This window comes from Pseudodesulfovibrio senegalensis, assembly GCF_008830225.1.
Taxonomy (GTDB): Bacteria; Desulfobacterota; Desulfovibrionia; order Desulfovibrionales; family Desulfovibrionaceae; genus Pseudodesulfovibrio; species Pseudodesulfovibrio senegalensis.
Genome location: NZ_WAIE01000008.1, coordinates 1 through 109,173, shown reverse-complemented (window position 1 = coordinate 109,173; position 109,173 = coordinate 1). Strand labels below are relative to the sequence as shown.

Genomic DNA, 109,173 nt, shown 5'->3' with positions numbered 1-109,173 from the left:
CCTCCCTTCCTGCGACCTACCCTCCTCTTCCTCCCCACGAACCAATTCAAGCGTCGGCCTTTTGAAGTATCTCGCTGATTTCCTGAAATTTTCCGTCACCGTCCTCGTGCATGCTTTATAGCACCGAGCCATAAGATGGCTCGATTCCAGTCGACACTCGGACAAACGGGAAAAGGCCGTCGGGATTGTGCGGCAATCAAATGCGCCCGCTGGGTTCGCTGGTTTGTTGGCTGTTCGTCGGTCAGCCTATTGATTTTCCCCGAACCCCGCTCAAACCCACGAGGCGTAGTGCCGCTCAAGCGAGCGGAGGATCAGCCGAGCACGGCTCGGCCCGAAGCGAAGGTTTGCGGCACTTGCCAAGAGGGAACGCGGGATGTTGCGGGTCAAGCGCAGCTTTTTGCCTTCTTTTTTTCTGCGCCAGCAAAAAAAGAAGGTCGCCCTGAAGGGCGAAACCTTCAATAAAGGAGCTTTTGCAGTGTTTTATTGTGCGTCAGCACAACAACGAAATTGAGAAGCCTTTCAGTCTTTGGGTTGCACTGACGCGCAGTCGGACAGCGACACATTGCACCGAGCCATAAGATGGCTCGATTCCGGTCGACACTCGGACAAACGGGAAAAGTCAGTCGGGATTGTGCGGCAATCAAATGCGTCCGCAGGGCCTGATGACTCGCGGGATGTTGCGGGCAAAGCGGAATTTTTAATAAATGTGCTTTTACGGTGTACGGCCGCGCGTCAGCGCGATAAATGGGCCTGCGCATACTGCCCCGGCGTCATGCCCATGATGCGCTTGAACGCGCGCGAGAGGTGGCTCTGGTCCGCAAAGCCGCATTCCGCGGCCACCTGCGCGGCAGGTTCTCCGTCGGCCAGCATCTTCTTGGCGCGTCGCACCCGGCGCGAAACCTGATATTCGTGCGGGGGCAGCCCCACCCGTGCCGTGAACATGCGGCTGAGGTGGAACGGGCTCAACCCGGCCTGCCGGGCCAGCTCGTCGAGCGATATGGGCTGGGCAAAGTTGGCGTTGAGAAAGGCGCGCGCCCGGGTCACGGCTTCGGGCTCGTCGCTCATGGGCGCGGGCGGGATGTCCGCGTGTTCGTCCAGCAGCCGGGAGAGGATGTCCAGATACAGGGTCTGCGATTCCAGCGGGTCGCCGTGGCGCAGGGTGATTTCCGCCAGCCGGGCGATCATGCCGTAGAGCTTGGGGTCGTTGATGACCATGTCCCGTATTCTGGGCAGGGGGTGGTCGGGCAGATCCATGGAGCGCAGGGCACGGGCCAGCGCGTCCGGCTCCACGCTGAACATGACGTAGGAGCATGGCCCTTCCATGCCGCAGGCGTGCACCTCCTGCGGGTTGATGGCCATGACCTGTCCGGTGCGCACGGTGGTGTGCTCGTCGCCGGAAAGAAAATCCCGGCTGCCAGCCAGCACCGCGCCGAAGCAGAGCGAATCGTGCGCATGGCGCGAAACGCCGCGGCTCACGCTTTCCGCGTGCACCAGCCCCACGCCGGGCAGGGCCGGGACACGCATGTAATTGAGTCCGTCCTTGTATTTTTGCTGCATTGGCCCCCTATACCAGAGGCGGCACGAACTTGGCGAGAATCTTCAGGCCGTTTTTCCCGGCCCGGACTTCGTGTGCCGCGCCCACGGGCATGACCGCACTCACGCCCGGAGCATAGTCCAGAACCTCGCCCGCCAGCACGCACTGGCCCGAGCCCTCGGCCACTTCGTGCAGCTCGCACTGGGTTTCGTGGGTATGCATGCCGATGACGCAGCCCGGATCAATACGCACCAGATGCGCGGAAAAGGCGTTGTTCGTGTCCGCGCCGCACAGCGTGGCCTTGAGGGAAACGCCCGTGAAGGCGGGATGCGGATTCCACGGGCCGGGATGGTTGTCGTCCAGATGCGTGAAAATGGAAGCGCTCATGAAGGTATCCTCCGTTTTTTTGCGGAGTCTGCCCCATGAGCGCGAAAAGGGATTGGACGATCCTGCTCTTTTTCAGTCGGCCATGCCGTGTTCCTCGATGTCTTCCATGAAGGCTTCCACCGCGTCCGGGTCCAGCGCTCCGGATTCGGCCATGGACCCGAGTATGGACAGGGCCTCTTCCGCCGGGCGGCCGCGCTGGTAGGGGCGGTCCGTGGTCATGGCGTCAAAGCAGTCGGCCACGGCAAGGATGCGCGCCCCCATGGGAATCTGGTCGGCTTCCAGCCCGCGCGGATAGCCCCGGCCGTCCAGCCGCTCATGGTGGGCGTACACGTAGTCCAGCACCGGGCCGAGGTAGTCCAGCCCGGAAAGAATGTCGTGGCCCCATTGCGGATGGCTGCGGATTTCCAGCATCATGGCCTCGCTCATGGCCGTGTCCTCGCCGCAGAACATGCGGTCGCTGAATCCGATCTTGCCGATGTCGTGCAGGATTCCGGCCACGCGGACATCCTCCACGTCCTGAGAGGACAGGCCCATGCGCCGGGCAAGGCGTTCGCTGTATATGCCCACGCGTTCGCCGTGGCCTTCGGTATACTCGTCGCGGCGGCCCAGAGCCACGGCGATGGATGTCACTGTCTTGAGCGAGTTTTCCTTGATGCGCTCCAGAAGCTGTTCGAGGTGGAATTCCCTGGCCTCGATCTTGACCATCATCATGCCCACGGCCTCGGCCAGCTCCTGCACGTTGGCCGGGTATTCCGGGCCGGTCAGTTCCATGATCTCGTCGGAATAGTTGCCTGCGGCAATCTGCTGAATGATGCGCATGAGCCGTTTGTCCGCGGTCTTTCTGTCCATGGCTCGTTTCCTACCGGAGTCTGTCCGCGTTTTCCCGCGCAAAGTCCGCAAAGGCCCGCGGCGGCTGCCCGGTCAGGTACTTGACCGCGCCCGTGGCGTTCCAGGCCATGTCGCGCCGGATGATGCGCGCCCGGCTGACCAGCATTTCCACCACCCAGTCGCTTGCGCCCGCTTTGCTCAGTGCCTGCGAATAGGCGGCCTCGGGCTGTTCTTCCCAGCGCACCGGCTTGCCTGCGGCGTTGCCCAGCAGATCGGCCAGTTCCGTGCCGGAAAGAGGTTCCGGACCGGTCAGCGCGTAGGTCTTGCCCGCGTGCTCGTCCATTGCCTCCAGCACGGCGTGCACACACAGGCCAAGGTCGCGCGCGTCCATGAAGCTGACCTGCGCCTTGCCGTGGGGCAGGGAGAGCAGGGACTGCTCGCGAATGGCCGTTTCGTGGTCATTGACGATTTCCTGCATGAAGACGTTGGGCCGCAGCACGGTAAAGGGAATGCCGGATTCCTCGGCGATGAGGTCCACGAATCCGTATTCCCGGCCCAGCCGCCAGTGGGCGTCAAAGGACGCGCCCGCGCAGGAGACGCTGACAATATGCTGGATGCCGGTTTCCGCAGCAGCCTTGACCGCGGCGTTGCCGATCTTTTTCATGTCCTGCGTCAAAGGCACGGCCACGATCATGGTTTCGCAGCCCTGCATGGCGTCGGCCATGGCCTGCTGGTCCAGCGTGTCCACTTCCTTGACGGTTGCGCCCGGCACGGTTTGCCCGGTCCCGGCAGGCACGGCGGCAACCACGTCATGTCCCCGGCCGGACAATTCCTCCACAATGGCCGCTCCTGCCAGAGTCGCGGCATCCGTTACGAATATCTTCATGAAACACCCCTGAGTGATCGTTTACCGGACACTCTAGTGCTTCTGGGCCGCGAACTCAACGGGTTGTTGCATTTTTCATCGCATGCCTGCCAAAGGCGGCCTTTTGCCTTTACAGCCGGGCAAGGCTTGGCTATCAGCCGAAAAAAACAGTGCAACCCGAACAAGGATCGTGTTCATGGACATGCTCGCCAGCGCCGCCGGATTCGTGGCCGACTTCATCGCGGCCATGGGCTGGGGCGAAAAGGTCTCCACCCTGACAGGACTCATCTACATCGTGCTCAGCGTACGGCAGAATCCGCTTTGCTGGCCCTTCGGCATCGTCAGCGTGGCCGTGTGGATGGTCATCGTGTTCGCGGGCAGGCTGTACATGGACGCCTTTTTGCAACTGGTCTACGTGGTGCTGGGTTTTTACGGCTGGTACCAATGGCTGCGCGGCGGCGCAGACAGCACGCCCCTGCCCGTGCGGCGGGTTTCGGCGCGCCTGTGGGCATGGCTGTGCGGATTGGGGCTTGCGGCCACGGTACCGCTGGGTTTGGTGTCCCAGCATGTGCTGCACGCGTCCTTTCCGTGGTGGGACACCGTGACCACGGTGCTCAGCCTCATGGCTCAATACCTGCTGGCCAAAAAGTATCTGGAAAACTGGGTGCTGTGGGTCATTGCGGACGCCATGTACGTGGGCATCTACATTGCCAAGGGCTGGCCCGGCTATTCCGTGCTCATGGGCATTTACACGGTCATGGCCGTGGCCGGGTTCGTGAGCTGGCGGCGCAGCATGGAGCGCGGCGAGGCCGTGGCATGATCGAGCGCAGGGCCGATGCCCCGGTGCGCATCGTGCTGACCGGGTCGGAATGCACGGGCAAATCCACGCTGGCCAAGGCCTTGGCCGAGCACTACGGCGTGGGCTTTGCCCGGGAATATCTGCGTGAGTATTTCGAAAAGGCGGGCGGCAGGCTCTGCATAGACGACACCGTGCCCATTGCCGAGGGCCAACTGCAGCGCGAAACCCTGCTTGAACAACGCGGCAGCAATCCCCTGATCTGCGATACGGATGCGCTCAGCTCCGTGATCTATGCCAACCACTATTTCGGATCGTGTCCTCAGCGCATCGAAGCCATTCTTGCGTCGCGGCCCCGCACGCATTACCTGCTCTGCCACATCGACGTTCCATGGCGGGCGGATGGCCAGCGCGACCGCCCGGAACAGCGCGAACACATGCACGGCCTGTTTGCGTCCGAACTGGATCGGCGCGGGTTCGCGCACACTCGTGTGCGCGGCTCGCTTGCGCAGCGGATGGCCACGGCCATGGGCATCGTGGACCGGTTGCTTTCGGCCTGATTCTCTCCCGCTTTTACTGCAGCAGCAGCGAGCTGACCACGGGAACGAGTGCGCCGGTATTGGCCGTGAATTCTTCTATGGCGTCCACAATGGTCTGCGAGAAGATCGGCCCGGCTGTCTCGTTGGCCAGCGTGTTGGGGTGGGAGTCGCTGCCCGTATGGCTTTTTTCAAAATCATATTTGAGGCAGTTGACCTCGCCCTGCGCCGGGTTGGGGTCGCTTTCGGCCACGATGCCGTAGAAATCGTAGATGAAGATGTTGGGATGGGGCTGGCCGTCTTCGGTCAGAAAGTCGTTGTTGACCCAGTCCGCGAACTCGGCGGCGCGGGCCGCGTTGTCTGCGCTGGTGGCCAGCCGGTGCCGGGGCGCAAGCGTCCAGAACATGAACATGGTGTCCGGGTAGGTGTCCATGAGCGCCCGCAGGGCGCGGTACTGGAGCTTGTAGTTGCCGATGGTCTTGGTTTCCGAGGTCACGTCCGGGGTTCCGGAATCCGCCCGGATGTCGGCGCCCGGATAGCAGTGCTTGAGGATGATCATGTCGTAATCGGCGGCCAGGGAGTCAAGGCAATCGATGCCGGGTTGGGACGGGTCGCAATGGCCGTCCACCCACAGGTACCAATAGTCGTAGGGATAGTTCTTCCATGCATAGGGGCTGTTGGGGTAACCCCGTTCCGTGATGTTGTACTGGGTTCCGTGGGCCGTGTTGTAGGCGTCGAACCATTCGGGGACATCGCCTTGGTTGTAGACGCCCTCGCCCGTGGAATGGTGCAGGAAGATGATGTCCACGGGTTGGGCGGCATGGACCGGCAACGGGGCAAGCCCGGTCAGCAAAAGCAGGCAGACGGAAGCGAAAACGGCGGTGCGCATGGCGATCTCCTCGGATTGTGGTTGATTGTCCCATAAACAACCGGAAGATTATCGTCAACGCTGTGCGGTTTTTTGCGCAATCAATCGAAAATGTGTTGCAACTCCTTGCCGTGCAGCCCTGCTCCGAGCGCCAGCATGAGCTTGATGCGCGCTTTCGGGCCTCCCAGCCGTCCGCAGAGCAGCACGCCCTTGTCCGCAAGGTCGGCACCGCCGCCCGGATAGCCGTAGATGGGCCAGACCCCGCCCTCGATGCAGCGGGTGGCCAGCACAACCGGAATCCCCGCCTCCATGCAGCGCTCGATGCCCGGAACCATGTTCGGCGGCACGTTGCCCGCGCCGAATCCTTCCACCACCACGCCGCGCGCGCCCTGTTCGCGCACATGGTCCAGCAGCCCGGAGTCCATGCCCGTGTAGCCGGCTAGCAGCACCACGGACGGTTCGATGCGGTCGGTATCGATCTTCAGGCCCGGCTTTGCGGATTGCGGGCATCCGGCCAGCACCACGGATTCTCCGGCCACATAGCCGATGACCCCGGCCTCGCGTGATTCGAAGGCGTCCACGTTCAGGGAATTGACCTTGACGGCTTCGCGGGCCGGAAAGATGCGGTCGGTCATGAGTACGCAGGATCCGGTTCCGGCGGGCAGGGGCAGCAGCACGGCGCGCACCGCGTTGATGAGGTTGCGCAGGCCGTCGTAGCCGGATTCGGAATAGTAGCGCATGGAGCCGGTAAAGAGCACGGGCTTGGGCGATTGCACCACGAGGTCGGCCATGTAGGCGGATTCGGCCAGCACGTCGGTTCCGTGCAGCACCACGGCCCCGAGCACCTTGTCCTCGTCCAGCGCGGTCTGAATGTCCCGGCTCAGCCGGAACATGTCCTCGGGCGTCATGTGCGGGCTGGGCTTGTCCGACCATTGCACGGGCCGCAGCCGGATGCCCTCGGGCTGCGGGGCCAACTGGTTGAGCAGGTTGTCGAAATTGCCGCCCGGGGCGACGCCGTGCGTGCCCTCCGCCGGGCTCATGCCGATGGTGCCGCCCGTGAAAAAGACGACCACTTCGCCGCACTTGTTCATGGTGTTCATGCGAGATTACCTCCACTGCTGGTGGGGCAGATGTGGCAAAGACCCACTCAAAAGGCAAGAAAAAGGACGGGAAAATATCTAGTCGAAGGCTTTGAGCAGGGCCTTGCGCAGGTCCTGGCTGTGTTCCGGGGCCAGCTTGCGTCCGTCCGCACCCAGCACGTGGAACACGTCCGCGGCCTGCCCGCCCATGGTGGTGATGCGCGCCAGAGCCACGCCAAGGTCGAAATCGCCCAGCACCCGGGCCAGGTCGTGCAGCAGGCCCTTGCGGTCCGGCCCGGCCGCCTCGACCACGGTATGATAATGGCTGGCCTCGTTGTTCACGTTGACCACCGGGGCCAGTTTTGGCGCCGAAATCCGTTTGCCGAGCAGGGAATTGCGCTTGTCCTCGAGGCGTGAGGCAAGGTTCAGCCTGCCGGTCAGGGCGTACATGATGCTGCGGCCCACCCGCGCCCAGAGTTCGTCGCCGGTCACGCCGTTGCCCGGACCCGGTTCGGCCACGGTGAACACGTCCATGGCCGTGTTGTCCGACCACGTGAAGATGTCCGCGGACAGGATGTCCAGATTGTGCAGGGCCAGCGTCCCGGCAAAGGTGGCGAACAGGCCGGGCCTGTCCTGCGCCGCTATGGTCACCTCGAAACAGCCCGGCACGCCGGAAGGCGTCACGTCCACCACGTTCACGCCCTTGCCCGCCATGTGGCCGGGCTTGCGGATTCTGTCCTGTTCAAGATCACGTTCCAGCCGTTGTCGAATATGCATGTGCCGCACCAGAGTCTCGGGCGAGAGCGCGAAAAACGCGCGCGGGGGCATGCTTTCCAGCATGGATTCGGCCCGGGATACGGGCATGGATTCCGAAGCCAGCTCCGAGGCCTTTTGCCAGATGGTGACCATGTGCTCGGATTGCAGGGGGTGGCCCAGGTAGCCGCTCTGCAGGTACTCACGGGCCTTGGTGTACAGCTCCGCAAACAGGGATGCGGTCCAGTTGTTCCATGCGCGCGGCCCGGTGGCCATGCTGTCGGCCACGCTCAGCAGGTACAGGGCGTCAAGGCGTTGTTCGCTGTCCGCCAGTGAAGCCACCCGTGCCACCACGGCCTCGTCGCTGAGGTCCCGGCGCGTGGCCGTGGCCGGAATGAGCAGATGGTGCCTAACCAGAAAGGCCACCTCGTCGATTTCGTCCTGAGGCCGCCCGTACCGGGCCAGCACCGTGCGTACGATGGCCTCGCCCGCTTTGCCGTGGTCGGGCTGCTCCTTGCCCAGATCGTGGAACAGGGCCGCCAGCACCAGCCGTTCGGCATGGCACAGGCCGCGTGCCGGTTCATGGAAGTCATTGTCCTGTTGGCGCAGGAACGCGGCCACGGCCGCCACGGTTTCCAGCGTGTGCCGTCCCACGGGGTGTACGTGGTAGTCGTTGAACTGCACCAGATGACGCACCGCGCCAAACTCCGGCACAAGCACGGCCAGCAGGCCGGTTTGCGCCAGGCCTTTACTTGCTGCTGGGCCGTGCCCGGCCAGAAATATGTTCAAAAGGGTGCTGAGGGTTTGCGGTTCTTCGGCCAGTTTTTGTCCCCATTGACCGGCCTTTTCGGTCACCAGCCTGCGCGCGCTCCATTGCGGGGCCTGCCCGGTTTCCGCCCAGACCCGGAAAAGGTTCAACGCCTGTTCCGGGGTGACGTTTTCGGCCTCGGCAAAGCGCAGCCCTTCGGGACCGGCCAGCAAATTGTCCGCGCCGGGGATCGGCGTGTCGCGGGCCGACCGGCTTGCAGAAGCACGTCCCAGCACTTCCCGGAACAGGGCTTCGCGCATGGCCAGAATGCGGTTCATGGCCCGGTGCAGGCGGGAAAGGAAGAATTCAACGGCCCTGCCCGCACCCTGCGGCGTGGCGTCGCCGGGCAGGTAGCCCAGCAGGCGGGCCACGCCGGGTTGCAGGTCAAAGGCCAGCGTGTCCAGCTTGCGGCCCGCGGAGAGGTGCAGGGCCGAGCGCACCCGCAGCAGGAAGCGGTTGTCCTCGCGCAGGGCGGCCAGCTCATGGGGCAGGAACGGCCCGGGGATATTCGCGTCGCCCAGTTGTGAAAGCCACATGATCTGGTTCACGTCGCGCAGACCGCCCAGCCCGTTCTTGAGTTGCGGTTCCAGCCGTCCGCCCGCGTCCCCGAACCGGGCTTCGCGCCGCTTGTTTTCCTCATGCAGCCAGTCCGTGAACCCGGAACTGCGTTTGCGGACCATGGAAAGGAATTTGTCCTGCAGGCGTTTGAACACCGAGGCATCCCCGGCAAGGGGGCGCGCGTCCAACAGGGAGGCCAGCACGGCCGGGTCCTTGCGCGAGAGGCTCACGCAATCCGCCACGGTGCGCACGCCGTGGCCAACGTCCAGCCGCAGATCCCAGAGCGGGTAGACCACGGCCCGAACGAAATCCCCGGCTGATTCCGGGATGGTTTTTTCGAAGACCAGCACAAGGTCGATGTCCGAGCCGGGACAGAGTTCCCTGCGCCCGTAGCCGCCCACGGCCAGCAACACGTGCGGATGGGGCGAAAAAAGGCCGGAAAATTCGGCGTCGTCCTGCAACTCCCTGATTCGCTGGGTGAAATAGGTGTCCGTGGCGTGGGCCAGGGCGTCCACAAGGGCATGTGAACAGGAGTCGCCCGAGGTCAGGGCGTCGCGCTGTTTCCTGTATGTGTGCGCCGATTGCGGCAATTCCAGTGGGTGCGCTCGTTGTTCCATGCCGTTTCCGTTTGTACGTCCGCCGTGCGGGGAGATTTGACGGGCCGCGACGCGAGGATGCCGCGACCCGTCAAAGAGTGGGGGGTGTTTCGGATGGACGGCCAGCACTGTGCGGGCCGTGAAGGAATGCCCATCCTATTGACCGGACTCCCCGGTCAAATAGCTTCGTCTCCGGTCTCGCCGGTGCGGATGCGCACCACCTCGTCCATGGGAGAAACGAAAATCTTGCCGTCGCCCACGTTGCCGGTAAAGGCCGCGTCGCGCACGGCATTCACCAGTTCGGGAACGCGTTCGTCCTGAACCACAAGTTCGATCTTGACCTTGGGCACGAAATCCACCTGATACTCGGCGCCGCGATACACTTCCTTGTGCCCGCCCTGACGGCCGAAGCCCTTGACCTCGGTCACGGTCATGCCCTTGATGCCAAGCTCGGTCAGTGCGGCCTTGACGTCGTCCAGCTTGAACGTGCGGGTGATCACTTCTATTTTCTTCATTGGTGTGACTCCTTGAATACTAAATCTGATAGCCTGTTTCGCTGTGTTGCGAAACGTCCAGGCCCCGGACCTCGTCTTCGTCGGTGGCTCGCATGCCCACCATGGCGTTCACGACCTTGAAGATGATCACGGTCATGACGAAGCAGAAGACCCAGGTGGCGACCACGGAAACGAACTGGACCCACAGCTGGAGGGCATTGCCCGCGAGCAGTCCTTCCGCGCCGATGCTGGCGAAGATGCCCGTGGCCAGTGCGCCCCAGGTGCCGCCCACGCCGTGGATGCCCACCACGTCCAGCGCGTCGTCGTAGCCGAAGCGGTTCTTGAGCATGATGCCGCCGTAGCAGATCACGCCCGCGCCCAGCCCGATGATGATGGCGGGCATGGGGGTCACGAAGCCCGCTGCCGGAGTGATGGCCACAAGCCCGGCGACCGCGCCCGAAGCCGCGCCCAGAGTGGTGGCCTTGCCGCCGTGCACCCATTCCGCGGCGATCCAGCTTAACAGGCCTGCGGCCGTGGCCATGTGCGTGGTCACGAAGGCGTTGGCGGCCAGCCCGTCCGCAGCCAGTGCGGACCCGGCGTTGAATCCGAACCAGCCGAACCAGAGGATGCCGGCTCCGAGGATGGTCATGGGCAGGTTGTGGGGAATGAAAGCCTCACGGCCATGCCCCTTGCGTTTGCCCAGCAGCATGGCGCAGGCCAGCGCGGCCGCGGCCGAGCTCATGTGCACCACGGCGCCGCCCGCAAAGTCCAGCGCGCCCATTTCACCCATCCAGCCGCCGCCCCAGACCCAATGGCACATGGGAGCGTACACGAGGATGATCCACAGGGCGGAAAAAATCATGAACCCGGAAAACTTGATGCGTTCGGCAAAGGCCCCGGAAATGAGCGCGGGCGTGATGACCGCGAACATGCACTGGAAGATCATGAAGGTCAGGTGGGGCAGGTTTCCGGCCGGGGAATTTTCCACGCCCGGTCCCACGTTGTTCAGGAAAGCGAAGTCCAGCCCGCCGATCAGCCCGCCGATGTCCGTGCCAAAGGACAGGGAATAGCCGACAACGGCCCAGACGATGGAAGCGAGCCCCAGCAGGGCGAAACTGTGCATGACAGTGGAGAGCACGTTTTTGTTGCGTACCAACCCGCCGTAAAAGAGCGCCAGCCCCGGGGTCATGAACATGACCAGGGCCGAGCAGATCAGAATAAAGGCATTATCTGTTGCGTTCATTGAAAACCTCCGGCAACACTGTTTGCAAAGCCGATGCCAAAATAATTGTGGCGATATTCCTGACTTTCTTCTTTTTTGTAGGAAATTGCTTTTACATTTTTGCCATTTTTTTGTTAAAAAATACAAAAATGTAATTAATAGCCGAGAAGGTGGTCGGTGCATCACCCCGGAGCGGCCGCCGGGGTCGAGCTTGCCCATCGGGGCCAAATGATTCATGAACAACAGGTCGAAACCGCAATCTTCGGAGCACCATGCGCATCGCCTTCTGCACGCCGTTCAAACCGCTGGACAATGCCCGCCCTTCCGGGGACGTGGTCATTGCGCAGGATCTGGTTCTTTCCCTGCGGGAGCTGGGCCACGACGTGTGCGTGCTGGAACATTTCCCGGCCAAGTGGATATACTGGAAGCCGTGGCGCTGGCGTCCGGCCCTGAAGGCGCTTTCCCGCATGACCGAACAGGCGCGTAGCGCGGACTGCGTTTTGACCTATAATTCCTATTACAAGGTTCCGGACGTGTTCGGCCCGGCCATCTGCAACACATTGGCACTGCCCTATTTTCTGTTTTCCGCGTCATATGCACCCAAAAGGGGCAAACGCATGAAGACAATGGCCGGTTATTGGCTCAACAGGCGGGCCATGCTCAGTGCCGGGCATGTGTTCTGCAACAAGGAGCCGTATTACCGCACTGCCGGATGGCTCCTGCCGCCCGAACGTTTCAGCCGTGTTCGGCCCGGTTTCCGCACCAACGGCTTTGTGCGCCATGCCGAGGCCAGAAAGCAGCTGCGCAGCGAGTGGAACGCGGACGAACGGTTCGTGCTCTGCACTGCGGCCATGATGCGGCCCGGGGTCAAGGCGGATGGCGTACGCTGGGTGCTCCGTGCGGCTGCCGCACTGGCCGAGCACGGCGTGGACGCGCTCACGGTGGTGGCGGGCGGCGGTTCGGAAATGCCGCAGTTGCGGGACGAGGCCCGTGCCATGGGCGTGGACGTCCTGTTCACCGGGCAGATTTCGCGCGGGCGGCTGGCGGAAATCTACAGCGCCGCGGACCTGTTTGCCTTTCCCGGCATCGAGGAGAGCATCGGCATGGTCTATCTGGAAGCGCAGGCCTGCGGTCTGCCGGTGGTGGCCACGGACCATGAGGGCGCGCCGCAGGTGGTGGAGCTCGGCGGGTCCGGCATCATCTGCGCGGCGGAGCAGGACGCGTTTTGCCATGCCGTGAAAGAACTGGCCCTTGACCCGCAAAGGCGCGCGGCCATGGCGCGCAGGGCCCCGCTTTACGTGCGGGAAAACCACGCCCTGCCCGGAGCGTACCGCGAAATGGCAGGAACCATGGAACGGATCGTGGCGCAGGCCGCGGAACGCACGGCCAAAGGAGAGCTTTGATGACAGATACATTTCTGACGCTGATTCGCCATGCGCGCACCGAGTGGAACATCCTCCGCCGCATTCAGGGGCAGACCGACATTCCCCTGGCTCCCCAGGGAGGGGTCATGGCCCGTCAATGGGGCAATGCGCTGGTGGACAAGGGGTATGACCGCATCCTGTGCAGCGACCTTTCCCGCGCCTACCGCACGGCCGAAATCATCAACGAGATTCTGGGCCTGCCCCTTGAAGTGGACCCGCGTTTGCGCGAGCAGAACTGGGGCGACTGGACAGGACTGGCCGTGGACGACCTGCGCGCCATGCGTGAGCAGGTGGCCGAACAGGAGGCACTGGGCTTCGGTTTTTGTCCTCCGGGCGGCGAATCGCGTGCCGAGGTGCTGGAACGCAGCCGGGCGGCTCTGCAGGCCTCTGCCACACGCAACCCCGGGCAATACACGCTGGTGGTCACCCACAACGGTGTGTTGCGCGCGCTGGCCTACGACTTGATGGGCATGCAATACACTCCGGACGAAAAATCGCCCATCAGCAAGGATTACCGTCGGCATGAGCTGCTGTGCCGGGAAGCGACACTCAACGCCTTCAAGCTGGACATGGAATTCTGAGATGCGCATCGCTTTTTACAGCCAGCACGTCCTGGGGGTGGGGCACCTGTTCCGCAGCCTTGAGATCGTGCGCGCCCTTGCCGGCCACGAGGTTTTCTTCATCACCGGCGGGGCCGAGGTCGATCTGGACCTGCCGCCCCATGCCAAGCGCCTGCAGCTGCCCGGGCTGATGATGAGCGAGGATTTCAGCCGCTTCATTCCCGTGGGGGCGGGCGTTGACGAAAACATGGATGTGGACGCCCTGCTGGAGCGACGCAAGGCCCTGCTCATGGAGCACATGGAACGGTTGCGGCCCGATGTGTTTTTGGTGGAGTTGTTTCCGTTCGGCCGCAAGAAGTTCGGGTTCGAGCTTGTGCCCGTGCTGGAAGCGGCACGCCAAGGCCGGTTCGGGCCGTGCCGGGTGGCCTGCAGCCTGCGCGACATTCTGGTGGAGAAAAAAGAGCAGTCCACGTTTGAAAAACGGGTGCTCGGGGTGCTCAATCCCCTGTTCGATCGGCTTCTGGTGCATGCGGACCCGAATCTGGTGCGGCTGGAGGAGACCTTTCCGGCCGCGCGGGATATCACCATTCCCGTGGATTACACCGGGTACGTGACCCCGCGCCCGGACCCGCAGGCCGGTGAAGCCCTGCGCCACGAGCTGCAACTGGACGGCCTGCCCTTGGTGGTGGCCAGCGCCGGGGGCGGCAGCGTGGGGCAGGAATTGCTGCACGTCACGCTTGCGGCATCGGCGTTGTTTTTTTCCGAGCATCCGCACCGGCTGGCCATGTTCACCGGACCCTATGCCCCGCCCGATGATGCGCACCGGCTTCGGGCATCGGCCGAGGCCATGGACCATGCCACGGTGCGCATTTTTACCGACCGTTTTCCCGCCTATCTTTCGGCCGCGTCACTGTCCGTGAGCCTTGCCGGGTACAATACCACCATGAATCTGCTGGGCGCGGGCGTGCACGGGTTGGTCATGCCTTTTGACCAGAACCGCGAGCAGCGCATGCGCGCCGAACGCTTGCAGGAGCGCGGCGCACTGACCGTGCTGGACCCGGCCACCCTTGACCCCGCACGCCTCGCCGGCCTCATGGCCGGGCGGTTGGGCCGAAAAAATCAAGCGCACGGCGTGGATTTGGATGGAGCCGTCAACACCGCGCGCATTCTCGAAAATCTGTCCGAATAAAAAAAAGCAGGGGATGCCGCCTGTGGCGGCTTTTGGATGGATGATTTCGCCTCCGGCGGGCAAGGGTCACGACCCTTGCCCGCCCTGATTTGTCTCGCATTCTGCGAATGCGAGACGTGTGAATGAAATAAAAAACAATATGTATATTTTTTTAAGGTATTCATCTTCGACCAAAGACAAGCGGCCCGGTCAGTATCGCTGACCGGGCCGCTTGCAAAAAAGTTAAGCTCTTATTTTGACCCCATCCGCCGTAACATCCGCAACATGGTTCGGCAGAAAAGGGTCAAGGGACGTGTTCCTTGCGGGTGCAGGGCAGCGCCCTGCCCGCCGGAGGCGACATGCAACGCCGTCTCTCCCCCCTTCAATTCACACAAAAAAAAGACCCCGCCACACGACGGGGTCTCAATATGGTCTTTCTTGCTGCGGCCGTTAGAAGCTGTAGCCCATGGCGGCGCGCATTTCAGCGGGGATGACCGCGTCTGCGCTCGGCTCCAGAGCCTGCCAGGAAGCACCGGCTTCCTTGCGTGCGGCCTTGACTTCGTCAAGATTGAAACCGTAGCGGGGGATCTCGAACTGCTGACCCGGGTAGATCAGGTCGGGGTTCTTGATCTGGTCACGGTTGGCCTTGTAGATCAGGGGCCACATGAACGGGTCGTTGTAGATGTGCTTGTACTCGGAAATCCACCACAGGCATTCACCCTTGGTGACGGTGTGGTTTACGGGCAGAGCATCGTACTCGGCCTTGTAGAGTTCCATGGGATCGGAAACCACAGTGGTTTCGGTTTCTTCCACAACAACGACTTCGGGCTCGGACTGAACCTTCTTGGAACAGCCCCAGGCGAGCATCACGCACATGGCGATTGCAAGCAATGTCAGCTTTTTCATGATCAACGGCCTCCTCAAATTTGTATAGTTCAACAGACCATAAATTTCCGAATCAGGTATCTATTCTAGATGCCCAATTATCAATTATTTTCTTTTCTTGCAACACCAATCTGCTTTGTGGTTCCAATCGCAACGCTTCCTGTATGGCATTTTGCGCTTCGTCCACCCATCCGCCTTCGCGCAGACTGCGGCTGGCCAGCACATACATGCGCTCTGGTTCGCCGCTGTATATGGCATCTATCAACATTCTGTAATCACTGTTGAAAACAGAGCGAACCATGTCGTTTCTGGCGTAGATGAACCGGGCCAGCAGCGGGTTGTCCCGGTGCCGCGTCAGGTAGTAGGGCAGCAGTTGGCGGCATTTGGCGATAATAAACCGGATACGTTCGATTTCCCGGTGCATGCTTTCCTCGGTCTGGGTCAGAATCTGTCCCAGCTGGTCGGAAATATCCTTTTCCGAAGGAGCCAGATCCGCACCGAAAAGTTCGTGGAACCACGGCGCGTAGTTCTGTTTCTGGTAGGCGTCTTCCTTGAGCTTGAATGTCTCGTGGAAGATGTAGCCCATGGCCCAGTCCAGAAACTGCCCGGCCAGCGGGTTGTCCGGATCGTTGCGGAACACGTGGTGCGCGGTGTCCTTCATGCGCCACAAAAGCCCCTTGTTCATTTCATCGCCCACAAGGTTCTTGAGCACCCCGAAGTCCACGCTGCCATCCTTGTCGAACAGGCGGAACTGCTCCTCCAGGGCCAGCGACGCCTGGCAGAAGTTGCGGAACAGGTCGCGGACGAATTCCGGCAGCTTGGAGCGAATCCATCGGGACATGGCTATGCTCCGCCCTTTCTGGTGTGGCAGGTCTCGGCCAGCCGGGCCAGTTCGGCCAGCCGCGTATCCACGCGGCGGTACAGGCTTCCCAGCGGGAATTGCCCGGACTTGCCCCGTTTGCCTGCGCGTATTCCGGTCAGGATTTCCACGGCCTCCTCGATGGTGCGCACCGGGAAGATGCGGAAAAGTCCCTGTTCCACGGCCTGCAGGATGTCGTCGCTGAGCATGAGGTTGACCACGTTGTCGTGCGGGATGAGCACACCCTGCTTGCCGGTCAGTCCCCGGCGGCGGCAGACCTGGAAAAATCCTTCGATCTTGCGGGTCACCCCGCCCACGGCCATGACCGCCCCGCTCTGGCTCACGGCCCCGGTAAAGGCGTAGCCGAGGTTCACGGGAGCGTCGGCCAGCGCGGAAAGCAGGGCCACCAGCTCGGCGCCGGACGCGGAATCGCCCTCGATGCCCGCGTAGCTCTGCTCGAAGCACAGCGAGCCGGTGAGCACGATGGGTTTGTCCTGGGCAAAGCTGGCCAGCAGGTAGCTTTTGAGAATCATCATGGCCTTGGTGTGGATGGGACCGCCCAGCTGGGCCTCGCGCTCAAGGTCGAGGATGCCGCCGTGGCCCACGCCCACGGTGCAGGCGATGCGGTGCGGCAGGCCGAATTCGTAGTCGCCGAACAGGGTCACGGAAAGGCCGTTGACCTGTCCCACGGCCTGACCGCCGGTTGAGACCTTGATGACCTCGCGGTCATAGTCGGCCATGAATTCCTCTTCGTAGAGGTTGGAGCGGAAGTCCCGGGCGCGGATGGCCTGTTCCAGCATGGCCGCGTCCACGGATTCGCGGCCGTTCATTTCTGCCAGCACCGAGGCCTCGATCATGCGCTCGCGCACCAGCGGAAAATACAGGGACAGGCGTTTCTGGTCTTCCACCAGCCGGGAGCCGAAATCCACCAGCCCGGCCAGCGCGCTGCGGTCAAAGGGCAGGCATTGCGATTCGCGGGCGATGCGGCCCACCACCGAAAGGTATTTGCGGATGTTGGCGGCGTTGCGCTCGGCCCAGGCCTGAAGATGGGCCTTGAGCTTGAAATACTTCGCAAAGCGGTCGTCGCTGTAGAGCAGGGCCTCGTAGTGCTCGTCCGTGCCGATGAGCAGCACGCGCAGCTCAAGGGGAATGGGCGCGGGTTCGATGGTGCGGGCGCGCACCTGATCCGGCTCCACCGGGTCTTCGATGCGGGCCTGTCCCGCACGCAGGGCGCGCAGCAGCCCTTCCCACGACGAGGGATTGGAGAGCAGGTCCTCCACGTTGAGCACCAGATAGCCGTGGTTGGCCTTGTGAATGGCTCCGGCCTTGATCAGGGTGTGGTCCGTGTACATGGCGCCCATTTCGGATTCGCGCTCGATGCTGCCCAACAGGTTGAACATGGTGGGGTGGTCTTCCATGACCACGGGCGCACCCGTGCATTTGGCATTGTCCACGAACAGGTTGACCTCGAAACGGGCCACGAAGCTTTCGCCCGAATGGTCCGTTGTGCCGAGGATGCTGGCCTCGCGGGGCAGGAACATGTCGTAGTTTTCCACCACCTCGTTTTCCAGGCGATCGAAATATTCCTTGAGCCCTTCCACCCCGGCGAATTTTTCGCGCACCGGGCCGTGGAATTCCCGGAGCACGGCCCGGGCGGTTTCCTTGTGCAGTTCCTCTTCGCTCTTGCGCAGGTCCTGCTCGTTCTTGTTGATGCGCCGCAGATCCGCGGACATATCGTCCAGCAGGCTTTCGCCCTTGCTCTTGAGCTGCTTCTTGGTGGCGGCCTTGAGTTTGTCGAAATCCTTGTCGCCCAGGGTTTCGCCGTCGATGATCGGGCTCAGGGTCAGGATGCCGTCCTCGTCGAAGCGGATGTGGAAATCCTTTTTGGCGGCCATTTCCTCCATTTTGGAAAAGACCTTTTCGCGCCGGGCGTTGTATTTGCGGATCAGGCGCTCGTGCTTGTTCTGGAAGGAGTCCTTTTCAAAGCGCAGGGGCAGCTCGGCCTTGAGCCGGGTAAAGGCGCGGGACTGCTCGTTGCGGAATTTGCGCCCCATGCCGGCGGGCATGGGCACGGCAAAGGGCCGGTCCCCGTCCTCGAAGCTGTGCAGGTAGACCCAGTCCGGCGGGGTTTGGGCCTTGGCCGCGCGCGGCTCCAGAAAGCCCTTCACGAAATGGGTGCGGCCCATGTTGGGCTCGCCCGCCACATACACGTTGTATTCGTTGCCCTTGAGGCGCAGCGCCATGGTCAGGGCCTGTATGGCGCGGGGCTGGAACGAGTCCATGCTGCTCCGCGTCGGAATGTCCGCACTGCTCTCGAACGGCACGCGTTCCGGGTTCAGGAATGCGCGCAACTTTCCGGGATCAAGTGATTTTTTCAATATAATACCGTCCATGTGTGACCGATGTGGTCCGTTTTTCTTCAATCCACTTCAACAACGGGAAATACCTGCTTTGGCCCGCATTGTCACTACGTGCGGGGCCGCGCATGCAAAAGCCCCCCGCGCGCAAACGGCTCGGGGGGCTGTCTGATCCGTCCATGAGGCGGGCTACAGTTTCTGTTCGTACTTGCAGCCGCGCTTGGGGCAGGCGATGTGTTCGCCCTTGGCCCGGGTGTTCTTGCGCACCAGCACGGGGTGGCCGCAGTCCGGGCAGGGGCCCTTGACCGGCCAGTCCCAGACCGCATAGTCGCATTTGGGATAGTTGGAGCAGGAATAGAATATCTTGCCCTTGCGCGAGGCCTTTTCCACCAGCATGCCGTCGCACCCTTCGTTGGGGCAGGAAACGCCCGTGGAATAGGGTTCGGTGTAGGTGCAGTCCGGGTAGTTGGCGCAGGCGATGAACCGCGAGCCGGTGCGGGCCTTTTTCAGGTGCAGTTCCCCGCCGCATTCCGGGCAGGTACCCACCACCTCGGGCGCAGCCTGTTCCACGACCTTGATGTTGCCGTCCTCGTCGCGCTCGAAGTTCTTGATGTTGCGGCAGTCCGGGTAGCCGGTGCAGCCGAGGAACTCGCCCCGGCGGCTCTGCTTGATGGCCATGGGCCGTCCGCATTTGTCGCAGTCGATGCCGATCTGTTCCGGCTCTTCGCGCTCCACGACCACGATGTTGCCTTTTTCGTCGCGCTTGAAATTCTTGATGTTGCGGCAGGACGGGAACCCGGTGCAGCCGAGGAATTCGCCGGTGCGGCCGAATTTGATGACCATGGGCTTGCCGCATTCGGAACAGGTCACGCCCGTGTCCTGCACGGTGGTGGCCATGTCCTTGCGCGCCTTGTCCAGCGTGGGATAGAAGTCCCCGGCAAATTCGTTGAGCAGTCCGCTCCATTCCTGATTGCCCTCGGCAACCTCGTCCAGCGAGTTTTCCATGGAGGCGGTGAAGCCCACGTCCATGAGGTCCGGGAAATGCGCGGAAAGCTGGTCGCTGACCGTGAAGCCCAGTTCCGTGGGCACGAACCGTTTTTCCTCGAGCCGCGTGTATTCGCGGTCGATGAGCGTGGAGATGATGGCCGCATAGGTGGACGGACGGCCGATGCCCATTTCTTCCAGCGTACGCACCAGCGAGGCTTCGGAATAGCGTGCCGGGGGCTGGGTGAATTTCTGTTCCTTTTTCAGTTCCTTGACCGCCAGCTTCTCGCCCACCGTGAGTTTGGGCAGGTCCGCGGTGTCGTCGTTGCCGTGCCTGTCCATGGCCGCAAGAAAGCCCGGGAAGAGCAGGCGTTCGCCCTTGGCGCGCCACATGGTCATGGCCGAAGAGACCGTGACCGTGGTGTCCCAGAATTTGGCCGCGGCCATCTGCGAGGCCACGAAACGCTGCCAGATGAGCTTGTAGAGCCGGTACTGCTCCGAGGGCAGGTGTTTCTTGATTTCCTCGGGCGTGATGCTCACGTCGACCGGGCGAATGGCTTCGTGCGCGTCCTGCGCGCTGCCCTTGGTGCGGAAATTCCGTGTCTTGGACGGGTAATGATCCTTGCCGAATTTTTCGAGGATCAATTCCTTGGCCGCTTCCTGCGCATCCTTGGCCACGCGCACCGAGTCGGTACGCATGTAGGTGATCAGTGCGGTGGTGCCGCGTTTTCCCAACTCCACGCCTTCGTACAGGCGCTGGGCCACGGTCATGGTCTTGCGCGCGGAATAGCCGAGGCGCTGGTTGGCCTCCTGCTGCATGGTGGAGGTGATGTAGGGCGGTCGGGGCTGGCGGGAACGCTGCTTTTCCTCCACAGCGTCCACCACGAAATCGGATTCGTTCAGGGCCTTTTCCAGGGCTTGGGCCTCGTCAGCCGAAGTGACGTGGTGCCCACCGGGCTTGACGCTCTTTTCCTTGTATTTCCAAAGATCCAGCCAGAACGGCGGCGGATTTTCCCCGGCCAGCTGTGCCTTGAAGGGCCAGTATTCCTTGGGATCGAATGCCCGGCGTTCCTTTTCGCGCTCCACGATGATCTTGAGCGCAACGGACTGCACGCGGCCTGCGGAAATGCCGCGTTTCACGTTTTTCCACAGGATCGGGGAAATTTTGTAGCCCACGAGGCGGTCCAGAATGCGGCGGGCCTGCTGGGAATCGAACAGGGACCGGTTCAGTTCCTGCGGATGCTCCAGCGCCTCTTTGACCGCGCGGGCCGTGATTTCGTTGAACTGGATGCGGCTGACGCTCTTGTTCTGCTTGCTGATGACCTCGGCCACGTGCCACGCAATGGCCTCACCCTCGCGGTCCGGGTCAGGTGCGAGAAAGACATGATCCGCCTTTTTGGCGGCCTGACGCAGTTTCTTGACCACGTCCTCCTTGCCCTGGATGATCTCGTAGTGCGGCTCGAAGCCGTTCTCCTCATCCACTCCCAGATCTCGGGTGGGAAGGTCGCGCACATGCCCCACCGAAGCTTCCACAAGGTAATCCTTGCCCAGAAACTTGCTGATGGTCTTCACCTTTGCCGGACTCTCAACGATGATCAAATCTTTTGCCATGGTCAGGACTCATAACCATCCGCAAGCACTCTGGCAAGCCCGGGATTTGCAATGCTGCCGGGAAGCTGTAGGTGTGGGTGGTGTTTTTTGCGGGGCAAAACAGGGTATTCGTTACGAAAAACGGATATTCGCGAGCCTTTTCCCGTGTGGTGCGAATATTGTCTCGCAGGGTGTCCCGGGTCAGTCTTGCGGTTGCAGCGGCGTGCCGCGTTGCAGGCGCACGCCCAGATGCCGGGCCACGGTGGCACCGAGGTCCGCAAAGGTTGAGCGTATCCCGGCGGAACCCGTGGGGCAGGCAGGGCCGAAGCCGAGCATGGGCACGTATTCGCGGGTGTGGTCCGTGCCGCGCCATGTGGGGTCGCAGCCGTGGTCCGCAGTGATGAAGGCCGCATCTTCCGGCCCGAGCGCGGCCTCCAGTTCGGGCAGGCGCGCGTCCAGAGCCTCCAGCGCGGCCGCATAGCCCGCCACGTTGCGGCGGTGGCCGTACACGGAATCGAAATCCACGAGGTTGGTGAACACGAGCGCTCTCTGTGGAGCCCCATGGGCCTGCGCAATGGTTTGGTCCATGAGCGTGGCCGTGTCCGGTCCCTTGAGCGCACGGGTGATGCCCCGGTGCGCGAAGATGTCCGCGATTTTGCCCACGGAGATCACCTCGCGTCCGGCCTGTTGCAGGATGTCCAGCAGGGTCGGTTCGGGCGGGGGCACGGCATAGTCGCGCCGGTTGGGCGTGCGCATGAACGCGCCGGGTTCGCCCGTGAACGGCCGCGCAATGACCCGGCCGATGTTGTACGGGTCCAGCAGTTCCCGGGCCAGTTCACAAAGATTGAGCAATCGCTCCAGCCCGAAATGCTCCTCGTGGGCCGCGATCTGGAACACGCTGTCCACGGACGTGTAGCAGATGGGTTTGCCTGTGCGCACATGCTCCGCGCCCAGCCGTTGCAGGATTTCCGTGCCGGATTCGGCGCAGTTGCCCAGTATGCCGGGCAGATTGCCGCGCCGGACCAGTTCGTTTACCAACGGTTGGGGAAAGCTCGGGTATTCGGGCGGAAAATAGCCCCAGTCAAAGAGTACCGGAACCCCGGCCAGCTCCCAGTGGCCGCTGGGCGTGTCCTTGCCGCGGCTCTGTTCGCGGGCCGCCGCATACAGGCCGCGCACGGATTCGGTTTCCAGCCCGGGGGGGATGCGCCCCGTGGCCAGTTCGGCTGCCTTGCCCAGCCCCAGCGATGCCATGAACGGCAGGGAGAGGGGGCCGTTGCGCAGACCGTCCTCGTTGGCCCGGCCCGCCGCGCATTCCTGCGCGATGTGGCCCAGTGTGTCCGCGCCCGCATCCCCGAATTTTTCCGCGTCCGGGGCCGCGCCGATGCCGAAGCTGTCGATGACCAGTATGAACGCCCTAGCCATCATTCTGCCCTGCGCGCCTTTCATGAACGGATTCGCCCGCAATGCGTTCGCGCACCACCGGGCCGGATTCGGCGGGCCTGTCATCGGTGACGGTCACGGCCGTGAGCACGGCCTGTGCGGCCTGTTCGGCCTGCGCCGAGTCTTGCGCATGGATCAGGCACAGGGGCGCGTCCGGTCCCACGGCATCGCCCACATGGGCAAAGCGGCTCAGGCCCACGGAATGATCGATCTCCTGATCCGGCCGGGTGCGTCCGCCACCCATGTTCACAAGGGCCAGCCCCACGTCCCGGTTGACCATGGAGGCCACGAATCCCGGCTGTTTCGGATATACGGGCAGGGTCACCGGAGCCACGGTCAGATGGTCGTGCCAGCGTTCCATGAAATCAGCGGGGCCGCCCAACCCGGCCACCATGCGGCCGAAAACCTCGGCGGCCCGGCCCGAGGAAAGGGCCTTGTCCACGCGCTTCCCGCCGTCGCGGGTATCCTGCGCGATCCTGGCCAGCACCAGCATTTCCGCGGTCAGGGCGCGGGTGACCTCGGCAAGGCGGGGCTCTGCGCGTTCGTTGGTCAGAAATTTCACGGCTTCCATCACTTCGAGGCTGTTGCCCACGCTGGAGCCGAGCACCTGATTCATGTCCGTGAGCAGGGCCACGGTGGGCACGCCCGCGCCCGTGGCAACATGGGCGATGGATTCGGCCAGTTCCCGGGCGTCCTCGAACTGTTCCATGAACGCGCCCGAGCCGAACTTCACGTCCATGACCAGCCCCTGCAATCCGGCGGCCAGCTTCTTGGACAGGATGGATGCGGTGATCAGGTCGATGGATTCCACGGTGGCGGTCACGTCGCGCACCGCGTAGAAGCGGCGGTCCGCCGGGGCAAGATCCGCGGTCTGGCCGATGACGGCGCAACCCACCTCGCGGGTCACGCGGGAAAAGGTGTCCAGGTCCGGGGCCGTGTCGTAGCCCGGGATGGAGTCGAATTTGTCGAGCGTGCCGCCCGTGTGGCCGAGGCCGCGCCCGGAGATCATGGGCACGTATGCCCCGCAGGCCGCAGCCAGCGGCGCGAGCAGCAGGCTGACTTTGTCGCCCACCCCGCCCGTGGAGTGCTTGTCCACCACGCCGGACGGCAGGCCCATGCGTTTCCAGTCCAGCACGGTGCCGGATTCCATCATGGCGCGGGTCAGGCAGATGCGTTCGTCCATGGTCATGCCCCGGAAGAACACGGCCATGCCGAAGGCCGCCACCTGTCCATCGGTCACGGTTTCATCGGTGATGCCCCGGACCATGGCCTTGATCTGGGCGCGGGAGAGCTCGTGGCCGTCCCGCTTGGCGCGGATGATTTCCTGCGGAAGGATATTCATGGCTGCTCCGTCAATAGTCGCATGCGCCCGGTTCCTGCTGTCCGCCTCCCAGCATGGAAAGCACATTGCCCAGCAAACTGCTGGCCCCGAACCGGAATGTTGCGGGCCGCGCCCAGTTCGGCCCCATGATGGCGTCGGCCAGATGCAGGTAGGAAGCCGCGTCCTGCACCGTGCTGATGCCGCCGGCGGGCTTGAACCCGAGGGTTCGCTCCGTGCCCGGCTGGGTGGCGGCGATGACCTGCAGCATGATGGCGGCGGCTTCCAGGGTGGCGCCCACGGCCACCTTGCCCGTGGAGGTCTTGATGAAATCCGCGCCCGAGGCGATGGCATCCAGCCCGGCGTTGCGGATCAGGTCCGGGTCGGCCAGTTCGCCGGTTTCCAGAATGACCTTGAGGGTCGCGCTGCCTGCGGCCCGGCGCACTTCACGCAGGAGCCGGACGGCCTGTGCGCGTTCGTCGCCCATGTAGGCCCGGTAGGGCAGCACCACGTCCACCTCGTTTGCGCCAGCGGCCACCTGCGCCGCTGCCTGGCGGACGGCCGCCTCGATGTTCGTGTCCCCGTGCGGGAAATTGCAGACCGTGGCCACGCGAATGGCGGAATCGCTGAGGCAGCGCCGTGCGCAGCCGATGAAGCGGTCATATACGCACACCGCGGCCACTGGGCCGAATTCGGTTTTGGCGCGGGCGCACAGGGTTTCGATGTCCGCGTCCGTGTCGTTGTCGTTCAGGCTGGTCAGGTCCATGCATGCCAGCGCGCGTCGGGCATGGTCCTCGGTGGGCCGCGCGTTGCGGGCCTCCGCCACCAGCTCCGGTATGATCGAGTTCATGAAGAGTCCTTTATTTCAGATATTCCGGCCCGAACGCTTCGGGCAGCAGTTGGTCCATGGTCATGGTCAAAAGCACGTCGGTTTCCGTGCAGGCATGGAAGAGCATGTCCGGGGCCGCGAATTCGCGCATGCGCTGGCGGCAGGCCCCGCACGGTGTGCAGGGCTCATTGCCCGGCCCTGTCACCACCATCTCCGCGATGCTCGATTCGCCGTCCAGCACCATGGCGCAGATGGCGGCCTGTTCCGCGCAAGTGCCCACGGGATAGGCGATGTTTTCCACGTTGCATCCGGCATAGGTCTTGCCCGTGCTCGTGCGCAGGGCCGCGCCCACGGGATGGCCGGAATAGGGGGCATGGGCGTTGTTTCGCGCGCGGGTGGCCATGCGCATGAGTTCGCTGATGTCCGCCATGAGCCGTGCTCCTTGCCTTGGTTTGCCGATGATTTTTTTCGTCCCGGCCGTGTGTCCGGCCCTGACCGGAAACCTTCCGCATGTGTACCTGCTGACCGGCGATCATGGCAACCGATTATCCCCCTCGGGTGTTTGCCCGGCGCGGCTGGCGGAACTGCCTGCCCGCAGACCCGGATTGCAATAATTTGCATACATCCGCTTCGCGCGGTTGACCCTGCGCCGAATATGCAGGACAACGCGCACAGGAGGTCGCACATGAAAGTCATATCCGCCTGCACCCAGAACTGTCCGGACGGCTGTTCCTGCATCGTGGACACGGAGAAACGAACCGTGTCCGGCAATGCGGAGCATCCCTATACGCGCGGCGTGGTCTGCGGCAAGGTCGCCCGTTTTTTCCGGCGTCTGGACGCGCCGGAGCGCATTACCGAACCCCTGTTGCGCGATGGGGATTCGTTCGTTCCCGTGGATTGGGACACGGCGCTGGACCTCTGTGCGCAAGAGATCAACACCCTGCGCCACGAACCGCAGCGCATGGCGCGGCTGGGCGGACATGCCAGCCGGGGTGTTTTCGCCCATGCGGGCACGGCCTTTTTCTCCGCGCTGGGCGCGTCGGCCCTGCGCGGTTCCATCTGCGACGATGCCGGCATCGAGGCCATGATCCGCTGTTGCGGCTCCCTGACCACCAACGACCCCGAGGACCTGCTCAACGCCCGCCGCATCGTCAACTGGGGGCGCGACCTGAAGAACAGCTTCATGCACATGGGCATGACCGTGCGCGAGGCGCGCAAGCGCGGTGCACGGGTGCTGACCATCGACGTGGTCGACAGCTCGGCGGATTCGGACGAACACATCCTCATCAAACCGGGTACGGACCGCTTTCTGGCCGCAGCCGTGATCAAGCTTTATGTGGAATCCGGGCTGCTGGAACAGGGCGTGGTCAACCGCACCTCCAACTGGGCCGTGTTTCGCGGGCTGGCCGAGTCGTGGTCGCTGGACGAACTGTGCGCGGCCTGCGGCGTGGACGTGGCGGACGTGGAAATGCTTTTTGACTGGTATGAGCGGCCCGGGGCAGTGGCCTCGCTGGTGGGCTGGGGGCTGCAGCGCTATTTGTTCGGCGGCCAGAACGTGCAGTTCATCGCCTCGCTGGGCATGTTGGCCGGACAGATGGGCCGCAAGGGCGGCGGCGTGTACGTGAGTTTCTCCTCGGGGCGCAACCTTGTGCCGTGGCAGGCGGAAACCGACCTGTCCGCACCGGAGGATTTCCGCACCCTGCTGGCACCGGATCTTTCCCGTGAACTGCGCGAGGCCGAGCCGCCCCTTGATTTCATCTGGGTGGACGGACTGAATCCGGTGACCCAGATTCCGGATTCAGCGGGCATTGCCGAAGCCCTGAAGCGCTGTCCGTTCACGGTTGTGGTGGAAGGTTTCATGAACGATACGGCCCTGTGCGCAGACCTGATACTGCCGCCGGCCTACATGTTCGAGCGCGATGAAATCGTGGGGGCCAGCACGCACAACTTCGTCAATTTTTCACGCAAGGTGGTGGATGCGCCGGGCCAGTGCCGGGACATCTATGACATGCTGGCCGATCTGGGCGAGCGTCTGGAGCATCCGGTGCGTTTCCCCAGCCGCAGCCAGTGCATCACTTCCAGCCTCGAAGACTCCGGGGTCAGCCCCGAGGAATTGAGCAGCCGGGGATTTTCCCGGTCGCATTGGCCGCTGGTGGCCTATGAGGGCATGCGTTTCGACCACCCGGACCGCAAATTCCGTTTTCCCGAAACATTGGACCGCGATCCCGAGCCGAGTCCCGATTATCCGCTCCATCTGCTGACCCTTGTGCGGGGCGGGTATACCCAGTCCCAGATACCCGAGGACGAACAGAAAGGCCTGCCCGCGGTCACGGTTTCGCCGCAGTGCCCGGCGCTGGAGGCGTTGGACCTTTCGGCGCCCGTGTTCGCGGTTTCAGCGGCAGGCGCCGTGCCTGTGGCGGTGGAGACGGATGACACCCTGCGGCCGGACGTGGTAGTTTTTCCCCGTGGCGGATGGATGAAACATGGCCAAAGTTCCAATCCGATCATCGAGCCCAGGATTACGGACATGGGGGAAACGGCGGCCTACTACAGCCAGTATATTCGGCTGGAAAACAGAACGTGATACGTTTGAGGAGAATGCCATGAAAAAATATGTGATTCTTGCCTGTACCCTGTTTCTGCTGTTCGGCGCGACCGCGTGTTCCGACGAGCACGCAGCGGAAAAGGCCGGCAAAAAGATCGACCAGACCGTGCAGCAGGCCAAGGACGGCGGCAAGAGCGCCTTGGACAAGTTCAACGAGGACGCCAACGAGTCTTTCAAGAACGTGAAGGAAAAGGTCAATGAAGCCGCCGACGACGTGGGCGAAGGCCTCAAGGAAGCCAAGGATGTGGTGGTGGACAAGGTCAAGGACATGAGCAAGTAGCCGACCTGTTCACGCGAATATATTGTGGGATTGCAACCGCCCGTGGCTTTGGCTGCGGGCGGTTTTTTTCGGGAAAGGGGCGTTTGGGCGGCCCTAGAGTTCCGACTCCACGCCCAGCGACTTGATGACCACGCGGCCCGTGTCCAGGTGCAGGTACATGCTGCGCGGTATGCTGCCGCCCACGGATTCGGCCGCAAGTTTGATGTTGTTGCGTTCCAGCAACCTGCGCAGGGCCATGTAGTTGTTTTCCCCGGTGCGGAATATGTTGTCGCTGCGCATGTTGGCACCGCCCGCGGCCTTGAAGACCATGCGGTCCAGCGCCGCCCCTTTTTGCATCAGCTTGCGCACCATGAGCGGTACGCCCGTGGTCACGAACATGTATGGATTCTGCCGTGCCTTTTCACGCGCGGCCGAGGCCCGGGCCAGCAGGCAGTGGATCAGTCCGCCCGCGCGGGTCACGGGATCGTAGACCGTTACCCCGAGGCATGACCCCAGCGAATACGTGGCCAGCACGGCCTTGGGGTCCGTGGCGATTTTCATGTCCGATATGTTGACGACGACAGGGTTCATCCGCGCTCCGGTTCAATGCAGGAAACAACATGGGATCATAAACGAAATCATTGCGCAGGGCCATGCCATTATACACGATGCCCGGCCAACAGAAAGCCTTGTGCCATGGGCAAAAGTGAATCATACTCGCGTGCATGAACATCTGGACCGAACCCTTTGCCGTGTTGGCGGACATTCATGGCAATGCCGCGGCCCTGAAAGCGGTCATGGACGACATGCGTTCCCGCGGGATAGAGCGCGCCGTGAACCTCGGCGATTCCTTTTACGGGCCGCTGGACCCGGGCAAAACCGCGCGTCTGCTGGAGCGGCTCGGTGCGGTCACGGTGCTTGGCAACCAGGACCGCTTGGTGCTGGAACCGCCCGATTCCGGGAACGCCAACCCCACCCTGCGGCACGTCATGGAGAACCTGCTGCCTTCCGACCTTGAACGGCTTTCGCAGGTGCCGCCCGTGGTCGAGCTGGCCGGAGGGGATATCCTGTGTTGCCACGGCACCCCGGAAGACGACACGGTCTACCTGACCGAAAACACGGAATCCGGACGGCCCCGGCCGCGCTCCTGCGCCGAAATGGAAGACCGCATCGGCGCCCGGGCGCCCTCGCTGGTCCTGTGCGGGCATTCGCACCTGTTCCGGGTCATCCGCTGCAACACGATGACCGTGGTCAATCCGGGCAGCGTGGGCCTTCCCGCCTACGCCGACGACGACCCGCCCCATGCCATGAGCTCCGGGTCTCCCCATGCCCGCTATGCCATAATCTCCCGCGAGCGTGACGCATGGTCCATCACCGGCCCCCTTGTAGAATACGACTGGGATGGAGCGGCGGCAATGGCTCTGGAACACGGCCGTGCCGACTGGGCCGGGTGGCTGCAAAGCGGCGTGGCAGAGTGATTTCCACATCTTTCATAATTGTTTCTGGACTTTTTTTAGATTTTTCTGGAAAATACGCGGCGTGTGGAGCCTTTGCCGGGCGGGCTTTTGGGCTTCGGCATATTTTTCAATGAGGGCACGATCCGAATCTATGCAAAGCAGCAGAGCACGGAAAAGTAGCGCACCCATAGTTGTGGTCACGGCGATGTTGATTGCCGTGTGTTGCCTTGCGTCTCCGGCGCAGGCCGCCTCGGCCAGTGCTCTTTTCAACAAGGCGCACAAGGATTTCCACGCCCTCAGCAAGAGCCGATCCAAGGCCCGCTATCGCTCCAACTGGGTTCGGGTCGAGCGTGAGTTTTCCGCTGTGCACCGCAAGGACCCGAACGGCAAGTTCGCGCCCAAGGCCCTGTATTATCTCGGCAGGACCAACGAAGAACTGGGTGTGCATAGCGGTCTCAAATCCGATTTTCGCAAGGCTGTGGATTACTACTCCCGTTGCGTGAGCCGCTTCCCGCGTCACGGCTGGACCGACGACTGCCTGTACCGCCGGGCGGAGATCCGTTACCAGCGCCTCAACGAGTGGACCAACGCCCGCCGCGACCTTGCCACCATCATCGTCAAGTATCCGCATGCGGACATGGCGCCCAAGGCCCGGCAACTGTTGAACAAGCTGGGCAAGGGCGAAAGGTTCATTGCCGCGCTGGGCGGCAAGCCCGCCAGCAAGTCGGTCCACACTCCAAAATCCAAGTCGCCGCCAATGGTGGCGAAAAAGACGTCGACCAAACCCGCTGGCAAGGCAATTCCCCGCAAGGAGACCGTGGTCAGGCCTTCGTCCACCGGCCACACCGACCCGCCCAACACCGCGCACCTGGACGCCGTGCGCTATACCAGCAGCGACGAGTACACGCGCGTTGTCCTTGAAATGGACGACCAGACCACCTTCCGCTACAAGCTGCTTGCTCCCGCACCCAAATACAACAGGCCGCACAGGCTCTATATCGACCTGACCCATACCCATCTCGGCAACGGCGTCAAACGCAAGACCGGCGTGGCCGACGGCATTCTCAAGCAGATACGCACCGGTCAGAAGGACAAGAAAACCACCCGCGTGGTTCTGGATTTCCAGACCCTGCAGGATTACAAGGTCTTTCCGCTGAACAACCCGTTCCGCATCGTGGTGGACGTGTACGCCCCGGACAAAAAGACCCGGGCGCGGGCCGCAGCCACGGAAAGGCGCAGGAAAGCCGCGGCCGCGGGCAATTTCAAGCCGTCCTACAAGAGCAAGAGGATGGCCGGGGACCTTGTGGAGCAACTGGGCCTGACCATCCATACCATCATGCTCGACGCCGGGCACGGGGGCAAGGACCCCGGGGCACGGGCCTATGGTCTCAAGGAAAAGGACGTGAACCTGCGTTTTGTCAAGATTCTGGGCAAAATGCTGCAGGAAAAGGGCTTCAAGGTCCTGTATACCCGCACCAAGGACAATTTCCTTGCCCTGGAGGAGCGCACCGCGCAGGCCAACGTGAAAAAGGCGGACATGTTCATTTCCGTGCATTGCAACGCTCACCGCAGCAAGAAGATTCACGGGCTGGAAACCTATACCCTGAACCTTGCCAAGACCCAGGCCGCCGTGCGGGTGGCCGCGCGTGAAAATGCGGTCGACCTCAGGAGCATCGGCGATCTGCAGTTCATTCTCGCGGACCTGGCCGTGAATTCCAAGATGAAGGAAAGCAGGGATTTGGCCAAGGGCGTGCAGGACCAGACCCTGCGCGAAGTGCGCCGCAAATGGGCGCTCAAGGACATGGGCGTGCGTCAGGCGCCGTTCTACGTGCTCATGGGCGCAACCATGCCGTCCGTTCTGGTAGAGTTGGGCTACCTGACCAACTACACGGAAAACAAGCGTCTGCGGAGTGAAACCTACCTCAAGTATCTGGCGCGCGGCATCGTGCGCGGGGTGTTGGCCTACAAGCGTCAGATCGAACGCTACGCCATGCGCTAGCGCACCGCTTGACAGCGGAATTTCTCCCTCCCTATATTCTTTTCATGGAACTCGGAATGCTGCTGATTGCCGAAGACCGCATCAACGCGGCCGTGCGCAAGGGTGAATTCGACAACCTCAAGGGCGCGGGCAAACCCCTGCCCCCGGATGAGGCCGCGACCCTGCCGCCGGAGCTGCGCATGGCCTACCGTATTCTCAAGAGCAACGGGTTCATAAACGATAATCCGGAGGACGCGCCGGAGATCGTGTCGGAAGGATTGCGGGAAAAGCTGCCGGAAAACGGCCACGAACTGTTGCGCGACGCGCCCGAGGTACAGGGAGCGTATGGTCGGATGCACCGCCTGAATGCGCTTTCCCGGCTTTCCGGGAAGGAGGTGCTGACGGATGAGGATTCGCCCTATTATGCGCGGATAGTGGAGCGGCTTTCCGGGCTGTAGGATTCGGATTGATCCGGCCGGCCGCCTAATCCAGCCCCCGGAAGGACCCGCCCTTGAGCAGCACCCTGCGCAGCACGGCCTCAAGTTCCTCCTTGTTCACGGGCTTTGACACATAGTCGTCCATGCCGCCCTTCAGGAATTGTTCCTTGTCTCCCTTCATGGCGTGCGCCGTGAGCGCGATGACCGGTTTCGCGGCCATTGCCGGATCGTCGGACGCGCGGATTTCGGCCACGGCCTGCATGCCGTCCATCTGCGGCATCTGGATGTCCATAAGCACGCAATCGAAGTGCTGCTCGCTGAGTTTGTTCAAGGCCTCGAGGCCGTTTTGTGCCCAGACCACGGAGTGGCCCATCTTTTCCAGCAGGCGCTGGGCAGTGATGCGATTGACGCGGTCGTCTTCGGCCAGCAGCAGGGAGAGCTTGGGCAGTTCGGCGGTATTTTCGGGAGTTTCGTCCTCAAGTGAATCGTCCAGCCCTGTCTTCACGTATATGGAGAGGCTGAAGGTGGAGCCCATGCCCACGGTGCTCTTGACCCGTACCTGCCCGCCCATGAGTTCCACAAAGCGGCGCACGATGCCAAGGCCGAGGCCCGTGCCCGGATACTTGCGTGAATAGGAGCCGTCCACCTGTTCAAAGGCCCGGAAAATCAGGTCCAGCTTCTGTTCCGGAATGCCGATGCCGGTATCGGAAACAGAAATGAACAGGCTGCAGTTCCCGGGCTTGTCCTGTTGTCCCAGCGTGTCCGCCTCGATGACGATTTCGCCTTCATTGGTGAATTTGATGGCATTGCCCACCAGATTGAAGAGAATCTGGCGGATGCGCCCCGCGTCGCCGATGAGGTTGTCGTGCGCTTCCGGGTCGACATCCCAGCGGAAGTCGATGCCCTTTTCCTGTGCCTGCACGCTGAATATGGCGTGAATGGATTTGATCAGCTCGCGCAGGGAAAAAGGCTCTTCCTGCAGTTCGATCTTGCCGGCCTCGATTTTTGAAAAGTCCAGCACGTCGTTGATGACACGCAGCAGGTTCTGGCCCGAGGTCATGGCCGTATGCAGGTAGTCGGCCTGTTCCGGGTCCAGCTTGGTGGCGTCCATGAGCTGCAGCATGCCGAAAACGCCGTTGAGCGGGGTGCGGATCTCGTGGCTGACATTGGCCAGGAATTCCCCCTTGGCCTTGCTGGCCGCCTCGGCCGCATCCTTGGCCCGCACCAGTGCCGCTTCGGCCTGCTGGCGCTGCACGGCCAGAGCAAAGAGGTCGGCCAGCGCCGTGACCACGCGCAGGTCCTCATCCGTATAGTCGCGACCCGGATTGGCCAGCGCAATCTGGCCCACCAGCTTTTCCTCGAACATGGCGGGAGCCGAGATGAACTGTTCAAGGGGCACATGCCCCGAGGGCAGGCCGCTGGCCTGTTCGTGATTGGCCGGATCGTTGGTGAAAAAGGCCTTGTGCTCGTTGAGGGCCACGCCCAGCAGGGAGTCGTACTTGCCTCCGTGCCACGGCATCCGTACATGGGCAACGTCCATGCGGCATTGCCCGTCCTCCATCATTTCCGTGAAGGTATGCGGCACGTTTTCCCGGCTGGCCTCGTCAACGGAGGAGACCAATCCGTGGGCACTGCCCGTGATCATCATGGCGTGCTGCCGGACAACGGCCGCAAGGCTTTCCGTGCTGGAGTCCGGTGCGGTCAGTTCGCGGGCTATTTCGGCCTGGGCGAGGTTGACCATGGATTCGCGCATGGCCCGCTGTTCCGCAATGTTGCGGTCGGAAATGTCGCGGGCCAGGGCGTGAATGACGTCGCGCCCCTCAAACGTGATGCGGGAGAGCTGCACTTCCACGGGGACTTCGGTGCCGTCCTTGCGCATGAGCATGGTGTCCAGCTTGCGCGGCGTGTCCGCCCACAGGGTCTTGGGTGCGTTGATCGGCGTCTGCGGATCGATGTCCCAGACGGTCTTGTCCATCAGCTCCTCTTTGGTGTAGCCGAGGATTTCGCACGCCTTGCGGTTGACCAGCAGATAGTGTCCGGAAAAATCGTGGATGAACATGGCGTCTTCGGCCTGTTCGTTCAGGGCCCGGAAACGAGCCTCGCTTTCCGCAAGCATCTCTTCCGCATCCATGATTCGGGTCACGTCACAGAAAAAGCCCACGTAAATGCCCTGGCGGAAATTTACGGCCTGCATCTCGGCATGCAGCATGGTGCCGTCATTTCGCAACAGGCGCAGGCGTTTGCAGAATTGTCGGCCTTTGACCAGATTTTCGAACACCTCCATGAAATCCGCGCGCTCTTCCAGTACGAACAGGTCCACCACGGACATGGTGGCCAGCACGTCTTTCGAATGCCCGGTCATGCGGCACAGTTCCGGGTTGGCCGAGTGCACGTTGCCGAGGTTGTCCATGATCACGATGCCGATGGTCGCGTTTTCGAGGATGGTGGAGAGCTGCTCCCTGCAATAGGCTTTTTGTCTGCGGGTTACGGCGCGTGAGCGCAACAGGTGCAGAATGAGCATGCCGCCAATGACGATGAACGTGAACAGGGCCACGGCCTGAAGCGGCGAACTCTCTGCCTCGGGCCTTGGCGGCGGCAGGTTCAGGATCGTGCTGTTTTTGGGCAGGGAGTTTTGTGCAATGCCGTATTGCACGATCTGATTGTAGTCGAAGATGAAGGTATTGGCATCCTCGCCCGCAACCACGGGGATGGTATCCGCAGGGGTTCCGGCGAGGATCGCCCGTGCCGTTGTGCCCGCGAGTTTGGCCTGATTGAAATGGTCCACGACCTTGCCGCCGAACAGGCCGCTGCCGATGCCGTGTTTCCACAGGTGCAGGATGGGACAATGGCTGGATTCGCGGAGCAGGGACAGGATTTCCGAAAACGTCAGGGCGTTCCCGTCCCTGTCGCGGTAGGCGGAGAGCAGCAGTATCAGGGAATTCTGCGGAAGCGCACGGAGTCCTGCGGCCATTTCCGCATAGGTGATGCGGGCCAGATTGAGGCGTTCGAAGCGGAGCCAGGGAAACAGCCGCGTTGCAGGCAGTATGTTCCTGAAGTCCGCCTTGCCGCTCGGTGTGCCGTCGTAGATGACGGCAATGGTCCGTGCTTCGGGAAAAAGCTGGCGGGCCATGGCAATGGTGGCGCGTTCAGATGTTTTTTCGAGTATGCCTGTGGCGTTGCCCAGGCGGCGTGCCTTTTCTGCCAGGGCCGGATCGTTGACGCCCAGAAATACGATGGGAATGTCGGCGAACAGGGAATTTCGGTGTGCAAGGGCAAAGCTCAGGGCATTGTCGTCCGTGGTCACAAGCACGTCGGGCTTGCCGAGTTTGGCCATCTTGTATTCGAGAGAGGAACGTATGGCTTCATGCCGGGTGGCGTCGTAGAGGCGCTTGCTGTCCATGCTTTCCACGACGAGCCGGATGTTCGAGCCCTTCATGCTTGCCTTGAGCCCTTTCATCTGATCCGGAAACGTAGGGAAGACCGGGCTGTAGGAAACAAGTACCATGATCATCGGCCGCGAGGCCGAGGTTTGAGCTTTCGAGGCTGCGGCCGGTTGGACCGCAAACAACAGAAAGATTGCCAGAAGCAACTGGCGGACCATGGTACTTCGAATACTCATCTGAAAACCATACCCGTGTAACGGCCGCGCAACAATTATATCTGCACGCGGCTCCCGGGTCATGGCCTGAGCTGCGAGAGCAGCATGCCGGCAAGCATGAGCGCGCATCCGATCAGGGCGCGCATTCCGAGTGTCTCATCCAGCATCATCCACCCCCCCAGCGCGGCAAATACGGATTCGAGGCTGAGGATCACGGCCGCGTGGCTCGGGTTGGCGTCGCGCTGGGCCACCACCTGCAGGGTATAGGCCACGCCCACGGACATGATGCCGCCGTAGAGAATGGGTATGCCCGCGTCGAGAATGGACGCAAGGGCGATGTCTTCCGTGAATATGGCCACGCCGAGGCTCAGTGCCGCGCAGACCGCGAACTGGACGCTGGAGAGCCTGACCGCGTCCACCGCATTCATGCCCGGGGAGAGCCAGCCGATGATCAGCACGTGCCCGGCCCAGAACAGGGCGCTGCCCAGCACCAGCATGTCGCCGAAGGCGATGGTCAGGTCGCCGGTCACGGAGAGCAGGTACATGCCCGCGACCGCAAGGGCCGCTCCCGACCATGTGCCGATTCCGGTGCGTTGGCGAACGGCAAGGCCCATGATGGGCACCAGCACCACGTACAGCCCGGTGATGAAGCCGGCCTTGCCTGCCGTGGAAGGCTCCACGCCCCACGAATCCAGCAGGGGCGCGGCCAATCCGAGCTGCTGCAGGGTGGAACCGCCGAACAGGGCCAGCCCCAGCAGCAGGCCGCCCCAGAGCAGTCGGCTTGCGGGTGTCGCGGCAGACCGGAGTTCGCCTTTGTTCATAAATCGTATCAGAGGCAGCAATGCCAGCGCGCCCAGGGCGAAGCGCACGCCGTTGAAGGTCAGGGGGCCCACATGATCCATGCCCACGCGCTGGGCCACAAAGGCCAGCCCCCAGATGGCGGCGGTGAGGAAAAGCAGGATGTCGGCCCGTACCGTGCGTACGTTCATGTCGGTCCTTTTTGCCTGGGAATTCGGGAAAAAGCATGACTGCGGACCGATTTCGGCCGGCCATGTGCACTCCAACCACCGAAAATTGTCCATTTTACATGAAATTTCAACAAAATTCTGCAGCCGTGCACGCGTTGGCGGTAATCGTTGCCTAACCGGGCCGGCCTGCGTATTATGGCGGCCACTCAAGTACAAGGAGCGCGCCATGAAGTACATCATGTTCGAAGATTTCGCAGGACAGCCTGTGCCCGTGATTTTCCCCAATCGCATCGACCACATGGACATGCGCGAACAGATGCCCTATGCCACGGTGCTCGGAGCCGGGTATGTGCAGTTGCGTGACGGAGTGGTTTCCTGCCACGGGGGTTCCAAGGCCATGGGCAAGGAGGCCCGGACCGTGGACGCGGATATCATCCGGGAGAAATTTGAAAACCCGGACCATTGATCGGTGAACGTGTTTTCGTTCTCCGCTGCCGCTGTGCGGTAACGACATGTCAGAGCAAAAGGAAAGGCCGAAGCGATAGCATCGCTCCGGCCTTTTTTATCGTCTTCTGAAAGCGGCTAGTCGTAACGGACAGCGCTGAACTTCATCAGCGATTCCCAGTCGTGGATGGCTTCCACGTACCGGATGGTGCCGGTCTTGCCGCGCATGACCAGCGAGGAGGTCTCGGCGCCGTGGCCCGTGTACTTGACGCCCTTGAGGAAGGTGCCGCCGGAAATGCCGGTGGCCGCGAAGAACAGGTCGTCCGAATCCACGAGATCGCCCACGGTGTACACCCGGCGAATGTCCATGCCCGCCTCGGCCAGCATGTTCTTCTCGTCCTGACGCTGGGGATCCAGCTTGCAGAACATCTCGCCGCCCATGATGCGGATTGCGATGGCCGAGAGCACGCCTTCGGGGGTGCCGCCGGTGCCCATCATCACGTCCACTTCGCTGCGCGGATCAATGGCCATGAGCGAGCCGGTGATGTCACCATCCGTGTGCAGCTGGATGCGTGCGCCCACCTCGCGGATTTCGCTGATGAGTTTTTTGTGGCGCGGCTTGTCCAGCACGAAGACCACCAGGTCGTCCACATCCTTTTCCAGAGCCTTGGCAATGTACTTGAGGTTGTGCTGCACCGGGGCTTCGATGTCCACCACGTTCTTGGCGGCCGAGGGCACCACCAGTTTCTGCATGTAGAAGCTGGGGCCCGGGTCGAACATGGTGCCCTTGGGTGAAACACCCACAACGGAAATGGCGTTGGGGCGGCCGTATGCCAGCAGATTGGTGCCTTCCAGCGGGTCCACGGCAATATCCACGGCCGGACCGCCGTCGGCGCGGCCCAGTTTTTCGCCGTTGTAGAGCATGGGGGCGTCGTCTTTTTCGCCTTCGCCGATCATGACCGTGCCGTCGATATCCAGCGAGTTGAAGCACAGGCGCATGGCGTCGACGGCCGCGCGGTCCGCTTCATTCTTGTCGCCCCTTCCCAGCCAGCGGGCGCAGGCAAGCGCCGCGGATTCGGTTACGCGGACAAGGTCGAGGGCAAGGTTCTTCTGCGGGACTTCCATGAGTCAAACTCCTAGTATTTTTCCCTGATGAGCCGGGCAAAGTTCTCCGGTGTGAAGCCGTACTTTTCGGAGAGCTGGTTGCCGGGCGCGGATTGACCGAAATGGTCCAGACCGAGGACAACGCCGTCGCAACCCACATATTTGTGCCACAGCTCGGTTCTTCCGGCTTCGGCTGCGGCACGGGCGGTGACCTCGGGCGGCAATATTTCCTTCTTATATGATTCAGGCTGGTCGTCAAACAGTTTGAAACTGCAGATGTTGACCACGCGCACCTTGCGCTTGAACAGCTTGGCGGTTTCCAGCGCCAGCGAGACTTCGGAGCCCGAGGCCGCGATGATCAGGTCCGGGGTTCCTTCGCAGTCCTTGATCACGTAGCCGCCCTTGCGCGCGCCGTCGGTCACGGCCGGGTATTCGGCCGGGTCCAGAACCGGCAGTCCCTGACGGGTCAGGAACACGCAGGAAGGGTGCTTGTCCTGCTTGAAGGCGATGTCGAGGCACACGGCGGTTTCCGTGGCGTCGGCCGGGCGCAGGTCGATGACGTCCGGGATCAGGCGCAGGCTGCTCACGTGTTCGATGGGCTGGTGCGTGGGACCGTCCTCGCCCACCCAGAACGAATCGTGGGTGAAGATGTACAAGGAGGGCAGCTCCTGCAGGGCGGACATGCGGATGGCGTTGCGGCAGTAGTCCGCAAAGGTCAGGAACGTGGCGCCGAAGGGAATGACGCCGCCGTGCAGGGCCATGCCGTTCATGATGGCGGCCATGGGGAATTCGCGCACGCCGTAGGCCAGGTTGCGCGCCCCGTATCCGTCGATGCCGAAGTTGCCCACGGTTTCACGGAATTTGGTGGTCTGGTTGGAGGGATCGAGGTCTGCGGAACCGCCCAGCAGGTTGGGCAGCTGGTCCGTGACCTGATTCAGGCATGCGCCCCACGCCTTGCGGGTGGCCATGGTCTCGCCGGGCGTGAATTCGGGCCATTCGATGTCCAGCGCCGAGCGCTTGGTGGTGATCTTGTTCCACAGCGCGGCAAAGTCCTTGTCCGAGGCCAGCTTGGATTCAAGGTTCTTTTTCCAGTCGGCAACCGTGGCGCGCATGGAATCGTAGCGGCTGCGGAAATGGTCCACCACGTCGCCGGGAACGTGGAAGTCCTCGGCGGGCAGGCCCAGCTTTTTCTTGGAGGCCGCGATTTCGTCGGCCTTGAGGGGCGCGCCGTGGGTGTTGTGGTCGCCTTCCATGTTGGCGGTGCCCTTGGCCATGACCGTGTTGCAGACGATCAGGGTGGGCTTGGAGCCTTCGAGCTTGGCATCCTGCACGGCCTTGCGAATCTGGCCGTGGTCGTGGCCGTCGATGTCCAGCACCTGCCAGCACATGCCTTCAAAGACCTTGCGGATGTCGGCGCAGTCCACGCGGTTGGTGGGACCGGCCAGCTGAATCTTGTTGGAGTCGTAGAAGACCACCAGCTTGCCCAGTCCCCAGAGACCGGCCAGCGAGGCCGCGCCCAGGGCGATGGGTTCCTGCAGGTCGCCGTCCGAGCTGAGCACGTAGGTGAAGTGGTCCATGACGTCCGCGCCCAGCTTCTGGCGCAGGAACGCCTCGGCCACGGCAAAGCCCACGGACATGCCGAAGCCCTGTCCCAGCGGGCCGGTGGTGGCTTCCACGCCCGGAGTCAGGTGCACTTCCGGATGGCCCGGAGTCAGGCTGCCCATCTGGCGGAATTCCTTGAGCGCGTCCATGCCCACGAACCCGGTCAGGTGCAGCAGGCTGTAGAGCAGCATGGATTCGTGACCAGCGGAAAGGATGAAGCGGTCGCGGTTGAACCACTGGGCGTCATCCGGGTCGAAATTCAGGAAATCCGAGTACAGAAGCGTTGCGAAGTCTGCGGAGGACATGGCCCCGCCGGGGTGTCCGGAGTTGGCCTTGGCCACCCCGTCCATGATCAGCCCCTTGACCACGGCAACGGTCTTCTGGTCCATCCGGCTATCATCCTTCATGATTAACTATCCCCTTTGCGAATGTCATTTGCTGACGGTTTCGATGAGGTCGATGCGGCGCTTGTGGCGGTCGCCCTCGAACTCGGTTTCAAGATAGGCCTTCACAATGCCCTCGGCCGTTCCGATGCCGATGACGCGTTCTCCCAGACAGAGCACGTTGGCGTCGTTGTGCGCCCGGCACATGCGGGCCATGAATTCGTTGGTGCACACGGCGGCGCGCACACCGGAAAAGCGGTTGGCGGCCATGGACATGCCCAGCCCGGTGCCGCAGATCAGGATGCCCTGTCCCTCGCCGTCCAGAACCCGTTTGGCCACCTTGGCCGCGAATTCGGGATAATCGCAGCTTTCGGCGCGATCCGGTCCCTGATCCAGCACGGTGTAGCCCCAGGATTCAAGGAGGGCCACCAGATGTTTCTTGAGGTTGAAGCCGCCGTGGTCCGAACCGATGATGATGGTCTTGGCCATGTCTGCAATCCTTGCCGTTTCCGGCTATTCGGCGCCCTTGCGGGCTGCCTTGCGTTCCTTGTCGCCCTGCTCGAGCTCCTCCTGGAGGGTGTTGATCTCCTCCTTGAGAAATTTGATCTGCCCGAGGGTGCGTTCCTTTTCCTCTTTGCGGCCGCGCGGCGCTTCCGCGATGCGACCGAGATGCACATATTCCTCTTCGAGCTGCTTTTCAAGCCGCCCGATTTCGAACCTGCGCAACGAGGTCTTGCCCATCCATCGGATTTCGTCAAGCCAGACCTTGAGTCCGAAGATCAGATTGTCGAGTATCCCGTCGGGATGATAGCCGCTCATGAGCCTTCCTCCGTGGTCTTGTGCGTGATCACCCGCCGCGCGTCCAGACGAAAGAGTTCCGTGCCTTCAGGCAGGGGCAGGTCCAGCTTCTGTTCGGGCCATGCGCCCTGTTTGAGCTCGCGGTTCTTGACGCGCAGCACGCCTTTTTCGCCGCTCTCCAGAGCCAGTGAAAGCATGCGAGGCAGGGGTGCTTTCGCGGTCCGGTCGTCGGGATAACGGGAAAAGTCGATGCTCCAGCCCCGTGTAGCATGATTTTTGATCGGGGTCGCCCCCTCCATGCGCACCGGGCGCGCCCAGCCGTCCAGCTTGAGGCGGGTCACCGGCCCCTGGCTGAAAGAGTATTCAAAGCCCGTGGCGGTGCGGACGGCCTCGACCGGAGGATAGGGCAGCAGTTCGGAAAACGAGCCGCCCAGCACAAGGGCGAGGTCGCGCAGGGAAAAGGGAAAGGGCATGCCCAGCCGGGTGGCCCCGATGACCGGGTCCATGTGGGTGTAGGCTGCCTTCTGGTCGGGATAGAATGCGGTCAATCCGCCCCGGTCCTCGCGAATGTGGGCCAGCATGCGTCCCATGCCCGCGGCCACGTCCAGCCGCAGGGGCCGGGAAAAATCGCCCCAGAGCCGGATCAGGGTGCGGTTGCTGCGCTTGGTGGGCTTGACCCGGGTGTAGTACAGGCTGCCCGAGATGAGCACGGATGCGCCAGCCGGAGCGTGACAGTAGCCGTCCCGGAATGTGGTATAGGCGGCGTCCGCGGTGTCCATGCCGGGCCCAAAGGCCTTTTTGGGTGCGCATCCGGCAAACAGGGCCGCGCCCGTGCACAGGGCCACCAAGAGGAGACAGGTGTTGCGTATGCTCATAACGCCTTCAGCTTACGGTTCAGTTTTTCCGGGTCCCCGCCGTGCTTCAGGGCTTTTTCATACCCCTTGCGGGCCTGCTTGATGTTGCCCACGGCCCGGGCGATGTCGCCGTAGTGTTCCCAAATGGTGGGGTCGTGGTCCTCGATGGTCACGGCTTCGCGGATGGTCTGCCATGCCTTTTCGTAATCCTTGCGCTTGTAGTGGACCCAGGCCAGGGAGTCCACGATGTAGCCGTTGCCCGGATCAAGCCGGGCCGCGTTGTTCACCAGCACCAGCGCACGGTCCAGGTCCCTGCCTTGCTCGGCAAGGGAATAGCCCACGAAATTCAGGGCTTCGGGATGGTCCGGGTGCTTGACCAGCAGCTTTTCCATGATTTCCATGGCCTGGGGGCGGCGGTCCATGCCGTCCAGCAGCATGCCCAGTTCATACATCAGGTCGGCGTCGCCGGGGCGTTTTTTCAGTCCGGACTCAAGAACGTCCAGGGCTTCGGATTTGTCCCCGCGCGAGGCCAGCAGCGAGGCCTTGAGAATGTAGAAGCGGCTCTGGTCCGGGAATTTTTTCAACCCTTCGGCAATGGCGTTTTCGGCTTCCTGCTTGCGGCCCATGAGGTTCAGCAACTGGGCGCGGAACTGGAGCGCGCGCGGATAGTGTTTGTTGTCCGGGGCCACCTTTTCCAGAAAACCCAGTGCCTTGGCCGGGTCGGCTTCGCCCTCGTTGGCGATGACCGCCTTGTAGAACCAGTATTCGGCCGGGATGGGTTTGCGTCCGGCCAGCACGTCCAGCATGGTGGACGCCTGTGCGTAAAAGCCTTCGGCCATGAAGCTGTTGACCGCGTCCAGCAGGAAGGATTTCGTTTTGGGGCCTTCCATGGCAAGGGACAGGGCCTTGTCCAGATTGTTCAGCTTGACGTTGATGTCCACGAGGCGCAGCCGGACTTCCGGGCCGCCGTCCACTTCCAGCAGACGCTCGTAGGTTTTTTCCGCCAAGGTGTACTGGCGGGTCAGCTCATACTGGTAGGCCAGCTCGGCCAGTCCTTCCACGAAGTCGGGATAGCGCTTGATGGCCTTCTTGAGATTGTCGATGGCCTTTTCCCGGTCGCCCAGCTTGCCCAGCGCGCGGGAGCGGTAATAGTAGGTTTCGGCCGTGCTCTTGCTTTCGGGTATGGTGTTGAGCTGGTCCAGCCCGTCCGCGTAATTGCCCGCCTCCACGAGCATCTGGCCGTAGCGTTCCCGGGCTTCCATGTCGTCGGGGTGTTCCCCGAGGTAGTCGTTCATGATGGACGCGGCCCGGGCAGTCTTGCCTTCCATGAGCCATGAGTTGGCCAGATACATGGTCATGATCCGGTCGCCCGGATATTTTTTCAGCCCTTCGGTGAGAATCTCGCGGGATTTGCGGCCGTATTGCGCTTCGGTCCAGTACAGGGCGGCCTTGTCCCGGTAGAGCTGGGCCGAGGGGGCGTCGGCCATGACCCGGTCCAGTGCCTCGATGGTGCGCAGGCGCAGGTCGTCTATCTGCTCCTGGGTCATGGTGCCCGGCACCTGCAGCGCCTTGTTCAGGCGGCCTGCAAGATCCTGGTACACGAGATAGTTGTACGTGGTCTCGGCACGGGGCGAGATGGATACTGACCCGGTAGCCGGGGGGGTGCGCACGGACTGCACGCAGCCGGAGGCGGTCAGGCCCAGCAGGACCAGCAGGCAGAACCCGGTCATGGAGTGTCGTGCACGGTAACGTTGTGAATGTAGCACTAGGCGTCTTCCTCGATCCAGTCCCTGGAAAAGTCCTGCACCTGATCCGTGAGGTGTTCGCGAATCTTTTTGAGCAGCCGGGCTTCGATCTGACGCACGCGTTCGCGGGTCACGCCGAACTGTTCCCCGATTTCGCGGAGGGTCACGGGGTCTTCGGAAAGCAGGCGGTCATTGAGGATGACCACTTCCTTTTCGTTGAGCAGGGGCTCGATGGTCTTGAGGTTGTCGATGAGCAGGCCGGTTATCTCGTCGTTGGCCAGCTTTTCCTCCACACCCGGGTCCAGCGCGGGCAGAAAATCCATGCGTGTGGCATCGGAATTTTCGCCCACGGGCTGGCTAAGCGACATGTCGTTCTTGGAGAGCCGTTGGTCCATCTCCTCAATGTCCGCCTGCGAGACGTTCAGGTTTTCGGAGAGCACTTCGGTGGTGGGGTCGAATCCCTGTGTCAGCAGGCGCTGGCGTTCCTTGTTCAGGTTGTAGAACAGCTTGCGCTGGGTCTGGGTGGTGCCGATCTTGACCAGCCGCCAGTTGTCCATGATGAACTTCAGGATATAGGCCTTGATCCAGAACGCCGCATAATAGGAAAACTTGATGCCTTTTTCCGGGTCGAACTTCTGCACGGCCTTCATCAGGCCCACGTTGCCCTCCTGGATCAGGTCCAGCGCGTTCTGCATCCAGCGCCGCTGGAAGTCCATGGCGATCTTGACCACCAGCCGCAAATGCGACGACACCAGCCGAAAGGCCGCGTCCTGGTCGTTCTTTTCGCGTACGCGCACGGCCAGCCGGTATTCCTCGTCCGGTTCCAGCATGGGAAAGCGCGCGATCTCCTTGAGGTACAGCTGCAACGGGTCGCGCAGACCCACTTCCGAGCCCTTGAGCTCAAAAGGCGCAGGCAGGGTGTCGGATGACTTCTCCGCCAGTTCCGTGGAGGCGTCGCCATCCACGATTTCGGGGATGCGCGCCGTTTTTTGGTCTTGTTTCTTTTTGGATTTCATTATGGAAAGTTATTTGAACGACGCCCTTGGACGCCGGGGGATTTTTCTCATTGTGTTACCAGTGTACAAGACTATAATTTTTATCCGCGTTTTTCAATGCTTTTCGGTCCGTCTGCCAAGCGGTCCGGTTTTGCGGGGCGCGCGTCCCCCGGACTTGATTTTTTTATGGCCCCGGACTACATCAAGCAATCTTGATATATTTGCAGGGTCGCGCCGTACGCAACAGCGGCAGCCCGCTCACACCCGGAGGAACCAGTGCCTGACTTCAGAAGCATACTCAAGGACGACAACATATATTTTTATGACGGGGGGTACGGCACCCTGCTCATGGAGCGCGGCCTGCCCGCGGGTCTTTCCCCGGAACTGTGGGGCATGGAGCAGCCCGATGTGATCGCCTCGGCCTACCGCGACTACGTGGAGGCGGGTGCCGACGTGATCACCACCAACACATTCGGCGGTTCCGGGCCCAAGCTCGGGCTGAACGTGGATGTTTTCGAGCTGAACCGGCGCATGGTGGCGCTGGCGCGAAAGGTGGCGGACGGCCGCGCGTTTGTGGCCGCGTCCATCGGTCCCACCGGCAAGTTCGTGGAGCCGCTGGGCGATTTGAGCTTCCGGGAGCTGGTGAATATTTTCAAGGAGCAGATCAAGGGCTGCGTTGCGGGCGGGGCCGACCTGATCATGGGCGAGACCCATTTCGACCTGGCCGAGGCCAAGGCCGTGGTGGTGGCCGCCCGCGAGGTCTGCGACCTGCCGGTGGCCGTGTCCATGACCTTCGAGGGCGAGGCCTGCCTGACCGGCACAAGCCCGCTGACCTTTGTGGATACCATGCAGAACATGGGCGTGGAGCTCATCGGCACCAACTGTTCGGCCGGTCCCGAACAGATGCGCGACACCCTTGCGTCATGGTCCTCGCGCCTGAACACGCCCACCTTTGCCGAGGCCAACGCGGGCCTGCCCGAACTGGACGACGAGGGCAACACCGTGTTCCGGCTCGCGCCCGAACCGTTTGCCGAACAGGCCGTGCGCCTGCTGGACGTGGGCGCCAAGTTCGTGGGCGGCTGCTGCGGCACCACGCCCGAGCATATCCGCCTTTTGCGCGGCATGGCCCAAGGCCGCAAATGGAAACGCCCCGAACCCGAAGACACGGCCCAGACCGTGTTGACTTCCCGCTCCCTGAGCGTGCCCGTGGGATTCGACCATCGCGGCGTGATCATCGGCGAGCGCATCAACCCCACGGGCAAGAAGCAGCTCACTGCCGAGTTGCAGGAAGGCCAATTCGCCGAGGCCCTGCGTTTTGCCGAGGAGCAGCTGGAGCAGGGCGCTCCGGTGCTGGACGTGAACGTGGGCGCCCCGCTGGTGGACGAGGCCGCACTGCTGCCCGAACTGGTCAAGACCCTTGTGTCGCGCTTCCCCTGCCCCCTGTCCATCGACTCCAACGATTCCGACGCGGTGGAGGCCGGGCTGTGGAACTATCCGGGGTCGCCGCTGGTCAACTCCATTTCCGGCGAGCCGGGCAAGATGGAACGGCTCGGCCCGGTGTGCAAGAAGTTCGGTGCGCCGTTCATCCTGCTGCCCATTCAGGGCAAGAAACTGCCGGTCACGTCCGCCGAGCGCATCGCCGTGATCGAGGAGCTGCTGGGTCAGGCCCTTGCGCTGGGCATCCCGCGTCGTCTTGTGGTGGTGGACTGTCTGGCCCTGACCGTTTCCTCCAAGCCCGAGGCCGCGAAACATTTTCTCGAAACCGTGCGCCACTGCAAGGAACAGCTCGGGCTGGCCACCACCGTGGGCCTGTCCAACGTCTCCTTCGGGCTGCCCGCGCGTGAACTGCTCAACTCCACGTTCATGGCCATGGCCATGACGTCGGGCCTGACCTCGTTCATTTCCAACCCCAATTCCCAGCGCTTGCAGGAGACCCTGCACAGCGTGGAGGTGTTGCTGAACCGCGACCCGCAGGCCGAGCGCTATATCAACCGCTATGCGGACTGGACTCCGGGCAGCGCGTCCGGCGCGGCCACCGGCTCCGGCCCGGCGTCGGGCTCGGACAAGGCCCCGGCCACGGATGACGGTGCACAGGGCGCGTCATTGCTTTCCGCCGTTGTTTCGGGCAACCGCGAAGGCGTGGTCGCACTGGTGGAGGCCGAGCTGGAAAAGGGCGTGGAGGCCATGAACATCGTCAACGACATGCTCATTCCCGGCATCCTCGAAGTGGGTGAAAAGTATGACCGCAAGGAATACTTCCTGCCCCAGCTTTTGCGCTCCGCCGAGACCATGCAGACCGCATTCGGCCGGTTGCAGCCGTTGCTGGACGCCTCCGAAGGGGGCAAGGACAAGCCCGTGGTGGTCATGGCCACGGTGGAGGGCGACATCCACGACATCGGCAAGAACATCGTCTGCCTCATGCTCAAGAACTACGGCTTTGACGTGGTGGATCTGGGCAAGGACGTGTCCGCCGAGCGCATCGTGGACGCGGCCGAGGAACACGGCGCGAGCATCATCGGGCTTTCCGCGCTCATGACCACCACCATGGTGCGCATGGAAGACACGGTCAACATGGTCCGGGAACGGGGCATGGACACCAAGGTCATGATCGGCGGGGCCGTTGTCACGGACAAGTTCTGTACCTCCATCGGCGCGGACGGCTGGTCCACGGACGCCATGGAGGCCGTGAAGCTGGCCCAGCGTCTGGTTCAGTGATTCCGCGGGGAACTGCTTCAAATCCGGTGAAAAGACTGCTATAGCACGCGCAGAAACCATCGAGGTGCTCATGAAGAAGTTCCGTCTGTATACAACGGCCGCCGTGATTCTGGCGGCCATGATTTTCCTGTTCGCAGCCTGCTCGTCCGCAAAGACCGAGGCGGGCTATCCGTCCCTGGATTCCGCCGGGTTTGATGCCCTGCTTGAACAGAGCAGGGGCAAGCCCCTCGTGCTCTGTTTCTGGACCACGTGGTGCCCGGCCTGCCGCGAAGAAATTCCCGAGTTGGGCCTTTCCGCTGCCGACTACGGGGACAAGGTCGTGTTTGCGGCCGTTTCCATGGACGAAAAGCGCGAGGCCGTGGAAAAATTCTTTGCCAAAGAAAAGCCCGGCGTGCCCGTGTATATGGGCGACCAGACCTTGGCTTCCCGTTTCAAGGTCTCGGCCATTCCGCACCTGGTGGTCTTCAACGGTCAGGGCGAGGTCACCTTCAGCCGGGCCGGACTGTTTCCCCGGAGCATGCTGGCCATGCTCCTGAACAAGATTCTGGAGAAATAGGTGCCGACCCCCCTCATTCGCAAGGCCCGGATCGAAGATGTGCGGGCCATCCATTCGCTGCTCATGCGCAGGGATCATGAGGCGTTGGTCCTGCCCCGTTCCATCAGCCAGCTGTATTCGCACCTGCGCGACTTTTTCGTTGCCGAACAGGACGGCGAGGTCGTGGCCTGCGTGGCCCTTTCCATCACATGGGAAGACCTGGCCGAAATCCGTTCGCTGGTGGTGGCCCCGGAGCTGCGCAAGGCCGGGCTGGGCCGGACCATTGTGGAAACGGCCCTGAGCGAGGCCGTGACTCTGGGCATCCCGACTGTTTTTACCCTGACCGAAGTCCCGGGCTTTTTTGCCAAGGTGGGCTTTGAGCAGACCGAAAAGGAACGTCTGAACCAGAAGATTTGGTCAGACTGTCTCAACTGTCCCCGGTTTCCTGACCACTGTAATGAAGTGGCCATGACCTTTCGTTTTTAATTCCAAACCCGGCAGGACCTTATGGCCCACAAACTGACACCGTTCATCTCGGCAGAGGAAATCCGCAATCGCGTCAATGAAATGGGGGGCGAAATCGCCCGCGCCTATGACGATGACGCTCCGCTCATCTGTGTTTGCGTGCTCAAGGGCGCTTTTTTGTTCTTTTCGGACCTGATCCGGTCCATAGACAGGGAAGTGCAGGTGGATTTCGTGCGGCTTGCCAGCTATGGTGCAGCCACGGCCCGAGGGGAAGACATTGTTTTTTCCAAGGACATGGAAGTGTCGGTGGACGGAAAACACGTGCTCATCATTGAAGACATCGTGGATACCGGCCATTCCATGGATTTCCTTTTGCACGTGTTGAAAAAGAGAAATCCCAAGAGTTTGAAAATTTGCGCGCTTATTGATAAACATGAGCGTCGGGAAATCGACGTCACCGTGGATTTTCCGGGCTTTGACATTCCCTCGGGTTTCATCGTTGGCTATGGCCTCGATTACGCCGAACGTTACCGGGAACTGGACGCCATCTACGAGCTGGCCACGGATTCCGGGGAATAACCTGCGGACAACACTGGAGATCGCCCAATGATTGTTACGTGTTCAAATTGCCAGACCAAATACAATCTGCCCGAAGACAAGATTGCCCCGGGCGGTTCCAAGGTGAAGTGCTCGCGTTGCGGGCACATGTTCAAGGTGAATCCTCCCTCGGCGCAGGTCGAGGAGGAAGTGGAGGCCCTGCTGGAGCAGGAAGCCCCCGTGGAAAAGCCGGAATCCGATTCCGAGTTCGACGCGGCCTTTGACCAGGCCAAGGCCGAACAGGAAACCGAGGCGGCTTCCCCGGAGCTGGATACCGAAGAACCGTTTGCCGGTGGCGAGGAAGAGTCCTCGGGCGTGGACGCGCCGCCCGAAGATGATTTCAGCGACCTGTTCGACGATCAGGACGGCGAAGCTGCCGAGCCTGCCTCCGAACCCGACGAAACCCTGTTCGAGGGTGGCGAGGAAGAACTCTTCGGCGACGAACCGCCCAAGGATAGCCGCAGCGAGGACTCCGCGGACGGGCTGGACGAGGTGGACGACCTTTTCGGCGACGATGAACCCGAAGCCCAAGAGCCTGCCGGCGACGACGCCGACATGGGCGGCCTGTTCGACGAAGAGGCCGAGGCCGAATCCGAAGCCGGGGATGAGGATCTTTTTGCCGACGACGATGAGGACGGGGACGAGGAAGAGGACGAATCCCTCTTTGAACAGAGCCTCGATCTGGACGAAAAGCCCAAGCGCAGCCTGACCGGCATCATCATTCTGCTGGCGTTCGTGCTGCTCATCGGCGGGGGCGTGTATTTCAAGGCCTGGACCCTCGTGGGTATCGACCTTGGCTCCTATTTCCAGAACGTGCCCTATGTGGGCAGCTGGTTTGCGGACGAGGCCGGACAGGACGTGGAACCGGGCGAGTCCCCGGAGCAGCGCGTGAACAAGATCGAGCTCAAGAACGTGCGCCAGTTCTACGCCAAGAACGAAAAGGCGGGCGTGCTGTTCGTGATTCAGGGAACCGCGGTCAACAACTTTGCCACGCCCAAGGAACGCATCGAGGTGCAGGCCCAGCTGTTCGATGCCCAGTCCAAGGTGGTGGCCTCGCAGCAGATGCTCTGCGGCAACGTGCTGTCCATGTTCCAGTTGCAGGTGCAGAGCCGCAAGGAGATCGAGGACGGCCTCAAGTCCGAGGTGGGCATCCTTTCCAACAACACCTTCCTGCGGCCCGGCGCTTCCACGCCGTTCATGTTCGTGTTTTTCGAGCAGCCCGTGAACGACATCAAGGAGTTCGGGGTCAAGGTGGTGGACGCCAAGACGCCCAAATAGGCGCATTGTACATTGAACAACCGGGGCTGTCGGCGCATGTCGGCAGCCCTTTTTCATTGTCGCCAAGGGGTTTGTTGCAAGTGGCGGCATGCACGGTCTATACTGGCGCATGACGGGAGGAAGCATGAGGGACGCAAAACGGAATCTGTCCGTACAGGTGGTCATGGCCGATGATTTCGAGCGGGAGCGCATTGCCGCGTTGCTGGCCCGCGTGGCCGGGACCGTTCGCGAGGCGCGCGACGGGCGCGAAGGGCTGCGCCTTTGGCGCGAACACCGGCCGGACATGGTGCTGACGGACATGGTCCTGCCCGTGCTGGACGGGCCGGACATGATCGCGGCCATCCGTGAAGACGACGAGGACGTTCCCGTGCTCGTGGCCTATGATCTTTACAATCCCAAGGTGCTGCTCAAGGCCGTGGAAATGAACATCGACGCGTTTTTGCGCATGCCCGTGCGTGACAAGCGGTTGCTGGAGGCCGTGCGGCGGTGCGCGCGCACCGTGTTCATGCGCAAAAAGCTGGAAAAAAGCGACACCATGCTCTGGAACCTGCTGGATGTTTTTCCGGGCATGGCCCTGCTGGAGCACGACGGACGGACCGTTTACGCCAACCGCAAGCTGGCCGCGTATCTGGGGTTTGATTCCCATCGGCATATGCACGCCGCCGGAGCATCGCTGGGCGGCAACATCGTGGAGATCAACGGTGAACCGTATCAGGGTGGCGACAGCGGCTGGGTGCGCACGGTGGTGGACGACCAGCTGGACCGGGATCAGGTGTTGCGCATCAAGGGCCGGGGCAACCCCTCGGGCGTGCCGGGCGTGTTCACCGTGACCCACTCTCCGTTTCCCAACAGCCGCCTGCGGCTTTTTTCCTTTCAGGATATCAGCGAACTGGAGGATGAGCGCGCCATGCTGCAGGACGAGGCATCCACCGACCCGTTGACCCAGGCCCTGAACCGTCGCAGCTTTTTGCGTCTGCTGGATGCCGAACTGGCTGCGGGCCATGCTCCCGGGCTGGTCATGTTCGACATCGACCATTTCAAATCCATCAACGACGAGTATGGTCATGACGTGGGCGATGCCGTGCTGCGCGAGATTTCCGCGCTGGTGCGCGACAACATCCGCGAAACCGACCGGCTTGCGCGCTGGGGCGGCGAGGAGTTCATGGTGCTTTCCCCGGGATCGTCCATGCAGCGCACCGCGCAGGTGGCCGAGCGGTTGCGCCGGGCCGTGGAATCCTTTTCATTCACCGGCGTGCCCCGGCCCGTGACCTCCAGCTTCGGGGCGGCTGTTGCCGCAGGAAGCGAAGACCGCGAGGCGTTCGTCAAGCGTGTGGACATGGCCCTGTATCAAGCCAAGGAAGGCGGCCGAAATCGCGTGGTGCAAGGCTAAGCGGTGAAGAATTTTGGCGAGCGGCCCGATCGGCAAAGCCGACCGGGCCGCTGTTGGTTGCAGTGGGGGGATTTAAATCGAAAGAAAAAAAGATTTCGGTTTTTGAGTTGGCAGGAGCTCGACGAAGCGTTATGCCTCGCAACCTGTTTCGTATTTGAAGAATGCAAAACCGAATAGGGTCAAGGGCAACGCCCTGCGTCCTGTTTTGGGCTTGACGTGCAAGCGAGGCCACGATAGAAATATCGATAAGTTTCCGAAAGGCATCTTCCCTTGTTATAAAAGACTGTCGATAGGTGACGATTGATGACGACGCACAATGTTTCAATGCGTGTATACGGCCTGTATCGCACGCCAATATCCAAGGGGAAATCCGCGCGCAGGTATGCGTTGCGGCTGGCCGGAAGCAGCGTGGGCGGCAATGCCGCACCCATTCTCCCGGCACGCATCGTTCCGGTATGGAGCCGTGCCCTGCGTTTGGACGAGCCGGGAGCGAACCGCGCCTCGGATTTTGTTTCCCTGACAACAACAGCGAGAAAACGCCATGTCTGAGACCCTGACCCACAAGGATCTTGCCGCGCTTTGCGGCGTGTCCGAGACCACCATCAAGAGCTACCGTCGCAAATTTCCCACGTTCATTCCCGTGCACACGGACGGCAAGCCCATCCGCTTCAAACCCGAGGCCGGGGATATCTGCCTGTGCATCCGCGACTGTTTCACCAAGGGTATGAGCATCAACGAGACCTACAAGGTGCTCAAGGGGCGTTTTCGGGAGATCAGCCGCAAGGATTTGAAAAAGACCGGCGTCCGTGCCTCCGGCAACGAAGCGGGCGGCGAGTCCGGCCTGAACGGGGTGTCCAGGGAGTATCTGGACAAGTTCTTCGAGACGGCAGGACAGATGATGCATGGCATGGCCCAGCTGGCCACGGCACAGGCCCGGGCCGACAAACGGCTGGAAAAGGTTGAAAAGGCTCTGGGCAGTTTTGCCGATGCCGAAGCCCGCAACGAACAGATGTTCACCGAACTGCTGGATCATCTGCGCACCACCCCGCCCGAGGGAGAAGCCAAGGTGCGGGCGCGCAAGATCATCAACGTGCGCGGTTCCGGCGGCACCAAGTCCTATACGTTTGAAGGACAGCCCGGCGCGGATGCCGAGGATAAAAACAGGCAGGAATCCGTGAAGCCGGAAACCGAGGCATGGCAGCCGGTAGAACCCGAGCAGGCCGAACAGCCTGAAAAGGAAGAATCCGCGGCCTCGGCCAAAGGCCTGCCGCAGCCTTCGGAAACGTTCATGACCACCCCCATCGTCATCCGCAACGAGCAGAACGAGTTTCTGGGCCTGCCCGGTCGCGTTCCGCTGGAAGGATTCGTGGATGCCGTCATGCAGGAGGGCAAGAGCACCGGCCTGAGCCTGACCAGCTGGGAACGTCGCGACCGTTCATGGGTGCTGACCATGCAGAACGCCAGCAATGACAGGCACGAGTTGTTCTTTGGCGGCACCAAGACCCCGCGCGGCAATCTGGTGGTGTTGTTCTGGCGGTTGGATGTCAACGGCGAGGAGACAACGCCTGCGTTTCTTCAGGAGTTTTTTCGGCAGATCAAGGACAGGATTGACGGGTAGTTTGGGGGTGTGCTGGCGTGCGGCCAGGGAGTTGATGCCGCAGATTTTTCATGAGTACGTTGCGCTGACGCGCAGTCGTACAAAGACTTTTCGTGCGAGTATGACGAGAACCATTTGAGGAAAGGGGGTAAGGAAGGCGGCTTTGGCCGCCCCTTCCTTGCCCCCTTTCCTGCGACCTATCCCCCAATCCTTCCAGGCCTTATTTCCGCCCTGCGTCGGCAGTTTGCAGTGCCTCGCTGATTTTCTGAAATTTGTATCACCGTCCTCGTGCATATTTTATCGCACCGAGCCATAGGATGGCTCGATTTCAGCCGACACTCGGACAGACGGGAAAAGGCCGTCGGGATTGTGCGGCAATCAAACACATCCGCTCGGTTCTCTGGCCTGTTCGTCGGTCAGTCTATTGTTTTTTTGCGAACCCCGCTCAAGCCCACGAGGTTGCGGGCCAAGCGCAGTTTTTTGCCTTCTTTTTCTCTGCGCCAGCAGAAAAAGAAGGTCGCCCTGGAGGGCGAAACCTTCAATAAAGATGTTTTTATGGTGTTTTTTTGTGTGTCAGCGCAACAGACAAACCACCGCGTCCCGCCACTCTTCCTTGGCAAAACAATAATTTTTGCAGGATAATCCCTGATTATCCTCTTTTCGCCGCCTTCATGTAGGCCATGGCCAGCACATCATTCCCGCAGGTCTCGGCCAGATGCAGGTACAAAAGCCGCAAAAACATGTCGTGGATGACCGGAGCCTGCCGCCTGCGCTGCGCTGCCAGCGTGTTCAGGTCGAAGCTCTCGGCCCAGCGCGCGAACTCGGCGGCGCGGTGACTGGCCCGGTGCATGGCGTCCACTTTGGCCTGACCGCTGGCCGCAACCCGTTGGCAGAGTTCAGGCTCGGCCAGCAGCTTTTGTGCTGTTTCCACCAGCGCGTCAACGTCGTTCACCGGATAGGTGAACAGGTCGCGTCCGTTTTCGAAGAGTTCTTCCTGTCCGTGGCCGATGGCCGGGGTCAGCAGACACCCGCCGCAGCCCAGCACCTCGAAGACCCGGTAGTTCAGGTCCCCGCGTTCGGCAATATTCAGGATCACGCGGCCCTTGGGATACAGGTCGCGGTAGGTCCCCTGCCTGACCACAAGCCCGGGCATGCGTTTCCCGATCTCGTGCAGCATGCGCGTGCGCACCGGAAAGATGTCCTCGCCCACGTTGCCCACGAACAGCAGGTCCCATTCCTTGTCCATGGGCTTGGGCAGGTCTTCGTCCCTGGCAAAGGGCGGCAGCCACAGCAGGCGTTCGTCGGGCAGGCGCTTGTTGCAAAAGGTTTCCATGTGGTCGCGCAGGCTCACGGTGCACAGGTCGAACGCCTGCGCATAAAAGGGATACCAGCTGTGGATGTGCGTATCCACGCACAGAAACATGGTGGGGCATGGATAGTCTTCCAGCCCCAGAAGCGGCACGGGCAGGCTGCGGTCGCCGTACACAAGCAGATCCGGCTCGAACCCGGCGGTGCGCACCACGCCCTGCCAGTCCAGCGGGCGGCCGTCGGGCCGGGCATAGGTAACGTCCGCGCCCATGTTTTGCAGCGCGTCCACGAAATAGCGCTCTCCGAACCAGAAGACCTTTTTCCCGGCAAAGGGCACGGTCAGGTTTTCATGCATCCCTTGCGTCCTCTTCATTTTTGTCCTGTTGGTCCGCCGCGCGGTACAGGCGCAGATAGTCGTTGACCATGCGTTCCATGGTGAAGCGTTTTTGCCCGTGGTAAAATGCGGCAACGCCCATTTCGCGCGCCTGACGGGGCCGGGTCAGCAGGGTGGCGGCGGTTTCGGCCAGCGCACCAAAATCCTGTTCGCGCACCAGCAGGCCGGTGTCCCCGTCCCGTATCTGTTCGGGAATGCCGCCCGCGGCAAAGGCCACCGTGGGCAACCCCTGCGCCTGTGCCTCCAGCACCACCAACGGATGGTTGTCTGCCAGCGAGGGATAGAGCAAAACGTCCGCCGCGGCCAGCAACCGGGCCATGCGTGTCCTGTCCACATAGGGCCAGAAGTGCAGGCCGTTGTGCGTGAATGCGGTGTCGCCGCCCACGGCAAAGCCCACCATGTTGGGTGCGCGTTTGCACAGGTCGTCCCAAAGCTCGCACCAGCGGTTGCCTGCCTTGTAGGCGGCCTTTTCCCCGCCGTGGGCCACAAACACGACCACGCGGGCGGCCGGATGGATGCCCATGGCCTTGCGCGCCGCAGCCTTGTCCGGCGGGGTTTCCGGCCACGGGATGCCGTTGGGGATCACCCGCACGGTATGCCCGGGCAGGGCCTCGCGCGCCAGCCCGGCCAGCCAGCCCGAGGGCGAGACCAGCACGGGTTGCAGCTTGTCCACCAACAGTTTCTTGGCCTCGCGGTAGCCCGCGCATTCGGGGTAATCCCTGGGGCAGGGCTCCTTGCATTCTTCGGAAAAATGGGCGCAGTTCAGGGGATAGGCGCACCCGCCCGTGAACAGGTCGCAGTCGTGCAGGGTCATGACCGGCGCACGATCAAGGGAGCTGAGCAGCCGCACCCAGTCGCCGCTGCCGTGCACGTGCACCAGCGCGTCCTTGGGCGCGGTTTCGCGCACCAGCGGGCCGAGCCTCTCCGGCGGCGTGGCGGTTTTCAGGTCCCCGGTTTCCGCGAATTCAAAGGAGGCCGAACAGTCCACGCCCGCGTTCGCCAGCCCGCGTTGCAGCAGCATGGCCACGCGTACGGCTCCTCCGCGCAGTTGCAGGGCCGTATGGTGATGCACGTGCAGCGTCACTCTGTTGTCCCGGGTTCTTTGTTCAGCTCAAGGTCCATGTCCACGAGGTCCGGGTCGTCCTTTGCCGGGGAGATGGCAAAGCCGAATTTTTTGGCCAGTCCCTGCATGGCCTTGTTTTCGGCCATTGTCTGGCCGGAGATACGCAGCGTGCCCCGTTCGCGGGTGTAGTCGATGCCGCGTCCGAACAGCAGGGAGCCGAGCCCGTCCCCTTTCTGGTCCGAGCGGATCACGATGGCAAACTCCGCGTCCGAGTTGTCCGGCTTGGTGTTGGTGCGCATGACCCCGAGGGTCTCCACCTCGCCCTCGTCGGTTTCCGCCTGTGCGATGAAGGCCATTTCGCGGTCGTAGTCGATCTGGGTGAAGCGGGCCAGATCCTTGTGGTCGAAATCGCGGCGCACCACGCCGAAAAAGCGCATGCGCAAATCCTCGTCCGAAAGGCGTTCCAGAAACATGCGGTGGGTTTCCTCGTCTTCGGGGCGGATGGGCCGGATGGTCACCTTGCGGCCCGAGCGGGTGGTGATGCATTCCTCCAGCTCGCGCGGGTAGGGCCGGATGGCCAGACGCTCCTGCCCATGCCCGTCAAAGGGGTGCACACGGATCTTGCCGCCGAGCGCCAGAACGCCTTCACTGTCCGCATACAGCGGGTTGAGGTCCAGCCCGGCGATCTGGGGCACGTCCACCAGCAGCTGGGAAATCTGGATGATGGTCAGGCAGATGTCGTCCACGTCTGCCGGGAGCTGCGACGGCGTGCCCTTGAGCAGTTCAAAGATGCGCGTGCGTTCGACCATTTCGCGGGCAAGACTCATGGAGAGCGGGGGCATGGCGATGGCGTCGTCCTTGATCATTTCGCGGGCCATGCCGCCGTGGCCGAAATGGATCACCGGGCCGAACACGGGGTCCACCTCGGCGGCCACGAACAGCTCGTGCGCGCCCATGCGCCTGCCCATCTTCTGCACGATGAAGCCCTCGATGTAGGCGTCGGGCCGTTCGCGGTTCACGCGGGCCAGCATGGTGGCCGCGCCTTCCCACACCTGCTCGGGCGTTTCCAGGTCCAGCAGCACCCCGCCCACGTCAAAGGGCTGGTCGATCTGGGGCGAGCGCACCTTCAGAGCCACGGGATACCCCAGCTCGTCCGCGGCGATGCAGGCCTGCTTGGCCGAGACCGCCAGCCGCGTTTCCACCACCGGAATGCCGTAGGCCGCGAGTACGGCCTTGGCCTCGGGTTCGGTCAGTTCCTCGCGGTCGTCGCCCAGAGCCTGTTCCACCACGCTTCTGGCAGTGGTCGTGTCCGGGAAAAAGTCCGAGGGCAGGGAATCCGGAGTCTCCATGAGCAGTTCCTGGTTGCGGCGGTACTCGGCCAGATACATGAAGGCCCGCACGGCCTGCGCCGGGGATTCGTAGCTGGGGATGCCCGCCTCCGCGAATACTGCGCGCGCCTTTTCCGCACCGCCCGAGCCCAGCCATGCCGTGAGCACCATGCGCTTGACCCGTTTCAGGGTCTTGGCCACGGCCTCGGCTATTTCCACCTCGGGCTGTTGCGCCCACGGCACGTGCATGACCAGAATGCCGTCCACGCCCTTGTCCTTGGTGAGCAGCTTGAGCGCCTTGGAATACATGTCCCCGTCCGCGTTGAAGGGGATGTCCACGGGATTGTTGCCCGTGATCTTGCCGTCCGTAAGGTCGAACAGTCCGGCCTGTGTCTCTTCGGAAAGATCAGCCAGCGTGCCGCCACCGGCCAGCAGCCTGTCCGCGGCCATGATGCCGGCGCTGGTGCCGTTGGTCAGAATGGCAAGGCGCTCGCCTCGCACGGGTTTGGGCATGGAAAGGGTCTGGGCCGCGTCGAACAGGCCGTCGATGGAGTCCACGCGCAGCATGCCCGCGCGCCGGAAGGCCACGTCGTAGATTTCGTCGCAAAGCCGTTTGCCGCCCACCTGCCGGCACCCCATGCCCGGCACCAGCGAATCCAGCGCCATTCCGGGCCGCAGCACCAGAACCGGCTTGTTGCGCGCCGCGGCCCGTGCCGCGGACATGAATTCGCGCGCGTCCGTGAGCGATTCCATGTAGATCATGATGGAGCGGGTGGCCGGGTCCGAGCCGAGGTAGTCGATGATGTCCGCAAAGGTGACGTCCACGCGCTGTCCCAGCGAAACCAGATGCGAAAAGCCGATGCCCTTGTCCTTGGCCCAGTCCAGCACCGTGGCGAACAGGGAGTCGGACTGGGAGATGAAGGCCACCTTGCCGGGTTTGGCCTTTGCATGGGCCAGCGAGGCGTTCAGGTTCAGGGCCGGGACCATGAACCCGAGGCACTTGGGGCCGAGGATGCGCAAATCCGGGGGCTCGGCAACGGAAAGAATGGTTTCGCGCACGTCCTGCACCTCGTCCGGGTCCAGCCCGGTAAAGCCCGGTCCTACCAGAACCGCAGCGTGCGTGCCCTTTTTCTTCAGGCTGGCGATGACCTCGGGCACCTCGTGCAGGGGCGAGGCCACCACGGCCATGTCCGGGGCCTTGGGCAGGGCCTCCACGCTGGAAAAGGTCAGGACGCCGGCAATGGCCTCGGCCTCGCCGGAAACCGGCATGACCGGTCCGGCAAAACCTCCGGCCATGAGGTTTTTCATGACGATGTTGCCGGGATTGGCCGGATCGTTGGTTGCGCCGATCACGGTCACGGAGCGGGGACTGAACAGGTATTCCAGGTTGACGACGCTCATGGGCTCCTCGGGTTGCTCTGTGTGGGTTTGCTGAAACAGCAGGATAGCTTGTTTCATGCCCCGGGCGCAACACTGGGCTGAAGGCCGGGTTGTACCGCTTGCCCCGTCTTCTTTTTCAAGACAAAGCATTGACAGAAAGGCGAGTTCAAATAAAAGATTGGGCAGGGGGTGCTAATTCGCATTTTTAAAGAGGGGATCATCATATGAGGACATGTGTCCACGGCCTTGCGGCCGTGTTTGTCGTGGTGTTGTTTTTGACTTCGGCCTGCTTTGCGGCACCCGTGTCACCGGATCAGGCAAAACAGGCCGTGCAGGGCTGGCTGGTTCTGGACCAGAAGCCCATGGGCATGGACATGCAGGGCAGTTCGGCGCAGTCCGTTGCGGCCCATGCCGTTTCCGATGGAGACGCGGCCTATTACATTGTTGCACTGTCGGGCGGCGGTTTCGTGGCCGTGGCTGGCGACGACCTCGTGGAACCCATCGTGGGTTTCCAGAACGACGGTTCCTTTGACGCCGACCCGAACAATCCGCTCTTTGCCCTGCTGGAGCAGGACATGCGCGGCAGGCAGGCCAAGGCCCGGTCCATGACCGGCATGGACATGAGCGCGTCCGCCGAAAACGGCGCCAACAAGCGCTGGGCCACGTTGCTGAACGCCGCGGCCATGGCCGCCCAAGGCGTGGATCTGAGCGTGGAAATGGGGGAAGCGACCATTTCCGACGTTCGTGTGGCCTCGCTGGTTGATTCGCGTTGGGGGCAATCCACTGTTGGCGGAGAGAATACGTATAACATTTATACGCCCAATAATTACGTGTGCGGGTGCGTGGCCACGGCCATGTCGCAACTCATGCGTTATCATCGTTTTCCTGTCGAGGGAGTGGGTAACAATACCATTTTTTCCATCAAGGTGGATGGCGAGTATCAGCATAATTGGCGATTTCGTGGTGGAGACGGTTCGGGAGGCCCGTATGTGTGGGACGACATGCCGCTTGTCCCGGACGCATCGACACCCTTGGCCCAGCGGCAAGCCATCAGCGGTTTGACTCTTGATGTCGGGTTGGCCGTGAGTATGGATTACGGAAATGATGGCTCGGGAACAAACACGCTCTATGCCGCCTCTATGCTTCCGTATTTTTTTGGCTATGCCAATGCCATCCCTGGCTTCAATTCCGGGAACAATCTTGAGGCATCTGCCCGAAATACGATGGTCAACCCCAATCTGGACGCGGACCTGCCCGTGCTGCTGGGCATTACGGGGACTGCTGGCGGGCACGCCATTGTCTGCGACGGCTACGGGTATGACTCCTCCACCATGTATCACCATCTGAACATGGGTTGGTCCGGCAGCGACGATGTCTGGTACAACCTGCCTGCCATTGATTGTGACCCGGCGTTCACTTCGGTCTACAAGTGCGTATTCAATGTATTCACGGACAAGACCGGGGAGATCATCAGCGGCCGGGTGCTGGACGCGGACGGCAATCCCGTTTCCGGTTCTCTGGTTGTGGCCACGTCGTCAACAGACGGCAGCAAGGTTACGGATGTGACCAATGAGAAGGGCGTTTTCGGCCTTGTGGGTGTCGCGTCTTCCACGGAGTATACGGTCAAGCCGTATCACAGCGGCCTTTCTTTTGTCGCCCAGACTGTGACGACAGGAGACAGTGGAGATAGCGAGAGTTATACGTCCAGTTCCGGCAACGTCTGGGGTATCGATTTCACGCCTGTGACCGCTGTAGACGCGGCCGGGGCTGCTCGTAATTTGTTGCTGTTGCAGTAGTTTTTTGGGGGAGGACTTTTTCAAAAGTATTCCCCCAAATCCCCCCACAAAAACGTTTGGCGAGCGGCCCGGTTTGCATTGCGAACCGGGCCGCTGGTTTTTGGTCGGCGGGTTGGTTTTTTTTCGAGATTGCCAGAACGGAACAGGGTCAAGGGACGTGTCCCTTGCCGATGCAAGGCAGCTCCCTGCATCTTGCTTTGCGGCATCATGCTCGTAATCATTGATAAATACTTTCGACACCAGCCATCCAATCTTGTTTTTCCAGCCGCGCAACCGCTCACCGGACAAATTGCTACCGTTCACCTGAAAACGGCTGCGGTTGTGTTTTTTCTTCATATAGAGATACAACACATGGTAGCCCCCGGCCGCTTTTTCAGGCCGGGCAGCAGGCAGAGCCGCGGTGGACCGGCCCGCCCGGATTTTCCAAGAGAAGACACAGCAGGAGCAGCCCATGAGCGAAGAAAAGAACATTGAGAGCATGATGAAGGAAGGACGCCTGTTCGAGCCGCCTGCGGAGATGCAGGCCCAGGCCCATGTCCGCAGCATGGAGGAATTCGAGGCCGCGGCCAAGCGCGCGGATGAAGACCCGGAAGGCTTCTGGGCCGAGCGCGCCACCGAGCTGGTGGACTGGTTCAAGCCGTGGGATTCCGTGCTGGAATACGATTTTCACAAGCCCGAGATCAACTGGTTCAAGGGCGGCAAGCTCAACGTGGCCTACAACTGCCTGGACAGGCATCTGGAAAACGGCCGGCGCAACAAGGCCGCCATCATCTGGCAGGGCGAGCCGGACGAGGACGTGCGTGTCTTCACCTACCAGATGCTCTACACGGAGGTCTGCAAATTCGCCAACGCGCTCAAGAAGATGGGCGTGAAAAAGGGCGACCGCGTGGCCCTGTATCTGCCCATGGTGCCGGAGCTGGCCGTTGCCCTGCTGGCCTGCGCACGCATCGGGGCCATGCATTCCGTGGTCTTTGCCGGATTTTCCGCGCTTTCCCTGCAATCGCGCATTCAGGACTGCGAAGCCAAGGTGCTGGTCACGGCGGACGCGGTGCTGCGCGCGGGCAAGACCATTCCGCTCAAGCCCAATGCTGACGAGGCCCTGAGCCAATGCCCCACCGTGGAACAGGTCGTGGTGGTGCAGCGTGCGGGCAACGACGTGGACATGGTCGAGGGCCGCGACAACTGGTGGCACGAGATCATGGAAGCCGACGACATCAACGGTCCGTGCCCGCCCGAGGAGATGGACGCCGAAGACGAGCTGTTCATCCTCTATACCTCCGGGTCCACGGGCAAGCCCAAGGGCGTTGTGCACACCACCGGCGGCTACCTGACCTATGCCGCGCACACCCTGCAATGGGTTTTCGACATCAAGGAAGACGACGTGTACTGGTGCACGGCGGACATCGGCTGGATCACCGGCCATTCCTATATCGTGTACGGACCGCTCTGCCTCGGGGCCACCTCGCTCATGTTCGAGGGCGTGCCCAGCTATCCCAAGCCGGACCGTTTCTGGCAGATCGTGGAGAAGTTCGGGGTCAATATCTTTTACACCGCGCCCACGGTCATCCGCGCGCTCATGCGCGAGGGAACCCAGTGGACGCAACGGCACGACCTTTCCAGCCTGCGGCTGCTCGGTTCGGTGGGCGAGCCCATCAACCCCGAGGCGTGGATGTGGTATCACGACAACATCGGCGGCGGTAAGCTGCCCATCTGCGACACATGGTGGCAGACCGAAACCGGCGGGTTCATGATCTCGCCCCTGCCCTATGCCACGCCGCTCAAGCCCGGCTCGGCCACCCGCGCCCTGCCCGGCGTGGACGCGCACATCATCCGTTCGGACATGAGCGAGGCCGACCCCAACGAGGGCGGGCATCTGGTGATCAAGAAACCGTGGCCCGGCATGCTTCGCGGCGTGTACAAGGACCCGGAACGGTTCAAGAAGACCTATTTCGAACGCTTCCCGGGCATGTATGAGGCGGGCGACGGCGCGCGCATGGATGCAGACGGCTATCTCTGGATCATGGGGCGGCTCGACGACGTCATCAACGTGTCCGGCCATCGGCTCGGCACTGCCGAGATCGAGTCCGCGCTCGTGGCGCACCCTGCCGTTGCCGAGGCCGCGGTTGTGGGCATGCCGCATCAGGTCAAGGGACAGTCCATCTACGCCTATGTGACCCTCAAGGGCGACGAGGATGAATCCGACGAACTGCGGCTTGAACTCAAGAAGTGGGTTCGCTCCGAGATCGGACCCATTGCCACGCCCGAGGTGCTCCAGTTTGCGGACGGCCTGCCCAAGACGCGTTCCGGCAAGATCATGCGCCGCGTGCTGCGCAAGATCGCCGCGGATCAGGACGATTTCGGCGACACCTCGACCCTGGCCGACGCCGGTGTCATCGCCGACCTCGTGGAGGGAAGGAACGAACTCATGGAATCATAGATGGTATCAAGGCAACGCGGCCGGGTTGTGTGACCCGGCCCCATTCGCAGGACGCTCCTTGTTGCGGGGGGCGTCCTGTTTTTTTGTGGCGGAGAGGGGCGGAATGAGGCGGAATGAGGCGGAATGCCTCCGGCGGCCCGGGAGCGCTTTGTTGCGGCATATCCTGTGGGTTTTTCTTTGCATGTGCAGATGTTGACCTGGGTTTGCAAAAGGAATAAACAGCCTAGATAATGAGAATCAAGATCAAATGGTGTTGTTGACCCTAACGAACGGCGGATATGTGACATGTCGCAAGGGTGTATGCAGAATTGGGATCCTGCGCTGGTTTCGTCTTCCCACATGGAGGGGGCCAGCGTGTTGCCGTATGTGCGCATGGTGGTTCATGACCTCCCCGCGCGCAACCAGGAGTCGTCGTTTGTTTTTCATACGGAAGAAGCGCCGGTGGAATTTTTGTTCTGCCTTTCCGGAAAGGTCTGCATAACGGCCTCGGACCGCAGCAACAGACGCCTTGCGGCCGAAATATCCGGGGGCAACAGCGGTATCCTGTGCATGCCGCGCTGCCGGGGAAATTTTCTTATTGCGCCCCATGCCCCGGCACAATTGGTCAGCCTGCAGATTTTTCCCGAAGACCTGAACCACATCGCCGAAACAACCGGATGTCCCCTGCACCCCGCCTTGCGAAAGGCGGTTCAGGGTACGCCCGAGCCGTTCTTCATGGAGAGCGGGCGGCTTTCCCTGCCCATCCGGATCGTGGCTGAGCACATAGTGACCAACACCACGGACAACGCCATGCGTACCATCTTCATGGAATACAAGAAGATAGAGCTGCTTTACCTGCACCTGAACCTGCTGGAAACCGACGTGATTCGGCTGCACAGCGCAAAGCCGCAAAACCAGCGCATCGCCTATGCCGCCCGCGACATCCTCATGCGCAGTTTCGACAATCCGCCCGCGCTTGACGAGCTGGCCCGCCAGGTGGGCTTGAACCGCTCCCAGCTCAACGCGCTGTTCCGCAGGGTTTTCGGAGACACGGTCTTCGGCATGGTGCGCAAGGCCCGGCTGGAATGCGCGCGAAAGATGCTGGAGGACGGCAACCGCACCGTGACCGAGGTGGCCTACGAGTGCGGGTTTTCCAGCCCCAGCCATTTCACGGGTTCGTTTTCCAAGCACTTCGGCACCACGCCCAAGCAGTACCAGTCCGAATTCAACGTGCGGCGCGAAGCCGTGGAGACCGCCAAGCTCAAGGAATCCGCCTGACCGGATTTGTTTTCCCGTCGCTTCCGGTACAGTCTGACCGGCCATCTGCATCGAGCGTGAACGCGAGGGCTTTTCTGCTGTATATGTAAAAAAATGTTTCGCATGTTGTAGTGTGCGCTTTTCGCCTGTCGTAGGCTTTTCAGCCTGAGGGTTTTCCTTTTCCATATTGATAATGAATGTCGAATTCGCTTTAAGCGGAGAGTTTGCATGCGTTTCAGTTTTTTGAAGTTTTCCCGCAAGGCTCACAAATGGCTGGGAATCTATGTGTCCTTTCTCACGGTGGTCTGGCTGGGTGAGCTGCTCCTTCTGCCCCTGGCCTACCCCGTGAAGGGCACGCAGGCTGTTGAGCCCGCAACGGTCGGGATTGTTGCCGTTCAAGGTTCGGTGGTGCCGTTTCACGAGATCATGCGCCGGGTGAGATCCGGAGCGTACGGTCCGTTCGGCCCCGACCTGACCGTGACCTACCTGCCCCGTGACGGCCGCTATGTGGTCCGCGACCCCGGGGCCTTTGTGGTCTGCACCGTGAGTGCAACGGACGGACGGCTGCTGGGCAGGGAGTCGGACGGCAGCGCCCTGTTCACGGAAAAGGGTGCGCTGGCATGGCTGAACCCTGCGGTGTCCGCTATTCTCAAGGCCCCGTTCGAGATTTCCTTTGTCTTCCTCGCGGTTACCGGAGTCTATTTGGTGATTTTCCCATACCTGCGCCGCGGCAGGGCTGCGGGCGAAGGCGTCCTGGGGCTGGCCCCGGGCGACCGGTTTCTCTTTCGCGCCACGGGCAATGCCCGGGACATGGCGCGCCTTGCCGCGCTCGGCCTGTTGCCCGGCGTGCCGGTCACGGTTCTGCGCATGCCGCGCCGGGGGCCGGTGGTGCTTTCCGCGCGCAACACGCGCATAGCCGTGGCCCGCAATGTGGCGGCGGCATTCATCCTTGAAAGGGCGGAGGCCTGAGTCATGCCTGATGCGGCGAAAAAAACGGACGTGAACGTGCTCCGCCACCACGCGGAAACCGTGGCCGCTCCCGCGCCCCGGGCCGCATCCGCTGCCGAAAGGCCGCTGGTGGTGGCCGTGGCCGGCCAGCCCAACACCGGAAAATCCACGGTGTTCAACCGGCTGACCGGACTCAACCAGCGCGTGGGTAATTGGCCGGGCAAGACCGTGGACCGGGCCGAAGGGCGTCTGGACCGCGCCGGACGGTCTTGCGTGCTGGTGGACCTGCCCGGAACCTACGGCCTGACCGCCAACTCGGTGGAAGAGGAGATCGCGCGCGACTTTCTGCTTTCGGACGTGCCGGATGCGGTGCTGGCCGTGGTCAATGCCGCCAGCCTTGAGCGCAGTCTGTATCTCGTGGCCGAAATCATGGCGCTGGGCCTGTCCGTCGTGGTGGCCCTGAACATGATGGACGTGGCCGAGCAGGAAGGGCGCACCATTGACGCGGACGCACTTTCCCGGGCCATGGGCGTTCCCGTGATCCCCCTGGTGGGCACCAGCCGGGAGCAGTCGCTGGACGGCCTTGTGGAGGCCCTGTTTTTTGTGGACAGGAGCCGGTCGGAGCATCGGAACGGCCCGCAGGCCCCGGAAGCGGTGCGGGAGCTGGCCGCTGGTCTTGAGGCCGAAGGCATGGTGCCCGAAAAGGCGCTCTGGACCGCGACAAAGCTGGCGGAAAACGACAGCTCGTTGCGCGCCCGGCTCAAGAAGGCGCTGGATGCCGATGCATGGCAACGTCTTGATGAACGCGTGAACCGTCTGCCGGACAACGCGGCCATGGACGTGTACGAAAAGCGGCAGCAGTGGATCGATTCGGTCTGCGGCAATGTCGTGACCGTCCGGCAGGGGCATGCCAGCCCCACGGACCGGTGGGACCGTGTGCTCATGCATCCGCTGTGGGGCAGGATCGTGGCCTTTGTTGTCATTCCGCTGGGGTGTCTGCTCGGCGTTGTGCTGGGCATGTGCACGGGCGGCATGGCGCTCATGGGCGCGCTTTCGGCCGGACCGCAGATCAAGGCCCTGTTGCCCGGCGTGCTGGGCAGCCTCATGGCCGGGGCCGTGGTTCCGGCCGCGGGATGGGTGCTGGCCCTGCTTTCCATCATCGGCTTCATCTACGCGGTTTTTCATTTTCTGGAGGATACCGGGTACCTAGCGCGCGTGGCCTGCCTCATGGACCCGCTGCTCGGCAGGCTCGGGGTCGATGGCAAGTCGGCCATCCCCCTGCTCATGGGCTTCCTCTGCAATACCGTGGCCATAGCCGGGAGCCGGGTGGTCAACACCCGCAGGCAGCGTTTCATCACCCTGTGCATGCTGCCGTTTCTGCCCTGTTCGGGCCAGACCGGGGTGGCCTTTCTGTTCGCCTTTGCCCTGTTCGAACCGCGGACCGCGTTGCTGGTCATTCTGGGCGTCACTGCCGTGAACATCTGCCTTGCCTGCGTCACCGCCGTGGTGCTGAACCGGCGCATGGACCGCGTGCAGTCCGGCGGACTGGTCATGGAACTGCCTCTGTACCACAAGCCCAATTTCCGCACCATTCTGACCGGGGTGCGCACGCGTCTGGAAATATTTGCCAAAAGCACGGCCGGGTTCATCTTTGCGGCCCTGATTCTGGTCTGGGCCGTCAGCTATTATCCGGGCGGCAGCATCGAGCATAGCTACCTGTACGTGCTGGGCAGGAAGCTGGAGCCGCTGGGGTCGTTTTTTGGGTTCGACTGGCGCTTCGTGGTGGCGCTCATGAGCTCGTTCGTGGCCAAGGAGACCACGGCCGGAACGCTGGCCGTGCTGTTTTCGGTGGGCGCGGGCGATCACGAGGCCATCATCCACGCGGTTCGCAGCGCCATTACCCCGCAGGGCGCGCTTGCCTTTGTCGTGATTTCCAATCTTTACCTGCCGTGCGTGGCTTCCATCGTGGCCCTGCGGTCAGAGCTGGGCGCATGGCGGCATACCCTTGCCCTGCTGGCGGCCATGCTGGGCATTGCGCTTGTCACGGCGCTGGCCTCGTATCATGCGGGATCGATTTTTCTGTAGCCGGGCCGCCCTTCACGGCGCGGACGGGATTTTCGGAACAAAAGGATGCTGAATGCAAAAGGAGAGGAAAATGTTTGAGAAGTACAAACCGAAGCGGGCGGTTCTTGGCCTGCTGGCGACGCTGGGGCTGCTGGCCTGCCTCGGCGCACAGGCCGTGGCCGGGGAAACGGATGAATCCGGTGCCATGCAGCTGGAACCCATGGTGGTGACGGCGGAAAAGAGAAAGGAAAACCTGCAGGACGTGCCGTCCAGCATCTCGGCCATCACGGACACGCAGATCATCGATTCCGGCATTTCCACGTTGCAGGACGTTTCCAACCGGATTCCCAACCTGTTCGTCTGCAACTGGGGATTCCGGGGCAACTCCTTCGTGTTCGTGCGCGGGCTGGGCGCGGTGAACAACGACCCGGCCGTGGGATTCTACGTTGACGACGTCAACTACATGGACTCCCGCGTGTTCGATTCCAACCTGTTCGACATCGAGCGCATCGAGGTCCTGCGCGGTCCGCAGGGTACGTTGTACGGCCGCAACAGCCTTGCCGGGGTTATCAACATCATCACCAAAAAACCGGACAATGAATTCCATGTCGGGGCCGACCAGACATTCGGCAATTACGGGCTCATGGAAACCGACATGCACCTGCGCGGCCCCATTGTGGACGACACGCTGTTTTTCGGGTTTTCCGGCAACATTGAACAACGTGACGGTTACAGCCGCAACGACTATTTGGACAAGGACGGCGACGACCGCAACGACAAGAGCGGCCGCGCCCAACTGCGTTGGACGCCCACGGACAGGCTCGACGTGCTGGCGCAGGTGGACGGCGAACAGCTCGATGACGGCGCGTTTCCCGTGACCAGCCTGAACCAGGTGGACAGCGATCCGCACAATTTCTCGCACAACGTGGAGGGCGAGCATCAGCGCAATTCCGTGGGCACCTCGCTCAAGGTGGGCTACGACGCGGACATGCTGGGCTTTACCTCCATCACGGGATACCGCCATTATGACGACGACGTGATCAACGATCAGGACTTCACGGCCGCGGATCTCTACTGGGCCAAGGAGCGCGTTCGTGACGACCAGTTCAGCCAGGAGTTCCGTCTCTCCTCCCCCGGGGACAGCGGCGTATGGCAGTGGATCGGCGGCCTGTACGGGTTCAGCGAGGACAAGGATCACTACCTGCAGATGAACTATCCCGGCTTCGGCGGGGTGGTGGAAGACGCCCATTCCGACCTTGAATCCTACGGATATGCGGCCTTCGGGCAGATCACCCGCACCGTGTTCGACAAGCTGGACGTCACCGGCGGGCTGCGGCTCGACTACGAGCACCGTTCCATCGACTATAAACGTGAGTCCGCGCCGTTTGCCATCAACCCGGACCTGACGTTCAGCGACAGCATCGACAACAGCGCGGTGCTGCCCAAGTTTCAGCTCGCCTATCACTGGACCGATTCAATCATGACCTATGCGGGCGTCTCGCGCGGATACCGCAGCGGCGGATTCAACACCGGATTCACCAGCATCGCGGACGCCTCGTTCGATCCTGAATACAGCTGGAACTACGAGATCGGAGCCAAAACCTCGCTGCTCGACAACCGGCTCATGCTCAACGCGTCCGTTTTCTACATCGACCTGAGCGACCAGCAGGTCACCCAGTTGCTGCCCACGGCCAATACCATCGTGCAGAACGTGGGCCGCTCGCGCAGTCGCGGCTTCGAGGTGGAAGGCAACGTGCTGCTGGCCGAGGGCCTGACCATGGATGCCAGTTTCGGCTACACGGACGCCGAGTTCATGAAATACGAAGACCCGCTGGCCGGTGCGGACTACAAGGGCAACAAGGTTCCCCTTGCCCCGGAATACACTTTCAACGTGGCTCTCCAATACAGGCGGCCCATAATGGACCATTTTGACATGTTCTGGTCCGATGGGCCGCTCAACCTCCTCGTGCGCGGCGAACTGCAGGGCATCGGCGATTTCTACTGGAACACCGCCAACAGCATCAAGGAAGACGCGCACAAACTGGTCAACCTGCGGCTCGGGCTGGAATCCGAGCATTTCGACCTGACCTTCTGGGTCAAGAATCTGTTCAACGCCCATTACCGGGCCGTGGCCTTTGAATTCCCGGGGTCCGATCCCGTAGGACAGGCCGGTGATCCCAGAACATTCGGTCTGACTTTGAGCGGCCGTTTCTGATCCGTACCTGCCTGAACAGGGGCCGGGGAGAGACGCTTGCGACAAAGCCTCTTTTCCCGGCCCTTTCCTGGTAGGTTTTTAGGCGATCACGTTGCGCGTGATGGGGTGGGACCAGAAAAACGACCGTGAAGAAGAGGGCTATCGCGTTTGCGGCAGCCCTTCCTTGGTGCGCACCAGTGCGGCAATGGACAGGGTCAGCGAGAGGCCCACGCCCGCGAAGCTGAACGCCTTCATGCCGGTCCACGCGGCCGCGATGCCGAGGGTGCCGCCCGCGAGCATGGCCAGCAGCATGATATTCGGGTTCAGCGGGCGTTTTTTCCATGCGAGGATGGCCACGAACATGGGGGCCACCACCCCGCACACGTAAATGTCGTTGGCGGCCAGCAGCAGGGAGAGGATGCTTCCGCCCGAGCGGGCGATGACCAGCGCGCCCAGCCCGAGGGCCAGCATGGTCCAGCGGCAGCGGGCCGTGTTGGTGCCGCCGAGCATGTCGTGCTCCAGCACGGTGGCCGCCGTGAGCAGGCAGGAATCCGCCGAGGAGATGATGGCCGAAAACAGGGCGAAGAGCAGCAGCGTGCCCGCCCAGCCCGGCATGACCGAGGGGATCACGTGGGTCAGGATGGAATCCGGGTCGGTTCCTGCCGGGGCCAGCCCGCGCGCATACAGGCCGATGCAGACGATGGCCGCGGCGGAAAGCGCGATGACCACGGCCCCGAGCAGTGCGCCGCGTCTGGCCTGGGTTTCTCCGCGCGTGGAAAAGAGCCTGCCGAAGAGCATGGGGCAGACAACGTAGCTGCCGCCCACGATGAGCATGAAATAGGTCCACCTGGACAGGGGGAACGAGTCGTTGACCAGTTGCAGGTCGATGCTGCGCAGGGACACGGGCGAGGCCGAACCCGCATAGGCGAGGGCCAATCCCAGCCCGGCGGCCACGAACGCGTATTGCACCGCATCGCTTTTGAGGATGGAATTCTGCCCGCCCAGCATGGTGTAGGCGGTGATGACCGCCGCGCAAAGCAGCAGGGCCGTGCCGTTGTCCACGTCCGCCAGGGCCGAGGCCGTTCTGGCTGCGGCAAGGTACTGGGCCGCGAGTATGGACAGCCACGCCGGGATGATGATCAATGCCGTGAGCCTGCGTGCGGCCGGTGAAACGAATTTGCGGGCCATGTCCGGCAGGGTGAAGACGTTGCTTTGCCGCACCTTGGCGGCCAGCAGGGTGCTCAGCACCAGCAGTCCGGCCACGCCCGAGCCCAGCCACCAGAACGCGGGCGTTCCCGCGGAAAAGGCCAGTCCGGTCATGCCCACCGTGGCCGAGGCCCCCACGCACGATGCCGCAATGGACACGCCCGCCATGGCGCTGCCCGAGCGGCGGCCCGCAACCGCGAATTCCTCGAAATCCTTGCGTTTGACGTATTCATACACGCCCATGCCCACGAACAGGGCGAAATACAGGGTCAGCAGGTTCATGGTCGCTCCCTATCGGTGCCGGTTGGTTTGTATGGCCTCGAAAACGGTCGCGGCCAGCTGTCCGATTTCATTCCGGGCCATGACATAGGCGGGCATCATGTAGATGAGCCTGCCGAACGGGCGCAGCCACACGCCTTTTTCGATGAAAAATTCCTGTAGTCGGGCCACGTTCACGGCTTCGTTCATTTCCACGACACCGATGGCCCCGAGCACGCGCACGTCCGCCACGCCCGGCAGGCTGCGGCACGGGGCAAGGGATTCGTTCAGCCACGTTTCGATGTTGTTTACCCGTGTTTTCCAGTCGGTCGTGCGCAGCAGGCCGAGGCTGGCGTTGGCCACGGCGCAGGCCAGCGGATTGCCCATGAAGGTGGGACCGTGCATGAACACGCCGCCGTCCGCGGAAATGGTATGGGCCACCCTGCGCGTGGCCAGCGTTGCGGCCAGTGTCATGCAGCCACCGGAAAGCGCCTTGCCCACGCACATGATGTCCGGCTCCACGTTGCTCCATTCACAGGCAAAGAGCTTGCCCGTGCGGCCGAAGCCCGTGGCGATCTCGTCGAGGATGAGCAGCACGCCGTGTTTGTCCGCCAGCTCCCGCAGCCCTTTCAGGTAGTGCGGATGGTAGAACCGCATGCCGCCCGCGCCCTGCACGATGGGCTCCACGATGATGGCCGCGACGTGTTCGCTGTTCTGCTCCAGAATGTGTGCGGCCTCATCAAGGCTGGCCGGATCGAACGGTTCATGGAACGCACAGTCCGGGCGCGGCGCGAATATCTGCTGCGGCAAAAGGCCGGAAAAGAGATGGTGCATGCCGTTGTCCGGGTCGCACACGGACATGGCCCCGCAGGTGTCGCCGTGGTATCCGCCCCGCACGGTGAACAGCTTGGTGCGTTTTGTCTGCCCGTCCGCCTGCATGTATTGCAGGGCCATCTTGATGGCCGCCTCCACGCTCACCGAGCCGGAATCCGCCAGAAAAACGTGTTCAAGGGATTCGGGCGTCATTTCGCACAGGGTGCGGCACAGCTCGATGGCCGGGGCGTGGGTCAGGCCGCCGAACATGACGTGGCACATGCGTCCCAGCTGGGCGCGCGCCGCCGCATCCAGTTCCGGGTGGCCGTAGCCGTGGATGGCGCACCACCACGAGGCCATGCCGTCGATGAGCTCGCGCCCGTCCTCAAGGACAATGCGCACGCCGCGCGCGCTGCGCACCCTGGCCGTGGGCAGCGGGTTCGTGGCCGAAGTGTACGGATGCCAGACGTGCTCGCGGTCAAAGCGCATGGCGTCTGCGGTGTCTGGAACGCGGTCGTTCGCGTCAAGCACGTTCAGGGCCTGCGCCGCATGGCGCACCAGCTCCATGTCGAAGTCCGGGCCGGACAGGAACGGGATGTCCGCGAGAATGGAGATGTTGCCGTGACGGGCAATGGTTTCCACGTTGTCGCGGCGCAGGGAAACGTCTTCGTCCGTGGCGGGCGTGGTGTTGGTCATGACCACCCCGGCCACGCGCAGGCCCCGGTTGCGCACCGCCTCGACGGTCATGAGCGCGTGGTTCACCGCGCCCAGTTTGTTGTCCGCCACGATGATCACGGGCAGGTCGAGGCGCTGCATGAGGTCGAACATGGTCTGGCGCTGGTTCAGGGGCACGGCCGCGCCGCCCGCGCCTTCCACGATAACCGTGTCCCGATCCTGTGCCAGTTCCCGTACCGCACGGGCCAGTGCGTCCGCGTCCAGAGTTTCGCCCGCCAGTTTGGCGGCCAGATGGGGCGAGCAGGCCGGGATGAACGTGCGGCAGCATGCGTGCGGGTAGCCCTGCGGGAACAAGGGAGCGGCCAGCCGGGCATAGATTTCCACGTCCGGCACCAGAAGGCCGGTGCCGGTTTCAGTGCAGCCGGTCTGCACCGGCTTGACGGCCAGCGCGGATTCGCCCCTGTCCAGCAGGGCGCGCAAAAGAGCCGCAGTAACGAGAGTCTTGCCGACGTCGGTGTCGGTTCCGGTAATGAAATATCCGTTCATGGCATATGGTGTTGGTTGGCCTTTTCGGCAGGAAATCCGACCATACGCAGGACGCCCGGCAAGGGCAAGGTGCATGGTTCGTGCGTTTTTGCGGGCCGGTCCTTGTGCGTGCCCCCGATCCCAGAAGCTGCGGAGGCGGCAAAGCAGGGAAGGGTATTGCTCGTTGGCGGTTGACACATTGTGTATCTCTCCGTAAAAGGTGTCACGAATATAAAAAGAATATTCTTTTCAACATCAAAACGAGGGATAGTTGTATGGCGAGGGTGTTTCGATTGTATTTTGTTGCTACATTTGTGTTGCTTGTGCTGGCCGTGTGCCCCGGTCTGCTGCAGGCGGGTCAGAAGGATACCTTGAACTATTCGTGGTCCACGAACGTGGGACCGCTGAACCCGCATGCGTATTCACCGAGCCAGATGTTCGCGCAGGCCATGGTTTACGAGCCGCTGGTGGCCTATGGCGAAGGCGGCAAGATCCTTCCGTGGCTGGCTGAATCGTGGACCGTTTCCCCGGACGGCAAGACCTATGTCTTCACGTTGCGCAAGGGCGTGCTCTTTTCCGACGGCACGCCCTTTGACGCCAAGGCCGTGAAAATGAATTTCGACGCGGTGCTGAAAAACGCGCAGCGTCACGGCTGGCTGGAATTCATCGCCCAGATCGATTCCACCAAGGTGCTGGACAGCCACACCTTCCAGCTCAACCTCAAGCATGCCTATTATCCGACATTGCAGGAACTCTGCCTGATCAGGCCCATGCGTTTCCTTTCGCCCTCGGGTTTCCCGGACAGCGGCGACACCTTCAAGGAGATCAAGGCCCCCATCGGCACCGGGCCGTGGAAGCTGGTGGAAACGCGCAAGGGTGAATACGACCTGTTCGAGGCCAACGAGCATTACTGGGGCACCAAGCCGCGTTTCAAGCGTCTCCTGATCAAGGTCATTCCCGATTCCGATGGCCGGGCCATTGCCTTTGATACCGGCGAGATCGACCTGATCTACGGGTCGGGCGGGCACGGCAGCGGCCAGATCGGTCTGGACACCTATGCCCGCTATGCGGCCCGCAAGGACCTTGTCGCCGATGCTTCCGAGCCGCTGGCCACCCGCGTGATGGCCATCAACAGCAAGCGGTTCCCCACCAACGACATCGCCGTGCGCAAGGCCATCCTGCACGGGGTGAACAAGGCCGCCATCGTCAAGCACATCTTCCTTGGCGTGGAGCCTCCGGCAGATACCCTGTTTTCCCCGAAAATGCCCTATTGCAACCTCGGGCTGGCTCCGTACTCGTTTGATGCCGCAAAAGCGGGCGCGCTGCTCGACGCAGCCGGGTGGAAGCGTGCCGATGGCGCGGACTACCGCACCAAAGACGGCAAGGAACTGGCTTTTGATCTGTGCTTCGTGGGCAACGATTCCCTGCAGAAATCCGTTGCCGAAGTCATGCAGGGCGACCTGAAACGCATCGGCGTCAAGGTGCGTCTCGTTGGCGAGGAAAAGGATTCGTTCCTCACGCGCCAGAAGAACGGCGAGTTCGGCATGATCTTTGGCGACACGTGGGGAACCCCGTATGATCCGCATTCCTTCTGCAGCTCCATGCGCAAGCCTTCCCATGCGGACTATCAGGCGCAGGTGGGACTGCCCATGAAAGAGAAAATCGACCGGGCCATCGGCGAGGCGCTCATCAGCGTGGATGAGAAGGAACGGCAGGATCTCTATCGCTACATCCTGACCACCCTGCACGAACAGGCCGTGTATTTCCCGCTTTCCTACATGACCAATATCTACGTGCACCGGCCGGAGCTGAAGGGTGTTGAATTCGGGCGTACCAAGTACGAAATTCCGTTTGAAAAAATGTACATGGACTAGCCCATGCTGCGATACATAGCCAAGCGGTTGCTGATACTCGTGCCAATGCTTTTGGCCGTATCGGCAATCGTGTTCCTCATACTCAGGCTCGGGCAGGGCGATCCGGCCATGTCGTATCTGCGCCTTTCCAATATTCCGCCCACGGACGAGGCTCTGGCCGTGGCCCGGCAGGAGCTGGGCCTCGATCTGCCGCTGGCCGTGCAATACGTCCATTGGCTGGGCAAGGCCATCACGCTTGACTTCGGACGTTCCTACGTCACCGGGCTTCCGGTGCTTCAGGAAATACTGTTCTACCTTCCCAACACGCTCAAGCTGGCCGGGTTTTCCCTGCTGCTGACCCTTGCGGCCAGCCTGCCGCTGGGCATCTGGTCCGCGCTGGAAAAGGACCGCCTGCCCGACCACCTCACGCGGGCCGTGGCCTTTGCCGGGGTGTCCATGCCGGGGTTCTGGCTGGGATTCCTGCTGGTCTGGCTTTTTTCGGTCCAGCTGGGCTGGCTGCCGCCTTTGGGCATGGGGGGGCTGGATCACATGATCATGCCCGCCGTGTCCATGTCGCTCATGTCCATGGCCATCAATACCCGGCTCATACGCGGCAACATGCTCGACAACATGCACGCCCGGCACGTGCTCTATGCCCGTGTTCGGGGGCTGCCCGAGCGGGTCGTGGTGGGCAGGCACGTGCTGGTCAATTCGCTCATCCCGGTGGTTACGGCCATCGGCATGCACGTGGGCGAACTGTTCGGCGGGGCCGTGGTGGCCGAGAGCATTTTCTCCTGGCCCGGCGTGGGCCGCTATGCGGTCTCGGCCATCTACAACCGGGATTATCCGGTCATGCAGTGTTTCATTCTCATCATGACCGGCATCTTCGTGCTCATGAACCTCGGGGTGGACATCCTCTACGCCTGGCTTGATCCGCGCATACGGCTCGAAGGAGGTGGGGAACGATGAGCTCCCGTACCCTTTTCAGGTTTGTGGCCCGGCGCGGGGTGCTGGCCATCGCCGTGCTCATGGCGGTGGTCGTCTGCGGCACAGCCGTGTTTGCCCCGGCTCTGGCCCCGCACGACCCCACCGAGGTCGTTCTGGAAAACAGGTTTGCCCCGCCCTCTGCCGAGCATCCGCTGGGGTGCGACCATCTGGGGCGCGACGTGCTTTCGCGGCTGGTATACGGCACCCGGACATCCCTCAGTTCGGTGGCCGCCATCATGGCCATCGTGCTGCTGCTCGGGTTTACCGTGGGCACGGTTTCCGGATACGCAGGCGGCATCGTGGATTCCTCGCTCATGCGTTTCTGCGATGTTTTTCTGACCTTTCCCACGTTCATTCTGGCCATGTTCCTCATCGGCGTGCTGGGCACGGGCATGGTCAATGTCATCATTGCCGTGGCGCTGACCCACTGGGCCTGGTACGCGCGCATCATCCGCAGCATGGTGCTTTCGCTGAAGAACCGCGAGTACGTGCTGGCGGCCAGGGTTGCGGGCACCGGGCGGCTGCGGACCACGGCGCGGCACATCCTGCCGCCCATCGTGGCCCAGCTGGTGATTCTGTGCACTCTGGACATCGGCCACATGATGCTGCACGTCTCGGGCCTGTCGTTTCTCGGTCTCGGGGTTACGCCGCCCATGCCCGAATGGGGCGTGATGATCAGTGACGCGCGACAGTTCATATGGAGCCACCCCATGCTCATCATGCTGCCCGGCGTCATGATCTTCGTGACGGTCATGGCCTTCAACCTGCTGGGCGATGCCCTGCGGGACACGCTCGATCCGGCTCTGGCCGTACAGGAGGATGTCTTGCCATGAGTTCCATTCCGTTTCTTGAAGTGCGGAATCTGCATGTGCGCTCCGCAGACCGGGAGCTGGTTTCCGGCGTTGGCTTTCAGGCTTCGCTGGGCCGGGTTCTGGGGCTTGTGGGCGCCAGCGGCAGCGGCAAATCCCTGACCTGCCTTTCGGTCATGGACCTTTTGCCGCGCGGCTTATCCATGCAGGGTTCTGTCCGCGTGGAGGGCAAGACCCTTGAAAGCAAAGCGCAACGACGGGCCATGCGCAGCAGCAAGGTGGGCATGATTCTGCAAAATCCCATGAGCTGTTTCGACCCGGTGTTTACCATTCGCAGCCATTTCAAGGAGACCCTGGCTGCTCACGGCAGGCTTTCCCCGGATTTTGGCGATCGCATGCTGGACGCCCTGCAGGAGGTCGGCTTTGCCGATCCGCAGTCCGTGCCGGATCTGTATCCGTTTCAGATGAGTGGGGGCATGCTCCAGCGCGTGATGGTGGCCCTGGCCCTGATTCTGGAGGCCCCGTTTCTCATAGCGGACGAGCCCACAACGGATCTGGATACCGTGGCCCAGGCCCGCGTGCTGGACCTGCTGGCCGGGCTCAAGGAGCGGCGCGGGCTGGGCATGCTGCTGGTGACGCACGATCTGGGCGTCATAGCAAAGCTTGCCGACGACGTGGCCGTCATGCACGAGGGGCGCATCATAGAACGCGGCTCCGTGCATGATATTTTCGGTAATCCGCAGCAGGAATACACGCAGAGCCTCATTGCCACGCATCTGCTGTTTTCCGGCTGCAACCACGGGAGCGAACCATGCCGGTTGTCGAACTCTCCGGAATAAGAAAGACCTACGGACGGGGCGGCTTTTTTCACAAGCAGGAACGTTTTACCGTACTCGAGGACGTGAACCTTTCGCTGAACCCGGGGGAAAGCCTCGGGCTCGTGGGACGCAGCGGCAGCGGCAAGAGCACGTTGGGACGCATCATGCTGGGGCTGGAAGCCCCGGACGCGGGCAGCGTGCGGATATTGGGGCAGGACGTGACCGGCCGCAAACGGCTGCCCATGGATGTGCGCCGGGCCGTGCAGGTGGTCTTTCAGGACGCCATCGGTTCCAGCAATCCCCGCCTGACCGCCGGGGAGATCATTGCCGAGCCCTTGCGCAATTTCGATAAATTGAAAGGGCGACAGCTTCGGGACCGCGTGGCCGAACTGCTGGAGCTGGTCGGGCTGTGCCCGGACGACGCGGACAAGCTGCCCGGACGGTTCAGCGGCGGTCAGTTGCAACGCGTCTGCATTGCCCGCGCACTGGCTCCCTCGCCGCAGGTCATCGTGCTGGACGAGGCCGTGAGCAGTCTGGACATGCTCATTCAGGCCCGCATCCTTGACCTGCTGGATTCGTTGCGCCGCCAATACGGCACGGCCTATCTGTTCGTGACCCACGACCTGCGGCTGGTACGCCGTTTTTGCGACCGCGCGTTTTTCATGAGCGACGGCAGTCTGCACGCCTTTGATCCGTCCCGCACGCTGGACATGAAGGGCTCCGGGGTGTTGCGGGAACTGTTCGATGCTATTTTGCCGCCCATGCCCGACAAGGCGCGGCAACAGGGCAGCTTCAGTGAACGGGTCGCGGTCTGATCAAAAGAGATGAACGAGCCGGGGAGGGAAACCTTTGAAAAGGTTCCCCTCCCCGGACCCCTCCCTTCCAGACTTTTTGTCGATCACGCTGCGCGTGATGGGATGGCTTGTCACAGAGTTTGCGGTTGCGGAATGAAATGTGTTTCTTCCGTCAGTCCACCTGAATGTCGTAGGCCTTGAGCTTGCGGTACAGGCTGGAGCGTTCCATGCCCACGGCCTTGGCCAGCTGGGAGACGTTGCCCTCGTATTCGCGCAGCTTGGCCTCCAGGAAGCGGGCCTCGAAAAGGGCGCGGGCCTGTTTCAGGTCTGCCGGGCCGCTGGTGATGAACGGGTCGATGGTGCTTTCCGGGCAGGGCTCATGATCTGCTTGCGGGGTCTGGGGCTGCGTTGGTGCGGGCTGTTGGTCGGCGGGCGGTTGCACGTCTGTTTTCGCGAGCATTTCGGGGGGCAGCATGGCTGCGTTCACCGATTCGCCCGCGTGCATGATGAACATGCGTTCCACGAAATTCTTGAGTTCGCGCACGTTGCCGGGCCATGCGTAGGAGCACAGCGCGCTGAGCGCGTCCTGCTCGAACTGCAGGGGCTTGAACCCGTGAGTCTTGGCCAGCAGATCCGTGAAATCCGCAATGAGCAGGGCGATATCGTCCCCGCGTGTGCGCAGGGGCGGCACCTCCAGCGGAAAGACCTTGAGCCGGTAATAGAGGTCCTCGCGGAACGTGCCGTTCTCTATTTCCTCGGGCAGGTTCTTGTTGGTGGCCGCGATCACGCGCACGTCCACGGTGATGGTCTTGCGCCCGCCCACGCGCTCAAAGGATTGCTCCTGAATGATGCGCAGTATTTTTGCCTGTGTTTTCAGGCTCATGTCGCCGATTTCATCCAGAAACAGCGTGCCGCCGTGGGCCAGCTCGAATTTGCCTGCCTGCGCGTTTTCCGCGCCGGTGAACGCGCCCTTTTCATGGCCGAACAGTTCGGATTCGATGAGTTCCTCGGGAATGGCCGCGCAGTTCACGGCCACCAGCGGCTTGTCCGCGCGTTTGCTCTGGTGGTGGATGGAGCGGGCCACGATTTCCTTGCCCGTACCGTTTTCGCCGGTGATGAGCACCCACGCCTCGGTGGGGGCCACGCGGGAAATCACGTCGTTGAGCTGTTGAATGGCCGGGGAATTGCCCGTGAGCTTCACGGGATGGTCGTTGGAAATGCTGGATTTGAGAGCCTGGTTTTCGCGGGTCAGGCGGGCGAACTCCAATGCGTTGCGCGTGGAGACCACAACCTTTTCCAGCGAGAGCGGCTTTTCAATGAAATCGAACGCGCCTTTTTTCAGCGCCTTGACCGCGGTTTCAATGGTGCCGTGCCCCGAGATCATGATTACGGGCACGTTTTCGTGCATGGCCCGGATGCGTTCCAGCACCTCCAGCCCGTCCATGCCCGGCATCCAGATGTCCAGAAAGACCATGTCCGGCCGCTCTGCATCCATGCGGACCAGCCCCTGTTCGCCGTTTTCCGCGCCGAACACGGTATGGCCTTCGTCTTCCAGAATGCCCTGCAGGGACATGCGGATGCTTTCTTCGTCGTCGATGATCAGGATGTGGCCGCCCATGTTCACTCCCTTGTGCGTGGCACAATGTGGTATTTTTACCACACCTACCGCACCGGGGCGCGGTGTTCAAGAGCGCGGTTCGGTTTTCAGCGGGCCAGCAGGTCGCTGAGCGCGGACTTCAGGTCCGGGAAACGGAACTCGAATCCCGCGCGCTGCAGTGCTTCGGGCAGGGCGAATTGGCCGGTGAGCAGCAGTTCGTCCGCCATGGAGCCGAACAGGGCGCGCAGGACAAATGGCGGCGTGCGCAGCCATGAGGGCCGATTGAGCACTTCACCCAGTATCTTGGCGAATTTGTTGAAATCCGTGGGGTTGGGCGCCGTGAGGTTGTATGCCCCCGCTTCGGATTCGTTTTCCATGAGAAAGCGTATGGCGCGCACCTCGTCCAGCAGGTGGATCCATGACACCCCCTGATGGCCGTGCCCCACCGGACCGCCCATGAACATGCGGAAAGGAGGGAGCATCTGCTTCAATGCGCCGCCATGGCCCAGCACCATTCCGGTGCGGATGATACATCGCCGTACCCCGAGCTTCTCAAGGCTTTTGGTGGAATCTTCCCACTGCCGGGCCACGTCCGCCAGAAAGCCGGTACCCCCCGGATGTTCCTCGTTCAGGGGCGTGCTCTGGTGCGGTCCGTAAAAGCCCACGGCCGAGGCCTGTATGAGTGCGGCGGGCGGCTGCTCCGATGATTTCACGGCCTGCACGATCTTTTCCCCGGCCTTGAGGCGGCTTTCCAGAATCCGTTGCTTTTTGGCTGTGGTCCAGCGTCCGGAAATGTTTTCTCCGGCGAGATTGACCACCACGGTCTGCGGTCCGAGCAGGGAACTCCAGTCCCCGCCGCCGTTCCAGACCATGCCGATGACCCCGCTGCCGAATACCTCGGCCACGCGGGACGGCGTGCGGGAAAGCACGATGATTTCCCAGTTGTTCTTTTGCAGTTCGGCGATCAGGGCCCTGCCGATGAAGCCGGTTCCTCCGGCAATTATTGCGCGCATGTATATATCACCCGTTCAGGTTTCGTTCAGACAGGAGCATAGCACTGCCAAGAGGGTATGGAAATGATAAAGGCCCGCGTGTGCGGGCCTTTTGAAGATTCGTTCGTTCGCGGGATGCGCCTATTGCTGCATGCGCCGTTCTTCCGGGCATTGCCTGGAGATGACAACCATGTTTCGGCCGTTGTTCTTGGCCTGATACAAGGCTTCGTCCGCCTTGAGCACGAGGTCCTGCTCCCGGTTCAGGCAGCCGGTTTCCACGGAGGCCACGCCAATGCTGGCCGTGATGGAGAACTGGTGTCCGTTGAAGGAGAAATTGGTATCTGCCAGCCGTTTGCGGATGCGTTCCGCCAGCATGTGGGCGTCTGCCTCGGTGGTATGCGGCAGCAGCACCACGAATTCTTCGCCCCCGTATCGGGCGGCAAGGTCGGTGGCGCGGATCGAGCTGTTCAGGATGTTGCCCATTTCCCGCAGGACAATGTCTCCGGCCTGATGCCCGTATGTGTCGTTCACTTCCTTGAAGTGGTCCAGATCGACCATGAGTAGGGAAAGGTCGTGACCGTAGCGTTGACCGCGCTTGAGTTCGTGCACCAGCCGTTCGTCAAAGGTGTGACGGTTGTATATGCGGGTCAGTGCGTCGTGGTCTGCCCGCAGCTTGACTTCCTTGAACATCAGGGCGTTGCGCAGGGCCAGGCCCAAGTGGCTGGCCGCGGCCTTGAAGGTTTCCACCTCGTCCTTGCCCATGCGTGCCTGCTTGTCCACGGAAAGCACCAGACATCCGTAGGTGTCGTTGCCCGCCTGCAGGGGCATGGAGACCACCCGGGCATCTGTTGCGCCGTGGGTGCCGGGACGGAAGACCGGATCAATATGTGAACTCTGGAAGCCGCTGACCGTGCTGTCGCCCATGCGTTCGGCGCAGCCCAGCAGCATGCGCGTCCATTCCTCTTCCTTGTCTGTGGAGGCCTTGCTGTCCAGAAAGAGTTCCACGTCGGTCAGCCCGTTTTCAAACTGGCGCTGCCAGAAGACGGCGTGCAGCTCGAACACCGGCACCAGCATGTTCAGGTGCTCCTTGGCGTTGGACAGAATGACCCGCGCGTCGAGGCTTTCGGCGCAGCCCGTGAGAATCTTGTTCAGGAACAGGAGCTGGTCGGTCTTGCGCGAGAGCAGTTCACGTTCCAGCATGATTTCCTCGGTCATGCGGTATATGTCCGAGTACATGCTGGTCACTTCCCTGGCGCGGAAGACAGCATCCTGTACCTTTCTACGGGTCAGGGGCGAGGTGACGACCGTCAAAAAGCCCTGTTCGAGCACGTCTTCCATCTCAACGTTTTCATCCATTTCCTCGCGGATCAGGATGCGCTGCGTGGATTCGATGCGCTTGTAGGTTTCCTTGCGGTTGTCGGAAATATCTTTCCATACCTTGAGGGGAATCCATGTTGCGGAAGGCTTTTCCTCATGGGCAAGCTCACGGTTCCACGGCAGGTTCCCTTCCGGGAAATTGCGCAGAAAGAAGCCAGGCCCAACCGCCTTCTTTATCTGTGTCTGCTGCGATTCCGTAAGCCCCAGTCCCCACATGAGTTCCGGGCGATCGCCACGATTCATTTTCTTGCTCTGTGTCATTGTTCAGCCTCCAAGCCGTCCAAAAACTGACTTTTCCTTGTTTGCATCGGGACTTTTTGCAAAATAAGGGCCATTGTGGGGTTTCCGGGTGCTGCCGGCGTTTTTTTGAGGCTTAATTGACTCTATTTACTGTATGTTTTTCCGCCTGTGTTTTTGTGCGGCCGCAACGGGCCGAAATGGGGGAGGAACAAAATTCCGACACCCGGTTCTTTGAATTTCTTTGACAAATGGCCCGAAGTCCGGTTTGACCTGAATATGGATATGAACGAGAAGCGCATATGGGGCACGCTGGACCCGTTTTACGAGTCCGGGGCCGTGCTGGGACGCAAGGTGGCCAATGCCCGTTTCATGGATTTTCTGCTGCGGGCCGACCCCTTTGACGAATACCATTTCTTTTTGGGCAGCGAGGCCGCGGCCCGGGCGCAGCGGGAAACACTGCAGCGCATGGCCCCGTCAATCGCGGCCCGGGGCGGTTTTTCGGTCATGGACAGGCGCGAGCTTCCGTCCCGGCTGGCCGCCACCAGGTACCACTGTTTCCACCAGTCCGACTGCATGACCCTGCAACCGCATCTGGCACGGCTGCGCAATGCCCGCAGCAGGCGTATCTTTCCCATAACCGGGGTGACCCATTCCCTGAGCTATGCCGATTACGGGCGGCTGTTTTTGCAGCACGTCTGGCCCGGAGCCACCCCGCGCGACTGCATCGTATCCACGTCCACCGCAGGGGTGGCCGCCGTGGAAAACCATTTCGAGGCCCTGCGGCAGGGCTACGGCCTCGAATCCGTGCCCGGCCCTGTGGTGCGCCGCATTCCGCTGGGCATTGATCCGCAGACGTTCGAGCCTGCCGGGCGCAGCGGTCAGGGACCGTGTTCCCTGCTGGTTTTCGGGCGCATTTCCCATTACTCCAAGATGGATCTGCTGCCCCTGCTGCGAGCGTTGCACCGCCTGTTTTCCGACGGTCTGGACCCGGCTTCCGTGCGGCTGGTGCTGGCCGGATGGACCGAGGACAACGACGACTATACCCCGGTGCTCAGGGAACTGGCTGCCAACATCGGGCTGGATCTGGTCATTCGCGCCCGGCCCACCGAAGCGGAAAAGACCGCCATTTTTCATGAGGCCGATGTTTTCGTCTCCATTGCCGACAACCCGCAGGAGACCTTCGGCATCACCGTGCTGGAGGCCGGGGCGTTCGGCCTGCCCGCCGTGGTTTCGGACTATGACGGCTACAAGGACCTGGTGCGCCACGAGGTCACGGGCCTGCTGGTGCCCACGGTCGGGCCGCAATGCACGGACGAGGCCGACCTCATGGCTCCCTTTACTTACGACAACCATTACCACCTGTTGCTTGCCCAGCAGACCGCCGTGCAGATCCCGGCCCTGGCGGAGTCCCTGCACAGGCTGATAGCGGACCCGGACTTGCGCCGGACCATGGGGCAGGCCGCGCGCGAGCGCGTGTGCCGACAATTTGCATGGCCGCAGGTCATCGAGCAGTACGTGCGCCTTTGGGACGAATTGAATGACGAGCCCGTGGACGAGGCATCCCTGCGGGGCGTGGCTCATCCGGCCCAGGTGCAATTTGCGCGGGTGTTCGGCCATTATCCCACGCAGAGTCTGCACAAAGACATGCTGCTGGCTGCCGGACGTACCGGGCAGGGCCTGTACCGCGGCCGGGATTTCCCCCTGCTGTACGCCGGACTGGAACGGGTCATCGATCCCGAGGTGCTCAAGCACATGGTTTTTCTGGCACGCAAGCCCGTGACCGTGGCCGAGATGCTGGAACGGCTCGGTGGTCTGGACAACCCGCTTGACCCTGGCCGGGCAGAATATCATGTCCTCTGGGCACTCAAACATGACATTCTTGAACTGACGGTCTTTGCCGGCTCGTAGCCGGTTCTGGCTTTCGGGAGGTTCGATCATGAAGAAATTGACCGCTGCGCGCATGGAGCGCTGCATCGGCTGCCATTCCTGTTCGCTGGCCTGTGCCCGGCTGGTGCACAAGCAGCTTTCGTGGAACAAGGCGGGCATCCGCATCCGCTCGGCGGGCGGATTGTCCACGGGGTTTCAGGCCCGGCTCTGCCTTGCCTGCGACCCGGCCCCCTGTGCCGAGGTCTGCCCCACCGGGGCGCTGACCCAGCGCCGGGAAGGCGGCGTCATCCAGAAGCGCAAGCTGTGCATCCGCTGCGGCAAATGTGCCGAGGCCTGTCCTGTGGACGCCATCTTTCTGGACCATGAAGTCAATCCCTATCTGTGCATTCATTGCGGTCGGTGCGTGGAATATTGTCCCCACGACTGTCTGGAAATGGTGGAGATCGTTTCGGAACGCTCCCAGCCCACACAGGAGGAGGCGTCATGATTCGCGATCATTTCCGTGTGTATCTCGTGGATCTGGATACGGGAACCATGCAGGTGCTGGAGCGCGACGGGCGCGAGCAGTTGTGCGGCGGCGGCGGACTTGCGGCCATGCTTTTCCAGGAGTTCGGCCATGCGGACAGGCCGTGGGACGACCCTGAACAGCCCCTGATTTTCGCCATCGGCCCCCTGACCGGATATTTCCCGCTCATGAGCAAGACGGTCTGCGCTTTCAAGTCCCCCTATCACGACCAGTACGCCGAATCCCACGCGGGCGGCCGCTCGGCCCTGTCCATGCGTTTCGGCGACATGGACGCGCTGGTCATTCGCGGCCGTGCCAAACGTCTTTCGGCCCTGGCCGTGGGTGCGCGGACTTTTGAACTGCGCGACGTGAATTTTCTGCGCGGGCGCGATGCCCTGAGCTGCGGCCGGGTCATCCGCGACATGTTTCCGGGTTCCGGGCGGCGGTCCATGCTGCGCATCGGTCCGGCCGGGGAGAACCGTTGTTCCTACGCCTGCATCAATGTGGACACCTATCGCCATTTCGGGCGCATGGGCGCGGGTGCGGTCATGGGGGCCAAGAACCTCAAGGCCATCGTCATCCTCGGCGACCGCGGCTTCCCCCTGCCCGAAGGCAAGGCCTATACCTCCCTGTTCAAGGATGTGTACAAGCAGCTGACCGACACCTCCATCATGGACAAATACCATGGGTTGGGAACGGCCGGGAACGTTGGCGCGCTCAATGAACTGCACGCCCTGCCGTGGCGCAACCTGCAGCAGACCCATGATCCCGACGTGGACGCCATCACGGGCGAACGCATGGCCGAGGACCGGCTTTTGCGCAACGCAGCCTGTGCCGGATGTCCGGTGGGCTGCATTCATATCGGTTATGTGCGCGAGAAATTTCAGGAAAATTACCAATACCTGTACCGGCAGGTGGGCTACGACTATGAATTGCTCTTTGCGGTCGGTTCCATGCTCGGGATCACGGATTCCTTTGACGCCCTGCGGCTCATGGATACCGTGGAGCTCATGGGGCTGGACGTCATGAGCACGGGCGTGGCCCTTGCCTGGGCCACCGAGGCGCAGGAAAAGGGGTTGGTGACCGAGGAGCAGACCCTTGTGCCCCTTGCCTTCGGCCAAGCGGACGACTACATGGCCGCCATCGAGCATCTGGCCCGCAACAGCAATGAATTCTACTCCCTGCTGAGCAGGGGAACCCTCAAGGCCGCCGAAGTGTTCGGGGGCGGTGATTTTGCCTGCGTGCTGGGTCAGGAAATGGCCGGCTACGCCACGGGCGAGGTTTTTTTTGCCGCCGAGGGACTGGGGTTCCGGCATTCGCATCTGGATACGGGCGGGTATTCCTACGACCAGAAGCACGAAGAGCAGGACGTGGACCACGCCGTGGACTTCCTGGTGGAAGACGAGAAATCCCGCGTGCTGCTGTGCGCCATGGTGTCCTGTCTGTTTGCCCGGGGCGTGTATTCCGAGGAGCTTCTGGGCCGCGCGCTGGAATCCGTGGGCTATGACAAGCTGGCCGGGGCCATGCCGTCCATGGCCGAAAACATCCAGCGCATCCGCTGGCAGACCCGCGTGCAGACCGGATACGACGCGGCTGCCGTGCGCATTCCCAAACGGTTCCGGGAGGTTGTCACCTGGAAGGGGCCGGTGGACCCGGACTACATGGAGGCCTTGCGCACGGAATATGCCCGGCGCATCATGGAAATCGGGGCGGTCAGCGAAGAATAGATCAGGATTGCCTGCCGTTCGCGATGGCCGTTGCCACGGCCGCAGCCAGCTCTTCCAGCTCCAGCGGTTTGGATGCGTACCCGTCCATGCCCGCGGCCAGAAAGCGCTCCCTGTCCCCCTGCATGGCGTGTGCGGTGAGCGCCACCACGGGCGTGTCTTTCCCCTTTTCTGCTTCGCGGATTTTCCGGGTGGCGGCCATGCCGTCCATGCCGGGCATCTGGATATCCATGAGAATGCAGTCGAAGCGTTCCCCGGAACACAGGGACACGGCCTCTTCTCCGGAGTGGGCCACACAGACCGCATAGCCGCTTTTTTCCAGATACCGTTTGGTGGTGAAGCGGTTGACCTCGTCGTCTTCCACCACAAGCACCCGCTGGGGGCGTTTTGCGGGCTCGGGCGCGGGCTTGTCATGCGCTGGGGCCGTTTCGCATTCGGGCAAATCCAGCAGCAGGGTGGCGTATATTGCCGTGCCCTGCTTTTCTTCGGAGTCGATGCTGAGCGTGCCGCCCATGCGTTCCACCAGCGAGCGCACGATGCCCAGCCCCAATCCGGTTCCCTGATACTGGCGCGAAAATGACCCGTCCGCCTGTGTGAACGGGTCGAAAACCTTTTGCAGCAGGGATTCCGGGATGCCGATGCCCGTGTCCGAGACTTCCAGGCCGATCATGACTCCTCCCTTGTGCGGACCGAGATGATCCGCACGCACGCCCACGTTGCCCGAGTGGGTGAACTTGACCGCGTTGCCCACAAGGTTGAACAGAATCTGGCGCAGGCGTGCGTCGTCGCCGATCAGGGTTTGCGGCATGTCCGGGGCGACTTCGTAGCTCAGGCCGATGCGTTTGTCGCGAGCCTGCACCGAGAAGCTGCGCAAGACCGTGCGCATGGTCTCATGCAGGGTGAATTCCTGCCGGGCAAGGGAAAACCCTCCGGACTGCATCTTGGAGAAATCGAGGATGTCGTTGATGACCGACAACAGGCCGCGGCCCGACTCCAGCGCGGTTTCCACGTATTCAGTCTGCTCCCCGTTGAGCGGGGTGGCGTTCAGCAGTTGCAGCATGCCGAGCACGCCGTTCATGGGTGTGCGTATTTCATGGCTCATGTTGGCCAGGAACTGGTCCTTGCTGCGGACTGCGGATTCCGCCGCTTCCTTGGCCCGGACCAGCGTTGCCTGGGCCTGTTTGGTCTCGGTGATGTCGCGGCCCATGCCCACCGTGCCGATGAGTTTGCCGTGCCTGTCGAACAGCGGCGATTTGCGCACGTCGTAGACCATGCGTCCTTCATCCATGGCGTATTCTTCTTCATACCGTTCCGGATGGCCGGTATGCAGCACTGTCATGTCGCTATGAACGTGTTTTCCGGAAAAACGGGGGGTCATGCCTGTTTTCCGGAGGCGTTCGGCAAAGAAAAGGTCGTTGCGGCCAATGAGTTCTTCCCCGTCGTTCATGTGCATGGCATTGCGCAGGGCCTTGTTGGCAAACAGGTAGTTGCCTTCGGTGTCCTTGGCCCAGAGCATGTCGAAGAGGTTGTCGGCCATGGCTTCGAACAGGTTCTTGTGTTCAAGGAGTTCTTCCTGCACCCGCTTGAGCGCGGTGATGTCCGCGTGGCTGCCCACGGTGCGCAGGGGACGGCCCTGCTCATCGCGCTCCACGACCCTGCCCCTGCCCAGAATCCAGACCCAGCGCCCGGTCTTTGCCCGCATGCGGAATTCGGTGGAAAATTCGTTGCCGTGCTCAAGGCCGGCTCGTATCCTGTTTACGGTCCTGTCCCGGTCGTCCGGGTGCACCAGGTCCAGCCATGCCTGTTCCGTGGCTTCGAATTCGCCGGAACGGTACCCGAGCATGGTGTAGTAGGACGGCGAGAAATAGGCGTTGCCCGAGTTCATGTCCCAGTCCCAGATACCGTCCTTGGTGGCGGAAAGCACCAGACGCAGGCGCTCCTCGCTTTCGGTGACGGCTTTTTCCGCACGCAGGCGCTCGGTTTCGTCCGTGATGGTCAAAAGCACGCGGTCCAGCCTTTCCTCATGGCCGGGCAGGGGGGAGAAATGAGTCTTGATCGTGCGCGCCGATCCTTTGACCGTGCATGCCCGCACAAGAAAGGGATCGACCTGCAAGCCCTTTTCCATGTTCAGAAACTGTTCCAGAACCAGCATCAGTTCGGGAAAGTCGAACATGTTCTCAATGTGATCCGAGGCTTCCCGGACAGAAGAGGCTTCCAGCATGTCCATGCAGGCCGGATTCAGCCCCAGTACGTGTACGGAGTCGACCATGGCGGCCAGTTTTTCCTGGTGGGCGCGGACGTGGGAGAGAATGTCGTCAACGCCGCTGCCGCGCAGCATGTCCAGTTGGCGTTTGACGCCGGAGAAGTCGAATTCCCACATGGGAATGGGCGACGAGTTGAAGAGGCTCCGGTAGCGGTTTTCGTTGATTTTGAGTTGTTCGCTCACATACGCGGCGTGCGTCACATCCTCGAACTGAACGGCCACGCTGCCTTCGGAGATGCGAAAGGCGTAGACGTCGAACAGCTTGTCCGGCTGGTCCGGGTAGCGCATGCCGCGGGTGCTCCATGTGGAGCCTGTTTCGGCCACGTTGCGGTATATGTCCGTCAGCCCGAGCTTTTCCATGTCCGGAAAGACCGTGTGTGCGAGCTTGCCGCGCAGCGCCGCGGTGTTCCGGCCGGTGAGCAGGTCGGCTGCCGGGTTGGCGTCCGTGAAAATGAGGTCGCCGTTCGGGGCCAGCTCGTACATGTGCACGCCCATGGGCGTGTTGCGGAGAACCCTGCCGAAGCGTTCCCTGCTTTCGCGGGCCTCGTTTTCGGCCGTGCGCATGGCCGTTACGTCGCGCACCACGGAGAGCACGTAGGGTTCTTTGTCCTTTTCCGGATGCCAGAGGGTCTTGAGTACCGAGAGGTGATAGCAGGCGTTGCCGAAGGTCAGGATTTTTTCGTAGCCGAGGGGGCCGCCCGTGGCCAGCACGGCCCGGTCGCATTCATGGATTTCCCGGGCGTTTTCCCTGCCGTGCACCGCTTCGTCGGTGAGCCCGGCAAGGGACCCGTGTTCAAGGTGCAGCATGTCGCACATGGCGTTGTTGCCCCACACCCATTTGAGGCAGGAATCCTTGATCAGCACGGGAATAGGGAGCGCGCCCACAATGCCCGAGGCCGACTCCACGGAATCGCCGGTGGCTTCCAGTTCAGCCACCCGCTGCCTGAGTTCCAGCACCTCCTGTTCGAGGCGTTCGCGCTCGGATGTCATGATCCGCAATCTCCCCCTGCTTTTGCAGGGAACGATATCACATGCGGCGCCGGGCCAAAACAGAATTATACGGTTGGAAAAACGAGGCGCCCGCCTTCCGAAGAAGGCGGGCGTCCCTTACGAGGTGCGGGGAGCTTGGACCCGCTGAAGAGCCTATGCGGATTCCGCAGCAGGCTTCTTCTTGCCCGCATAGCGGACCATGAACACGGCCAGTGCGGCGGCCGCACCAACGATTCCGGCAACAACCGAAACCGAGTAGTCGAGGTTCAGTCCGATGGCGGCATTGCAGATGAAGGTCACGCAGACTGCGGTCATGAACACGGCCGGGATCGTGGCGATCCAGTGCAGCTTGGCGCGCTGGGCCAGATACACGGCTGCGGTCCACAGCACCATGGTGGCAAGGCTCTGGTTGGCAAAGCCGAAGTAGCGCCAGATGGTGGAGAAGTTCTGCGTGGAGATGATGTAGCCGAGCACGAACAGGGGCACGGCGATCATCAGGCGGCTGGAGATTGCGCCCTGCTTGACCTTGAAGGTCTCGGCCACGATGAGGCGCGTGGAGCGGAACGCGGTGTCGCCCGAGGTGATGGGCAGCACGATGATGGCCGCGATGGCCAGACCGCCGCCGATCGGTCCGAGCAGGGTCTTGGACACTTCGGCCACAACGGCTGCGGGGCTGCCGGCCGCGATCACCGCGGAAAGGGCTTCGGGAGAATTGTAGAAGGACAGGCCGATGGTACACCAGATCAGGCCGATGACGCCTTCGATGATCATGGCGCCGTAGAACACGGAGCGGCCTTCTTTTTCATTCTTCACGCAGCGGGCCATGAGCGGGGACTGCGTGGAGTGGAACCCGGAAATGGCGCCGCAGGACAGGGTGATGAACAGCAGCGGCCAGATGGGCTTGTCGCCGGGATGCACGTTGGTGGCGAAGTCCAGGTTGGGCAGGATTTCGTATCCGCCGGCAAACAGGGCCACGACCAGAGCAATGGTCATGGTCAGCAGCAGTGCGCCCAGAACCGGGTAGAAGCGGCCGATGACCTTGTCGATGGGCAGGATGGTGGCCAGGAAGTAGTAGCCGAAGATGGCAGCCACGAGAATGCCGGTGTTGATGCCGGTCAGGCCGTTGAGCAGCTTGGCCGGGCTGAGCACGAACACGACGCCCACGAGCATGAGCAGCACAAAGGAGAACACGCGCATGACGTGGCGGGCGGGCATGCCCAGGTATTCACCGACCACTTCCGGGATGCTGGCGCCCTTGTTGCGCATGGAGAGCACGCCGGAGAAGTAGTCGTGGACCGCGCCGCCGAAAATACAGCCGATCACGATCCAGAGCATGGCGGACGGGCCGTACAGCGCGCCCAGAATGGGGCCGAAGATGGGGCCGATGCCCGCGATGTCCAGCACCTGGATGAAAATGAGTTTCCATTTGGGCAGGGGCATGTAGTCGATGCCGTCCTGCAGGGCGATGGCCGGGGTGGTTCGCGCCGGATCAGGCCCGAAGGTTTTGTCCACGAACGCGCCGTATGTCAGGTAGCCCACGATCAGCAGGGCAACACTGGCTAAGAAAAACAACATGGTAGAATCCTCCCGAAAAGCAGTTTTTTTCCGCACAGGCGGTTGGCCCATGCCTAGGGCATGTTCGGGAGGAAATGCCAGCGATTCCGGCTGAACTGTCGTTTGCGATGTTTGAAATGACCTTTCGCGACCATCGAAGGGGTGCGGGAAAGACCGTTTACTGGCGGGGCGGCACGGAGAAACGGATCGTGGTGCCCTTGCCCGGAGCGCTTTGCACGGCCAGATTGTGTTCGGTGCCGTAAATGCGTTTGAGCCTGTTCATGCAGTTGCGCAGGCCGATGCCCCGGGTGCGGGAATCCACTTCGTCCTTTTCCGAGCAGAGGTCTTTCAGTGTCTGCTCATCCATGCCCGTGCCGTCGTCCTCGATGCTGATGGTGAGCAGTTCGTTTTGGCACCGGGCGTGGATGCGCACCTCGCCGCCCTGTTCCTGTTCCAGCAGTCCGTGGCGGATGGCGTTTTCAACCAGGGGCTGGATGATGAGCGGAGGGATGGGCCACGCTCCGCATCCGTCGCCGATGTCCATGCGCACGTTGATGCGGTCGCCGAAGCGGGCCTGCTCGATGGCCAGATAGGAGCGCACCTGTTCCAGCTCCTCGGAAAGGGGCACGAACCCCCGGCTCAGGTCCAGGTTGCGGCGCATGTACAGGGAAAGGTCCAAGAGCAGTTCGCGGGCCTTCTCCGAGTTGGTGCGGCAGAACGAGGTGATGGTGTTCAGGGAGTTGAACAGGAAATGCGGGTTGATCTGGGACTGGAGCCTGCGGATTTCCGCATGGGCCAGCATCTGTTCCTTGACCTGGATGTCTTCCAGTTCCAACTGGGTGGTGAACAGGTTGCCCAGCCCCTTGCCCAGCTCGAAGAGCGTGCGGTTCAGGGGGCTGTTGTTGCTGCCGTAGAATTTGAGGGTGCCCACGATGTCCCGGGATTGTCCCAGCGGCACGATGATGGCTGAAGTCAGCGGGCAACTGTCGTGGTTGCAGCCGATCCTGTCCGACGAATCCAGAAACAGGGCCTGCCCCGAGTTCAGCACTTCGCGCGTGGCATTGGTGCGGATGGGGCGGTCGGGCAGGTGGTGGTCGTCTGCCGCGCCCACATGGGCCAGCACGTTTTCCGTGTCGGTGATGGCTACGGCGGCCACGCCCAGCCGGTCGTGGATGATCTTGGCCGTGGCTTCCGCGGATTCGCGGTTCAGGCCGGAACGCAGGTAGCTGACCGTGAGGTTGGCGATGTCCAGAATCATTTGCGCATGCAGGGATTCGCGCCGCTCCCTGTCCCGGGCCAGCAGGTTGATGACTTCCACGAACAGGCTCGCGCCCATGGCATTGACCACGATCATGGGCGGGGCGATGAGCCGCACCAGTTCCACGGCGTCGGGGAACGGGCGGGAAAGGATGAGGATCAGGCTCATGTGCACGATTTCGCCGGCAACGGCCAGACCGAAGGCGATGGGCCAGCGCATGGCCTTGTCGCGCAGCCAGTAGCTGACCAGCCCGGCGGCCGCGCCCTCCAGTCCGGTGGCCAGCCCGCAGGGCCAGGAGCTGAAGCCGTTCAGGTCCATGAGCACCCGGTGCGCCCCGGCAATGAGTCCCGAGCCGATGCCCACCACCGGTCCGCCGAACAGGCCGCCGGTGATGACCACCATGGCGCGCAGATTGGCAACGGACTGGAACACGGAGTTGCCCGTGTATGTGCCCAGTATGCCGAATGCTCCGAACAGCGCCAACAGGAGCATGGTGCGCGAGCGGGATTCCTGCCGCGTGAAGGTCATGCGTTGCAGCGGGGCAATGGTCATGAGCAGGAACACGCCGCCCACCATCAGGCCGAATCGTTCGGCAAGGGCCAATATTATATTGAATGTATCCATATGAATCAGAGTTCCACTGCCGCGCGGAAGGCCTTGACGCGGGCCTTGGTCACGGTAATGTCGGTTGCTTCGTTGTCGTCCATGGTCAGCACGTACTTGCCGTTGAACCACGGGGCATAGGCGCGCACATGCGTGAGGTTGACCAGTTCCGAGCGGTTGGTGCGGAAAAACGAGAGCCGGGACAGCCGTTTTTCCAGATGGTCCAGTGTCAGGTCCGAGGCGCAGGCATGGGCCTGTTCCCGGGTGTATGCGTAAACGCGGCGGTTTTCGTACCGGAAAAAGGCTACCTCGCGGGGATTGAGCAGCATGGTTCTGCCCTGGTGCTCTACGCTGATGCGGATGATGCCCGATCCGATGCCCGCATCGCTCAGGATTTTTTTCAGGGCTTCGCCCGCGTCCGGGTCCTGCCGGGTGGACAGCTGGGCGCGCACGCGCTTCAGGGTAATGGACAGGCGGTTTTCGGAAACGGGCTTGAGGATGTAGTCGGCCGCGTTTTCCTCGAAAGCGCGGATGGCGTGCTCATCAAAGGCCGTGGCAAAGACAACCAGCGGCGGTTGCGGCATGGTGGAGATATCTTCGAGAACGTGAAAACCGTTGCGCCCCGGCATCTGGATGTCCAGAAAAACAAGGTCCGGGCGGAGCCTGCGGATTTCCTCCACGGCCTTGCCCGCCGAATTGGCCGTGCCCACGATATCCACGTCCTTGTGGACCGAGAGCAGGTAGGTCAGCTCGTCCAGTGCGGGTAGCTCGTCGTCCACGAGCACGGTGCGGATGGTGTCGGGTTGCATGGCGCGTCCTTTTCGTTCCGCGCGTCATGCGCGGACCACGGGGACCACCTAAGACACAATGACGCGCTTGGCAAGAGCTCCGCAGCCGGGATGTCCGGGCGCTGAGCTAGAATATCTTGTCGATGAAGCTCTGCACGCGCGGGTCCTCGCACTGGCGCTGGAAGAAATCCCCGGGCGAGCCCTTGGCCAGGAACGAGCCGTTTTCCATGAAGATAACCGTGTCCGCAACTTCGCGGGCAAAGCCCATGTTGTGGGTCACGATGACCATGGTCATGCCGTCCACGGCCAGTTGCTTGATGGCGTCGAAAACTTCCCCCACCAGTTCCGGGTCCAGCGCGGAGGTGGGCTCGTCAAAGAGCATGAGGTCCGGCTTCATGGCCAGTGCGCGGGCAATGGCCACGCGTTGCTTCTGTCCGCCGGAAAGCGAGGCCGGGTAGCGGTCCGCGAATTCGGCCATGCCCACCTTGCCGAGCATGTCCATGGCCGTGGCGCGCGCGTTGGCCTTGGATTCTCCCAGCACCGTGACCGGGCCCTCCATGACGTTTTGCTCCACGCTCATGTGCGGGAACAGGTTGAACTGCTGGAAGACCATGCCGATGCGGGTGCGCAGTGCGCAGATGTTCCTGGGTTTGTCCGGCACCAGTTCACTGCCCCGCTGCACGTAGCCCGCGGGTTTCCCGGCAAAACGCATGGTTCCCGAATCCATGGGTTCGAGGCAGTTGATGGTGCGCAGCAGGGTGGATTTCCCGGACCCGGAAGGTCCGATGATGACCACCTTTTCGCCTTTGCGGATGGACAGGCTCACGTTGTCCACGGCGCGGTGCTCGCCAAAGGATTTGACCACGTTTTCCAGTTCGATGAGCGGTTGCATCAGCGTTCCTCGTAGGCCCCGACCCGGCGTTCCAGCCGTTCGAAGGCAAAGGTGAATACGGTGGTGAACAGCAGGTACACGCAGGCGGCCAGCGCCAGCACCGTGACGTTGAACGAGGCGTTGAAAAGCTGGTCGGCCGTGCGCATGAGCTCCACCATGGCGATGGTGGACACGAGCGCGGTGTCCTTGATCAGGGCGATGAATTCGTTGGTCACGGGCGGCAGGATCACGCGGTACGTCTGCGGAATGATGACCCGGCGCATGGCCTGGCGGTAGCTCATGCCCATGGCCTCGGCCGCCTCCATCTGGCCCTTGTCGATGGACTGGATGCCGCTGCGGATGATTTCCGCCAGATAGGCGGAATAGTTCAGGCCCAGCCCCAGCAGGGCCGAGGGAATGGGCTTGAGGGTGATGCCGATGGCGGGCAGCCCGTAATAGATGAAGAAAAGTTGCAGCAGCAGCGGCGTGCCACGGAAAATCCAGATGATGAACCAGCACAGGCGGCTGACCGGCGGAATGCCGCTGATGCGTCCCAGCGCGATGAACAGACCGCCCACCGGCGAGACAATCATGGTGAAGAAGACCAGCAGCAGGGTCATGAGGCTGCCCTTGAGCAGGGCGGGCACGAAATGCACGGTGTCGCGCATCAGCCGCTTCCATTGCGGCATCATGGCGTCGTTCACGGCCTCGCGGTAGCTTTTGGCCTCGATGTTGTCCGGGTAGACGGCCAGCAGGGAATCCACGGCCTCAAGGGCCTTGTCGTACCTTTTGAGGGCGAAATGCATGCGCGCGGCCTGCATGCGCGCGTTCACGAACTGGCCGTCGTCGCCGTCGTCGTCCGGGGCCGGAACCTGCATGTACAGCTGCACGGCCGTATCCAGATCGCCCTTGGCGACAGCATCGCCAGCCTTGCGCATGAGGTCGTCCGCACCCGAGGCAAGGGCGGCGGAACACAGGAAAAGAAACAGGAGCGCCGCCAGGGCGGCGCTCCGTATGAATGCGTTGTTCTTCAAGGCCATGCTACCACTTGCTCGGGTCGGTCACGTCTTCGCCGAACCATTTGCGGGAGATCTTGCCCATGGTGCCGTCGGCGATCATGTCGTCGATGTGCTTCTGCACGGCGGCGCGCAGGGCTGCATCATCCATGCGGAAGGCGATGCCGAAGGCTTCCTTGGTGATGTAGCCGGGCAGGGCGCGGAACTTGCCGGGACGCTTGGCCATGTAGAAACGGCCGGTCACGTTGTCCACAACAACCGAGTCGAGACGGCCCGCTTCGAGGTCCAGGAAAGCCTTGGGGTTGGTGTCGTATTCGCGGATTTCACCGGCGGCGTTGGGCAGTTCCTTGGCGGCTTCCAGAGCCGGGGAACCCTTTTGCACGCCAACCTTCTTGCCGCCGAGCTGGTCAAAGGAGGTTTCCTTCTGATCCATGCGCACGGTCGCGATCTGGCCGTCCATGATATAGGGCTTGGAAAAGGCCACTTTCTTGGCGCGCTCTTCGGTGATGGTCATGCCGTTCCAGATGCAGTCGAACTTCTTGGCGTTCAGGGAAAGGATGACGCCGTCCCATGCCGTGGGCTGCCAGACGATTTCCACGCCCATGCGCTTGCCCACTTCTTCGGCTGCGTCCACGTCAAAACCGACGATCTTGTTGTTGTCGTCGCGATAGCCCATGGGCGGGAATGCGTCGTCCAGCCCGATGACCAGCTTGCCGGCCTTTTTCACGCGCTCGAGGGAACCGTCCGCGGCCATGGCGCTGGCGGCGCAGAGGCAGAGACAGAGAACCATTGCCAGAGAAATAATGCGTTTCATGAGAATCCCCTTGTGAATGATGCAAAATTGTAAAGTATCAAGACAAATGGGAAATACGTGAATCGTTACGGAATGGCAACGGATTCTTTTGATAAATAATACAGATGCTTAAGCGGTAAAGCTGCGGCAGCAAATGTATATGTGTTTTTGTTTCGCGTTGATTTTCAAGGAAATTTTGTGCGTTTGGGGTGATGTGGCCTGATAGTTTTTCGTATTTCGGATGCGGGTCCGCGCTCGATTCGGCGCGGACCCGTCATGTGTTCTGATCAGAGCAGGAGCATGCGAACCGGGACAAGGCAGGGCGAGCCGGATTCGGGGTGCGAGCTCGGGTCCTGCGGGTCGGTGTCCGCATCGTATTCCTGCTTGTTGGTGTAGCCGTCCGAGTCCGCGTCTTCGTCGGCGTCGTCGAGCAGCGGATTCAGGGAGTGGGCCACCTCCCAGCCGTCGTTCATGCCGTCGGAGTCCGAGTCCTCGTCATTGGGGTCGGTGTCGGCGTTGTATTCTTCAAGGTTGGTCAGCCCGTCGTTGTCCGGGTCGGCTGCAGCATCGTTGGCCAGCGGATTCAGGGAATGGGCCACTTCCCACCCGTCCTCCATGCCGTCGTTATCCGAATCCGAACGGTGCGGGTCGGTTCCGGCCGCATATTCGGCCACATTGCTCAGGGAGTCGTTGTCCGGGTCTTCGGCAGAATCGTCCACCAGCGGGTTGAGGGTGTTGTCCAGTTCCCACTTGTCGGGCATGCCGTCGGACTCGGTATCCGGGTTGGCCGGGTTGGTTATGTGCTGGAATTCTTCAAGGTTGGTCAGACCGTCCGCGTCCTTGTCCAGCGCCGCGTCGTTCACATGGCCGTCCAGCCCGTAGGTCACTTCCCAGCCGTCGGGCATGCCGTCGCCGTCCGTGTCCGTGCCCATGTCCGGGGTAAAGGTGGCCGTGAAGGTGTTGTCCTGCGAATAGCCGGCAAAGAGATAGCCGCAGCGGCCGTTGGCCGGTTCGGAAACACCGTTGACTACGAAGTTTTCCGCAAGATAGCCGAAGTCCGGGCTTACATTCATCAGCAGGTTGTAGTTTTCCAGCACACCGCTCAGGTCGGCGGGCGTGATTTGTCCGCCGTGAGCCGGGGCCGCGTGCATGAAATGGTATGTCGCCATGCGCGTGGGTGTGCCGGGGATCGGTCCGCCGATGCCCATGGAGGCGTTCATGGTCAGGCCCCATGCCATGAGCGTGTTGTCCGTTGTGCGGGCCATGCCTCCGGCGCCGCCCGCCTTGGCGTCGATCCATTCATGGTCCAGCCCCACCTGCACCGGGGCGTTTTTGTTGGATTGGGTGTTGTCGCCCAGCTGCCAGCCGGTGTTGATTCCCCATGCCCACATGGCGGTGCCGCGCCGTCCGAACACATGGTATGAACCGGCGGATATGGAGGTCCAGTCCGTTGCCGTGCCCACCTGTGTGGGCGATGTTGCGTCGTTGTTGTGGCCGAGACCAAGTTGGCCGTAATAGTTGTCGCCCCATGCCCAGAGCGTGCCGTCGGTCTTGAGGGCCAGACTGAACGCATAGCCCGTGGCGCAGGTGGCCCAGTCCGTGTCCGTGCCGACCTGCACGGGCTGGTCGTGGGGCGTGGTGTCACCGGTGCCGAGCTGGCCGTTGGAATTTTGTCCCCATGCCCACAGGGTTCCGTCCGTCCGGATGCCCAGTGAGTGGCTGCTGGCGGCCGAACAGGTTTGCCAGTTGGTGTCCGAACCCACCTGCGTGGGCGAATATTGCGTGGTGGAACCGCCCACGCCCAGTTGGCCGTTGGAATTCTGTCCCCATGCCCACAGCGTGCCGTTGGTCTTGATGGCCAGCGAGTGCATGTATCCGGCGGAAAAATCGGCCCAGTTGGTGTCCGATCCGATTTGTGTCGGAACCTGGTTGGTCTGCTGGGAGCCGTTGCCGAGCTGCCCGTTGATGTTCAGGCCCCAGCTCCAGAGCGTGCCGTTGCCCTTGCGGGCCAGGCTGTGATTCTGCCCGGCCGAGCAGGCTTGCCAATCGGAGTCGCTGCCCACGCGCGTGGGTGAAACACGCATGACGGTATCGTTCAGGCCCAGCTGGTAAAGGGAATTGCGGCCCCATGTCCAGAGCGAGCCGTCCAGCACGATGGCCAGCGTGTGCGGGAGGCTGGTGTGCGGGGAGAACGAGACAACGGCCACGTCCGAGAGCACGGCCGCACGCGGCTGCAAATGATTGATTTCGGTCAGCAGTTGGCCCGAGCCATTGGAACCCCACGCCCATGTGTTGCCGTTGTTTTTTCCGGCAACGGTGAAGTTCGTGCCCGCCGACACCCATGCCCAGTCCGTGTCCGAGCCGACCTGAACGGGTTCATTCTTGTTGCGGGTGGTTCCGTCGCCCAGTTGACCGTTTTCGTTGTTGCCCCAGCTCCAGAGCGTCCCGTCGGCCTTGAGGCCGAGGCTGTGCGTGGCGCCCGCTGTGCAGGACGCCCAATCAGAATCGGAGCCCGCCTGCACCGGGGCGAGTTGGTTGCTCCACGTTCCGTTGCCCAGTTGGCCGGAATTATTGTTGCCCCAACTCCAGAGCGTGCCGTCGGTCTTGCGGGCCATGCCAAACTGGTTGCCCGCCGCGCAGGAGTCCCAGTTGGTGTCCGAACCCACCTGCATCGGGGCATACTGCATCGTGGTGTTGCCCAGCCCCAGCTGTCCCACGCCGTTGTCGCCCCATGTCCAGAGTGTGCCGTCGGTTTTCACGGCCACCATGAACCCCTGGCCCACTTGGCAGGTCTTCCAGTCCGTGTCCGTGCCCACCTGTGTCGGCGTGCGTTGTACGGCCGTGTCGCCGTGTCCGAGCCTGCCGTTGGCGCCCATCCCCCATGTCCAGAGGGTCCCGTCCGTTCTGATTCCCGCTGCCGCCCACAGGCCCGCGTCAACGGATTGCCAGTTTGCGGCCGTTCCCACTTGCGCCGGGGAATTATGCCTTGTGGTGGTTCCGTCTCCGAGCTGGCCGTAGTCGTTGTCGCCCCAGCTCCAGAGCGTGCCGTCGGACTTGATTCCGTAACCGGCGTCGTAGCTTATGGCCACCTGCGTCCAGTCGGCATCCGTTCCGGCCTGCACCGGGGAGCGGCTGGAGGAGTATGTGCCGTCGCCGAGCTGGCCGTAGCTGTTGTTGCCCCAGCCCCAAAGCGTGCCGTCCGGGCGGATGCCCATGGCCGAGTTGTTGGCGCAGTCTATGGCGGTCCATGTCTGTATAAGGGAAATGTGTTCGGGGCTGGTGGCGGGCGTGGTGTTGCCGTTGCCCAATTGCCCCTTGGCGTTGGCCCCGAACCCCCAGAGCGAGCCGTCCTGTTGCAGGAGCATGGCGTGGCTTTTGCCGGAGGCGGCCAAGGCCCAGTTCGAGGCCGCTCCCAGAGCCTGCGGAACCCGGTATTGGTCTTCGGTGCCTGTGCCGGTCACGTACCGCCATGCAGTGCCCCATATCCACAGGGTTCCGTCCGTTTTTACGGCAATGCCCTGATTGGCGAGATGGCAGTTCACCTGTTGCCAGTCCGCTGCCGAGCCGACCTGCGCCGGGCTGTTGCGGGGCGTGGTGGTGCCGTCGCCGAACTGGCTCATGCCGTTGTCGCCCCATGCCCAGAGCGTACCGTCGGTTTTCACGGCCAGCACGAACGCGTTGCCCGCGCTCACGGTCTGCCAGTCCGTGTCCGTGCCGATGGGCGTGGGGGCGGCAATGGTGTCGTCTGAGGATCCAACTCCGGTTTCGCCGGAAGTGTTCTTGCCCCAGCCGTGGAGCGAGCCGTCGGTTTTCATGGCGATGTTGCTGTCATCTCCGGCCACGGCCAGTTTCCAGTCCGTATCGCTGCCCACCTGTTCCGGGGTGCTGTGCAGGGGCTGGCCCGGCATGCCCCATGTCCAGAGCGTGCCGTCCCGCTTGCAGGCGACCATGTGCGTGAATCCGCCCGAAACAGAGCTCCAGTCCGTGTCCGTGCCGATCTGGAGCGGTTCTTCGAATTTGCCCCAGTAGGGCATGTCGCCCCATGCCCAGAGCGTGCCGTCCGCCTTGATGGCATAGGAGGCTTCGCTCCCGGCCGAGACCGACACCCAGTCGCTGTCCGACCCGATCTGCTCGGGCATGGACCGTCTTTCCGAGGTGCCGTCCCCGAGCTGTCCCTGATTGTTTTCACCCCATGTCCAGATGGTGCCGTCCGCCTTGAGCAGCACGCTGTGCTCCAGTCCGGCTGCGGTCTGAACCGTTCCGGCGACGCTTTGGGCATGTGCGGAAAAAGGGAGGAAGAAGAAAAATGACGCCGAGATGACGGCGCAGCACAAGACGGAGCCCACGGTGTTTTTCAACATGACAATCCTTTCGGGCCGCAGCGCGGCGAGTGTGCGAATGGCGCGCAACCGGATTGCGCGACCGAAAATGTCGGTTTTTCTGTATGAGAAAAGTGCCCACCAACAAGACAATCCCCAATCGGAATCCATAGAGCATATCTTGAAGAAGCGGTCAAAGGCGTTAGAATCGGGCGGGCGGGTGTAAAAAGGCCCTCTTGCCGTGCGGCACGAGGGCCTTTTGTGTCAGTTCAGGAGCAGCAGCGGTATGTGCGGCAGGCCGACGCTGGAGGATCCGGTGGTGAATATTTTGTCTTCCCCATAGGTGGTCCCGAAGGTCGGGGTGCTCACCCGCACGCGGAAGTGGTATTCGGTGTCGGGAACAAGGCCGGTGACGGTGGCGCTCATGGCATGGTCCAAGCCGCCGGATATCGGACTCTGGTCGGCCGTGACCTCGTTGCCGTAACTCGTGGTGGTGCCGTATTGGAAAACGATTTCACCCGTATCCCCGTTGGCGTTAGCCTCGGCGTTCAGGGTGGCTTGGGTTGCCTGGATTCCGGTAGCGGCCCCGGTGCTGGCAAAGGGAATTGGCGTGTATATGTAGGCTGCGCCTTGCGCGCTGTCTGCATACGGGGCACCGACAAGGGCATAATTGCCCCAGATGCTGACGCTTTGCGCGAAGTTGTCGCCTGAGGCGCCGTCCGATGGGGTCATTTTTTCCTGGCTCCAGGAGTCGGTGCGGTCAAAGGCGTAGGCCGCGCCGGTGTCAGATGCTTCGGCTATGGCTCCCACCAGAACCATTGCCCCGTTCAGGCTTGTGCTCGTTCCGAACCAGTCTCCTGCGCTCCCGCCGTTGGCGCTCAGTTTCTGCAGTTGCGACCACGAAGAGCCGGAGCGCAGGTAGACGAATGCCGCTCCCTTCTCCGCATCATCACCCGGCGCCCCCACAACCGCGTATTCGTCGTCGATGGCCACGCCCGATCCCAACGAATCACCGCATTCCCCGGTTGCCAGAGTGGATTCGTCCCATGAACTGCCGTTCCAATGATAAATGTATGCGGCGCCTGCGTTGCATGCGCCGGTTCCCTCCTCGTACCTCGGCGCACCCACGATGACGTAATCGTCGTCGATGCCTACCGATTTTCCGAAATGGTCGTCGGATTCGCCCGTGCTTGCTGTCAACGCGTTCCCGAGCGAGAGCCAGCTGCCGCCATCCTCGTAATAGACATAGGCGGCCCCTGTTTTGGAGTCCTCGCCGTAGGAGCCGACAACCACGCGGCCGTCGTCAGCCGCCACGGAGCAACCGAAATAGGAATTGATGTGTGATCCGTAGCCGGTGAGTCGCTGTGCCTGCGTCCAGGTGCCGTCGGTCAGCTTGAAGACATAGGCGGCCCCTGCATTGGTCAGGGTGATGTCTTCGCCGAATCCTGAGCGTATGTATGTTTCGTTGGGGGCGCCCACCACAGCATAGTCCCCATGCACGGCCACAGACAAGCCGAATCGCGCGCCTTCCTTGGGTTCGTCCGCGACCAGCCGGGCCACCTGGCTCCATGAGGAACCGGAGCGCAGGTAAACATAGACCGCGCCTGCGGCGGCCAGGCTTCCGACGGCTTCCCCGGGCAGGCCTATGAACGCGTAATTTTCTGAAAGGCTGACCGCCGCTCCGAAATAGGCACCGCCTGTATTGGGCGACGGTATTTCCTGTTCATGGGAAAACGGATCAGCCCAGGCGAGGGCAGGGAATACACTGCCAATCACACAGAGCAGGACAAGCAGCAGGAAAAAACGTTTGCCTTGCATCGTCATATCTCCAGTGTTTTTTGTGTCACGTCCGGGCCGGGGAGCGGCCCTGTATGCACATGCTGATCTTCATGTTTAGATCAGTCGTCCAGCAACAGGAACAGGATTGCGGTGTTGGCTTGGGCCGGTGCCTCGTAGGCCCCGATGTCCGAAGCCCAACCTTGTTGGCGAGGGCTTCCGCGCTGGTCCGTAAGCACCGTCACTCCTTGATCGGTTTCCGCAGGGCCGCCCGCGTTGCGCAGCAGGCTGGAGCCCGTAAAGGCTCTGGTGCGGGTCACGCCGCCGTTGAAGCTCAATGCTTCAAGCCCGGTGGGCAGGGGCGAGGCGGCTGTGCCCACCTGATCGTTGCCTGTTCCATCCACAAAGCCGCTCAGGCCGTCGCCCGCGCCGATAAGGTTGTAGCCGTGGCTGCTGAATGTGCCGGAAAGTTCCGCGCAGTCCTCATTCGCGGGGGTACTGGTGCCCACGAGGTTTTCCGCCACGGCGCAGCTTTTGACCAGCACGGTGGTGGTGCCGTCCTTGACCAGACCGCCGCCCTGCCCGATTCCGTTGTTGTCGGCGTCGGCCGTGTTGCCGGTTATGGTGCAGTAGTTGAGATGGAAGGTGCAATCCCCGGAGAGCTGTTCGCTGCAATAAATGCCGCCTCCGTCTCCATCGGAACTGTTGCCGTGCACAGTGCAGTTGATCAGGGTATAGTCGTTATATTGTTCTTTGAAGGAGATGGCGCCCCCGCTGCCTACCGAGCTGTTGTTCATGAACAGGCTGTTGGTGATGTGCCCGGTGCCACCCAGATGAGCCCCGCCGCCCGTGTAGGTTTCGCCTCCCGAATCGTTGTTGCTGAACGTGGACCGGTCGATGCCCACGGAGCAGATGGCTGACGTGTGGAGTCCTCCTCCGTCGCCGTCTTCGGCCGTGTTGTTGTGGATTGTGGATGTTGTGATGCTCAGTGTCATGGGACTGAGAAAGAAAATGCCGCCTCCGCTCAGTGAGGCGGTGTTGTCCAGAATGGTGGTGTTTTCCACGGAAAGGTTGCAGTTGTCGGAAGAAACGAAGATGCCGCCGCCGTAATGTGCCGAATTCTGATGGATGGTGCAGCTGTCCACCGTAACGTTGCCTCCAGGCATTTCACAAAGGATGGCCCCGCCGTTGGCGTTGGCTCGGTTGTTGGAGATGGTGCAGTTGCGCACGGTCAAGAGCGTTGCCGAGCTGGCGATGCCGCCGCCGGCCCCGCTGACATTGTCGGAGATGGTGCAGTCCTCCACCGTCAGTGGGGCTGAGGCATAAATGCCGCCTCCGTAACTGACGGACCCTGCCCCGGTGATGGTGAGCCCGGTTATCGTTGCGGATTGAGTGACCGAAAAGATCCGGCAGCCATCGGCGCGGATGGTCAGTTGCTCTGCGCCCGGGCCGGTGATGGTCAGGTTCGGCGTGGCGGCCACGAGCTCTTCGGTGATGGCTATTTCGGTTGCGCTCGGCGGCAGGTTGAAGGTGATGGTGTCTCCGTCCGTCACCTGGCTGAGGCATCGTCTGAGGCTGCCCGGTACATCCGGGCCCTGTGCGTTGATGACCGTGCAGTCGGCGGCATGTGCCGGAACCACGGGAGAGGAAAGGCAAAAGCAAAGCAAAAGCAATGCGGCTGTGTGCAGAACGCTTTTGGACATCATGGAGATCCTCCGTAAACAAGTATCATTCGTCGATGGATGATCCTCCGGCAATGGCTTCGGCATGGCTGCGCATGAAGGTGACGTGGTTGCTGCGCCCTGGTGACGAATGCCCTTCGGGCATGACAATGCTGAAAGTCGCAGGCCGGGGTTCGGATCCCGCTTCTTTCGATCAGCATTGGAACGTCAGAATCGTGGGCCAGTCTGCACCCGGGGTGCCCGTGTCGGTTTTGCAGCCCGACAGTACTATCAACACCCTGTTCCCTTGCGCGCCTACCGGTCGAACCGGTGGCATCCTTTTCGGCCCGGGGCGGCTTAGTTGTGCAGGAAAGCCGCTTCAAACCGGGATTGCCGATAATCTGCCTGTGTCATGAGGAGTTTCTGTGTGGAGCCGAAACTGAATTATAGAGCAGATCAGTATATTTAGTCTGCACGTATCAGGTTGTGAAATGTTTATCAATGATGATCGGTAAAAAGGGGCTGTACTGGACGGTGCAATACGCGAAACCGGAAGTGAAAACGTACTTTGGAACAAGTGGAGGACATTGGGTGGCGATGCCCGATGTCGCGGGGCCGGGCCTGATCACGAAAAAGGCCTTCATCATTGCTGATGAAGGCCTGTATTTCCAAGTGGTGCCGAGGGACAGAATTGAACTGCCGACACGCGGATTTTCAGTCCGCTGCTCTACCAACTGAGCTACCTCGGCTCCGTGTCGCGGAGAGAATGTCTACCGAATGCACGCATGCTTGGCAAGTTTTTTTTCCACGCTTTGCAAAAAAATGTTCAGTTTTTCGGGTCCGGGCGGTTGCGCGTTTCGTTTCGCTCCCGGCGGCGGTCCTTGTGGCGGACGATACGCCCCGCAATCCAGAGCAGCACGGCGAGCGCTGTCAGGCACAGGGAAACCGTGCGCCAGACCCCGGTTCCGCCGGTCACGGATTCCAGCGTCAGGATCACGAAGACCACGCACAGGATCAGGATGTTGATGATCATGAACGGCTGCATGCGGTCTCCTAGTCGAGCTTCAGGTCGAGCAGTTGCAGTTCGGAATAGAGCAGGTCCACGTTTTCTCGCGCCACGTTTTCCGAGAGGTAGAACCGGGGCGAGGCGATGCGCTCCACTTGCGCGTCCAGCCCCGGGCCGAGGACAAAGCGTTTGTCTGCGGCCAGCACGGCGTCGCCGTCCGGCAGCAGGGCGTTGGCCAGCTCCTGGGCCAGCTCGGTGAACAGTCGCGGGTTGTTGCGATAGAGCACGTCCAGATAGGTGCGCCCGTTCTTTTTCACGGATTCGCGGTAGAGCACGAGGCACTCCTCGCACATGACGCTGGCGAGGCAGGCCTTGATGCCGTAGGGCAGGTTGTCCAGCAGGATGCGCTGCTCCTCGGGCCAGACCCGGTACTGGATGGTATCCGCGTCCGTGATCAGCTCCACGTCGTGCCCGCCGCGCTTGCGCCACAGCAGGCGTTCCTCTTCCAGCGGTTCCATGCCGAAGGTGCGGAACATTTCCACGCGTTTCGGCGACAGGGAAAAGACCGTGTAGGTGGTGTCCGGGGCCTGAATGGCCCGGCGCACCATGGCGCTGCCCAGCCCTTGGCCCCGGTACTCCTTGCAGAGATACCAGGAGGAGAAGTTCACGAACCGCTCGCGGCGGCCCGCCACCACGCGGTGCGAGCATACATGGCCGTGAAAGCCGACGATGCGTCCGGCATCCTCCACCACAAGGCCCATGTCTTCGGGCGAATCGGTCCAGCCCGGTTCGAAAAGTCGTTTCCATCGTTCCGGCTCGAACCTGCTGTTCATGTGCTCGTGGAGCAGTGTGCAGATGGCCGGGATATCCTGTGTGCGGACAGGTCGAATGGTTGGGTTCATTCGAGATTTCCTTGTTCGAAAATGTCCGGTGCCGCCAGCCAGCGGCACGCCGTGTGCGCGTTTGTCGCCTCCAGAAGGGCGTTCATGAATTCCCAGGCGGCTTCGTCCATCTCAAGGTGATGGGTCAGAACGCCGGTGGGTGTGTCCGGGTCGACCGTTTTCATGCGCCGGGAGCGCAAATGGTCGAGAATCTGGTCGGTCACCCGCTGCGCTCCGGCAAAGTGTGCGGCCTTGCCTTTCCAGCGGAGCAGGTCTGCATGCGCCGGCACTATGCGCACGCGGTTTGCCGATAATGGCCCGCGATCTTCCGCGGACATTCCCGTCAGGCCCAGAGCCGGGAAATGCCTGAGCAGGACGGGATCAATGCGATTCCAGGGTGGCACCACTGCGGGAACGAACCGACCCTTGAATCGATCCTTCAGGATTGTTCTGCCGCGTTCCAGGTCGTCGAGGACCGTTTGCAGCGGGCGGTGCAGGCCCAGTTCCCACGCACCGAGTCCCTTGCCGCGCGGCGCATGGTTCACATGTGCATAGCCATGCTGCAACACCCACGCCTGCGGCGTGCCGTGCAGCAAAGCGACCATGGAATCCTCCACACGGGCCGGAATGGCGGCAAGGCTGCACGGGGTATTGTGTGCCCGGCAGAGCGCCAACAGCCGGTCCAGTTCCGGGCCGGCGGCGTGGGCATCGTCGTCCCGCCACCAGAGCGTGGCCGTGCGTTCGTTCGCACGCCAAGCGTCCAGTTCGTTCGCGATGGCCGCCAGTGCGTCAAGGGTCATGCAAGCTCTGATAGCAGAACTCGCACGCAAATGCCACGGCCCGAAACAGGCCTGAAATTTATTTTTGCATACGTATGCCCCGGATGACACGGTGCGTACGTGTCGCAGGGGAGGGGCTGTGATGGACATGAGCACGCCAAAGGGCTATGATCCGCTCTTGGGCCTGCGGGGGCAGCACAAAACGGGCAATTCCGAATGACCAACGATACATACAATATATTGATGTACTCCCATGACACCTATGGTCTGGGACACATCCGCAGGACCATGGCCATTGCGCGCACGTTGGTCCAGCCGGACGTGAACATCCTTATCCTCACGGGTTCGCCCATTGCCGGACGCTACACCCTGCCGCAGGGGGTGGACTTCGTGCGCGTACCGGGCATGATCAAACAGTCCAACACCGTGTATGTCCCCCATTCCATCAAGGTGGCTCCGGAGCAGGCCGTGGCCATTCGGCGCAACATCATCACGGCCACCACCCGCACGTTCAAGCCGGACCTGTTCATCGTGGACAAGGTCCCCACCGGCCTCAAGGGCGAGATCAAGCCCACCCTGCGCTGGATTCGCAAGCATTGTCCCTGCACCCGCGTGGTGCTCGGTCTGCGCGATATTCTGGACAACGCCAAAAACACCCGCTGCGAATGGAACCGCAAACAGTTCACCAAGGTGTTGCGCGACCTGTACACGGAAATATGGGTCTACGGCGATCAGGACCTGTATGACCCGGTCACCGAGTATTCCATTCCCGAGGACATTGCCGAAAAAACGCATTTCACCGGATACATTCCGCGCAAGAGGCCCGAAGTCCGCGTTCCGAAGAAGAAGGAAAAGCTCGTGGTGGTCACCATCGGCGGCGGCGGCGACGGGTATCCCGTGTTGGACAATTACCTGACCATGCTGGAAAACAACGGGTCCGTGGATTTCAGGACACTGATGATCACCGGGCCGTTTCTGCCGGACCACATGCTCGACGACCTTGCCCGGCGCGCCCGCGCCCTTGGCGTGCGTTTCACCGCATTCGTCAAGAATCTGGAAAAGAAGATCGCCCAGGCCGATCTGGTCATCAGCATGGGCGGCTACAACACCTTGTGCGAGATTCTCTCGCAGAAAAAGGTTTCGCTCATCATCCCGCGCGACAACCCGCGCGAGGAGCAACTCATCCGCGCCCGCGTTTTTGGCGAACGCGGACTCGTGGACTACATCAAGTGGGACGACCTTTCCCCGCAGACCATGCGGGCCAAGGTGGACGCCATGCTTGATGATCCCCATCCCTACCAGCAGGCCATGAACCGGTTCTCCATGACGGGACTGGACTTCATGCGCAACCGTCTCGCCGAATTCAGAAAGGAAAAGGAATGAACCCTTCCGATACCCAGCAGAAAACCCTTGGCATGGTGCTCAAGGGATTTCCCCGCATTTCCGAAACATTCATTTCCAATGAACTGCGCCTGCTTGAAACCATGGGTTTCCGCATTCACATTTTTTCCATGCGCTGCCCGCGCGAAAGTTTCAGCCATGATTCGGTCAAGGAGATCAAGGCCGGGGTCACCTACCTGCCCGAGACCATGACCAAGGGGCTGCCCGCGCTGCTGTGGCACACTTTCATGCTCATGCTGGAACGTCCGGGCCGGTTCTTTTCCGGCCTGCGCATGCTCGGCAAACGCTTTGCGCTCGCGCCAAAGAAGTATACGTGGCTCAAGCATTTCATGCAGGCCGCCTTTCTGGTGCGCAAGGCCAAGGGGTTAAACCTCGGCCACATCCACGCGCACTTTGCGCACACGCCTGCCACCGTGGGCCTGTATGCCGCGCATTTCGAGGGCGTGCCCTTCAGCTTCACGGCTCATGCCAAGGACATCTACACGCAGGCCCCGGAGCGCATCATGGACAAGATCGACGCGGCCAGTTTTCTGGTCACCTGCACCCAGTACAACAAGCGGCATCTGGAAGAGGTGGTGCGTTCGGCCAAGCCCGTGCACTGCGTGTATCACGGCATCAACCTCGACCTGTTTTCCTGCAACGGCAGGCCCGCCAAGGCTTCGGCTCCGTATTCCATCATGACCGTGGCCCGGTTCGTGCCCAAGAAAGGGCTGGACATCATTCTGCGCGCCCTTGCCCGGCTGCGGGAAAAGGGCGTGGATTTTCGTTACACCCTGCTGGGCGACGGCGCATTGCGGGACGAAATCAAGGCGCAGGTGCGTGATCTGGGCTTGCAGGATGTGGTGGACATGCCCGGAACCGTGACCCACGATGCGGTCATCGAGCGTTTCCGCACCGCGGATATTTTCGTGTTGGGCTGCAGACAGGCTGCGGACGGCGACCGGGACGGCATACCCAACGTGGTGGCCGAGTCCATGGCCATGGGCGTGCCGGTTGCGGCAACCAACATTTCCGGGGTTCCCGAATTGGTGGAACACGAACAGACCGGACTTTTGTGCGAATCCGAATCCGTGGACGACATGGAGGCGGCCATTGAGCGGCTGCTCACGGACGCGGACCTGCGCGCCCGTGTCATTCCGGCGGCCCGCGCCAAGGTGGAGGCCGTGTTCAACAACAAGGAACTCATTCGCGACCTTGGTGAAATCTACAAGAGCCACGGCGTGCCCTGCGGGGAGTAGGGTGTTTGCGCTGACGCGCGGTCGGGGAATTGATGTCGTAGATTTTTCATGAGTACGTTGCGCTGACGCGCAATCGTACAACTTCCCACCTTATTTGTTCGAGGGGTCTCGCCCCCTCGGGCGACCTCCTTTTTTAAGGATAAAAAAGGAGGCAAAAAATCCTTTATTCCCGTCGCCCCTGAAAGCCCTCGCCGCACCCCGCAACAATCGCCTGCGGGCCGTCGCA

Annotated in this window: 83 protein-coding genes and 1 tRNA gene; 35 read left to right on the top strand and 49 right to left on the bottom strand. The window is 62.0% G+C overall.

What is annotated here, in order from left to right; genetic code table 11:
• Window positions 1–732 precede the first annotated feature (732 nt).
• The 4 genes from F8A88_RS14625 to F8A88_RS14610 all read right to left on the bottom strand — a co-directional run bounded on the left by F8A88_RS14625 (window position 733) and on the right by F8A88_RS14610 (window position 3,635).
• Window positions 733–1,557: a helix-turn-helix domain-containing protein gene (locus tag F8A88_RS14625; protein ID WP_151151921.1), complete on the bottom strand. Its 825-nt coding sequence runs from the start codon at window positions 1,555–1,557 to the stop codon at window positions 733–735.
• 7 nt (window positions 1,558–1,564) lie between these two features.
• On the bottom strand, window positions 1,565–1,921 hold the full coding sequence (locus tag F8A88_RS14620) for a cupin domain-containing protein (RefSeq protein ID WP_151151920.1): 357 nt from the start codon (window positions 1,919–1,921) through the stop codon (window positions 1,565–1,567).
• A 72-nt stretch (window positions 1,922–1,993) separates the two neighbouring features.
• The gene (locus F8A88_RS14615) at window positions 1,994–2,770 is read right to left on the bottom strand and encodes an HD-GYP domain-containing protein (protein WP_151151919.1); all 777 of its coding nucleotides are present in this window, start codon (window positions 2,768–2,770) and stop codon (window positions 1,994–1,996) included.
• A 10-nt stretch (window positions 2,771–2,780) separates the two neighbouring features.
• Window positions 2,781–3,635 (bottom strand): NmrA family NAD(P)-binding protein, encoded by an 855-nt coding sequence (locus F8A88_RS14610; protein ID WP_151151918.1) that lies wholly within the window; start codon window positions 3,633–3,635, stop codon window positions 2,781–2,783.
• A gap of 175 nt (window positions 3,636–3,810) precedes the next feature.
• Between F8A88_RS14610 and pnuC the strand changes: the two genes are divergently transcribed.
• Both pnuC and F8A88_RS14600 read left to right on the top strand, forming a co-directional pair.
• Window positions 3,811–4,434: a nicotinamide riboside transporter PnuC gene (pnuC, locus tag F8A88_RS14605; RefSeq protein ID WP_151151917.1), complete on the top strand. Its 624-nt coding sequence runs from the start codon at window positions 3,811–3,813 to the stop codon at window positions 4,432–4,434.
• The gene (locus F8A88_RS14600; protein ID WP_151151916.1) at window positions 4,431–4,970 is read left to right on the top strand and encodes an AAA family ATPase; all 540 of its coding nucleotides are present in this window, start codon (window positions 4,431–4,433) and stop codon (window positions 4,968–4,970) included. The genes pnuC and F8A88_RS14600 overlap by 4 nt, the downstream gene beginning before the upstream one ends.
• Before the next feature lie 13 nt (window positions 4,971–4,983).
• Here F8A88_RS14600 and F8A88_RS14595 read toward each other — a convergent pair whose 3' ends face one another.
• The 5 genes from F8A88_RS14595 to F8A88_RS14575 all read right to left on the bottom strand — a co-directional run bounded on the left by F8A88_RS14595 (window position 4,984) and on the right by F8A88_RS14575 (window position 11,345).
• A complete protein-coding gene (locus tag F8A88_RS14595; protein WP_151151915.1) occupies window positions 4,984–5,835 on the bottom strand; it encodes a hypothetical protein in 852 nt (283 codons plus the stop codon).
• Between the two features lie 80 nt (window positions 5,836–5,915).
• Complete coding sequence (locus F8A88_RS14590; protein ID WP_151151914.1) at window positions 5,916–6,914, bottom strand: asparaginase; 999 nt, start codon at window positions 6,912–6,914, stop codon at window positions 5,916–5,918.
• Window positions 6,915–6,992: 78 nt separating this feature from the next.
• Complete coding sequence (gene glnD / locus F8A88_RS14585) at window positions 6,993–9,629, bottom strand: [protein-PII] uridylyltransferase (protein WP_151151913.1); 2,637 nt, start codon at window positions 9,627–9,629, stop codon at window positions 6,993–6,995.
• Window positions 9,630–9,784: 155 nt separating this feature from the next.
• Window positions 9,785–10,123: a P-II family nitrogen regulator gene (locus tag F8A88_RS14580; protein WP_151151912.1), complete on the bottom strand. Its 339-nt coding sequence runs from the start codon at window positions 10,121–10,123 to the stop codon at window positions 9,785–9,787.
• A 19-nt stretch (window positions 10,124–10,142) separates the two neighbouring features.
• On the bottom strand, window positions 10,143–11,345 hold the full coding sequence (locus F8A88_RS14575) for an ammonium transporter (protein WP_151151911.1): 1,203 nt from the start codon (window positions 11,343–11,345) through the stop codon (window positions 10,143–10,145).
• A gap of 251 nt (window positions 11,346–11,596) precedes the next feature.
• On the opposite strand from F8A88_RS14575, the gene F8A88_RS14570 reads away from it, so the two are divergent.
• From F8A88_RS14570 to F8A88_RS14560, 3 genes are read left to right on the top strand one after another with little or no spacing between them, the layout of a single operon-like run.
• A complete protein-coding gene (locus F8A88_RS14570) occupies window positions 11,597–12,727 on the top strand; it encodes a glycosyltransferase family 4 protein (RefSeq protein ID WP_151151910.1) in 1,131 nt (376 codons plus the stop codon).
• The gene (locus tag F8A88_RS14565; protein WP_151151909.1) at window positions 12,727–13,329 is read left to right on the top strand and encodes a histidine phosphatase family protein; all 603 of its coding nucleotides are present in this window, start codon (window positions 12,727–12,729) and stop codon (window positions 13,327–13,329) included. The genes F8A88_RS14570 and F8A88_RS14565 overlap by 1 nt, the downstream gene beginning before the upstream one ends.
• Before the next feature lies 1 nt (window position 13,330).
• Window positions 13,331–14,497, top strand: coding sequence for a glycosyltransferase family protein (locus tag F8A88_RS14560; protein ID WP_151151908.1), 1,167 nt, complete (start codon window positions 13,331–13,333; stop codon window positions 14,495–14,497).
• Between the two features lie 429 nt (window positions 14,498–14,926).
• Here F8A88_RS14560 and F8A88_RS14555 read toward each other — a convergent pair whose 3' ends face one another.
• The 8 genes from F8A88_RS14555 to F8A88_RS14520 all read right to left on the bottom strand — a co-directional run bounded on the left by F8A88_RS14555 (window position 14,927) and on the right by F8A88_RS14520 (window position 25,168).
• Window positions 14,927–15,382 carry a LysM peptidoglycan-binding domain-containing protein gene (locus tag F8A88_RS14555; RefSeq protein ID WP_151151907.1) on the bottom strand — a complete coding sequence of 152 codons (456 nt, stop codon included), beginning with the start codon at window positions 15,380–15,382 and terminating at the stop codon, window positions 14,927–14,929.
• A gap of 52 nt (window positions 15,383–15,434) precedes the next feature.
• Window positions 15,435–16,202, bottom strand: a complete 768-nt coding sequence (locus F8A88_RS14550) for a hypothetical protein (protein WP_151151906.1) — start codon at window positions 16,200–16,202, stop codon at window positions 15,435–15,437.
• A gap of 2 nt (window positions 16,203–16,204) precedes the next feature.
• The gene (locus F8A88_RS14545) at window positions 16,205–18,613 is read right to left on the bottom strand and encodes a Lon protease family protein (protein WP_194163293.1); all 2,409 of its coding nucleotides are present in this window, start codon (window positions 18,611–18,613) and stop codon (window positions 16,205–16,207) included.
• Window positions 18,614–18,766: 153 nt separating this feature from the next.
• Entirely contained in the window at window positions 18,767–21,172 is a 2,406-nt protein-coding gene (gene topA / locus F8A88_RS14540) for a type I DNA topoisomerase (RefSeq protein ID WP_151151904.1), read from the bottom strand.
• A 180-nt stretch (window positions 21,173–21,352) separates the two neighbouring features.
• The gene (locus F8A88_RS14535; RefSeq protein WP_241667477.1) at window positions 21,353–22,576 is read right to left on the bottom strand and encodes a phosphopentomutase; all 1,224 of its coding nucleotides are present in this window, start codon (window positions 22,574–22,576) and stop codon (window positions 21,353–21,355) included.
• Window positions 22,566–23,933, bottom strand: a complete 1,368-nt coding sequence (deoA, locus tag F8A88_RS14530; protein WP_151151903.1) for a thymidine phosphorylase — start codon at window positions 23,931–23,933, stop codon at window positions 22,566–22,568. The genes F8A88_RS14535 and deoA overlap by 11 nt, the downstream gene beginning before the upstream one ends.
• Window positions 23,934–23,943: 10 nt before the next feature.
• Complete coding sequence (deoC, locus tag F8A88_RS14525; RefSeq protein ID WP_151151902.1) at window positions 23,944–24,759, bottom strand: deoxyribose-phosphate aldolase; 816 nt, start codon at window positions 24,757–24,759, stop codon at window positions 23,944–23,946.
• Between the two features lie 10 nt (window positions 24,760–24,769).
• Window positions 24,770–25,168, bottom strand: coding sequence for a cytidine deaminase (locus F8A88_RS14520; RefSeq protein ID WP_151151901.1), 399 nt, complete (start codon window positions 25,166–25,168; stop codon window positions 24,770–24,772).
• Between the two features lie 255 nt (window positions 25,169–25,423).
• On the opposite strand from F8A88_RS14520, the gene F8A88_RS14515 reads away from it, so the two are divergent.
• The gene (locus tag F8A88_RS14515) at window positions 25,424–27,322 is read left to right on the top strand and encodes a molybdopterin-dependent oxidoreductase (RefSeq protein WP_151151900.1); all 1,899 of its coding nucleotides are present in this window, start codon (window positions 25,424–25,426) and stop codon (window positions 27,320–27,322) included.
• 19 nt (window positions 27,323–27,341) lie between these two features.
• On the top strand, window positions 27,342–27,623 hold the full coding sequence (locus F8A88_RS14510) for a YtxH domain-containing protein (RefSeq protein ID WP_151151899.1): 282 nt from the start codon (window positions 27,342–27,344) through the stop codon (window positions 27,621–27,623).
• Between the two features lie 93 nt (window positions 27,624–27,716).
• Here F8A88_RS14510 and F8A88_RS14505 read toward each other — a convergent pair whose 3' ends face one another.
• Window positions 27,717–28,193 carry a chemotaxis protein CheD gene (locus F8A88_RS14505; protein ID WP_151151898.1) on the bottom strand — a complete coding sequence of 159 codons (477 nt, stop codon included), beginning with the start codon at window positions 28,191–28,193 and terminating at the stop codon, window positions 27,717–27,719.
• A gap of 134 nt (window positions 28,194–28,327) precedes the next feature.
• Here F8A88_RS14505 and F8A88_RS14500 point away from each other — a divergent pair, with 134 nt between their 5' ends.
• The 3 genes from F8A88_RS14500 (at window position 28,328) to F8A88_RS14490 (ending at window position 31,495) form a co-directional block, all read left to right on the top strand.
• A complete protein-coding gene (locus F8A88_RS14500) occupies window positions 28,328–29,080 on the top strand; it encodes a metallophosphoesterase family protein (RefSeq protein ID WP_151151897.1) in 753 nt (250 codons plus the stop codon).
• A gap of 184 nt (window positions 29,081–29,264) precedes the next feature.
• A complete protein-coding gene (locus F8A88_RS14495) occupies window positions 29,265–31,058 on the top strand; it encodes an N-acetylmuramoyl-L-alanine amidase (RefSeq protein ID WP_241667476.1) in 1,794 nt (597 codons plus the stop codon).
• 56 nt (window positions 31,059–31,114) lie between these two features.
• Window positions 31,115–31,495, top strand: coding sequence for a DnaJ family domain-containing protein (locus F8A88_RS14490; protein ID WP_241667475.1), 381 nt, complete (start codon window positions 31,115–31,117; stop codon window positions 31,493–31,495).
• A 25-nt stretch (window positions 31,496–31,520) separates the two neighbouring features.
• On the opposite strand, the gene F8A88_RS14485 is transcribed toward F8A88_RS14490, so the two are convergent.
• Both F8A88_RS14485 and F8A88_RS14480 read right to left on the bottom strand, forming a co-directional pair.
• On the bottom strand, window positions 31,521–35,093 hold the full coding sequence (locus F8A88_RS14485; protein WP_161598438.1) for a PAS domain S-box protein: 3,573 nt from the start codon (window positions 35,091–35,093) through the stop codon (window positions 31,521–31,523).
• Between the two features lie 59 nt (window positions 35,094–35,152).
• On the bottom strand, window positions 35,153–36,061 hold the full coding sequence (locus tag F8A88_RS14480; protein ID WP_151151893.1) for a DMT family transporter: 909 nt from the start codon (window positions 36,059–36,061) through the stop codon (window positions 35,153–35,155).
• A 205-nt stretch (window positions 36,062–36,266) separates the two neighbouring features.
• Between F8A88_RS14480 and F8A88_RS14475 the strand changes: the two genes are divergently transcribed.
• Window positions 36,267–36,506, top strand: coding sequence for a hypothetical protein (locus F8A88_RS14475; RefSeq protein ID WP_151151892.1), 240 nt, complete (start codon window positions 36,267–36,269; stop codon window positions 36,504–36,506).
• 116 nt (window positions 36,507–36,622) lie between these two features.
• On the opposite strand, the gene glpX is transcribed toward F8A88_RS14475, so the two are convergent.
• From glpX to F8A88_RS14440, 7 genes are read right to left on the bottom strand one after another with little or no spacing between them, the layout of a single operon-like run.
• Window positions 36,623–37,609: a class II fructose-bisphosphatase gene (gene glpX / locus F8A88_RS14470; RefSeq protein ID WP_151151891.1), complete on the bottom strand. Its 987-nt coding sequence runs from the start codon at window positions 37,607–37,609 to the stop codon at window positions 36,623–36,625.
• Window positions 37,610–37,620: 11 nt separating this feature from the next.
• Window positions 37,621–39,597: a transketolase gene (tkt, locus tag F8A88_RS14465; protein ID WP_151151890.1), complete on the bottom strand. Its 1,977-nt coding sequence runs from the start codon at window positions 39,595–39,597 to the stop codon at window positions 37,621–37,623.
• Between the two features lie 24 nt (window positions 39,598–39,621).
• On the bottom strand, window positions 39,622–40,062 hold the full coding sequence (rpiB, locus tag F8A88_RS14460) for a ribose 5-phosphate isomerase B (RefSeq protein ID WP_151151889.1): 441 nt from the start codon (window positions 40,060–40,062) through the stop codon (window positions 39,622–39,624).
• A gap of 24 nt (window positions 40,063–40,086) precedes the next feature.
• A complete protein-coding gene (locus F8A88_RS14455) occupies window positions 40,087–40,392 on the bottom strand; it encodes a hypothetical protein (protein ID WP_151151888.1) in 306 nt (101 codons plus the stop codon).
• A complete protein-coding gene (locus F8A88_RS14450) occupies window positions 40,389–41,246 on the bottom strand; it encodes a hypothetical protein (protein ID WP_151151887.1) in 858 nt (285 codons plus the stop codon). The genes F8A88_RS14455 and F8A88_RS14450 overlap by 4 nt, the downstream gene beginning before the upstream one ends.
• Window positions 41,243–42,955 (bottom strand): tetratricopeptide repeat protein, encoded by a 1,713-nt coding sequence (locus F8A88_RS14445; RefSeq protein ID WP_151151886.1) that lies wholly within the window; start codon window positions 42,953–42,955, stop codon window positions 41,243–41,245. The genes F8A88_RS14450 and F8A88_RS14445 overlap by 4 nt, the downstream gene beginning before the upstream one ends.
• Window positions 42,956–42,990: 35 nt before the next feature.
• On the bottom strand, window positions 42,991–43,986 hold the full coding sequence (locus F8A88_RS14440) for a sigma-70 family RNA polymerase sigma factor (protein ID WP_151151885.1): 996 nt from the start codon (window positions 43,984–43,986) through the stop codon (window positions 42,991–42,993).
• Window positions 43,987–44,241: 255 nt separating this feature from the next.
• On the opposite strand from F8A88_RS14440, the gene F8A88_RS14435 reads away from it, so the two are divergent.
• The 8 genes from F8A88_RS14435 to F8A88_RS14400 all read left to right on the top strand — a co-directional run bounded on the left by F8A88_RS14435 (window position 44,242) and on the right by F8A88_RS14400 (window position 52,563).
• Window positions 44,242–46,680 (top strand): homocysteine S-methyltransferase family protein, encoded by a 2,439-nt coding sequence (locus F8A88_RS14435; protein WP_151151884.1) that lies wholly within the window; start codon window positions 44,242–44,244, stop codon window positions 46,678–46,680.
• Window positions 46,681–46,750: 70 nt separating this feature from the next.
• On the top strand, window positions 46,751–47,236 hold the full coding sequence (locus F8A88_RS14430) for a TlpA family protein disulfide reductase (RefSeq protein ID WP_151151883.1): 486 nt from the start codon (window positions 46,751–46,753) through the stop codon (window positions 47,234–47,236).
• Window positions 47,237–47,701 (top strand): N-acetyltransferase, encoded by a 465-nt coding sequence (locus F8A88_RS14425; RefSeq protein ID WP_151151882.1) that lies wholly within the window; start codon window positions 47,237–47,239, stop codon window positions 47,699–47,701. It abuts the gene before it with no gap.
• Window positions 47,702–47,722: 21 nt separating this feature from the next.
• Window positions 47,723–48,259 carry a hypoxanthine phosphoribosyltransferase gene (hpt, locus tag F8A88_RS14420; RefSeq protein ID WP_151151881.1) on the top strand — a complete coding sequence of 179 codons (537 nt, stop codon included), beginning with the start codon at window positions 47,723–47,725 and terminating at the stop codon, window positions 48,257–48,259.
• Window positions 48,260–48,286: 27 nt separating this feature from the next.
• Window positions 48,287–49,555: a DUF3426 domain-containing protein gene (locus tag F8A88_RS14415; protein WP_151151880.1), complete on the top strand. Its 1,269-nt coding sequence runs from the start codon at window positions 48,287–48,289 to the stop codon at window positions 49,553–49,555.
• A 124-nt stretch (window positions 49,556–49,679) separates the two neighbouring features.
• Window positions 49,680–50,945 carry a GGDEF domain-containing response regulator gene (locus tag F8A88_RS14410; RefSeq protein ID WP_161598437.1) on the top strand — a complete coding sequence of 422 codons (1,266 nt, stop codon included), beginning with the start codon at window positions 49,680–49,682 and terminating at the stop codon, window positions 50,943–50,945.
• Window positions 50,946–51,248: 303 nt separating this feature from the next.
• A complete protein-coding gene (locus F8A88_RS14405) occupies window positions 51,249–51,494 on the top strand; it encodes a hypothetical protein (protein WP_151151878.1) in 246 nt (81 codons plus the stop codon).
• Window positions 51,487–52,563, top strand: coding sequence for a MerR family transcriptional regulator (locus F8A88_RS14400; RefSeq protein WP_151151877.1), 1,077 nt, complete (start codon window positions 51,487–51,489; stop codon window positions 52,561–52,563). The genes F8A88_RS14405 and F8A88_RS14400 overlap by 8 nt, the downstream gene beginning before the upstream one ends.
• A 628-nt stretch (window positions 52,564–53,191) precedes the next feature.
• Here the strand turns inward: F8A88_RS14400 and F8A88_RS14395 are convergent.
• Genes F8A88_RS14395 through F8A88_RS14385 form a run of 3 tightly spaced genes read right to left on the bottom strand, consistent with a single transcriptional unit; the run spans window position 53,192 to window position 58,036 of the window.
• Window positions 53,192–54,223 (bottom strand): glycosyltransferase family protein, encoded by a 1,032-nt coding sequence (locus F8A88_RS14395; RefSeq protein ID WP_241667474.1) that lies wholly within the window; start codon window positions 54,221–54,223, stop codon window positions 53,192–53,194.
• Window positions 54,198–55,328, bottom strand: a complete 1,131-nt coding sequence (locus F8A88_RS14390) for a glycosyltransferase (protein ID WP_241667473.1) — start codon at window positions 55,326–55,328, stop codon at window positions 54,198–54,200. Before F8A88_RS14390 ends, F8A88_RS14395 begins: the two co-directional genes overlap by 26 nt.
• Window positions 55,325–58,036 (bottom strand): bifunctional acetate--CoA ligase family protein/GNAT family N-acetyltransferase, encoded by a 2,712-nt coding sequence (locus F8A88_RS14385; RefSeq protein ID WP_151151876.1) that lies wholly within the window; start codon window positions 58,034–58,036, stop codon window positions 55,325–55,327. Before F8A88_RS14385 ends, F8A88_RS14390 begins: the two co-directional genes overlap by 4 nt.
• Window positions 58,037–58,239: 203 nt before the next feature.
• Here F8A88_RS14385 and F8A88_RS14380 point away from each other — a divergent pair, with 203 nt between their 5' ends.
• From F8A88_RS14380 to F8A88_RS14355, 6 genes are all read left to right on the top strand, one after another.
• Window positions 58,240–59,811: a C10 family peptidase gene (locus F8A88_RS14380; RefSeq protein ID WP_151151875.1), complete on the top strand. Its 1,572-nt coding sequence runs from the start codon at window positions 58,240–58,242 to the stop codon at window positions 59,809–59,811.
• 451 nt (window positions 59,812–60,262) lie between these two features.
• Entirely contained in the window at window positions 60,263–62,248 is a 1,986-nt protein-coding gene (gene acs, locus F8A88_RS14375; RefSeq protein WP_151151874.1) for an acetate--CoA ligase, read from the top strand.
• A gap of 300 nt (window positions 62,249–62,548) precedes the next feature.
• Entirely contained in the window at window positions 62,549–63,505 is a 957-nt protein-coding gene (locus F8A88_RS14370) for a helix-turn-helix transcriptional regulator (RefSeq protein WP_161598436.1), read from the top strand.
• Window positions 63,506–63,712: 207 nt separating this feature from the next.
• Window positions 63,713–64,453 (top strand): FeoA family protein, encoded by a 741-nt coding sequence (locus tag F8A88_RS14365; RefSeq protein ID WP_151151872.1) that lies wholly within the window; start codon window positions 63,713–63,715, stop codon window positions 64,451–64,453.
• A gap of 3 nt (window positions 64,454–64,456) precedes the next feature.
• A complete protein-coding gene (gene feoB, locus F8A88_RS14360; RefSeq protein WP_151151871.1) occupies window positions 64,457–66,517 on the top strand; it encodes a ferrous iron transport protein B in 2,061 nt (686 codons plus the stop codon).
• Between the two features lie 70 nt (window positions 66,518–66,587).
• Complete coding sequence (locus F8A88_RS14355) at window positions 66,588–68,711, top strand: TonB-dependent receptor (RefSeq protein ID WP_151151870.1); 2,124 nt, start codon at window positions 66,588–66,590, stop codon at window positions 68,709–68,711.
• Between the two features lie 138 nt (window positions 68,712–68,849).
• On the opposite strand, the gene F8A88_RS14350 is transcribed toward F8A88_RS14355, so the two are convergent.
• Both F8A88_RS14350 and bioA read right to left on the bottom strand, forming a co-directional pair.
• Window positions 68,850–70,178 (bottom strand): sodium:solute symporter family protein, encoded by a 1,329-nt coding sequence (locus F8A88_RS14350; protein ID WP_151151869.1) that lies wholly within the window; start codon window positions 70,176–70,178, stop codon window positions 68,850–68,852.
• A gap of 9 nt (window positions 70,179–70,187) precedes the next feature.
• Window positions 70,188–72,188, bottom strand: coding sequence for an adenosylmethionine--8-amino-7-oxononanoate transaminase (gene bioA / locus F8A88_RS14345; protein WP_151151868.1), 2,001 nt, complete (start codon window positions 72,186–72,188; stop codon window positions 70,188–70,190).
• 254 nt (window positions 72,189–72,442) lie between these two features.
• Here bioA and nikA point away from each other — a divergent pair, with 254 nt between their 5' ends.
• From nikA to F8A88_RS14320, 5 genes are read left to right on the top strand one after another with little or no spacing between them, the layout of a single operon-like run.
• Window positions 72,443–74,041 carry a nickel ABC transporter substrate-binding protein gene (gene nikA, locus F8A88_RS14340; protein ID WP_151151867.1) on the top strand — a complete coding sequence of 533 codons (1,599 nt, stop codon included), beginning with the start codon at window positions 72,443–72,445 and terminating at the stop codon, window positions 74,039–74,041.
• Window positions 74,042–74,044: 3 nt separating this feature from the next.
• The gene (gene nikB, locus F8A88_RS14335; RefSeq protein ID WP_151151866.1) at window positions 74,045–74,989 is read left to right on the top strand and encodes a nickel ABC transporter permease subunit NikB; all 945 of its coding nucleotides are present in this window, start codon (window positions 74,045–74,047) and stop codon (window positions 74,987–74,989) included.
• Complete coding sequence (gene nikC, locus F8A88_RS14330) at window positions 74,986–75,840, top strand: nickel ABC transporter permease subunit NikC (RefSeq protein ID WP_151151865.1); 855 nt, start codon at window positions 74,986–74,988, stop codon at window positions 75,838–75,840. The genes nikB and nikC overlap by 4 nt, the downstream gene beginning before the upstream one ends.
• Window positions 75,837–76,655: an ATP-binding cassette domain-containing protein gene (locus F8A88_RS14325; protein ID WP_151151864.1), complete on the top strand. Its 819-nt coding sequence runs from the start codon at window positions 75,837–75,839 to the stop codon at window positions 76,653–76,655. The genes nikC and F8A88_RS14325 overlap by 4 nt, the downstream gene beginning before the upstream one ends.
• Window positions 76,628–77,449 (top strand): ABC transporter ATP-binding protein, encoded by an 822-nt coding sequence (locus F8A88_RS14320; protein ID WP_151151863.1) that lies wholly within the window; start codon window positions 76,628–76,630, stop codon window positions 77,447–77,449. Before F8A88_RS14325 ends, F8A88_RS14320 begins: the two co-directional genes overlap by 28 nt.
• 151 nt (window positions 77,450–77,600) lie before the next feature.
• Here F8A88_RS14320 and F8A88_RS14315 read toward each other — a convergent pair whose 3' ends face one another.
• The 3 genes from F8A88_RS14315 to F8A88_RS14305 all read right to left on the bottom strand — a co-directional run bounded on the left by F8A88_RS14315 (window position 77,601) and on the right by F8A88_RS14305 (window position 81,655).
• Window positions 77,601–79,046, bottom strand: a complete 1,446-nt coding sequence (locus tag F8A88_RS14315) for a sigma-54-dependent transcriptional regulator (protein WP_151151862.1) — start codon at window positions 79,044–79,046, stop codon at window positions 77,601–77,603.
• A gap of 86 nt (window positions 79,047–79,132) precedes the next feature.
• On the bottom strand, window positions 79,133–80,038 hold the full coding sequence (locus F8A88_RS14310; protein WP_151151861.1) for a TIGR01777 family oxidoreductase: 906 nt from the start codon (window positions 80,036–80,038) through the stop codon (window positions 79,133–79,135).
• 120 nt (window positions 80,039–80,158) lie between these two features.
• Window positions 80,159–81,655, bottom strand: coding sequence for a sensor domain-containing diguanylate cyclase (locus tag F8A88_RS14305; protein WP_241667472.1), 1,497 nt, complete (start codon window positions 81,653–81,655; stop codon window positions 80,159–80,161).
• A gap of 261 nt (window positions 81,656–81,916) precedes the next feature.
• Here F8A88_RS14305 and F8A88_RS14300 point away from each other — a divergent pair, with 261 nt between their 5' ends.
• Genes F8A88_RS14300 through F8A88_RS14290 form a run of 3 tightly spaced genes read left to right on the top strand, consistent with a single transcriptional unit; the run spans window position 81,917 to window position 85,753 of the window.
• On the top strand, window positions 81,917–83,542 hold the full coding sequence (locus F8A88_RS14300) for a glycosyltransferase family 4 protein (protein ID WP_151151860.1): 1,626 nt from the start codon (window positions 81,917–81,919) through the stop codon (window positions 83,540–83,542).
• A gap of 28 nt (window positions 83,543–83,570) precedes the next feature.
• Window positions 83,571–84,008, top strand: coding sequence for a 4Fe-4S binding protein (locus F8A88_RS14295; RefSeq protein ID WP_151151859.1), 438 nt, complete (start codon window positions 83,571–83,573; stop codon window positions 84,006–84,008).
• Window positions 84,005–85,753 (top strand): aldehyde ferredoxin oxidoreductase N-terminal domain-containing protein, encoded by a 1,749-nt coding sequence (locus tag F8A88_RS14290; protein ID WP_151151858.1) that lies wholly within the window; start codon window positions 84,005–84,007, stop codon window positions 85,751–85,753. The genes F8A88_RS14295 and F8A88_RS14290 overlap by 4 nt, the downstream gene beginning before the upstream one ends.
• 1 nt (window position 85,754) lies before the next feature.
• On the opposite strand, the gene F8A88_RS14285 is transcribed toward F8A88_RS14290, so the two are convergent.
• The 14 genes from F8A88_RS14285 to F8A88_RS14220 form a co-directional block, all read right to left on the bottom strand.
• On the bottom strand, window positions 85,755–89,003 hold the full coding sequence (locus F8A88_RS14285; protein WP_151151857.1) for a PAS domain-containing hybrid sensor histidine kinase/response regulator: 3,249 nt from the start codon (window positions 89,001–89,003) through the stop codon (window positions 85,755–85,757).
• Window positions 89,004–89,156: 153 nt separating this feature from the next.
• A complete protein-coding gene (locus F8A88_RS14280) occupies window positions 89,157–90,578 on the bottom strand; it encodes a carbon starvation CstA family protein (protein WP_151151856.1) in 1,422 nt (473 codons plus the stop codon).
• A 157-nt stretch (window positions 90,579–90,735) separates the two neighbouring features.
• Window positions 90,736–92,439: a LytS/YhcK type 5TM receptor domain-containing protein gene (locus F8A88_RS14275; RefSeq protein ID WP_151151855.1), complete on the bottom strand. Its 1,704-nt coding sequence runs from the start codon at window positions 92,437–92,439 to the stop codon at window positions 90,736–90,738.
• Window positions 92,440–92,444: 5 nt separating this feature from the next.
• A complete protein-coding gene (locus F8A88_RS14270; RefSeq protein ID WP_151151854.1) occupies window positions 92,445–93,227 on the bottom strand; it encodes a LytR/AlgR family response regulator transcription factor in 783 nt (260 codons plus the stop codon).
• A gap of 106 nt (window positions 93,228–93,333) precedes the next feature.
• Window positions 93,334–94,098 (bottom strand): amino acid ABC transporter ATP-binding protein, encoded by a 765-nt coding sequence (locus tag F8A88_RS14265; protein WP_151151853.1) that lies wholly within the window; start codon window positions 94,096–94,098, stop codon window positions 93,334–93,336.
• Complete coding sequence (locus F8A88_RS14260; RefSeq protein WP_151151852.1) at window positions 94,098–95,117, bottom strand: ABC transporter permease subunit; 1,020 nt, start codon at window positions 95,115–95,117, stop codon at window positions 94,098–94,100. Before F8A88_RS14260 ends, F8A88_RS14265 begins: the two co-directional genes overlap by 1 nt.
• Before the next feature lies 1 nt (window position 95,118).
• Window positions 95,119–95,907: an amino acid ABC transporter substrate-binding protein gene (locus F8A88_RS14255; RefSeq protein WP_151151851.1), complete on the bottom strand. Its 789-nt coding sequence runs from the start codon at window positions 95,905–95,907 to the stop codon at window positions 95,119–95,121.
• A 266-nt stretch (window positions 95,908–96,173) separates the two neighbouring features.
• The gene (locus F8A88_RS14250; protein ID WP_161598435.1) at window positions 96,174–100,247 is read right to left on the bottom strand and encodes an RCC1 domain-containing protein; all 4,074 of its coding nucleotides are present in this window, start codon (window positions 100,245–100,247) and stop codon (window positions 96,174–96,176) included.
• 222 nt (window positions 100,248–100,469) lie between these two features.
• Complete coding sequence (locus tag F8A88_RS14245; RefSeq protein WP_161598434.1) at window positions 100,470–102,023, bottom strand: hypothetical protein; 1,554 nt, start codon at window positions 102,021–102,023, stop codon at window positions 100,470–100,472.
• Between the two features lie 80 nt (window positions 102,024–102,103).
• Window positions 102,104–103,687, bottom strand: a complete 1,584-nt coding sequence (locus F8A88_RS14240; RefSeq protein WP_161598433.1) for a right-handed parallel beta-helix repeat-containing protein — start codon at window positions 103,685–103,687, stop codon at window positions 102,104–102,106.
• A 628-nt stretch (window positions 103,688–104,315) separates the two neighbouring features.
• Window positions 104,316–104,391: transfer RNA gene (locus tag F8A88_RS14235), tRNA-Phe, on the bottom strand.
• A gap of 77 nt (window positions 104,392–104,468) precedes the next feature.
• Entirely contained in the window at window positions 104,469–104,687 is a 219-nt protein-coding gene (locus F8A88_RS14230) for a hypothetical protein (RefSeq protein WP_151151847.1), read from the bottom strand.
• Between the two features lie 8 nt (window positions 104,688–104,695).
• Window positions 104,696–105,550, bottom strand: a complete 855-nt coding sequence (locus F8A88_RS14225; protein WP_151151846.1) for a GNAT family N-acetyltransferase — start codon at window positions 105,548–105,550, stop codon at window positions 104,696–104,698.
• The gene (locus tag F8A88_RS14220; RefSeq protein WP_151151845.1) at window positions 105,547–106,329 is read right to left on the bottom strand and encodes a polysaccharide deacetylase family protein; all 783 of its coding nucleotides are present in this window, start codon (window positions 106,327–106,329) and stop codon (window positions 105,547–105,549) included. Before F8A88_RS14220 ends, F8A88_RS14225 begins: the two co-directional genes overlap by 4 nt.
• A 195-nt stretch (window positions 106,330–106,524) precedes the next feature.
• Here F8A88_RS14220 and F8A88_RS14215 point away from each other — a divergent pair, with 195 nt between their 5' ends.
• Window positions 106,525–107,691, top strand: a complete 1,167-nt coding sequence (locus F8A88_RS14215; RefSeq protein ID WP_151151844.1) for a glycosyltransferase family protein — start codon at window positions 106,525–106,527, stop codon at window positions 107,689–107,691.
• Window positions 107,688–108,947, top strand: coding sequence for a glycosyltransferase family 4 protein (locus tag F8A88_RS14210; RefSeq protein WP_151151843.1), 1,260 nt, complete (start codon window positions 107,688–107,690; stop codon window positions 108,945–108,947). The genes F8A88_RS14215 and F8A88_RS14210 overlap by 4 nt, the downstream gene beginning before the upstream one ends.
• Window positions 108,948–109,173: the final 226 nt, after the last annotated feature.

What these genes read in the sequence shown, in the direction of transcription:
- F8A88_RS14625 (WP_151151921.1), bottom strand. Translation starts at nt 1,557, where the DNA reads ATGCAGCAAAAATACAAGGACGGACTCAATTACATGCGTGTCCCGGCC.
- F8A88_RS14620 (WP_151151920.1), bottom strand. Translation starts at nt 1,921, where the DNA reads ATGAGCGCTTCCATTTTCACGCATCTGGACGACAACCATCCCGGCCCG.
- F8A88_RS14615 (WP_151151919.1), bottom strand. Translation starts at nt 2,770, where the DNA reads ATGGACAGAAAGACCGCGGACAAACGGCTCATGCGCATCATTCAGCAG.
- F8A88_RS14610 (WP_151151918.1), bottom strand. Translation starts at nt 3,635, where the DNA reads ATGAAGATATTCGTAACGGATGCCGCGACTCTGGCAGGAGCGGCCATT.
- pnuC (WP_151151917.1), top strand. Translation starts at nt 3,811, where the DNA reads ATGGACATGCTCGCCAGCGCCGCCGGATTCGTGGCCGACTTCATCGCG.
- F8A88_RS14600 (WP_151151916.1), top strand. Translation starts at nt 4,431, where the DNA reads ATGATCGAGCGCAGGGCCGATGCCCCGGTGCGCATCGTGCTGACCGGG.
- F8A88_RS14595 (WP_151151915.1), bottom strand. Translation starts at nt 5,835, where the DNA reads ATGCGCACCGCCGTTTTCGCTTCCGTCTGCCTGCTTTTGCTGACCGGG.
- F8A88_RS14590 (WP_151151914.1), bottom strand. Translation starts at nt 6,914, where the DNA reads ATGAACACCATGAACAAGTGCGGCGAAGTGGTCGTCTTTTTCACGGGC.
- glnD (WP_151151913.1), bottom strand. Translation starts at nt 9,629, where the DNA reads ATGGAACAACGAGCGCACCCACTGGAATTGCCGCAATCGGCGCACACA.
- F8A88_RS14580 (WP_151151912.1), bottom strand. Translation starts at nt 10,123, where the DNA reads ATGAAGAAAATAGAAGTGATCACCCGCACGTTCAAGCTGGACGACGTC.
- F8A88_RS14575 (WP_151151911.1), bottom strand. Translation starts at nt 11,345, where the DNA reads ATGAACGCAACAGATAATGCCTTTATTCTGATCTGCTCGGCCCTGGTC.
- F8A88_RS14570 (WP_151151910.1), top strand. Translation starts at nt 11,597, where the DNA reads ATGCGCATCGCCTTCTGCACGCCGTTCAAACCGCTGGACAATGCCCGC.
- F8A88_RS14565 (WP_151151909.1), top strand. Translation starts at nt 12,727, where the DNA reads ATGACAGATACATTTCTGACGCTGATTCGCCATGCGCGCACCGAGTGG.
- F8A88_RS14560 (WP_151151908.1), top strand. Translation starts at nt 13,331, where the DNA reads ATGCGCATCGCTTTTTACAGCCAGCACGTCCTGGGGGTGGGGCACCTG.
- F8A88_RS14555 (WP_151151907.1), bottom strand. Translation starts at nt 15,382, where the DNA reads ATGAAAAAGCTGACATTGCTTGCAATCGCCATGTGCGTGATGCTCGCC.
- F8A88_RS14550 (WP_151151906.1), bottom strand. Translation starts at nt 16,202, where the DNA reads ATGTCCCGATGGATTCGCTCCAAGCTGCCGGAATTCGTCCGCGACCTG.
- F8A88_RS14545 (WP_194163293.1), bottom strand. Translation starts at nt 18,613, where the DNA reads ATGGACGGTATTATATTGAAAAAATCACTTGATCCCGGAAAGTTGCGC.
- topA (WP_151151904.1), bottom strand. Translation starts at nt 21,172, where the DNA reads ATGGCAAAAGATTTGATCATCGTTGAGAGTCCGGCAAAGGTGAAGACC.
- F8A88_RS14535 (WP_241667477.1), bottom strand. Translation starts at nt 22,576, where the DNA reads ATGATGGCTAGGGCGTTCATACTGGTCATCGACAGCTTCGGCATCGGC.
- deoA (WP_151151903.1), bottom strand. Translation starts at nt 23,933, where the DNA reads ATGAATATCCTTCCGCAGGAAATCATCCGCGCCAAGCGGGACGGCCAC.
- deoC (WP_151151902.1), bottom strand. Translation starts at nt 24,759, where the DNA reads ATGAACTCGATCATACCGGAGCTGGTGGCGGAGGCCCGCAACGCGCGG.
- F8A88_RS14520 (WP_151151901.1), bottom strand. Translation starts at nt 25,168, where the DNA reads ATGGCGGACATCAGCGAACTCATGCGCATGGCCACCCGCGCGCGAAAC.
- F8A88_RS14515 (WP_151151900.1), top strand. Translation starts at nt 25,424, where the DNA reads ATGAAAGTCATATCCGCCTGCACCCAGAACTGTCCGGACGGCTGTTCC.
- F8A88_RS14510 (WP_151151899.1), top strand. Translation starts at nt 27,342, where the DNA reads ATGAAAAAATATGTGATTCTTGCCTGTACCCTGTTTCTGCTGTTCGGC.
- F8A88_RS14505 (WP_151151898.1), bottom strand. Translation starts at nt 28,193, where the DNA reads ATGAACCCTGTCGTCGTCAACATATCGGACATGAAAATCGCCACGGAC.
- F8A88_RS14500 (WP_151151897.1), top strand. Translation starts at nt 28,328, where the DNA reads ATGAACATCTGGACCGAACCCTTTGCCGTGTTGGCGGACATTCATGGC.
- F8A88_RS14495 (WP_241667476.1), top strand. Translation starts at nt 29,265, where the DNA reads ATGTTGATTGCCGTGTGTTGCCTTGCGTCTCCGGCGCAGGCCGCCTCG.
- F8A88_RS14490 (WP_241667475.1), top strand. Translation starts at nt 31,115, where the DNA reads ATGCTGCTGATTGCCGAAGACCGCATCAACGCGGCCGTGCGCAAGGGT.
- F8A88_RS14485 (WP_161598438.1), bottom strand. Translation starts at nt 35,093, where the DNA reads ATGAGTATTCGAAGTACCATGGTCCGCCAGTTGCTTCTGGCAATCTTT.
- F8A88_RS14480 (WP_151151893.1), bottom strand. Translation starts at nt 36,061, where the DNA reads ATGAACGTACGCACGGTACGGGCCGACATCCTGCTTTTCCTCACCGCC.
- F8A88_RS14475 (WP_151151892.1), top strand. Translation starts at nt 36,267, where the DNA reads ATGAAGTACATCATGTTCGAAGATTTCGCAGGACAGCCTGTGCCCGTG.
- glpX (WP_151151891.1), bottom strand. Translation starts at nt 37,609, where the DNA reads ATGGAAGTCCCGCAGAAGAACCTTGCCCTCGACCTTGTCCGCGTAACC.
- tkt (WP_151151890.1), bottom strand. Translation starts at nt 39,597, where the DNA reads ATGAAGGATGATAGCCGGATGGACCAGAAGACCGTTGCCGTGGTCAAG.
- rpiB (WP_151151889.1), bottom strand. Translation starts at nt 40,062, where the DNA reads ATGGCCAAGACCATCATCATCGGTTCGGACCACGGCGGCTTCAACCTC.
- F8A88_RS14455 (WP_151151888.1), bottom strand. Translation starts at nt 40,392, where the DNA reads ATGAGCGGCTATCATCCCGACGGGATACTCGACAATCTGATCTTCGGA.
- F8A88_RS14450 (WP_151151887.1), bottom strand. Translation starts at nt 41,246, where the DNA reads ATGAGCATACGCAACACCTGTCTCCTCTTGGTGGCCCTGTGCACGGGC.
- F8A88_RS14445 (WP_151151886.1), bottom strand. Translation starts at nt 42,955, where the DNA reads ATGACCGGGTTCTGCCTGCTGGTCCTGCTGGGCCTGACCGCCTCCGGC.
- F8A88_RS14440 (WP_151151885.1), bottom strand. Translation starts at nt 43,986, where the DNA reads ATGAAATCCAAAAAGAAACAAGACCAAAAAACGGCGCGCATCCCCGAA.
- F8A88_RS14430 (WP_151151883.1), top strand. Translation starts at nt 46,751, where the DNA reads ATGAAGAAGTTCCGTCTGTATACAACGGCCGCCGTGATTCTGGCGGCC.
- hpt (WP_151151881.1), top strand. Translation starts at nt 47,723, where the DNA reads ATGGCCCACAAACTGACACCGTTCATCTCGGCAGAGGAAATCCGCAAT.
- F8A88_RS14415 (WP_151151880.1), top strand. Translation starts at nt 48,287, where the DNA reads ATGATTGTTACGTGTTCAAATTGCCAGACCAAATACAATCTGCCCGAA.
- F8A88_RS14410 (WP_161598437.1), top strand. Translation starts at nt 49,680, where the DNA reads ATGAGGGACGCAAAACGGAATCTGTCCGTACAGGTGGTCATGGCCGAT.
- F8A88_RS14405 (WP_151151878.1), top strand. Translation starts at nt 51,249, where the DNA reads ATGACGACGCACAATGTTTCAATGCGTGTATACGGCCTGTATCGCACG.
- F8A88_RS14400 (WP_151151877.1), top strand. Translation starts at nt 51,487, where the DNA reads ATGTCTGAGACCCTGACCCACAAGGATCTTGCCGCGCTTTGCGGCGTG.
- F8A88_RS14395 (WP_241667474.1), bottom strand. Translation starts at nt 54,223, where the DNA reads ATGAAGAGGACGCAAGGGATGCATGAAAACCTGACCGTGCCCTTTGCC.
- F8A88_RS14385 (WP_151151876.1), bottom strand. Translation starts at nt 58,036, where the DNA reads ATGAGCGTCGTCAACCTGGAATACCTGTTCAGTCCCCGCTCCGTGACC.
- F8A88_RS14380 (WP_151151875.1), top strand. Translation starts at nt 58,240, where the DNA reads ATGAGGACATGTGTCCACGGCCTTGCGGCCGTGTTTGTCGTGGTGTTG.
- acs (WP_151151874.1), top strand. Translation starts at nt 60,263, where the DNA reads ATGAGCGAAGAAAAGAACATTGAGAGCATGATGAAGGAAGGACGCCTG.
- F8A88_RS14370 (WP_161598436.1), top strand. Translation starts at nt 62,549, where the DNA reads ATGCAGAATTGGGATCCTGCGCTGGTTTCGTCTTCCCACATGGAGGGG.
- F8A88_RS14365 (WP_151151872.1), top strand. Translation starts at nt 63,713, where the DNA reads ATGCGTTTCAGTTTTTTGAAGTTTTCCCGCAAGGCTCACAAATGGCTG.
- feoB (WP_151151871.1), top strand. Translation starts at nt 64,457, where the DNA reads ATGCCTGATGCGGCGAAAAAAACGGACGTGAACGTGCTCCGCCACCAC.
- F8A88_RS14355 (WP_151151870.1), top strand. Translation starts at nt 66,588, where the DNA reads ATGTTTGAGAAGTACAAACCGAAGCGGGCGGTTCTTGGCCTGCTGGCG.
- F8A88_RS14350 (WP_151151869.1), bottom strand. Translation starts at nt 70,178, where the DNA reads ATGAACCTGCTGACCCTGTATTTCGCCCTGTTCGTGGGCATGGGCGTG.
- bioA (WP_151151868.1), bottom strand. Translation starts at nt 72,188, where the DNA reads ATGAACGGATATTTCATTACCGGAACCGACACCGACGTCGGCAAGACT.
- nikA (WP_151151867.1), top strand. Translation starts at nt 72,443, where the DNA reads ATGGCGAGGGTGTTTCGATTGTATTTTGTTGCTACATTTGTGTTGCTT.
- nikB (WP_151151866.1), top strand. Translation starts at nt 74,045, where the DNA reads ATGCTGCGATACATAGCCAAGCGGTTGCTGATACTCGTGCCAATGCTT.
- nikC (WP_151151865.1), top strand. Translation starts at nt 74,986, where the DNA reads ATGAGCTCCCGTACCCTTTTCAGGTTTGTGGCCCGGCGCGGGGTGCTG.
- F8A88_RS14325 (WP_151151864.1), top strand. Translation starts at nt 75,837, where the DNA reads ATGAGTTCCATTCCGTTTCTTGAAGTGCGGAATCTGCATGTGCGCTCC.
- F8A88_RS14320 (WP_151151863.1), top strand. Translation starts at nt 76,628, where the DNA reads ATGCCGGTTGTCGAACTCTCCGGAATAAGAAAGACCTACGGACGGGGC.
- F8A88_RS14315 (WP_151151862.1), bottom strand. Translation starts at nt 79,046, where the DNA reads ATGGGCGGCCACATCCTGATCATCGACGACGAAGAAAGCATCCGCATG.
- F8A88_RS14310 (WP_151151861.1), bottom strand. Translation starts at nt 80,038, where the DNA reads ATGCGCGCAATAATTGCCGGAGGAACCGGCTTCATCGGCAGGGCCCTG.
- F8A88_RS14305 (WP_241667472.1), bottom strand. Translation starts at nt 81,655, where the DNA reads ATGACACAGAGCAAGAAAATGAATCGTGGCGATCGCCCGGAACTCATG.
- F8A88_RS14300 (WP_151151860.1), top strand. Translation starts at nt 81,917, where the DNA reads ATGAACGAGAAGCGCATATGGGGCACGCTGGACCCGTTTTACGAGTCC.
- F8A88_RS14295 (WP_151151859.1), top strand. Translation starts at nt 83,571, where the DNA reads ATGAAGAAATTGACCGCTGCGCGCATGGAGCGCTGCATCGGCTGCCAT.
- F8A88_RS14290 (WP_151151858.1), top strand. Translation starts at nt 84,005, where the DNA reads ATGATTCGCGATCATTTCCGTGTGTATCTCGTGGATCTGGATACGGGA.
- F8A88_RS14285 (WP_151151857.1), bottom strand. Translation starts at nt 89,003, where the DNA reads ATGACATCCGAGCGCGAACGCCTCGAACAGGAGGTGCTGGAACTCAGG.
- F8A88_RS14280 (WP_151151856.1), bottom strand. Translation starts at nt 90,578, where the DNA reads ATGTTGTTTTTCTTAGCCAGTGTTGCCCTGCTGATCGTGGGCTACCTG.
- F8A88_RS14275 (WP_151151855.1), bottom strand. Translation starts at nt 92,439, where the DNA reads ATGGATACATTCAATATAATATTGGCCCTTGCCGAACGATTCGGCCTG.
- F8A88_RS14270 (WP_151151854.1), bottom strand. Translation starts at nt 93,227, where the DNA reads ATGCAACCCGACACCATCCGCACCGTGCTCGTGGACGACGAGCTACCC.
- F8A88_RS14265 (WP_151151853.1), bottom strand. Translation starts at nt 94,098, where the DNA reads ATGCAACCGCTCATCGAACTGGAAAACGTGGTCAAATCCTTTGGCGAG.
- F8A88_RS14260 (WP_151151852.1), bottom strand. Translation starts at nt 95,117, where the DNA reads ATGGCCTTGAAGAACAACGCATTCATACGGAGCGCCGCCCTGGCGGCG.
- F8A88_RS14255 (WP_151151851.1), bottom strand. Translation starts at nt 95,907, where the DNA reads ATGAAACGCATTATTTCTCTGGCAATGGTTCTCTGTCTCTGCCTCTGC.
- F8A88_RS14250 (WP_161598435.1), bottom strand. Translation starts at nt 100,247, where the DNA reads ATGTTGAAAAACACCGTGGGCTCCGTCTTGTGCTGCGCCGTCATCTCG.
- F8A88_RS14245 (WP_161598434.1), bottom strand. Translation starts at nt 102,023, where the DNA reads ATGCAAGGCAAACGTTTTTTCCTGCTGCTTGTCCTGCTCTGTGTGATT.
- F8A88_RS14240 (WP_161598433.1), bottom strand. Translation starts at nt 103,687, where the DNA reads ATGATGTCCAAAAGCGTTCTGCACACAGCCGCATTGCTTTTGCTTTGC.
- F8A88_RS14230 (WP_151151847.1), bottom strand. Translation starts at nt 104,687, where the DNA reads ATGCAGCCGTTCATGATCATCAACATCCTGATCCTGTGCGTGGTCTTC.
- F8A88_RS14225 (WP_151151846.1), bottom strand. Translation starts at nt 105,550, where the DNA reads ATGAACCCAACCATTCGACCTGTCCGCACACAGGATATCCCGGCCATC.
- F8A88_RS14220 (WP_151151845.1), bottom strand. Translation starts at nt 106,329, where the DNA reads ATGACCCTTGACGCACTGGCGGCCATCGCGAACGAACTGGACGCTTGG.
- F8A88_RS14215 (WP_151151844.1), top strand. Translation starts at nt 106,525, where the DNA reads ATGACCAACGATACATACAATATATTGATGTACTCCCATGACACCTAT.
- F8A88_RS14210 (WP_151151843.1), top strand. Translation starts at nt 107,688, where the DNA reads ATGAACCCTTCCGATACCCAGCAGAAAACCCTTGGCATGGTGCTCAAG.